Genomic DNA, 114,177 nt, shown 5'->3' with positions numbered 1-114,177 from the left:
TGCCCATTTTGGAGATGCCGGCGGCGTCGAGCTCCTCAAAGGAAAAGCCCATGCGCAGCAGGTGCTTGGTGGCGGTATCCCAGCCCTCCGGGGCATAGCCGCATTCGAAGGCGTAGATGATTTCCTTGGAGAAGCCGCGGTCCAGGAGGAATTCGCGGCCGGCGGCAGCCTGCGGGGTTTCCAGCTGCTGGCGGTAGAACTCGTGCGCGGCCTTGTTGGCGGCAATGAGGCGGCGGCGAGTGCCGGGCTTTTCATCACGTGCACCGGTGGAGCCGCCCTGGTAGTTGATGTGGTAGCCAATCTTCTGGGCGACGGCCTCAACGGCCTCCGGGAAGGAGACTTGTTCCATCTCCATGAGGAAGCTGAAGACATCCCCGCCCTTGCCGGTGGAAAAGCAGTGATAATAGCCGCGCTGCGGGCGCACGTGGAAAGACGGGGTCTTCTCATCCTTGAAAGGGCTCAAGCCCTTCAAAGAGTCATAGCCAGCGGGTTTGAGCTGAACGTACTCGCCCACGATTTCATCAATAGGCGCGCGTTCACGGATAGCTTGGATATCGCTGTCCGGAATTCTGCCTCGTGCCATGCGTACAGACTACCCCGCCTATGAGACACACAGGTACCCACGGCTGGGTGGGGCCAGGCCGCCTAGTCCCACATCCGCAAAGACCCTGCGGTGGGGATCGTAAAAAGGCCTGGTCTGGATTTCTGGTTCAGGCCTTATAGCTGCAATGATGGGGCCATGCCCCAATCCTCCCCCTCCAAAAAATCGCTGCCAGCTCTTATCGGTGGCGCGGTTCTAGTCCTCGTCGCGGGCTACTTCGGCATTGACCTTGGCAGCTCCGGCAATGGTGCAGACCAGAAGGCATCGCCGTCTTCCACTGTGGCTGATGCATCCTCGGCCGCTGGTGCGTCCGCTGCGGCTGGTGGGAATGAGGGGGACGTCGCCAAGCAGGGCGATACAGACCTGCCCTCCTGCGCCATGGATTCCCTGCCGCAGGAGGCCCACGAGACCGCCGAGGATATCCTGGGCGGCGGGCCCTATGACTATCCAGATAACGACAACGTGCGTTTCGGAAACTATGAGGGCGTGCTGCCGCAGCAGGCAAAGAATTACTACCGCGAATACACCGTGGAGACACCGGGGATTGGGCACCGCGGGGCCAAGCGCATTGTCACCGGCGGCGGCAGTGAGACTGACCCGGATGTCTGGTACTACACCGATGACCACTACGAAAGCTTCTGCAGCATCCCGGACGCGGAGGACTAAGACATGCAACGCATTCTCATTACTGAACCCATCCGCACGCGCGAGGACTTCTATGGTGCGCTCGGGCGCCTGCGCGGCTGCACATCCGGCGCGCCGCGCAACCTTGATGCACTAGCGGATTTCCTCCGCGAGCAGCACATCGTGGCGATCATCACTGCGGACTTCGACCTGGTGGAAGAAGACCTGGCCCCTATCAGCATGGTGCTGAAGGACCAGGGTGTCGCACTTGTGCGCTAGTGAGCTGCTAGTGAGGGTGCTAGTGAGGGGGTGACCTGACCGCGGTGGCGGCCAGGCGCGTGGTGGCCTGCTGGGGGCTTAGAGGCCGAGGGCGCGCTTGATGGTGTCGCGGACCTCCGGGGCGAGGTAGTTCAACAGACCGGCGATGACCGCGGTGGCGCCTGCGGCGCCGAAGAGGGCGCCGAGGATGGCGGGGAGGACGCTTCCGCGGCTCGAGCTGTTGCTCGAGTGGTCGCTCGAGTCGCTGGAGCCGTCGTGGTTAGAGCTGCTGCTGTCGCCATCGCTGGAGCCGTTGTCGGTGTTGTCGCCTTGGTTGCCGGCGGTGACTTCCACGACGCGGGAGGCCAAGGCCTGGTTGCCGGCGGAGTCCGTGACGGCGTAGGTGACGGAGTACACGCCCGGTTTGGCGGTGTCGATGTTGCCCACGACCTTCACCTTGTCGGTGAGGTCACCGTCCTTATCGTCCTTGGCGGTCACGCCCTCAAGCAGGTTGGCTTCAGCGCCCTTGGTGATGGTGAGCTTGTCGCTGGGGACGGTGAGCTCAGGGGCTTTGTTATCCTTCTCTTTTTCCTGCTCCTGCGCGGTGAAGACGCCGAACTGGCGCACGATGCCAGGCTTGGTGCCCTCCTTGGAGGAAGCATCCGCGGAGGTGGCGTACCAGCCATAGGCCTGGCCGGCCTTGACGTCCTTGTAGGTCACGCTGGCAGGCCAGCCGGACTTGGCGGTATCTTTGCCAATCTCCTTGCCGGTATCGGTCAGGGCGAGCATGGAGTTCGTCGCAAAGCTGGTCTTGCGGGTCTGGAACTGGATCGGAACGCGGAACTCATCCTCGTGGCCGTTGTAGCGCTGGCGGTCGTCGTACTCGGTGGCATTGTGGTCGTCGAGAAGCGGCGAATACGTATCCACGATCATCTCTGAATTCTTCAGATCGAATTGCAGGAGGCGCAGGTAGCTGGAGCCAAAGCGCAGGCCGGTGTCACCGTCATAGTCGCCGATCTCCGTCAGGCCCAGCTCATCGGAGCCGACCTCGTAGAACTGGTAATCCGCGAGAAGCTCCACCACGTGGTTGTTGGTGTGGCCAACGTCCTTGCGGGTGACAATGGATACGCCGTGCTCGTGGCCGGCCAGAACCAGGGCCACGTTGGGGTTCTTCTGGATGACGTTCTCATAGACCATCACGCCATCGTGGGAGAAGTCCGAGCCGCGGCCATCCGGGCTCGCGGAAGGCTTGAGGTAGGCGTGGGTGAGCAGGATGGCGTTGCGGTCGGAGTACTGCTTGAGCACCTTATCGGCCCAGGCTGCTTCCTCCTCAGTGACGTCATAGCCCAGGTGCAGGGCGATGAAATCCATGCCATTGGTGGAGAACAGGTCATAGTGGTTGTCGTTATCACCCTCAGCATAGGGGTGGTAGGAGGCATCCTGCTCAGCCCACTTACCCTTGCCCTGCTGGGCCTCGTAGCGTTCCGGACCAAAGTACTCGTTGTAGAGGTTGCCGGCACCGACATCCGCGCCGCTTTGGTTGTCGTGGTTGCCCGGCAGCACGCCGTTGACCACGCCGGCGTCCTCCAGAATCTTCTGGGCGTTGGAGGCTACCTCGAATTCCTTCTTGGCATTGGGGCGGTCATTGTCCTTGCCAATCCAGTTCTCAATGATGTCACCGGTGTGTGCGGAGTAGGCGATCTTGCGCTCGTCGGCGTTATCGGCAATCCATTGGGTGGCCGCGGTGTAGCTTTCTTCCCACTTCTTGCGCTCCTCGGCGGTGGCCTTTTCTACCGCGCCTTCGGAGAGGTACTGGGTATCGGTGTGGTGGGCGATGGAAAAGTCATAGTCGCTGGTGTCGGCGAACTGCTCGTTGACGGGCTCGTTGAGGTCATCGGCAAAGACGTCGTAGCCCACCAGCATGGTGTGGATGGTGTCACCGTCGACGAAATCTTGGTTGGCTTGCGCGCTGAGGCTTACTTGAGCGTCGGCCGCGCCGCGGGTTTCCGCGAGCTTCTCCCAGCTATTGGTTGTGGTGTTCCAGGCCATGAGGCGCACCGAGCGCTTGGGGTCCACGGTGCCGGACCAGGCGATGTCGTGGGTCTTCTTCTCAGCGTCCTTGAGCTTCAGGTCAAAGCGCTGGAAAGGCATGTGCTCCGTGGAGCTGGTCTCCTGAGCATCCTCGTTGTCCGGGTTGAGGGCCTTGTCGAAGTCCTCGCCGTCTTCATACTTAAAGTCCAGGCTCTCCGGGATATCCGTGAAGGTGCCTTGGAAGCCCTTCTCCGCTACAGCCACATCGGCTTCAGTGAAAGTGGTCTCCACTTCCCCACCGCTCGGGTTATCTGCGCGAGCGGAGATCGTGATGCCCTCGCCGCTCGGCGTGGAGTCGGTGCCGGCGGCCCCCGGGAGGTTGCCGGAGGTGAAATCGATGGCCTGCGAGATGGGGTTGCCAAAGACATCGCGGCCCTCGGCCTGGATGGAGTGGTTTCCTTCTTTGAGGCCGGCGCCGATTTCCTGCCCCGGCTCGATCTCCTCGCCGTCCAGGGTGTAGGTGAGCTCGCGGGAGATGAGGGCGTCGTCGTTGAATTGGACGTCGAAAGTCACCGGGCCCGTCAGGTGCTGGCCAGCGCTCGGGATGGAGCCGGTGATCTCAGCCTTCTTGTCGGTGCTCAGGTTGGAGTCCTCATAGAGGGCGGAAATCTCTTCTTCTCCCAGCGGATCGGAGAAGATGCGGGCTTCGCTCACGACGGCATCGGAGTAGAACTGGGCCACGTTATCCCGGCCGGAGTCCGCGCCGATCATCACGGCGGTGGAATTGGACTTGGGCTTGGTCACCTCACCGTTGATCTCGGTGTTCTCAGCCACCTTGGCGCCGTTGACAAAGAGCTCGCTCTTGGTGCCGTCATAGACGCCAACCGCGTGGTACCACTGGCCAGGCTCTACCTGCTGCTGAGCTTTCTTGTAGCCATCGCTGCCGTTGACGGTGAAGGTCAGCTGGTCGCCGTAGATGACCATGGCCCAGCCGCCGGCTTCCTTGTTGGCGCAGAGACTCTTTTCGTTGCCGTCGAACTCCCCGTCGTAGCGGAAGACGCATTCGACGGTGAAGCCGTCCTTGATCTGGTCAAACTTGTCCCCGATGTCGAAGCCGACGGCATCCTTGCGGCCGTCGAAGTGGGCCACGGGGCGTTCGAGCACGCTGTCTTGCTCCACGGTGGGCTCGCCGATCTTCAGCGGCTCGGCGTCGGAGGCGGAGTTGCTGATGACGCCGTTCTCAAAGGAGAGATCCAGGATGTCTGCCTGGGGCAGGTCCTGGGCAGAGGCGAGTGCGGGAGAGACGAGGCTGGAGCCAACGAGGCTGATAGAGGCAATGAGCGCGGCTTTATGCAGCGTTTTCTGAGACTTCTTTTGAGACACAAAAATTCCTTGACAGTTAACACACATGAAGAGACTTCCGCTGCGGGCAGGCATCAAGGGGCCTGGCGGCAGGCGGACCTGCCTGAGGTTAGGTGGCCGGTTTTAAGAAGAGTTGTCAGCTATGTAACGCTCAAGTGAATGGTGTTCAACTATCGGGTGACAGGCGTCTCCTGCTAGGCCGCGCCGTTGCGTGGGGCACTGCCCTGCTGGGCTGGTTACTGTCTGGGTGCTGGCTGGGTGCTGGCTAGCTGAGGAAGCCGAAGAGATCGGCGCTGCGCTGCGCTAGGCGCTCCAGGCGTGATTCGGTCATGGAGGCGATCTGGTCGATGATGGCGCGGTCCCGCTCCAGGTCGGTGTCGGCCTGCTTCCACCACAGGGCGAAGGTGGCGTCTAGCGAGCCCGGCGCGCCGGCCACCAGGTAGTCGTAGACGCGGTAGATGCGCTCGCGCTGGCGGTCCTGGCGGGCCAGGTGGGCGGGCTCATCCATGACGTAGAGCACGGCGATGGTCTTGAGCAGGGTTACCTCCGCCACCGCACCCGGTGGGACGGCGAGGTCGCCGTGCATGCGGCCAAGCGGGCCGGCGTTAGCTGCGAGCGTGGCGGAGACGGTAGCACCCACATAGCGGCCGACGAGCTCGGAGGTCATCTTCTTCAAGTTGGCATAAGAGCGCAGGGAGTAATCAAAGTTGCCGATGGCATTGATGACATCCAGCTGGCGCAGGCGGTCGGCGGCCTCAAGGAGCTCGTCGGCGGTACCGCCGAAGGCCTTGGCGCCCTTGTCCGCGAGGTTGGCCAGCTCCACCAGATCCCACAGCACGCCCAGCGAGATGCGGCGGGAGATGATGCCGTCTTCGACGTCATGGACGGAATAAGCGATATCATCCGACCAGTCCATGACTTGGGCTTCCATGGACTTGCGCTGATCGCTATGCCCCTGGCGCAACCACTCCAGCACGTCCGCGTCTTCGTCGTAGGCGCCGTACTTGCGGTTGGTCGTGCCATCCGGGTTGGTCTTGGTCCAGGGGTACTTGCACGCTGCATCAAGCGAGGCGCGGGTGAGGTTGAGGCCATAGCTGCGCGGGCCCGCCGGGGTATCCAGGACCACCTTGGGCTCCAGCTTGGTCAGGATGCGCAAGGTCTGGGCATTGCCCTCAAAGCCGCCGAGGGCCACCTCGTTAAGCGCGTTCTCGCCGTTGTGGCCGTAGGGCGGGTGGCCAATGTCATGCGTCAGACCCGCCATGTCGCACAAGTCCGGATCCAGGCCTAAGCCGGCGCCGATGCTGCGGGCAATCTGGCTGACCTCCAGAGAATGCGTGAGGCGGGTGCGCGGGGTATCGCCATCGCGCGGGCCCACCACTTGGGTCTTATCCGCCAGGCGGCGCAGGGCCGCGGAATGCAGGACGCGGGCGCGGTCCCGGGAGAAGGCGCCGCGGTGCTCCTCGCTTTTGAGCAAGGCCGAGCCTTTGGGAGTCTCGGAGGCAAGGCGGGCGACGTCTTCTGCACGATAGGAATAGCTCACAGTGTTCCAGCTTAGGCGGAGTCCTGGCCATCCTGGGGCTGCCTCGCGCCAATGACGCGGTGGCGCAGGGCCTGGTTGGGGCGGATGAGGCGCTCGATGCGGTAGAAGGCCGCGCGCACGCCTTCAGTGCGCTTCTCCCCTAGCAGGGTGCGCAGGCCCAGGTAGGCCAGGCCGCCGGTCTCGTGGGCCAGGTAGCGCCACCACGGGATGGAGAAACGCGGGGAAGGATAATAGGGCGTGCCCATAACGGTCGCGGTGACTCCTTCTTGGCGGGCGATGAGGAAGGTGCGCAGGCGGTGGAGCGGGTCGGTGATGATGACAGCCTCTGTTACGCCGAGCTTTTCGCGCGCAGCGACCAGTTCGCTGCGGGTGTCGAGGCCTTCTTCGAGGGCGGTGACGTTGAGGGGATCGTCATCAAGCAAGGCCCGTGCCACCCCGGCTTCGGTGAACCTATCGCCGGGCAGCTTCCCGCCGACGGTGATGATGGGCAGGTCGTGCGCGGCGGCGTACTCGGCGGCGAAACGCACGCGGCCGCTAAGGATGCGGGAGGGGCGCCCGTCGTATTGCGCAGCGCCCAGGACAATAACGTACTTCACTGCCTGTCCACTTTAGCGTTGGGTGGCAGGTATCGTGGTGCGCATGACTACTGCTGCTCGTTTTGGTCGCGCCGCCCTTGCTGCTCTTGTGTTGGGGTTGGCCACTGCTAGCCCCGCTATGGCTGCGGATTTCGTTCTTGCCGCGCCGGAGGCGGCCTCGCTCACGGATAAGGTGACGGATGAGGCGGGGGTGCTCTCGGATTCGGAAAAGGCCGAGTTGGAGGACAAGATTAGCGCACTGCAGCAGGAGCACCACGTGGTCATTTTCGTGGTCTTTGCCTCCTCGCTGCCGGAGGGCGCGGAGAGCTATGCGGACAGCATTGTGAAGTCTAAGGGCCCGAATTCTGCGGCCTATGTGGTGGGCGTGGATGATTCCACCGTGGGCGTGCAGACGGGTAAAGAGTGGCCGCGCGGGCGTCTGGACGCGATGTATGACGCGGCCTATGCCAAGCTTGCCGACGGTCACCAGTACGGCCCCTCTGCCCTCGCGCTTGTCGACGCTGCCGCGTCCGGTTCTTCGGGGTCCTCTTCTTCCGGCTCGGCTGGTTCCTCCGATTCTGATGGCTCTGGTGGCCTGTGGTTGGCGGGCGGCGCGGGTGCGCTGGCTCTTGCCGGTGGTGGCGCCGTGGTGGCGAGCCGGCGCAAGACCAAGAAGGACTCGGCGGCCACACTCGAATCCGCGCGCCAGATTGAGCCGGGTAATACCGCGCAGCTCGACCGCTTGGATATGGCGACTTTGGAGAAGCTGGCCCAAGAGGAATTGGTCTCCACGGATGAATCGATCCGCCGCGGCAAGGAGGAGCTGGATATTGCGGTGGCCGAGTTCGGTCCTGAGCGCACCCGCCCATTCACGCGCGCGATGAACCACTCCACGCTGACGTTGCAGAAGGCTTTCCAGTTGCAGCAGAAGCTGCAGGACAACCTGCCGGAATCGACGGCGGAGCGCCGCCAAATGTTGGTGGAGATTATCTCCTCCTGCGGGCAGGCCGATGATGCGCTGGATGAGCAGGCTGCCGACTTTGCCAAGATGCGTGATTTGCTCATTAACGCCGGCTCCAAGCTTGATGAGCTGACTCAGCGCACGGTGGACTTGCGCGGTCGTCTGCCGCAAGCGCGCACGACGCTATCCACTCTCAGCGGCTCTTATTCCGAGGAGGTGTTGTCCTCCATCGCGGATAACCCGGAGATGGCGGAGGTCTCGCTCACCGAGGCCGAGAAGCTGCTCGACCGCGGCCGTTCCTTGCAAGCTCAGCCCGCCGGCCAGCAGGGCCCCTTGGTGGGCTATATTCGCGATGCCGAACATGCGCTGGAGGTCTCCGACCGCCTGCTCAACGCTGTGGAGAATGCGGAGAATTCGATCACGGCGGCACGCGATAACCTGCCGGCGCTCATCGATGAGGTCGAGGAAGAAATCGCAGAGGCCCAGCATCTTGAGCAGCGTGGCAAGGCCCAGGGCTCGGATGCTGATTGGGCAGCTTTGGAGCAGGTGCTAGTCCGCGCGCGGGAGGCATTGAGCTCGGCACGCCAGCAAGGCAAGGTCGACCCGCTGGGTCAGTACACTGCGCTCACGGCGATTGATAGTGAGCTCGATGAGCAGCTGGACACCGTCCGCGAAACCAACGCCACTCGCGAGCGCCAGATTGCGCTCTACCGCCAGCAGATTGCCGCGGCCGAATCCGCCATTCAGGCGGCTGAAGACTTGCTTTCCTCGCGTGGTCGCGTGGTGGGCCCGGATGCGCGCGTGGCGCTTGCCGATGCCACCCGCCTCTTCGCCCAAGCCCAGAACTCTGCGTCCAAGGATCTGCGCGCGGCACTCAACTATTCCCGCGATGCGGCCGCTGCCGCGCAGACCTCGCTCAATCGCGCAAAGGCGGACTTGGAGGCTTATCGCCGCCAGGAGCAGCGCCGCCAGGCCACTGATGCTGCAGGCAACATTCTGACCGGCATGGTTATCGGCCAGATTCTCGGCGGTGGGAGCTCCCGCGGCGGCGGCTTCGGTGGAGGCTTCGGTGGCGGCTTCTCCGGTGGTGGCGGTTTCGGCGGCGGTGGCTTCTCGGGCGGCGGCGGTGGAGGCGGCTTCCGCGGCGGCGCCTTCTAGCCGCCCTCTCCGCTGCGCCTCTTCCTCGTCTTCTCCCCTTTTCCGCCGGCGGCTACCCCAGCCGCCCTCCTACTTCTCTCCTGCCCTGCGCCTAGCCCTCGAAACCCGCGGCCCACACGCGGTATCTCGCAATTCGGGCGGTCCCGCATGGCATCTCACGAAAGGCAGGCGCCGCATTTCGCACAAGGCGCCTTGCAAAAGGCATCTTCTAGAAGGCGTTTCCACAGCCAAAACGCCTTTTACACCCTCCACATGGCGTTTTAGCCCCAAAGACGCCTTTTGGCAGATGCCATTTGTCAGATACCTTCTGCCGGATTTCCTGTACACACATCGGGCGAGTGAACCCCGCCTCGGTAGTCGGTCGAGCAGATCCTCGGATACGGGGTGGCGCAAATGCATGTTAGGCGTAAACAGGTCATCAACATGGTTCTAGTCACAAGGCTGCTCTCAAAAGGTTGCAGTCAAACGGTTTACTTGGGGGCAAGTAAACCTTCTGCACCGAGCTAGATGGTTCGTTTGGGGGCAAACAAACCTTATGACTGCAACCGTCTGACTAGAACCCTCTATTGGCGCCGAGCGAGGGTACTAGAAGAGCTCCTCGTTGAGAACAAACCCCACTGCCCACATGGCCGCGGTTCTGGTTATATCACGGAAGGTGGGTTAGGTGCGTAGGGGGCGGGTGGGGCCGTCGAGAAGCAGGCAACAGTAGCTGGTGAAGACGGCGTCGGTGAGAGGGAGCTCGCCCACCGCGACTTCGAGGCCGCGGCCCCGCGGGGTGGTGCGGGCGACCTCGGTGGTGGCGCCCGACGTGGCGGAGCATGCGATAGCGAGGATGCGGCGCTGCCGGCGGAAGGGGTTGGTGCGCTCAAGCAGGTACTCGCGGCCCTGACAGAGCGCGCGGAGCTTGTTTACTGTAAAGCTGGCCTGCTCCGCAGAAAAGTCGGCCCCACGCACTGCGAAGCGGCGCGCGCCCGGGGTGTGCTCGAAGGCGATGGTGGTGCCCGTATCTGACAGCAGCAAGCCGGTCGGGGTCACGCGGGCGATGACCTCGCCAGCGCCATCCACCAGCGCCTCGTCGCGCCACACCCAGCGCTGCATCAGAGAAGCACCGTAATGATGGCGACGATGGTCATGAGCAGCAGCGTCGCGATGATCGGAATCGCAGTCTTCTGCGTCCGCGCCTCCAAAATGACACGCGTAAACCAGCTCAGGGCAGCAATCTCCGAGTGGCTGAGGTCATCGGAGTCATCGCTGTCCTCGCCCTCAAATTCGAGGATGGCCTTGCGCACACCGGAGTTCTTCGAGGAAAATTGCGCGATTTTAAGGCCGTCGTGGTCTTCAACAATCCAGTCGCCACCAGCCTCGTTGATGAAGGCAAAGGTGCGCCCATCTAGCGAGGCCTCCAAACGTTTGTCGCGCTTGGGGTTGCCGGCCAGGCGGTAGACGCGGTCATCCTCCAAGGTCACCGACGCGCCCAGGTCATCGAGGCCCAAGCGCCAGTGCTCGCCTTCCACATCCGCCGAGCGCTCCTGGAACATGCCCAACGACGCCGGCCCCTCCCCCACGAGGAGGACCGGGTTCTTGCGGTCGCTGCGGTCCCAGCTGGTGTAATGCATTAGCAGCCAACCAGGCGGGCGGCCAGGTAAGCCTCAAGCTCATCGAGCTTGACGCGCTCCTGCTCCATGGAGTCACGCTCACGCACGGTGACCGCATTGTCCTCGAGGGTGTCGAAGTCATAGGTCACACAGAAAGGCGTGCCGATCTCATCCTGGCGGCGGTAGCGGCGGCCGATGGCACCAGAAACATCGAACTCGACGTTCCAGTTGGCACGCAGCTTGTTGGCCAGCTCGCGGGCCGGGGTGGACAGCTCTTCCTTCTTGGACAGCGGCAGCACGGCCACCTTGACCGGAGCCAGTCGGCGGTCCAGACGCAGCACCACGCGCTTATCGGTGCCGCCCTTGGCGTTCGGGGCCTCCTCCTCGTCATAAGCATCGATGAGGAAGGCCATCATGGCGCGGCCCAGGCCGGCGGCCGGCTCAATGACGTACGGGGTCCAGCGCTCGCCTGCCTCCTGGTCAAAGTAGGACAGGTCCTCGCCCGAGCCCTTGGTGTGCACGGAGAGGTCGTAGTCCGTACGGTTGGCCACGCCCTCCAGCTCACCCCACTTGGAGCCCTTGAAGTTGTAGGCGTACTCCACGTCCACAGTGCGCTTGGAGTAGTGGGAAAGCTTCTCCTGCGGGTGCTCGTAGAGGCGCAGGTTCTCCTTCTTGATACCGAGGTCGATGTACCAGTTGAAGCGGTCATCGATCCAGTACTGGTGCCACTCTTCGTCCTCACCCGGCTTGACGAAGAACTCCATCTCCATCTGCTCAAACTCACGGGTGCGGAAGATGAAGTTACCCGGGGTGATCTCGTTACGGAAGGACTTACCGATATTCGCGATGCCGAACGGCGGCTTCATGCGCGCCGAGGTCATCACGTTCTTGAAGTTCACAAAGATGCCCTGCGCGGTCTCCGGGCGCAGGTAGTGCAGACCCTGCTCATCATCGACCGGGCCTAGGAAGGTCTTAAGCAGGCCAGAGAAAGCCTTCGGCTCGGTCCAGTCACCCGGCTGGCCAGTCTCCGGATCGTTGATATCCGCAAGGCCATTTGCCGGCTCGTGGCCGTGCTTTTCCTCATAAGCCTCAATCAGGTGGTCGGCGCGGTAGCGCTTACCGGTGTGCTTGGACTCCACCAGCGGGTCGGTGAAGACCTCAACGTGGCCGGAAGAAACCCACACCTGGCGCGGCTGGATCACAGAAGTATCGACACCCACGACGTCATCGCGGGACTGCACCATGTGGCGCCACCACTGGCGCTTGATGTTCTCCTTGAGCTCCACACCCAAGGGGCCGTAGTCCCACGCAGAGCGGGAACCGCCATAAATTTCACCTGCCTGGTAGACCAAGCCGCGGCGCTTACACAGGCTGACGACGGTATCGATGACGGATGCCATAGCTAATGGGACTCCTCTGGTAGGGGACAGTCTTTATACAGTGCGGCCTAGTCTAGCGTGCCCCTTAGCGCCGCGTGCCTTCACCCCGGAAGTGTGGTGCATTTTATACACATTTCCGTATTCTTCAGTTATAGTGCCCATAGCTCTCTTTTTAACTCTCCACCGATAGAAATGACTGAAGGTGAACGGCGTGACCAACACCCAGACTGACACTCCTCCCCTCGATCTGGCGGCGGCTGCCTCCGTCATTAGCGCTTTGGATTCACCGTTGCGCATCGACATCATCCAGCGCCTAGCCGAGCGCGATCACTACGTTCACGAACTAGTCTCCGCGACCGGCAAATCGCAGCCGCTTATTAGCCAGCACCTGCGGGTTTTGAAGCGCGCGAACATCGTCGACAGCGAGCGCACCGGCCGCGAGGTCCGCTACTCTTTGGTAGCCCCTAAGGTGCTGCCTTTGCTTCGCGACGCCTCACTGGCCACCTCTTAATGGAAGTGTATTGATAAACTAAGCCCCATGGCCATCCACGACAGTATCCCCAAGCTCGGCGCTCGCAATACACGCCAGCGCACCGCCGTCGTTGAGGTCCTGCGCAGTCTCGACAAGTTCGTCTCTGCCAAGGACATTCACCAGGCGCTTCTCGACGGCGACCAGAAAGTCGGCCTCACCACCGTCTACCGCACGCTCCAATCACTCTCGGAGATTGAAGCCGTCGACGCGCTCCACATGCCCTCCGGCGAAACCCTCTACCGCCACTGCGAAAGTGACGCGCACCACCATCACTTGGTGTGCACCAAGTGCGGCCGCACCGAGGAAATCGATGGTGGACCCATCGAGCAGTGGGCCTCCTCCGTTGCCAAGGAGCATGGTTTCGAGCTCACCGGCCACGATGCCGAAATCTTCGGCATCTGCGCCGAGTGCCGCGCCTGAGGCCTTAATCTCAAGCGCCTAACACTGCCGCGTCAGGCAGGCCACGAGGATGCGCGCTACTTGACGCCGCCGAAGCGGCGGTCACGCCGCGCGTACTCCTCCACCGCGGAAAACAAGTCTTCCGGAGTGAAATCCGGGAAGAGCTTGTCCTGGTAAATCATCTCTGCGTAAGCCGACTGCCACAGCAGGAAGTTCGAGGTGCGCTTCTCGCCTGAGGGGCGCAAGAACAAATCCACGTCCGGCATATCGGGGTCATACATCACCGAGCTCACCGTCTTTTCATTGATGGAGCGCGGGTCGAGCTCGCCGCGGGATACTTGCTCGGCGAGTTCGCGGATTCCGTCGACAAGCTCAGCACGCCCGCCGTAATTCACACACATCACCAGGGTCATCTTGGTGTTGTCCTTGGTGAGCTCCTCGGCAGCCTCAAGCTCCTTGATAACAGAGCGCCACAGGCGCGGGCGGCGGCCGGCCCACACCACGCGCACTCCCCTTTCGTTGAGCCAGTGTCGCTGGCGGCGCAGCACGTCGCGGTTAAAGCCCATGAGGAAGCGGACTTCCTCCGCGCTGCGGCGCCAATTCTCGGTGGAGAAGGCATAGGCGGAAAGGTAGGGAACGCCGAGGGAGAGGCAGGCATCGACGACGTCGAGAAGCACTGCTTCTCCCCGACGGTGCCCTTCGGTGCGCTTCATGCCGCGCTCCTCCGCCCAGCGGCCGTTGCCGTCCATGACCAACGCGATGTGACGCGGCAGGAACTCCTGCGGGATAGCGGGCGGATTCAGGACTCGGTTCGGGTCAGGCGTAATCACGGATTACAGTCTACTGTTCCATGATCCCCAGCGCGCCAACGCTTCGCTCAAGATGCCATTGCAGGTGCGCTCTGGTGAGGCGATGGGCTTCTTGGGCTTGGGCATTCGTCGGCTGGCTGGGGTGGCCATGGGCTATGAGCCACATGTGGTGCAGGGTTTCCGGGTCCACCTCCGCGGCCCCTGGCGGGCGACATTGGTGGCAGGCGGCGCCGCCCACGGCCGGGTGGAAGGCGTGGTGCGGGCCGGGCCTTTGGCACTGGGCGCAATCGAAAAGGCTGGGTGCCCAGCCGGCGTGGGACATGGCTTTTAACAGGAAGGCGTCGAGAAGCATGAGCGGATCGCCGTGCTGGAGTTTGTCCAGGACTTCGACACAAGCCTCGTAGAGGTAGGGATCGCCGGGGGCATCAGCGGCGGCGAGGCGCTCGGCGGATTCGAGGGCAGCACACGCGGCGGTATAGCGCTCGTAGTCCTCGATGATGTGCGCGCCGAAGTAGTCCACGGTATCGGCTTGGGAAATGGTGTAGAGGTTGCGCCCGGGGTAGAGCTGCACGTCGAGGTTGACAAAAAGCTGCAGGCGCGAGCCAAAGCGCGATTTGGCGCGGCGAACACCCTTGGCCACCCCGCGCACGAGGCCGTGGTGGCGGGTCAAGAGCACGATGATGCGGTCCGCCTCGCCGAAATCATAAGAGCGGATGACAAGGGCGCGGTCGCGGAAATTCTCCCGCATTCAGAGGATCTCCTGCTTCTAAAAGCCCAGGCGGCCCAGCGCCTTCGGGTCCGACTGCCAATTCTTGAGCACCTTAATACGCAGGTCAAGGTAGACGTTTTGGCCAAGCAGCTGGATGATTTCCTTGCGGGCGGTGCCCACGATGCGGCGGAAGCGGCGGCCATCCTTGCCCTCGATGATGCGCTTCTGGCCGGGGCGCTCCAGGTAGAGGATGGCATGGACGTTGAGTACGTCCGGGCGTTCCTGGCTGGGCAGAATCTCATCGACCTCGACGGCGACCGAGTGCGGAAGCTCGTATTTGAGGCCGGAAAGGGCGGCTTCGCGGATCAGCTCGGCGATGCGCTTGGATTGGTCCTCGTCGGTGACATGGTCGTCCGGGTAAAACTTGGGGCCTTCGGGCAGGTGGTCCACGATGACCTGGGTCAGCTCATCCAGCTGCACGCGCTCGGTGGCGGAGACTGGAATGACCACGGCATCGGGGTTCTCTTCGGCGAGCAGCTCGTGCAGGGCAAGCAGCTGGGCGCCAACCTGGTCCTTGGACGCTTTATCCAGCTTGGTGACGATGCCGATGATGGGAGTCTTCGGTGCGACCTTGCGGACGTTCTCCAAGATCCAGCGATCGCCTGGGCCAATCTTCTCATCCGCGGGGATGGTCAAGCCGATGACGTCGACGTCCGCGTAGGTGTCTTTGACGACTTCGTTGAGGCGCTCACCAAGCAGAGTGCGCGGGCGGTGCAGACCGGGCGTATCGACGAGAACGATCTGCGCGTCCTCACGGTGCACCAGGCCGCGGATGGGGTGGCGGGTGGTTTCCGGCTGGTCGGCGGTGATGGCGATCTTCTGCCCCACCAGGGCGTTGGTCAGGGTGGACTTGCCGGTGTTGGGGCGGCCGACGAAGGACACGAAGCCGGAGCGGAAGCCCTCGGGCGTGTCGGTGTATTGCGAGTAGTCAGCGGCGTTGGCTTCGCCCTCGGCCGGCAGGTCCGCGAAGGCGGCATCGAAATCAGTGCTCATATCGCCTCATATCATAACGCACGAGCTGCCGAGTCCCGTTCTTGTTGTATCGCTCTGCTCGGGCTCTCGCCGTGCGGCCCGCAAAACTTCCTGCCGATGCGCCGGCAGATGGTCCTTCCAGTTTGGTCCTTCTATTCTGGTCCCTTCTCTGCACAAAGGGACCATCTAACGGCTGTTTTCGCGTACCAAATGGTCCCTTTGCTGTTCGAAGGGACCAGACTAGGGGGACCTTCTGTGCTTCTGCGGAGTTTATCTGGTCTGCAGAGGGTTCGGGTCAGAAGGTGTCTGTCAGAAGGCGTCTGTCAAAGGGCGTCTTTGGTGGTAAAAACGCCATCTGGATGCCGCAAAAGGCGTTTTCAGGCGTGAAAACGCCTTTTGACAGATGCCCTCTGCGGGATGCCATTTGCGGGGCCGCGGCAAGCACACGAAGCTGCCGAGACGTGAAAGCTAGAGCTCCTCGACATGGAATTGCAGCTGCGGGTGAGCAAAGGCGTCCTGGGACTCGATGAGCAAAAGCTCCTGCGAATCCGCCTCGTAGGTGGTGTGCAGAAGATCGTAGACCGAAGATGCAGTGCGCTTGAGCGCTTCCTTCGCATCGTGGGTTTCCACGTAGTGGCCCGTGAAGAGCGAGGCCGTGACATCACCCGAACCGTTGCGCTTGAACGGCAGCTTGGGGGTGGACACCAGGAAGGCGCGCTCGCCATCAACAGCAAGCATCTCGATCTCGTCCTCACTGGTCTCCGGGCGCTGCACCGAGGTCACCAGCACGGTCTTCGGACCGATCTCCTGCGCGCGCTTGACCGCGGCGAGCGTTTGCTCCAAGGTGCCTACCTCAGAGTCTGTCAGGTACCCCAGCTCGAACTGGTTCGGGGTGATGATGTCCGCGACTGGAACGACCTTATCGCGCAGCAGCGGCGGGATTTCATCCGAGACAAAGCAGCCGGACTTAGCATTGCCCATCACCGGGTCACAGGCATACAGGGCATTCGGGTTGACCGCCTTGATGCGGTTCACCGCGTCCACGATGGCACCGGCAATATCCGGCCCGCCCTGGTAGCCGGACAAAATGGCATCAATGCGCGGGAAAGCACCGCGCTTTTCAATGCCGTCCACAATCGCCGTGACCTCTTCCGCCGGGATCATCGGCCCGCCCCAATCGCCATAACCGGTGTGGTTAGAGAAGTTCACCGTGTGGATAGGCCATACCTCATGGCCAGCACGCTGGAGGGGAAAGACGGCTGCGGAATTACCCACGTGGCCGAAGGTGACATGGGACTGAATGGAGAGGATGTTCATAATCCTCTATTGTGCTACGTCCCACCACACACCTCAACGATTGGCCTCATTTAGCAAACACGCTGTCTTAGCGCGGCCGTGTCAGGCGCGGCACCAAGCCCGCGCCGGGCCACTTTAGATGCCGCCGCCGGGTACTTCCTTGTCCAGCTCGGCGCGCTCGGCGGCATCTGGGAAGGCCTTCGGGCCCGAAGGCTTGGGCTGGTAGCTCACGCCGCGTGCTGCCAGGTCCTCGTACCAGTCCGCCAGCAGCTCATTCTGCAGGCCGAACATTTCCTTCTCCTCTGCCGCGGTGGTGTGGTCATAACCCAACAGGTGCAGGCAACCATGCACGGTCAGCAGAGCCAACTCGTGCCCCAGGGAGTGGCCGGCCGCGGTGGCTTGGCGCTGGGCAAATTCCGGGCAGAGCACGATATCACCCAGCATGGCCGGTCCGGCCTCAGCGGCATCGGGGCGGCCTGCGGTAGCGCCCGGAGTGAGCTCATCCATGGGGAAGCTCATCACGTCCGTCGGGCCTTCCAGGTCCATCCAGCGCACGTGCAAGTCCGCGATGGTATCCAGATCCACCGCGGTAATCGTGCACTCGGCATCCGGGTTAACGTCGAGGCGGCCGAGGGCGTAGGAGCAGACGTCGATCAGCATCTCCTCGTTCACGCCGTCATAACCGGACTCATTAATAAACTCGATGCTCATTTCTTCTCCTCCTGCTCAGCAAAGTTATCGTAGGCTTCCACGATGCGCCCGACCAGCTGATGGCGCACCACATCGGCAGAGCCCAGCTCCGCGAAGTGAATATCCGGAACGCCCTTGAGAATCCGCCGCACCAGACGCAGGCCGGAGACCTGGCCACCAGGCAGATCCACCTGGGAAATATCGCCGGTCACCACAATGGTGGAGCCAAAGCCCAAACGCGTCAGGAACATCTTCATCTGCGCCGGCGTAGTGTTTTGGGCCTCGTCGAGGATGACGAAGGCATCGTTGAGCGTGCGGCCGCGCATATAAGCCAGGGGCGCGACCTCAATGATGCCGGCTTCCATGAGTTTCGGAATCATCTCCGGATCAATCATGTCCCGCAAAGCGTCGTAGAGCGGGCGCAGGTAGGGGTCAATCTTGTCGTTGAGCGTGCCAGGCAGAAAGCCCAGCTTCTCTCCCGCTTCCACGGCCGGGCGGGTCAAGATAATGCGGCTGACCTGCTTGGCGCGCAGGGCCTGCACGGCCTTGGCCACCGCCAGGTAGGTCTTTCCTGTACCGGCCGGACCAATGCCGAAGACAATCGTGTTCTCATCAATCGCCTGCACATAGCGCGATTGACCCACCGTCTTCGGGCGCACAGCCTTGCCGCGGCGCGAGACGATATCCGCCGCGAGCGTCTCAGACACGGATGCCGGGGCATCCACCGTGACCAGGTCCAGGGTGTGTTTCACGGTATCCGTGCTCACCGGATGGCCGCGGCGCGCGATGGCCTCGAGCTCTTCCAAGACCTTGCGGGCGCGGGCAACCTCATAGTCGGGCCCAGCGGCCGTGACTGTGGTCCCGCGAGCGAAGAGATCCACGCCCACAAGGTTGCCCAAAACGCGCAGGTTATCGTCCGCCGGCCCCAGCACGGTGGCGAGGTAGGCGGAATCGAGATCAAACTTGGTGGTGATAATAGGCACGCTAAGAAGGCTACCAGCGCCCGGTCAAGGTGCCGATGCTGGCCAAGGCCACCATGCTTGCCGACGCCGTCCGCAGCACCTCCGGCCCCAACTTGATCGCCGTCGCACCGGCCTCCTGCAAGCGGGCTAGTTCCTCCGCGCCGATGCCGCCCTCCGGCCCCACCAGCAGGTAGATGGTTCCGGCGGAGTCGAGATCCTCCAGGTCCTTAAGCCGCACTTGAGCTTCCTCGTGGAGGACCAAGGCGCGTGCACCCGAAATCTCCTGGCACAGCTGGCGGGTAGTCAGCGGGCCGCGCACCGCGGGTACGCGCACTCGGCGCGATTGCTTCGCCGCCGCCACGGCTGCAGATTCCCACTTCGCTAGCGCCTTCGGGGCCTTCTTGGCATCCCACTTGGACACGCAGCGATCCGCCTGCCAGGCGATGATCTCATCCGCCCCGGCCTGGGTAGCCAGGTCGACGGCGAGTTCGGCGCGCTCCGACTTGGGGATAGCCTGGACCACGACCACCCTCGGGGAGGGTTCGGGGGTGATCACGAGGTCGTCGACAAGCGCGGCCAGCGTATCCTTGCCCTGCGTATCGGTGATGGTGGCGGTGGCGCGGCGCCCGGACCCATCAATCAGGACCAGGTGCTCCCCTGGTCCCATGCGCTTGACGGTGACCGCGTGGCGGCCCTCCGCGCCATCGAGGCCCACGGGCTGGCCGACCTCGGCGAGGGACAGGTCCGGGTGGAGGAAGACGGGCAGAGACATTAGCGGCGGAACTTGCCTCGGAGGCGGGTAAAGAGGGATTCGCCCTGGTTGTCACCGGCGCGGTGCACCTCGGTGCCTCCGTGGCCGGCGGCGCGGACCTTTTCGAGGGCCTCGCGGGTCTTCTTATCCAGGTCCGTCGGGATCACCACATCCACGTGAGCGTGGAGGTTGCCGAATCCGTCGGTGCGCAGGCGCGGCATGCCCTTGCCCTGGAGGGTGATGGACTCGCCCGGCTGGGTGCCCGGCGCGATATCAATGGTGAGCTCTTCGCCGTCGAGCTGCTCGACGGTGCAGGAAGAGCCCAAAGCTGCATCCACCATGGGCACGCGAACGGTCAGGTGCAGGTCGTCGGCGTTGCGCTCGAAAACCGGGTGAGGTTCGGTGTGTACCTCAACGTACAGGTCGCCAGCGGGGCCGCCGCCGTGGCCGACCTCGCCTTGGGAAGCCATGCGGATGCGCATGCCATCACCAATGCCGGCGGGGATGTTCACAGTAATATCGCGGCGCTTGCGCACGCGGCCATCGCCGCCGCAGTGGCCGCAGGGATCGGTGACTACTTCGCCGAAGCCATAGCACTTCGGGCAATCGCGGGTAGTCATCATGTTGCCCAACATGCTGCGCTGGACCTCCTGAACCTGGCCCATGCCGCCACAGTGATCACAGGTCACCGGCTTGGACTTGGACTCAGAACCAGAGCCCTCACAACGGTCACAGACCACGGCGGTATCGACCTTGACCTGCTGCTTCACGCCGCTATAAGCCTCTTCGAGAGTAATGGTGGTGCGCAGGAGCGCATCATCGCCCGGCTGCACGCGGGAACGCGGGCCGCGGGAGGCCGCTCCCCCGCCGAAGAACTCGGCGAAGATATCCCCGAGGCCGCCGCCACCGAAGCCCCCAAAGCCGCCGCCCTGGGCCGCGCGCTCCTCCATGGGGTCACCACCCATGTCCACAACCTGGCGCTTCTGCGGATCGAGCAGAACCTCCTGTGCAAGGGAAGCCTCGCGGAACTTCTCCGCGGCCTCCTCATCGCCCGGGTTCACATCCGGGTGGTACTTGCGTGCCAGCTTGCGGTAGGCCTTCTTAATCTCGGCGTCGGAGGCCGACTTTTCTACACCAAGAATGCCGTAGTAGTCACGAGCCACGTACTGTCATCCTTCTATATCTCGTTGATACTAAATCTAATCCGACGGGCCAGCTTACTCGCCCGCCAAAATTTCACTCACATAGCGTGCAACGGCGGAAACCTTGGAGATTGTTCCCGAGTAATCCATATACGTCGGACCCACCACACCTAACCCGCCAAGTGCTGCGGCCTCCGAGCCTGTGCCGAATCCATAGCGCGTGGCCACGACGGAGGTTTGGCGCAGCTCATCGGCTTCGTTTTCCTCGCCGATAGAGACCGATACGTTGCCTAAGTCCGGCACGCGGGCCAGCAATTTCAGCACCACGACCTGCTCTTCAAGAGCCTCGATGATAGAGGGCAAACCCTCGGGCAGGGCCACCCGGGTGAGGTTGGAGGTGCCCGCCATGATCAGGCGATCGGAGGGCTGCTCCACGAGGGTCTCAATCAAAGTCGTCGCGGCCTTGAGAAGATGGGGGCGGATATCGGCCGGGGAGTCGTCGACAAGCGCGGCCAGCTCCACCGAGGCTTCCGTGAGCGTCTTGCCCTCCAGGGCGGTGTTGAGGATATCGCGCAGGCGGTGGGTCTGCTCGGGGTCGATGACATCATCGAGCTCCACATTGCGCTGATCGACGCGCCCGTTATCCGTAATGAGCACCAAGAGCAGACGCACCGGTGATAATGCCACGACCTCGCAGTGCTTCACGCGGGAGACCTTGAGGTTCGGCAGCTGTACGACGGCCGCTTGCTTGGTTACCTGGGCCAGCAGCTGAACAGAGCGGCGCAGCACGTCCTCCAAATCCACGCCGCCCTCGAGGAAGGTGAGCATGGCGCGGCGCTCGGCTTTGGACAGCGGCTTGACGTCGTGGAGCGTGTCGACGAACTGGCGGTAGCCCTTCTGCGTGGGCACGCGCCCGGAGCTGGCGTGTTCTTGAGCGATGAGGCCCTCGGCTTCGAGCACGGCCATGTCATTGCGAATCGTCGCCGAGGACACACCCAACCGGTAGCGCTCGAGCAGGGCCTTGGAGCCGACGGGTGATTGCGAGGCGATGTAGTCCGCGACGATGACGCGCAGGACCTCTTGGCGGCGGGCATCGGTGGAGCTAGACATGTTTTTAAGGCTATCCGTTCTGGCGGGCAAGTGTGGAAGCTGGTGCCAATCTTCCTAGGCGCGCTGGCAGTCCGCCACAACTTCCGGGTGGTTCCATAATGTGCTTCTAGAAGGGTTCATCATGCGCTTCCAGGTGGCTTGAAAGCTGATGGTCCCTTTAGTCTGGTCTCTTTTGAGAGCAAAGAGACCATCTGCGGGCGCATTTCCTATGATAGATGGTCCCTTTTCGCCGTAAAGGGACCAAACTAGAGGGGCCAATTAGCAAAGACTAACCGTATCGAGAGCGACTAACAGGTTTCACGACGTGGAGAGAGAAACTAACACCGACTAACACCGCTATCAAACTTCCCGGCGACACGAGAAGAACTAACAAATTCCCGGCGGGCTAACTCAAAAGTCACTATGTCTCCTCGGCAGCTAGCGGGCCATGTACTCGACGAAATGGCCTAGTGGGCGGTGTCTTCAGCGACGAGGAGATCGGTGATGATGCCATCCGCGAGCAAGCGACCAGCCTTGGTCACGCGAAGGCGGTCACCAGCACGCTCGAGCAGGCCTCGCTCGATGAACCGCGCGGCCACGGGCTCAGCCGCCGGCGCGAGCCAGGACGCAGGGATGCCCTCACGCAGGCGCAGCCCCAGCATAATGCGCTCGGTATGGCGGTCCGCCTCCGTGAGCTGCTCGCGCTCCTTGATGGGCAGCTCCCCCTCGCCTACCGCCTTGATGTAGGTCCGCGGGTTTTTCACGTTGTAGAAGCGCTCGTTGCCTAAGTGCGAATGCGCGCCCGGGCCCGCGCCCCACCAGTTGCCGTCCACCCAGTAGATGCGGTTGTGCTGGCACTCCCCGCCCGGCTTGGCCCAGTTGGACACCTCATACCACTCGAAACCTTCGGCCTCGAGCGTGGAAGAGATCATCTCATAGCGCCGGGCCAGCACATCCTCATCCGGTGCGGGCAGGAGGCCCTTGGACACCTTGCGAGCCATGCGCGTGCCATCTTCCACGATGAGCGAATATGCGCTGATGTGGTCCACCCCGGTCTCTAAGGCGCGCTCCAAGGTCAGGGCAACGTCAGCATCTTCTTCTGTCGGCGTGCCATAGATCATGTCGAGGTTGACGTGTTCAAAGCCCGCAGCGATGGCTTCGCGCGCGGCATCGAAGGCGCGGCCCGGCGTGTGGGCTCGCTCCAATACGGCGAGCACCCCCGGCGAGGCGGATTGCATGCCCAGGGAGAGGCGGGTGAAGCCGGCGTCGAGAAGCCCGGCGAAGTACTCCGGCGACGTGGATTCCGGGTTGGATTCTGTGGTGACCTCCGCGCCCGGGGCGAGGCCAAAGGTATCGCGGACCTTCGATAGGACCCGGCCCAGGCCCTCAGCACCCAGCAGACTCGGCGTACCGCCACCGATAAAAACGGTCTCGGCTTCGCGGCCCACCTGCGCTGCCGCCATCTCCAGCTCTTTCTCCAGAGCATCCACATAATCACTGGTCAGGTCCCCTCCCAGCTCGCCGGGGGTGTAGGTGTTGAAGTCGCAGTATCCGCAGCGCGAAGCACAGAAAGGAACGTGAATGTAGAGACCAAAGGGATCCATGGGGAACAAAATATCCGACAGCGTCGTTAAAGCGGTAGTCTATAGTGCAGATTTGCCACCCCGATTAGTGAAGAAAGGCCTCTTTTAAGTGGAACCTCCGAGTCGATGTCCCCGCCGCCTACGTAAGGCGGTGGGGTAAGCCGTGTTATCTGCCATCCTGATGATTGTGGCGGGTTTCGCCGTCATCGCTCTCATTATCGTGGCCAACGCCTACTTCGTGGCGCAGGAATTCGCCTTCATGTCGGTGGACCGCACGCAGCTGCGCCAGCGCGCCGCGACGGGGGATAAGCCAGCGGAGCGCGCACTCAAGATCACCCAAAAGACCTCCTTCATGCTCTCCGGCGCGCAGCTGGGTATCACGATCACGGGCCTGCTCATTGGTTATGTGGCCGAGCCCCTCGTAGGCCAAGGTTTGGGCCAGCTGCTCGGCGGAGTGGGCGTGCCCACGGGCGTGTCTGTCGCCATCGGCACGGTGACAGCGCTGGCGGTGTCGACGGTTCTCACGATGCTCTTCGCCGAGCTCTTCCCGAAGAACTACACCATCGCCGCCCCCATGAAGTCAGCGCTGTGGTTGTCCGCATCCACGATGTGGTACCTCAAGATTTTCGGCTGGCTCATCCACTTCTTTGAGTATTCCTCCAATGCCCTGCTCAAGGTCTTCGGTATCGAGCCGGTGGAGGATGTCGATTCTTCTGCCACCACCGATGACCTGGAGTCCATCGTGGATGCCTCCCACGAGGCCGGCGACTTGGATGAGGACACCTACCTGGTCCTCGACCGTCTCCTCGACTTCCCCGAGCACGATGTGGAACACGCCATGATTCCGCGCTCGCGCGTGGATGTCATCGAGCCGGAGACCACCATCGGCGAGGTGCGCGAGATGATGTCGGAGAACCACACGCGCTACCCCATCATCGATGATGAGCACAATCCCATCGGCGTGGTGCACCTCTATGACGTGCTGGGTACCGAACTGCCCCCGGCCACCCCGGCCCGCGAAATCATGAAGGAACCCGTGGTGGTTCCGGAGCTCATGCCGCTTCCCGACGTCGTCACGGAGCTTCGCGATGCCGACGAGAAACTCGCCTGCGTCATCGACGAATACGGCGGCTTCGTCGGGATTGTGACCATGGAGGACTTGGCCGAGGAGATCCTCGGCGATGTCACCGACGAGCACGACCTCGAAGAGACCGAGGAAATCACCGAGCAGGACGACACCCACTGGATCGTCGACGGAGACACGCCCATCGACGAGGTCGAGCGCGCCATCGGACACGACCTGCCGGAGGGCGATTTCGAAACCGTCGCCGGCCTGCTCATCGCCCACTCCGGCACGTTGCCGGACGAGGGCGAAGAACTCTCCATCGAGCTCGAGGCCGAACCTGAAGATTGGGTCGACGGTGACGAAGCCCCCATCCGCACGCTCAACGTGCGCGTCGAAGAAATCGACCGCCACGTACCCTCTGTCCTGGCACTCGAGCTGGTGGAGGAATTTCCGGAAGGAGAGGATGACTAATGACTGATACCTGGTGGTTTAACCTCCTCATCACTCTGCTCATCATTGCCGCTTCCGCATTCTTCGTGGTCATCGAGTTCTCCCTTATGGGGGCGCGCCGCAACCGCTTGGAGGAGACTGCGGAATCCTCGGCGGCCTCACGTGCGGGCCTGCGCTCGCTTAATGAGCTGACCGTCATGCTGGCCGGCGCCCAGCTGGGCATTACCGCCGCAACCTTCGTCCTGGGTGCGGTGACCAAGCCGTGGGTCCATCACCTGCTGATGGGCCCACTGGAGGCCCTTGGCCTGCCGCTGGGAGTTGCTGACGTCATCTCCTTCCTGCTGGCCCTTTTCGTCGTGACCTTCCTACACCTGGTCATCGGTGAGATGGCGCCGAAGTCCTGGGCCATTGCCCACCCAGAGACTGCCCTTCAGCTCATCGCGGTGCCCGCCCGCGGCTTCATCTGGCTCTTCCGTCCGCTGCTCCTCTGGATCAACAAGATGGCCAACAAGCTGGTGACAATAGCCGGCGAGGAACCCGTCGACCGCGCCGGTGCGGCCGGCTATGACGCGGAAACCCTGCGCCACCTGGTCGAACACTCGCGTCTGACGGGCACGCTTGACGACGACTCCGCCAACCAGATCACCGGCGTCATCGAACTGGAAGCCGCCACCGCCGCCCAGTTGGCCCGCGAGCACGGCTCGGAAATCCTGCCGCTATCCTCCGATGCCACCGTGGCTGAGCTTCATGACCTCGTGGTGCGCAAGTCCATCATGCGCGTGCTGGTCTACCCGCGTACTTCGCGCATCCCGCGCATCGTCCACGTGCGCGATACCCTGCTCGCGGACCCGGAAACCCCGGTGCTGGACTTCTCCCGTCCCGCGCTGGCGGTGGGCTCCTCCTCCACCGTGCAAAAGACGCTGGACCAGATGCGCGCCCGCAACGAACAGCTCGTCATGGTGGGCAAGCCCACCAAAGACAAGACCGTGTGGATCCTCACCTGGGATGACATCATGGGCCAGCTGTGGCCGCAGATTACGGAGCAGCTGGACCAAGCCGCGCCGGCCGCCAAGAACCCGGGGGCCTAGCGCGTACGCGCTAGGCGTGGCACACAAAGCGACAATAAGCGCCACGCAAAGCTAGGCGTGGCGCACACAGCAACGAAAAGCGCCGCCGAGAGAGGGAATCTCGGCGGCGCTCTTCTTAGGTAATCCTTGTGTGTTGGCAACAAGGAAGTCTGTGGTGCGGCGACTATGCGGTCGTCGCGGCCTTCTTCTGGCGCTTGGCGCGCACACGGGCAACGACGGCGTCGATACGCGCGCGCTCTTCTAAGAAGGGCGGCGGGTTATGCCCGCGCATGGTGCGCACGTAGGCGGGGTGCGCCTCAACGACGGTGTGGCGCCAGGCCTGCACGGCGATGAGTGAGGATTCACCCGCGCGCTTGTACAGGTTCGGCAGGGAGACAACATCGAGGTTGCGAGCCACCGCGTCGGTTTGCGCCAGCACGTACTCGACCAGCTCGCGCAGATAGGCGGCTACTGCGGCGGTGCGGCCACGCAGGGTTTCTGCCAGCTCCGAGACCACAACGGGCGGGCCGGAGATGGGCAAGCCCTCAGCCAACGCGCGGGCGGTAAGCTGCTTCGGCTCCTCCACATCATTGTCACCGGAGGAGGCAGCGGAAATGGTGCCGGACTTCAGGCCGGAGACCAGCGCGTGACGCAAGCCGATGAGCTCGCCGACACAACGCCCGGAATCCACGCGGGCGTCTTCGACGATATCCCCCAGCTCGGCTAGGCAGTCGAGGGCGAGTTCATCATCCCAGTCCTCGATGGCCTCGATGAGGTGCTCGATGTAGTCAACGACTTCATCGCCGATGTTATAGATTTCTTGGGTCAGCTCACGGTGGCGCAGCTCGGCTGCGATCTTGTGCATAGGCTGCCCTTTCCATGAGAACCTCTAGTTGAGGTTTAGAGTTTTTCTGACCCCGCTGACTCTATTAGAGATCCTCCCATTCGGCTGCGCGACACTCCGAAGGAATTCACAGACTCCGTCCAGCCTTATTTCTTGCCGGCGTAGAGGCGCTCGATATCCGCTGCGTAACGCTGCGCCACGACATAGCGCTTGACCTTCATCGTGGGGGTGAGCTCGTTACTTTCCTCGGTGAGGTCCTGCTCTAGGATGACGAACTTCTTAATACCCTCCGCGTGGGAAACGGTGGCGTTGACCTGGTTAATGGCGTCCTGGATATCCGCGCGCAGCGCCGGATCAGCCGCTACTTCGCGCATTCCCTTGGTCGCGGAGATGTTGTGATCAGCCTTCCAGCGCTTGAGCGCATCCTCATCCAGGGTGAGCAACACGCCGACGAATGGCTTGCCGTCACCGACCACCATGGCTTGGGAAATCAGCGGGTGGGAGCGCAAGATGTCCTCCATCGGGCCAGGCGAGACGTTCTTGCCGCCGGCGGTGACGATGAGATCCTTCTTGCGGCCGGTGATGACGAGCTTGCCATCCTCATCAATCTCACCCAGGTCGCCGGTGTTGTACCAACCGTCCTGCAGGGCGTTCTCGGTGGCTTCCTCGTTCTGCCAGTAACCCTTGAAGACGATATCGCCCTTGATCATGATCTCGCCGTCGTCGTTAATGCGCATCGTCGTTCCGCCCAGCGGCGGGCCAACGGTGCCGATGGACTGATCGACAAAGTCGACGGCCGCTGCCGCGGCGGTCTCCGTCAAGCCATAACCCTCATAGATGGTCACGCCGATGCCGCGGTACCAGTGCAGCAAATCCTGCGAGATGGCCGAACCACCGGAGATGCAATATTTAACGTCGCCGCCCATGGCCTGACGGATGGCGGAGTAGACCAATTTGTCGTAGGCCTTGTGCTTGGCCTTAAGGACACGGTTAGGCCCCTCCGGAGTATCCAGCGCCTTCGAGTACTCGATAGCGACCTTCTCCGCGCGATCGAAGATAGCACCCTTGACCGCAGAGGAGCCGTGGGCCTTGGCGGAGGCACCGTTGCGCACCTTCTCAAAGACGCGCGGCACGCCCAGGATCAGGTTCGGGCGGGAGCGCGCGAATTCGATGGTGATGGTGCTGAAGTCGGACCAGTGGTTCTGGGAGGCACCGCCGATGGTGACCGCCAGCGACACCGCGCGGCTAAAGACGTGTGCCAAGGGCAGGAAGGTCAGAACGTGGGAACCCGGCACGGCGATGGCGCCAATGGGGTTAGTCAGCAGGCCGCGAGCTTCCGCAAGCCAGTTGCGGTGGGTCAGCATGCAGCCCTTGGGGCGCCCGGTAGTGCCGGAGGTGTAGACCAACGAGGCGACGTCGTCTGTGTTCGTGGCTTCGATGCGCTGGTCGACGGTATCGTCACTGACATCGCGCCCCTCGAACTTCAGCGTATCGATGGCGGAAGAGTTGATCTCCAGGATGCGGCGCAGCTGGGAAGGCGAGCCGTGCAGCTGCGGGGTGCCATCCTCCTGCAGCTTCAGGTGCTTGACCAGCTCGGAGTGCTCGCGGGTTTCCGTGATGGCGAGGATGGCACCGGAATCCTCGATAATCCACTGGACCTGAGACATCGATGAAGAGGGATACACCGGAACGGAGATAGCACCGGCCGCCCAGATGGCGTAGTCCAGCAGGGACCACTCGTAACGGGTGGTCGAAATAAGAGCCACGCGGTCGCCCTGCTCCACACCAAAAGCGATGAGCCCCTTGGCCACCGCGTAGACCTCTTCCACGAACTCTTTGGCAGTCACGTTGACCCACTCATAGTTCGCGGGGCGGGTAAAAAGCACGCCATGTGGGCGGGCGTGCGCCGTAGCCATCATGGCGGTAAGGCAGGTTTCGCCGTCCTTGATCTCGAACTCCGCTTTCGTATGCGCTTCATTCAAAGTCACAGTTGTGTCCTTTCCCACAAAAATTAAATTCCAGCCCACTCTACCAACCAGATTTCTCCCGCGCGCAGGGAGGGCGTGGCACAATTGGAGGATGTGACTACCCGTGATCTGCTTCAAGAACTTGCCCAACGCCACGGCGTGGCCTGCGAGTACACAGCCCAGAACGGACAGCCCGTGTACGTCAGCGAGGAGACAATCACCTATACGCTGCGCGCACTCGGCGTCTCTATCTCCGACCGTCCGGACGATGAAGAGCTAACCCAGGCCTTGTTCGAGGACTACCTCGAACGCGCCTCCCGCCCGCTGCCGCCCTGCGTGGTGGCCCGCGAAGGCGCCGAAAAAGGCTTTGCCGTCCACGTCCACGACGGCGACCCCGTCACCGTCACCATCGAGCTGGAGAACGGCGAGACTCGGCCGACCTACCAGGATCCGAACGACGCCCCGGCTGCCGACGTCGCCGGAACGATGTGGGGCGAAGCCAGCTTCCACGTCCCCGGTGACTTGCCCTTGGGTTTCCACAAGCTGCGCTTGTCCTCGCCCGGCATCGGCGAGCACGAGTGCCCGCTCATCGTGGTGCCCAATCACCTCAGCACGGCGGATCGCTACCTTGACCGCCCCGCGGCGGGCGCGATGGCGCAGCTGTATTCGGTGCGCTCCGAGAAGTCCTGGGGCATGGGCGATTTCGGTGACCTCGCCGAATTAGCGGAGACCTTGGCACCGGATTATGACTTCCTCCTTATTAACCCGCTGCACGCGGGCGAGCCGATCCCGCCAGTTGAGGATTCGCCCTATCTGCCCACCACGCGGCGTTTCATCAACCCGATCTATATCCGTATCGAAGATGTCCCAGAGCTGAAGCTGCTTAGCCCGGAGCTGCAGGATGATGTGGCCGAGCTCGCCGCCGAGTTCCGCGAGCGCAACCGGTCGGCAGAAGAGATTGACCGTGATTCCATCTTCGAGGCCAAGCTGCAGGTCCTGCAAGAGCTCTTCAGCAAGGGGATGACCCCGGAACGGCGCACTGCTTTCAGCGAGTACCAGCGCCGCGAGGGCCGCGGCCTGCGCAACTTCGCGCTGTGGTGTGCAGAGACTGAGCTCTCGCGCCACAGTGGACGCCGCCACGCGCTGAGCCTCGACGTCAGCGAATTGGCCGAGTTCTATTCCTGGCTGCAGTTCCTCTGCGATGAGCAGCTGGATGCCGCCCAACGCCGCGCGCTCGAGGCCGGCATGAGCATCGGCCTCATCACCGATATGGCCGTAGGCATCCACCCCGCCGGCGCCGACGCCGTCAACCTGGCGGAATACCTCGCCCCGCAATGCTCGGTGGGCGCCCCGCCGGATGACTATAACCAGCAGGGCCAGGACTGGTCCCAGCCGCCGTGGCACCCGGTCCGCCTGGCGGAATCCGGCTACCAGCCGTGGCGTGACTTGCTGCGCACAATGCTGGGCAACGCTGGTGGCTTGCGCGTTGACCACGTGCTCGGCCTGTTCCGCTTGTACTGGATCCCACGCCAGTCCACCCCGCTCAACGGCACCTACGTGACCTATGACTGGGAGGCCATGCTCGGCATCCTCGCGCTCGAGGCTGAGCGCGCCGGTGCGGTCCTCGTGGGCGAGGACCTGGGTACCCTGGAACCGTGGGTCCAAAACGCCTTGCGCGATATGGGCGTGCTGGGCACCACAATCATCTGGTTTGAGCACGCCAACGAAGGCCCTACCCCGCGCCCGCAGGATCAGTACCGCCACATGGCGATGTCCTCGGTGGGCACGCACGATCTGCCACCAACGCTCGCCTTCCTGCGCGGCGACCACATCGAGCTGCGTGCCCGCCTGGGTCTGCTCACCCGCCCCGTGGCGGAAGAAGTAGCCGAGGACCGCGCCTGGCAAGAAAAGGTCAAGGATAATCTGCAGGCCTACGGCATGTTGGAGAACCGCGAGAGCGAAGAGGACGTGCTCGTCGCCCTGCATCGTTATGTTGCGGGAACTCCCTCGGCGCTGACGGTCACCAACGTGGTGGACATGGTCGGTGACGTGCGCGCACAGAACCAGCCGGGCACAACGAAAGATCAGTACCCGAACTGGTGCATCCCGCTGTGCGATACCGCCGGCAAGCCGGTGCTCTTGGAGGATCTACCGAAGCAGGAGCTCTACCAGCGCCTCGCCCAGGCAGCTGCGCGGCCGGGCACCCAACGCTAAAGCGTCGTCCCGTTAAAGGACAACGCCGACGATGGCCACCACAACGATGAGCGTGATCATCAGCCAAAGGGTTACGCTCACTCGGGATTTGGGTAGTGCGCGCTTGCGGTGAGAAGGCTGTGAGCGCTCGGGGTCCCACAGGCCTTCGCGGTGATCATCGGGAGTCATGTTTCTTCATCCTAGTCGCGGGCACTAACCACGCATTCACCCGGTCGATTGCCCACATCAGCACCCAGCCCATGACGGTCGCGGCCGGCACTGCGGTGACGGCGAGCACCGCCATCTGCGCCCACACTGGCGCCTGCACGAGCCATTCCATGCCCTCAGGGTAGCCTGTTCACCATGAGCAGTGCACCTTTCGACGTCACCTGCCCCGCGGGCACCATCACCGGCTACCTCGATGAGGACGTGGCCCATTTCCACTCCATCGAGTACTCCCATATCCCGGGGGATTTCGAGAACCCCGAACCTGCCCCACCCCGTGACCAGGATGCACGCACCTCACACCCGGAGAAGGTTGCGCTGACCATCACCGCCCCCGCACCCGGCAGCCGCGCCACGTCACTGGCGCCCACGGTGGTCTATATCCACGGCGGCCGCTACGAGCACGGCTCCCACGAGGATTCCCGGGCAGAGGGCACGCCCACCGCACAGGCGGGTATCGTCCACGTGCAGCTGGGATACCGCGTGGGCCTGCCGGGGCTTGCCCGCTTCCGTGATGATGAACCCGACCGCTACCGCGCCATCGAGGACCTGCAGTTGGGCTTGGAATGGATCCAGCGCAATATCGAATCCTTCGGCGGGGATCCCACCAACGTCACTATCCTGGGTCAGTCCGCCGGCGCCAACGCCGTGCTGTGGCTGTGTCGGCGTGACCACTACCGTGGGGCGTTTCGCCGAGCAATAGCGCTCTCTCCGGGCTTCCCCCGGGAAACCTTCGAGGAGCGCCAAGCCACGCTGCGCCAGGCGATGAAGAAGCCCATCACGCGCTCCTCGCTTGCGGCGATGAGCCAAGAGGAGCTTGCCGCCGGCTACGCCAAGTTCCGCAAGAAGTACAGCCTCGATATGGCGCTGGGCCCCACGCCACTGGAGTGTGGGCAGCTTGCCGACGTCCCCCTCATCCTCGGCAGTACCCGCGACGAGTTCTACAACATCCCGGCCACACGGAAGATTGACCGCTCCCCTTTCCGCGGCCTCATCCTGCGCTATGCGGCGCCGCGCTTTGGCTTCCCCCGCAATGGTTTCCAACCCTGGTATCAGGTGGCGCAGCACATGGACGAAAAGCGCCCAATGGGCCGGATGGTGGGTGATGCCATCATCCGCCGCTGGGCTGCAGAGGTAGCGGAGAAGGCGCCGGGTAAGACCTGGATGGTGGAGTTCATCCGTTCCTCGGGCCCGGCCCTGCACTGCGAGGAGCTACGCCCGCTCTTCGGGGAAACACCGCTCGCGCAGTGGTTGCGGGATTTCATCCGCACCGGCGAGCCCGGCTTCGAGGCCTACCGCCCCGAGCACGCTATCTGGGAATACAACCTGGATAACGGCGAGAACCGCGTGGCCTACGCCAGCTTGGATTATATTTCGGCGGCCTTCGCCCAGGATGGCAGCCTGCTCTGATCCGGGTGCGTTAAGCCAACAGGGCCGCGCGCAGCGGCTCGTGGGTCAACTCCTCCACCATCCACGGGCTAAAGGCGAAAGGCGTGGCATCGACCGCGGCGAGCACATCGCGCACCGGGGCCCACGCAAAGGAGTCAACCTCCTCCGGGTTGGGGGCCGGATCGTCTTCGGTCTCGAAGAGGTAGACCGGGCAAATTTCATTCTCCACCACGCCGGAGGAATCCACGGCGCGGTAAGCAAAGTCCGGGAGCACCAAGCGCGTCGTTCCAGTCAGACCAAGCTCGAAGCGGCCGCGGCGCACGACAGCCTCAGCAGTAGGCTCATCCGGGCCCGGGTGCCCGCAGAAGGAATTGGTCCACACGCCAGGCCAGGTCAGCTTGGACAGGGCGCGGCGGGTCAGCAGCAGCTGGCCATCGCGCACCACCCACGCAGAAAAGGCGAAATGGAGCGGAGTATCCGCGGTATGTACGGCGGCCTTGTCAGCGGTGCCGGCGGGTGTGCCTTCCGGCGAGGCTAGAACGACGAGTTCCGTCATAGATTGAGGTCTCCTACATAGCGCACGTTGCCAATGCTAAAGCGTGCGTTCCAGAGGTTGCCTGGGGCAACGTTATAGACATATTGAAGGTTGGTGGACGCACCGGCGCCCAGCGGGTGATCCAGGCCCGGCGCGGCCACATCCGGGTGGACAGCGGGATCAACATCAATCGAATCCACGGTGGCCCAGCCGCCGTTGCCGTCAGCACGCTCGAGGGTGGGTTCCGGGAGGGCGTCGACAGGCATCGGCACCTCGCTGAGGTTGTGAATCTTCACCGTCAGCACCGTTCCGCCACCGCCGGAGTACAGGCCCTGCAGCTCAAATTCCACGTTGAGGCCCTCGTCCTTAACGGGGGCTGCCAAGTTGGAGGTGACCTCGTGAGCGTCCACGTCCTTGGCCTCAAAGGTCGGCGGCTCCGAACTGGAGACCACGATGTTGTCCTGCGGGCCCACGTCCGGCGGCTGGAGGATGCTGCAGCCGGATAGAGCAGCCAGGCACAGCGGGGCGCACGCTAGGGGGAGGTATTTCTTCACCGCGGATCCTTTTCCATCACGACTTCGGTTTCTCTCCTACCTTAGTCGACGGGTTGGATATTCTTATTAAGGGCGTAACATCGGCCGGCGATGAACTCTATTCTCCGCATCGTCCGCAGCGCATCCGCCCTGTGGCCTTTCTATCTTGGTGTCCTTATCACCGCGTCAGTCACCGCGATTCTGTCGCTGCTGACACCTTTCATCCTCCGCGAAGCCACCGATACCGTCGTCGCAGGCGGCCCGCTGCGCACCATCCTGTGGTGGGTCGTAGCACTCTTTGTGGCAGACGCGCTGGGCAACGTGGTGAAGAATATCGGAGGCTATGTCGGCGATGTGATGGTCGCACGCCTGCGCCAAATCCTCTCGACGCGCTACTTTGCCAAGCTGCTCTCCGTGCCGCAGGGCTACTTCGACGACCAGGTCACCGGCACCATCATCGCGCGCTTGGACCGCTCGATTGCGAATATCACGCAGTTCCTGCAGTCCTTCTCCAATAACTTCTTCGTCATGCTCATCCAGGCCGCGGCGGTGCTGGTCATCACCGCGGTGTACTACTGGCCGCTGGCCATCCTGCTGGCCGCGCTCTTCCCCATCTATATGTGGCTCACGGCGCTAACCTCGGAGCGCTGGCAGAAGTTTGAGGCCATCAAGAACGAAAACATCGACGTGGCCAACGGACGGTTCGCGGAGGTCATCGGACAGGTGAAGGTGACTAAATCCTTCGTCGCTGAAGCCCGTGAACTTGCCTCTTTCGGATCGCACTACCGCACGGTGGTGGATACCACGAAGCCGCAGTCGCGCTGGTGGCATTCCATGGACACCGCGCGCGGCGCGGCCATGGCGCTGATCTTTTTAGGCATCTATGGCCTGATCTTTTGGCGCACGCTGGAAGGCGACTTCTCTATCGGTGACATGGTCATGCTCCTGCAGCTGGTGAGCATGGCCAAGCAGCCGGTGTTCATGATGAGCTGGATCGTGGATATGAGCCAGCGCGCTATCGCCGGTTCCAAGGACTATTTCAAGGTCATGGAAGAAGTCCCCGAGCCCACGGTCAACCCGCAGCTGGTCGACGCCGCTGAAACCTCCGACGTGCCGGAGCTCGACCTCACCCCGGCTAAGCCGCTGCACCCCACCGAAGGCCCGGTCTTTGCCTTTGAGGACGTGTCCTTCTCCTATGAATCGGATAAGCCGGTCGTCGCCGACATCACCTTCGCCGCCCAAGAGGGCCACAAGGTAGCCCTCGTCGGCGAGTCCGGCGGCGGCAAGTCCACCCTGGTCAACCTGCTATTGGGCCTCTACCAGCCCACGGAGGGAAAGCTGACGGTACTGGGCCACGACGCCGCGGAGCTTACCGCGGAGCGCCTGCGCGCTTCAGTTGGCGTGGTCTTCCAGGAGTCCTACCTCTTCTCCGGCACCATCAAGGAAAATATCGCCTATGGCAAGCCGGGTGCGACGTTGGAGGAGATCGTGGACGTCGCCAAGCGCGCCAATGCACACGGCTTCATCGAAGAATTCCCCGATGGCTACGACACCGTCATCGGCGAGCGCGGCCTCAAGCTCTCCGGCGGGCAGAAACAGCGCGTGGCCGTGGCGCGCGCCATGCTGAAGGACGCCCCCATCCTCGTCCTCGACGAGGCCACCTCGGCGCTCGATACTAAGGCCGAGCGCGCCGTGCAGGCGGGCCTGGATGAGCTCATGAAGGACCGCACCACGCTCATCATCGCGCACCGCCTGTCCACCATCGCGGACGTGGACACTATCATCACCCTGGACCGCGGCCGCATCTCCGAGATCGGCGCGCCAGCTCAGTTGGCACAGTCCGGCGGTATCTACGCCGAGCTGCTGCGCCTAACCCAATCCGCCTCCGCCGCCGACCGCCAGCGACTGAAAAAATACGGATTCGTCCAATCCACCGACGAGTAAGGTGGGGCGCATGCATTTCCCTAGCCTGAAAGAACTCTCTGCCCGCGGCACCCGCAAGTGGACCGTCTATGACGAGGACATAATCCCGCTGTGGATCGCCGAATCAGACTTCCTCACCGCACCGGCGGTCAAGGAGGCCATCCAAGAGGCTGTCGACGCCGAGTCCTTCGGCTACACTCCGGCGCCCAAGGCCTCTGAGCTCAACGCGGCGCTGGCGGATTTCTATGAAACGCGCTATGGCTGGCGCCCAGAGCACGTCTTCTGGATCGGGGATGTGGTGCGCGGCCTACTGCTCGGCGTGCAGTACTTCACCGAGGGCGCCGTTGCCGTACCGGTTCCCTCCTACCCGCCGCTGCTGGAGCTGCCGGAGACCGCCGGGCGCGAGAAGATTGAGACCTCGCTGGAGCTGAAGGATATCGAGCGCGCCTTTAAGGCCGGCGCCGGCTCCATCCTGCTCTCCCACCCCTATAACCCGCTGGGCATCGTCTTTGATGAGGACTGGCTGCGGGGACTCGTGGAGCTGGCAGATAGATACGATGCCCGCATCCTCTCCGACGAGATCCACGCCCCGCTCGTCTACGAAGGCCGCCACATCCCGCTCGGCGCTTTGTCCGACCGCGTTATTACCGTCACCGCCACGTCCAAGGCGTGGAACACCGCGGGCTTAAAGTGCGCGCAGGTGATCTTCTCCAGCACCGCGGATGTCGAACGCTGGAACTCGCTGACCGGCGTGGCCAAGGACGGCACCGGCACGCTCGGCGTCTTGGCGGCGGAGGCCGCCTACCGCCACGGTGGGGAGTTCCTCGACGAGGAAATTGAGTATCTGAAGAAGACCCGCGACTGGCTGGTGGAGGAGTTACCCAAGCGCGTTCCAGGCCTCAAGACTTCCCACCCGCAGGCCACCTACCTGCTGTGGTTGGACTTTAGCGAAACCGCCATTGGGGATGACCCGAAGCCCGCGGCCTGGGTGCGCGAGCACGCCAAGGTGGCCCTGAATGAGGGTGTCACCTTCGGCACGGGCGGCGAGCATCATGCCCGTCTTAATTTCGCAACCTCACGCGAGCTGCTGGAAGAGGCACTCGACCGGCTGGAGAAAGCATTTAGCTAAAATTTACATCTCATGTCATGGGCATTATCCTTAGAAAAATGTCCATAAATGACGTTCAGGCCCCCGCCCAGTCTGCTTCGAAGACGAGCTCGCCCATCGGCATCGTGATCGTTGCCTCCCTCATGCTCTTCTCCATGTTCTTCGGAGCGGGCAATCTCATCTTCCCACCGGAGGTCGGTGTCTCCTCCGGCACCAACTTCTGGCCGGCCACCTTGGGCTTCCTCGCCGCTGGCGTAGCCCTGCCGGTCTTGGCGGTGATCGCGGTGGCCATTTCCGGCCAATCTGTGAGGGATATCGGAAACCACGGCGGCAAGATCTTCGGCGTGGCCTTCTCCGTCATCGCCTACCTGGCCATCGGCGCGTTTTACGCCCTGCCGCGTACCGGCGCGGTATCCATGGAAACCGCGATCACCCCGCTGCTCGGCTGGGAGGGAACCTTTGCCAACGGCGCCTTCAACGTCGTCTTCTTCCTCATCGCTTTAGCTCTGGCCTGGCGCCCCAACGACATCATTGACACCTTGGGCAAGTTCCTCACCCCGGCGCTGGTCATCCTGCTCGCCGCCCTCATCACCTTGGCCACATTGGCGAATCCCCGCGTTCCCGGCACCCCGACTGAGGAGTACGCCTCCGCGCCCTTCGTCACGGGCCTCTTCGAGGGCTACAACACCATGGATGCCATCGCGGGCCTGGCTTTCTCCATCGTCATCGTGACCTCACTGCGCTCCAAAGGTTTCTCCACCGACCGCGCGCTGCTGCGCGGCACCATCACCTCCGCGGTCATCGCCGGCGCCCTGCTCGCCGCTATCTACCTGGGCCTGGCGTGGATTGGCCAAACCATGCCGAATGGTGCCTCCTATGACTCCGGCGCCGCCTTGCTTGCCGACGCCTCCAATCTCACCATGGGCAACGTCGGCCAGGCCGTCTTCTCCGCCATCGTCATCTTGGCGTGCATGACCACCGCCGTGGGCCTGATTTCCGCCACCTCGGAGTTCTTCGCCCTACTCGTACCGAAGACCACCTACCACTTCTGGGCCTGCTTGTTTACCGCGCTGTCCATCGCCTTCGCCTTCCAAGGCCTAGACACAGTGCTTGCCATCGCGGTTCCCTTCATCGTGTTCTTGTACCCGCCGGCTATCTCGCTGATCGCGCTGACGCTTCTGCAGCCGGTAGTCAAGAAGTGGGTCACCTTCTACTGGGGCTTCCGCTTGGCACTGTGGGTTTCCGTCCTGTGGTCCGCCGCTACTTCCTTCGGCGCCCCGCTCGACTTCTCCCCTGGCCAAGACGTTGGCCTGGGCTGGGTTATTCCCACGCTCCTCGCATTTGCCATCGGCGTTATCATCGACGTTGTATCTACATCCTCGTCGAAGAAAAGTGAGTAGTTCATGACGCCCCGCGCCGCCCTTTCCGTCCTCGATTTCTGCACCATTTATGAGGGGGAGACCCCTTCTCAGTCCATGGCTAGGTCGGTCGAGCTAGCACAACGCGCGGAAGCCTTGGGCTTTGAGCGCATGTGGTACACCGAACACCACAACATGCCTTCCATTTCCTCGTCTTCCCCGGCGGTGCTCATCGCCCACATCGGCGCGAAGACCGAGCGCATCCGATTGGGCTCCGGCGGCGTCATGCTGCCGAATCACGCGCCTTATGTTATCGCTGAACAATTCGGCACCCTCGCGGAGCTCTACCCCGGCCGCATCGACTTAGGCCTGGGCCGCGCACCCGGCACCGATATGAAGACTTTGGGCCGCGCCCTGCGCCGCGATAGAAATGCCGCCGAGCGCTTCCCCGAGGACGTCAAGGAGCTGCAGGGCTACCTTTCCGGAAAATCCCTCGTCCCCGGTGTGCAGGCCATCCCCGGCCACGGCACCAACGTGCCGATCTACATCCTGGGCTCCTCGCTCTTCGGCGCCTCGCTGGCCGCCAAGTTCGGTCTGCCTTATGCCTTCGCCTCGCACTTCGCCCCGCAGCACCTGGAAGCCGCCACGGCTTATTACCGCGAGAATTACCAGCCTTCCGAAGCCCACCCCGAGCCTTATGTCATTGCCGGCGTCAACGTCACCGCGGGGGATGACGCCGAGGAGGAATTCGAAAAAGTCTGCTTCCGCCGGGTAAAGGCCTTCGTCAGCCGCGGCAGGCAGCTCAGCGACGACGACGTCGCCCGCATCATCGACTCCCCTCAGGGCCAGCAGATCATCAGCATGTTGCAGTACTCCGCCATCGGAAATGTAGAGCACGTGCGCGAGTACCTCACCGACTTCCAGCAACTGGCCCAGGCGGACGAGCTCATGATCTCCCTGCAATCCACAAGCCACAAGGCAGCGTTGGGTAATATGGCAAACCTGGCACAAGCGTGGCAGATGTAGGCGTACGCCCAGGCGCGCGTACGCACATCTTTACCCGTCACAGCGTTGTTCTACATAGAGGAGAATTTCGGTGTCCCTTCGGCGCACACAGCAACACAGCATGATCGCTGATTACCTGCGCAACCTTATTCGCAGCAAGAAGCTTTCTCCTGGTGATTTCCTGCCCAGCGAGGCCGAGCTCTGCCAACAGTTCTCCTCTTCCCGCGGCCCGGTGCGCCAGGCCGTCGCGGCACTGCGCTCGGAGGGCCTCATCTCCTCTGGGCGCGGCCGCCGCTCCGTCGTCCTCGGCCGTTTTACCTCAGAGTCCTTCGACTCAATCTTCTCCGTGACGCACTGGCTGCGCGAGCGCGGCTTCGAGCCCGGCGCGTCCACCTTGTGGCTAGGGCGCTGCCCTGCCTCCGAGCAGGAAGCCGAGTTCTTGCGGGTAGAGACAGGTTCCCCCGTAATCTTTGTGCACCGCGTACGCAGCGCCAACGGCATGCCCATCGCCATCGAGCGCATGTTCTTCCCACTGGACGTGGGCAGCCACATCCTCAACTTCGATGCCGACAATGAGTCCGTCCACGATCACCTACGCAAGCAAGGCGTGGACTTCGACAACGTCAACCGCGAGCTCTCCCTTGCCTACGCCAGCGAGGAAGATGCGCGCTCCCTCAATGTCGAGCCCGGCACCCCGCTGTGGCGCCTGCACTTGGACATCTCGGATCACTCCGGTCATCCCGTCGAGTGCACCGAAATCCTGTACCTCGGGGACCGCCTGACGCTTGGCATGACGAGCGTGCGTGGCACTACCTCCCCGCTTGAGGTAAAGCTGTCGGAAGGATGATGAGGGCCTGGCTTGGTGCGCTGGTGGCGGTAGTGGGGACGTCGTTAAGCGCGTGCTCTGCCGGCTCCACGGCACTTGTTGATTCCGATTCCTCCGCGCTGACGCTGGCCACCACGACCCCCGCTACGTCCCTGGATTTCACCACCGTCGGCGGCGCCGCCATTCCGGCTGCGCTCATGAGCAACGTCTACGAAACCCTGGTGCGCATCTCCCCGGAGGGAGAGATTGTGCCCGGCCTCGCCGAATCCTGGGAGGTGGAGTCCACGCGCTACACCTTCCACCTGCGTGAGGCCGCCTTCTCCAACGGCGAGGCGTTCACCGCGCACACCGCCGCGTGGTCCATCAACGCGGTGAAGACGGAGTGGACGAACGGCATTAGCACCCAGATGGACGTGGTGGAATCCGCGACGGCGATGGATGATCGCACGCTCGTGGTCACGCTGAAGCGCCCCTCCGCCGGGTGGCTATGGTCCATGGGCACCGCCATTGGCGCGATGCGCACCCCTACCGACGCGGTGGGCACCGGCCCCTTCGCCGTCGCCGGCTTCTCCCCCAATGAATACATCGCGCTGCGCGCCCGCCCTGACTACTGGGGCACCCCGGCGAAGGAAGACATCACCATCCGCTACTTCCCGGATTCCCTCACCGCGGTTAACGCCCTGCGCTCCGGCGGGGTGGACGCGGTGTGGGGCGTGCAGAACCCGGAGCTTCTCGACACCCTCGATGACTCCATCGAAACCGCCGTGGGCACCACCAACGGCGAGGTGTTGCTGTCTATGAACAACCAAGCAGCACCTTTCGACGACCCCCGCGTGCGCCGCGCCGTGGCCTATGGCATCGACCGCCGGGCCGCCAACGAGATCCTCTGGGAAGGCCGCGCGCAGGATACCGGTGGTGCCCCAGTGCCGCCTACCGACCCCTGGTTTAGCGGGAAGGACTACTACCCTTATGAGCCTGCGCGCGCCCGCGCGCTGATGGAGGAGGCCGGCGCGGTCGGCACGCCGCTCACGCTCACGGTGCCGAGCCTGCCCTATGCCCAAACGCTCTCCGAGTTTCTCTACTCCCAGCTGGAGGAGATGGGCTTTGATGTCACGCTGGAAACCGCCGAGTTCCCCGCCGTGTGGCTGAGCCAAGTCATGGGAGCGAAGGACTATCAGATGTCGCTCGTCGCGCACGTCGAGCCGCGCGATATCCCCACCATCTTTGGCAACCCGGACTACTACCTCGGCTACGATTCGCCGCAGGCCCGCACGTTGTTGGAGCAGGATGACATGACGGGTGCCGTCGACCAGATTATGGAGGATATGCCCGCTCTGACGCTGATGAATATGCCCAATATCGTGCTCTACCGCGAGGGCCTTAGCGGCCTGCAGCCGAACCAGATCACCGATGCCATCGAACTGCGAGGTGTGCAATGAGAATACTGCGCTTCCTCGGCACCATGTGGGCCGCCTCCATCATTATCTTCCTACTCATGCGAGCCGTGCCCGGCAACCCGGCGCGCGTGGCTTTGGGCGTCAACGCCACCGATGAGTCCGTGGCGGAGCTGACCCACGCCATGGGTCTGGACCGCCCGCTTCTCGTGCAATACGTGGAGTGGATGAAGGGACTGTTGACCGGCAGCTTCGGCATCTCCCTGTCCTCGCAGCAGGACATCACCCCGCTGGTGATTGACCGCGCGCAGGTCACGCTGTTGCTCATCGGGCTGGCCATCGCCCTAGCACTAGCCGGGGCGATCCCCATGGGCATCCTGCTCGCCCGCTTTAAACTCCCCGTGCTCAATGCTGCCACGCAGCTAGGTATCGCGGTGCCGAGCTTCCTTGTCGGTATCCTGCTCGTTGCGGTCTTCTCCGTGCACCTGGGCTGGCTGCCGGCCAACGGCTGGCAGCTGCCGCGCGAGGGTTTCAGCCACCTCGTCCTGCCAGTCATCTCGTTAGCACTGGTGCAAGGCGCGATGCTCACGCGCTACGTGCGCGCTACGCTGCGCGAGGAAATGGACAAGGACTATATCCGCACAGCGCGTTCCCTGGGTGAATCCCACACCGGGGCGCTGATCCGCCACGGCCTGCGCAATGCCGCCCTGCCGGTGCTCACCGTCACCGGCGTGCAGCTGAGCACCCTGGTGGTGGGCGCGGTGGTCATCGAGAACGTCTTCGTCATTCCGGGTCTTGGCTCGATGCTTCTCGACGCCGTCTCCACCCGCGACCTCACCACCGTCCAGACCCTCATCATGGTTTTCGTGACTTTCACGCTGAGCGTCAACCTGCTCACGGACCTGGCCTACCGGGTCATCGACCCGCGGCTGAAGGAGGCACGATGAAACCCGGCTATTTTCTGGTGGGCCTGACCATCCTGCTCGCTCTGGTCTCCCTGGTGTGGACGCCCTATGACCCGAACCTCATCTCCCCCGACCGCTTAGCCGGCCCCAGCTTCGAGCATCTCATGGGCACCGACCGCTTCGGGCGCGATACCTTCTCCCGCATCCTCGCCGGCGCCCAGATCACCGTGCTGGTGGGCGTGGTAGCGGTGGCCATCGCCGCGCTCATTGGCGTCCCGCTGGGCATTATCGCCGGGATGCGCGGTGGTGGCTTCATCATGGCGGCCACCGACCTGCTGCTGGCCTTCCCGGCGCTGCTGCTGGCCATCGTCGCCGGCGCGGTGTGGGGCTCGTCCACGCTCACGGCTACCATCGCCATCGGCATCGCCGGCATCCCCTCCTTCATCCGCGTCACCCGTTCCGGCACGCTGCAGATTATGACGCAAGACTATATCGCGGCCGCCCGCATCTCGCGCGTGCCGCCGGCGCTCATCGCGTGGCGCCACGTGCTGCCCAATCTCGGCGGCATCGTGGCCATCCAGGCCTCCGTCTACTTTGCGCTGGCCGTCCTCGCTGAAGCCGGCCTGTCCTACCTCGGCTTGGGTACCGCCCCGCCGACCGCCTCGTGGGGCCGCATGCTTCACGACGCCCAACCTCTCCTCGCCACCCATCCCCTCCAGGCGCTGTGGCCCGGGCTGGCCATCGCCGGCACCGTCCTCGGATTCAACCTGCTAGGAAGCCATGCTGACCGTCACTGATCTGCGCGTAGGCCCCGTCGGCCCCCTCTCCTTTTCCATCGCACCCGGCGAGCGCGTCGGCCTCATCGGCGATTCCGGCAGCGGCAAGTCCCTCACCGCCCTAGCCATCATGGGGCTTTTACCCGACCACCTGCAGGCCACCGGATCTATCCGCTTCAATGGCCAGGAGCTGCTAGGCATGCGCGACCGTGACCTGCGCAGGCAGCCTCTAGCCATGGTCTTCCAAGAACCCATGACCGCACTCGACCCGCTGATGAAGGTGCCCGGCTTCAACCGCTTCCCGCACCAGCTCTCCGGCGGACAGCGCCAGCGCGCGCTCATCGACATGGCCATGGCCCGCCATCCCAAGCTCCTCATCTGCGATGAACCCACCACCGCCCTCGATCCCTTCACCCAAGAGGAAATCCTCTCCACCATCGTGGATGCCGCGGACAGCGAAGACACAGCGCTGCTGTTTATTAGCCATGACCAGGACGTCGTCAAGCGCGTGTGCGATCGCGTCGTGCGCATCGGTGAAACCACCACTCCCGACCTCACCCCGCCGCCCATGCCCACCCTGGGCGAGCCCGTCATCGAGCTGCAGAACGTGACCAAGACCTACCGCGGGGTGACCGCGCTGGACGACGTCTCCCTCGCCGTCCGCGAGGGCGAGCGCCTCGGCATCGTCGGTGGTTCCGGTTCCGGCAAATCCACGCTGCTCAAGCTGCTTACGGGCCTCACACGGCCGACGCGGGGAACTGTGAACGTCGCCAAGCGCGTGCACATGGTCTTCCAAGACCCTAAGGGCTCGCTCAACCCGCGCATGCCTATCTGGAAGATCGTGGCCGAGGGCGGCGGGACGCGCGAAGAAGCAGAGGCAGTGCTGCGGGAGGTCGGCATCAAGGGCTTCGAGCGCTATCCCCGGGACTTCTCCGGCGGGCAGCGCCAACGCATCTCGCTGGCGCGCGCCGTGGTGGGCAAGCCGGAGATTCTGCTGGCGGACGAGGCCGTCTCGGCGTTGGACGCGACCTCGCGGGCCCAGGTCCTCGAGCTTCTACAGCGCGTGACGAAGGACATGACGCTGGTGTTCGTCTCCCACGACATCGATGTCGTGCGTCACTTATGCCCCACGGTGGCGGTCCTGCAGGACGGCCGGCTCGTGGATCGCGGCGAAACGGGTAAGGTGTTCTCCCGATATGGAACACCCACTGCCGCAACGTCCTAATGCACTTCAGCTCTTTACCGCCTTTAACACCTCCGCGCGCCGCTGGCCCGGTGCCCTGCGCGCGGCGTTGGCGATCATTATCCCCGGCGGGATCGCTGTAGCGACGGGCCACCCGGATGCGGTGCTGCTCATTTCCGCCGGCGCCTTCTCCGTCATCTACGGCGAGGGGCACCCCTACCGCACGCGACGCCGCGTGATCCTCACCGCCGGCGGGTTGCTCACGCTGGCGGCCACGGCCGGTTCCCTCGTCGGCGTGCATGGGCTGGCGCTGTCCGCGGTGTTTACGGTGGCTCTAGCAACCATCGGCGCGTTCGTGCAGAACGCGCTGCGGCTGCCGCCACCGGGTTCCTTCTTCATCGTGATGGTGGCCGGTGGCTCCACAATGCTGCGCGGGGTTTCACCGTGGGAGGTGGCCGCGTGGAGCCTGGCCGGCGTGGCGGCCAGCTACGTGCTGGGTATGCTGCCGCGCTTTCGGGACCCGCACGGGCCAGAGACCCGCGCGGTGGCCGCGTTGGAAAAGGCCGCCGATGCCTTCGTGAACTCCGATAGCGATTTCCTGGCTCGCCACCACCAGGCGCAGTCCGCGATTTCCACGGCGTGGCAAGCGCTTGCCGACGCCGGCGTCATCCGCGGCGGCCGCATCCGCCACCCCGCCCAGGCGGAGCTGGTGCACCGCGCGCTGGCCGCGCAGCAGCGCATCGTGGCACACCACAAACAGGTGGGCGGAAACTCGGATGAGCTGTCTGATTCCCCCACCTACGTGGACCCGGACCGCACCAGCATCCCTCACACCAAGCCGACGATGCGCTACCGCTTCTACCGCGCCGCGGTGGGCAATTCCCACGCGGTGGTGACGGCTGAGAAGATCGCGCTTGGTGGCCTGGCGACCGCGTTCATTGGCATGGCGTTGGGGCTTAACCGCCCAGACTGGGGCGCGGTGTCGGTGCTCCTGCTCTTGCAGTGGGGGCCGGACCGGGTGCCGGGAACGATTCGCGGTGTGCAACGTATGCTGGGCTCGGTTCTGGGCGTGTGTGTCTTCGCGCTCATTGCGTCGTTCAGCCCGCACGGTTGGGGGCTGGTGCTCGCGCTAGCTTTCTGCCAGTTCTGCGCAGAGATTCTGGTGGTGAAGAACTACGCCTTGTGCGTGATCTTCTCCACGCCGCTTGCTTTGCTCATGGGCAATTCCTCGGAGCATATGGCCCACACCATCGGCTCGCGCATGGCGGAAATTGGGCTTTCCGTGGTCGTGGCGATGCTCTTCCTGTGGCTGTGGAAGCCGCGCGCCCAGCTGACCAACCACTACCGCCTGCAAACGCGCTGCTTCGAGGCGATGGCCGCCCTGCTGGGTGCATTGTTGATTAAGAGCCCAGAGGAAGCGCTAGCGCAGCGGCGCGACCTGCACTACGAGCTGCTCTCGGAGCGCCGCAGCATCCAGTCGCTGGCAACCAATCACTCCGATATCAGCGAGTTCTGGGAGCGCCACACCGCCTTGCAACCGGCCGGCTACTATCTCTTGGATTTTTGCGTGGTCAACCCGCTCTCGCAGCCCAGCCGAGCGGAGTTGGATTCACTCATTGAAAGGATCACCGCAGCGGAAATGCGGTCCTGACTTCCTAGCGCGGGCACCCCCGGTTGCCCGCGAATTATTTCACCGATAGCAACAGGTTCGGGTCGAGTACGTAGTTCCTCCACGCGCTCGAAGAGCGCGAAGGCTTCCTCCAGTTCACGGACATTCTCATCAAAATTAGGCAGCGACATGGCATTCCAATCGACGCAGAAATAAGTGTCTTCATCCTAGCTCACACCACTGTCATTTTGCGCAGCTGCGATAATGGTGAGGGTGAACACTCGAAAATCTACAGGTCCACCCGTTGGCATCTATCCTCACGACATGCACCCAGGCTTGGTTCCGGGCATCGGCGTGGAAGATCAGCGCAACGCTTTCAGCCTCGATAAAATCACCTTTTTCAGCACGGCCACCTTCGTCGTCGCTTTCATCATCTGGGGTATTAGCTCACCAGAGTCTGTCTCGGCGGCATCCTCAGCTGCCTTTTCCTGGGCCATCACCAACGCCGGATGGTTGCTTAACATCACCATGATGCTGGCCGTGGCGACCATGCTCTACATCGGCTGCTCCCGGCTAGGGCGCATCAAGCTCGGCACCGATGATGAAGAACCCGAGTTCGGCTGGTTCAGCTGGGTTGCCATGATGCTTGGTGCTGGCATCGGCGTCGGTATCTTTTTCTATGGCCCGTCGGAGCCGCTGTCACACTACATCACCCCGCCGCCCCACACAGTCGATGGCAACAGCGTCGAGGCCCTCCACCAATCCATGGCCCAGGCGCACTACCACTGGGGAATCTCTCCCTGGGCGGCGTACGCCCTTGTCGGCGGCGCCATCGCTTATTCTTCCTACCGCCGCGGGCGCGTTCCGCTGGTGTCTTCGATTTTTCAAGCCGCTGTTTGGGTCCCGCGATACCGACGGCCCACTGGGCAAGCTTATCGACGTCCTCGCTCTCGTCGCCACACTCTTCGGCACCGCCGCCACGCTGGGGCTTTCCGCCATCCAGATCGGCCAAGGCGTCTCCATCATCCGCGGCGCCGGCCCGTTGACCAACTCCGTGCTCATCGTAATCATCGCTGTTCTCGGCTGCGGTTTCATCATCTCGGCGGTCTCGGGTGTCTCCCGCGGCGTGCGCTACCTCTCCAACTTCAACATCACGCTGACACTAGGTCTGGTTATCTTTGTCTTCTTCACCGGCCCGACCTTGCTCCTGCTTAACCTCGTGCCCTCCGGCATCGTCACCTACATCGACCAGCTCTTGCCGATGATGGCCAAAGGCCTGTCCTGGGGCGATGAGACCATCGAGTTCCAGTCTTACTGGACCGCCTTCTACTGGGCATGGTGGATTGCCTGGACGCCGTTCGTCGGCATGTTCGTGGCCCGTATCTCCCGCGGCCGCACGCTGCGCGAATTCACGGCCGTGACCGTCTTCGCCCCCTCCCTCATCCTCATTTTGGCCTTCACCATCTTCGGCGGCACGGCCATTACCTTCCAGCGCGAAGAACTACCCAACTTTGATGGCTCGGCCTCCGGCGAGCAGGTTCTTTTCGCCATGTTCGACAACCTGCCGCTGAGCAGCATCACGCCCTTCATCCTGATCACCGTTCTGGCGGTCTTCTTCATCACCTCTGCGGATTCCGCTTCGGTCATCATGGGAACCATGTCTTCCAAGGGAAACCCTGCCCCGAACAAGATCATCGTTATCTTCTGGGGCCTGTGCATGATGGGCATTGCCGTAGTCATGCTGCTGACCGGTGGTGAGGACGTGCTCACCGGCCTGCAGAACCTGACAATCCTGTCTGCCCTGCCCTTCTGTATCGTCCTGCTGGTCATGATGGTGGCCTTCATCAAGGACCTGCGCTCCGACCCGGTATTCATCCGCCGCGCCTACGCGCGCGCCGCAGTAGAAAACGCCGTTGTGCGCGGCATCGAGGAGCACGGCGATGACTTCGAGCTATCCATCGAGCACGCCGACGAAGGCCGCGGTGCCGGCTCCGACTTCGACTCCTCAGCGCACCGCTACACGGACTGGTACCAGCGCACCGATGAAAAGGGCGAGAATGTAGACTACGACTTCAATACCGATACCTGGGCCGACGGCTACGAGCCAGACACCGAGCAGAAGGAAAAATAAATGGGGTTGCCTGAAAACGTCGTCCTCGACGGCTACACGCTTATCGAACAGCACGAAGTGGACCACGAGTTCCTCATCAATGGCTCGCCGCTCGCCGTGGATACGCCTCTGCTTTTCGCACTCACGATTGTTGGTGTTCTCCTCGTGGCGGCCAGCTTCTTCCTGCGCAGGCCGGTCCGCATCATCGCGGGGCTCTTGGGCGCGATCCTGACGCTGACCAAGCTGTGGTGGATGCCCATCGCACTGGCCCAACAGTTCAACGACGGCCAGGTCTTCGGCTATACGCTCAAGTACTACCCCCAATACTGGCCGGCGGCCTCCGCCATCGTGGTCGTCATCGCTATCATCGGCATCATTTCCGCCTTCCTCCGCCGACGCTAACGCGATTCCAACACCGCGATCGCAATGTGCACGCGGTTGGTGCCGCCCAGCTTGTCCAGGATGTGCTTGATGTGTGTCTTCACCGTGGTCACGGAGACGTAGAGCTGTCCGGCAATCTCTTGGTTATCCAAACCTTGGGCCACGAGTTGTGCCACTTCGTTCTCGCGCCGGCTTAGGCCCTCTAGCGGGCAGGGCTCAACCACCTCCACCTCTGCCGACGCTGGCTCGGGACGCTTGAGCGCCAGAAGGTTCTTCAGAGCCTGCGGGCTCAGCAGCTGCTGCCCCGTGGCAGCGGCCCGAACCGCAGAGACCAGGCCCTCCGGCTCGATGGTCTTGAGCAAAAAGCCCATTGCCCCAGCATGCAGCGCATCCACGATGAACTCGTCGGTATCAAAAGCGGTGAGCATGACCACCGGGGTATCCGGCGCGCTCGCGCGCAGCTGCCCTGCCGCCTCGATGCCGTCCATGACGGGCATGCGGATATCCATGAGGACAACATCGGGCCGCAGATCCGTCACGCGCGCCACGCCGTCGCGGCCATTGCTGGCCTCGGCAACGACCTCAATGTCTGCGGCGCCTTCCAGGATGAACCGGATGCCGCGCCGCAGCGCCTGCTCGTCATCGACTAACACCACTGAAATCATTACGCGTGTGCCTCCTCCGGTAGCTCGAGGACCCAGGTGAAGGTGGAGGCGTCGTCAAGCACTGTGAAGGTGCCTCCCGCCAGCCGGGCGCGTTCCTCCAGCCCCAACAGGCCGTTGCCGCCGCCGGACTCTGGCTGCTCCGCTACTTTCTTGTTCTGCATGGTCACCCGCACCTTATCCTCCTCGTTCTCCACGGTGAGCTTCACCTTCTTCCCCGGCGCGTACTTGCGCGCGTTGGTCAGCCCCTCCTGCACGGCGCGGCCCAGCGTGTGGGCGGCTAGTGTGCTCAGCTTATCGACGTCCCCCTTCTTATAGCGCACCTTCGTCCCCGCCGCGCGAGCGCGCCCGATGTGCTCCTCGATGCTCGCGCGCGGATCCACCCGGTCATCCACGCGCAGCGCCTTGATCACCCCGCGCAGGTCCTCCACGGCGGCCTTCGCCTCGGACTGGATGGTCTCTGCCGCCTCGGCGACGCGCTCCGGGTCGGCGTCCTTGCGGTAGCTCAGGCCACCCGCGTAGACGGAGATGAGGCTAAGCCTGTGTGAGAGGGAATCGTGGATATCGCGGGCAATGCGGTTGCGTTCCTCCAGGCGAGCGCGCTCCTCGCGCGAGCGCAGCTGGTCCTCGTTGAGCTCCGCCAGGCTGACCAGCGTGACCTCGCGCTGGCGGCGCTGCGCGCGCACCGAGCCCGTAATCCAGGCAACGATAAGAAAAATGCATCCATAGAACACGTAACCAAAGGTCGCGAAGATGTTCATCCGAATGTAAGGCACAGAGATAACGGTCACACACGAGGCCACGAACACCGCCGTCCCCGCCAGGGACCACCGCAGTCGGCCGCGCGAGATGATTGAAATCAACACCACCAGCACTGACAGCGACAGTGGGCGAAACCCGCCCAGTACCAGGACGAGCAGAGCCGCACTCAGCACCACCGGGTGGCCGGGGTACTCCTCGTGGATGTTGCGCTCCCGCCGCGAGTGGTGCAGGGCGAAGGGCAGCAGAATCCAGGTGGCGAAGCTAAATAGACCCATCAAGCCCATAACAAGGGCTTCCTGATCCGTCCCCTCGAAGTTTTCGATATGGGGGATCCATGCCGCCATATCCGCCACCACGCAGAGCAGAATGAGCAGCACCGTGATCCACAGTGGTCTCGTCTTTCTCGTCATTGCTCCCACGATAGTTCTCCCTGCGTTCCGGAAAATCCTCCCTGCGGAGGATACCGGTACCCCGGGCGCGGTTCATAGCCTAAACCGCATGAGAAGAACACAGACTTTATATGAACTGCTCACCGCCGCCGGGCTCGTGAGCGCTGCTTATGGTTTCTCCCAAGGTGCTTTCGTCACTACAAGTGCGCTCGCCGCAGTGTTGTACGCGACCGTGGCAATTGGTCTCACGCTGCTGATTCTGCGCAAGTACCCGGGCATTGCGCATGGCGTGGTGTGGGGCATCGCGGTCACCAGGGTCGCAGCTTCGCTCAACAAATGCATGAACGACCTCCTCATCCGCTTCTTCCCGGAGTGGCTGGTCGAGGCCGGTATCGCCCCGCTCCCCGAAGAACTACTCAAATTCCTCGGCGTCCTCTTCATCTGCTCGTGCATCATCCGGCCCCGTCATTGGGCGGACTACGTCTTCGTCGGGGTGGCGGTAGGCATGGGCTTTAGTGTGAGCGAGAACGCCGTCTACTACGTCAACTTGACGCTGGAGAACCTGGATTCCGATATCAAGGGCACCTTGATGGCGGTCCTTGTCCGCTTCATCGCGAACCCTCTCATGCATTCTTTCTTTACCGGAATTGCCGCCTATGGCCTCGCCCGCAAGCAGCCGGTGCGATGGTTGCTCCTTGCCATGGCGGTGCACTTCGCTGCCAACTTTGGCCCGTCTGTCACTATCGCCCTTGAGAACGCCCTGTGGCCCGTCTTTGCCGCCCTCATCATTCTCATTTCTCTGTGGGGCGCCACGATTGTCAGCATTGTCAAGATCCGGAAAATCCTCCCTGCGGAGGATACCGGAGCAAAATCGCAGCTCGTAGGGTCGAAATCATGAAAAACACACTGATTTATTCCTGCCTCGGCGTTCTCGCCGCAGTACCGCTTGCCGACGCCCTCCTCCCCGACCCCACTCCCGACACCACGCCCGTGCGCGGTATCCCAGGGCTAGAATGCCCGGAGGATCCGTACGCCTCCTCGCAGACCTGGAACTGCGGGGGTGCGACCATCATCGCCGAAGAAAGAAGCTCCTCGCACCCGGTAGAGACGTACCTGCCGCGCCAGCACCGCTCCTTCAACGGAACCAGTGCGCTAACCGACGCTCCCATCACCACCCAGGCACCGGATCTCTACCGCGTGTCCGACGAGAATGGAATCACGCTGGCCCACCCCGACGAGAACACCATTTCCTTCCTCCACATCTACGGACCGAAGGAACGTGACTTCGCCGACCGGGTACAGGAGGACGCATGAAGTACCTGTACTTTCTGCTGACCCTCGGCGCGCTGGTCGTGTCTACCTTCCACTACGCGGGCGAGCCCTTCCTGCCCGCAAGTGCTCTTGCCGCCGTGGTCTTCGCCGCCGTCATCGTCTCGCTCACGCTGGTTTTCCTGCGCCGCCGGCCGGGAATTGCGCACGGCGTGGTGTGGGGCTTCGCGGTCTCCGGGCTGGCGGTGGAACTCAATACGAACATGACCCACCTCCTTGCCCGCGCGGGCCTGGATTGGCTAGGCGCCGCCGGGTACGCGCCGCTTACGGAGGAAGCGCTCAAGTTCCTCGGCGTGCTGTTGATCTGCACCTGCGTCATCCGGCCCCGAAGCTGGCTCGACTATGTCTTCGTGGGCGTGGCCGTGGGCATCGGTTTCACTGTGGGTGAGGACGCAACCGCCTTCGCGCGCATGACGGCGGATAACCTCGATTCGGATACCGCCGGCGCGATCTCGGCGGTGGTCATCCGCCTGGTGTCCAACCCGCTCTCCCACTCGCTATTCACCGGGCTTAGCGCCTACGGTCTGTCCCAGAAGCAGCCGGTGCGCTGGCTCAGTGCCGCCATCGCGGTGCACGTGACGAACAACCTCTTCCCGTCGCTAAGCACCGCGTTCGACGACGCCATCTGGCCCCTCCTCGCCGGCATGGTCGTCGTGCTAGCCGTGTGGATAGCCACCATCTGGGGCGTTATTGCGCTGCGGAAGAAGGCGGCTGTGCATCCAGCCCTGTCCCCTGCACCGGTGCGCGCATAGCCTTCGTCGCCGGCGAGGGGTGCGCGTCCTCGGCGGCCAAGCGCTCGAAGGCCACCGCTGCCAGGGCCGCCGCCTGATCCCCTAGAACGGAATCATCGAAGCGCACCAAAGGCGAGTGGTTCCACTCGCGCATATGCTCCGGGGTGTGCGGATCCCCGGTGCCGAACCACATGAACGTACCCGGCACCTGCGCCAACACGGCACCAAAATCCTCCGAAGCCATCATCGGGGTGTCCATGGTGAGCACGTTTTCCGCCCCAAACATCCCGGCCCACAGCGATGCCGCGAATTGATCCTCGCGCGGTGACGTCTTCGTCGCCGAATACAGGACCTCAAAGTCCACCTTCGCGGTACAACGGTGCGAGGCCGCGACGGAGCTCGAGACCTCGATGATCATCTGGCGGACGGCGTCGATGTGTTCGTCGCGAAGCACGCGCACCGTCGCTCCCAGCTCCGCCTTGTCCGGGATGACGTTGACCGCCCCGTCGCCCGCGCGCAGGTTGGTCACCGTGATGACAATCGGCGAGTTCGCATCGAAACGCCGGGTCAGCGCCACCTGCAGCGCCACCTGAATCTCCGCCAAGGCCGCAACCGGGTCAATCGCATCATGCGGGCGCGAGCCATGCCCGCCCTTGCCGTAGACGGTGATACCCAGGTTCGAGGAGGAGGCCATCATCGGCCCGGCAATGTGATGGAAGGTCCCCCGATCCTGCGGGCCGACATGCAGGCCATAGGCGGCAATGGGGCGGCGACCAGCAGCGTCGAGCACGCCCTCATCAATCATCGGCTGCGCTCCACCCGGGCCCTCCTCGCCCGGCTGGAACATGAAGATGACATCGCCCAACAGCTCCTCGCGGTGGCGGCACAGCATCTTCACCGCGCCAATCAGCCCGGCCGTGTGCAGGTCATGGCCACAGGCGTGCATGTTGCTATTCGTCGAAGCGAAGGGGCTGCCTGTTTGCTCGCGCACCGGAAGGGCGTCCATGTCCGCGCGAAGCAAAACCGACACGGGGCGCTCACCGCGCTTGCCGCCGCGCAGCACAGCCACGACGGAGCTCAGGTCACGCCCGAGCTGAATTTCCAACGGCAAGCCTTTAAGAGCTTCGAGCACCTTCTCCTGCGTGCGCGGCAGGTGCAGCCCCACCTCCGGGTTCTGGTGCATATCGCGGCGGAAGGCCTGCAACTCCGGAAGCAGCTCCCGGCCTTCCTCCACGAACACGTGGCTGGCCAACCGCTCCCCGAGCTTGGCCGAAACCATCGGAAGCGGTGGCAATTGCTGACGGTGGCGCGGGGCCATCTTCATGGTGTCATCCTTTCCCAGCATGTGCGCCGAGCATACCGAAAACTGTATTAAGGTAGCAGTCTATGAAGCTTCTCTCTGCGCTTTTGAGCAGCGCACTTCTCATGTCTTCTGCCCCTGCTTACCAGGAATCCAGCCGCGATGAGCAATCCTCTCGATGGGGCGTGGACGCAACGTTCAGCATCCTCAACGCCATGGGTTCCTCCTCGCACCTTCTCACTGATCTGTTCACATCGGAACAGGAAGGGTATCCGTACCCGGTGGATGCGTCGATAAGCACGGCGTCGGTGATTTCCCGCACCCCGACCGATGAGCCTGGTCGGGAAAAGTGGCTCGTGGCCTCACCCTCCATGGGGCGTGAGATTCCCGTCGACGTCGTCCTCGGCAGCGGCGGCCCGGTGGTGTACTTCCTGGAAGGAGTCGACTCCCCGGAAACCTCCAACTGGATCACCAAGGGGCATGTGCAGCGCGTCTTCGGCGACTCCGACGCCAGCATCGTCATCCCCTCCCAAGGCGCTGGTTCCATGTGGACGGACTGGAACGAGGATGACCCCAAGTTGGGCCGCCACAAGTGGAACACCTTCGTCACGCAGGAGCTCGCTCCGGTGGTGGAGGCAGAACTACATCACAACGACAAACGCGGACTCATCGGATTGTCAATGGGCGCATCTGGCGCAGTCATGATGGCCAACAACCACCCGGGATTCTTCGATGCGGTGGCGGGGATTTCCGGTTGCTATTCCACGACGAGCACGGTGGGCCAGGGAACTGTCGACCTGACTGTGGGGAGCCTGGACGGCAACCCGCGGAACATGTGGGGTCCGCACGGCTCGCCGGACTGGGTGCGCAATGACGTGATGGCTCACCCGGAGGGGCTGCGCGGTACTACGCTCTATCTTTCCGCGGCCACTGGCGCGTGGACGGATGAGGAGATGGCGGCCTACCCCGACAAATCCCTCGATGATCGCATCGGCGGCACCCTGCTGGAGGCCGGCTCAAAGCGGTGCACGGAGGAGTTTTCCGCCGCGCTTGACGACGCCTCCCTCCCCCACACCACCGACTACCTCGACGCCGGGGTGCACGACTGGGTGATGTTTGGCAAGCAATTGCAGCCGGCGTGGGATGCGATTAAACCGGCGCTGTACTAGCGACGACCCCACCGCCCAAGCCTGTCGGCCCGAAAGGCTCTCCCCTTTCTGAGGCCTATCTCCCGTCCCCCCCAGTCACCGTTCAGCCAGCCCTAGCCAACCCTCTCTCCGCCCTTGGTCGGTGTTTCATCCTGTCTGTGAGCAGGTTATTTGCTCTTCCGGTTGCGGGGTGGCTAGACCTGCTTTAGTCTCTGTGCCCATGGGGGATATCGAAACCTACCTCCGCCTACGCAACTCGGGGATTGCGCTGGTGGAGCATATACCTGGCACACCCGATGAGCTCCGCGCGCTCGGCGCGGATGCCGCTGATGCTGCCGAGCTTGCAGGCCTACACCAGGTGTACTTCGGCCCCACCCGCTACACCGGCAAACAACGCAAAGCCCGCCAAGCAGCACTCAAACAACGCCACAGCCTCGGCACCCTCACACTCATCGAGTCCTACGCATCCAAGGTGAAAAAGACCCTGGATGCCTGGAACCTCAGAATCAAACTCGCCGCCACACCCGCACACTGCATCCCCACCGTTGCCGCCGCACGGCTAAAAGAACTCAAGCGTAAACGAACCGCCAAACCAGGCGTGCGCATCACCTACAGAGCCGAAGGCCCCAACACACTCTCCATTACCGACGATGCCACCACGATTGCTAACATGCGCGCAGTCCTAGAATCCACCAACACCACCGACCTACTTAAAGCCGCCAACGACATCTTCTTCAAAAAAGGCACTGGATCCACACCCGCGGTGCACACCCAAGTCATCATCACATTGAATGAACTCGACCAGATCATCAACGGCGACGGGGATGACATTGAGCTCAACCTGACCAACGGCGCACGCATGACCGGGGCCGAGTTTCTCACCCACAAGTTTGCCGAAATAGGCTACGCCACCATCGTCCACCCTCTTGACGGGCCCATCAACACCTGGCGCCTATCGCGTGGGGCAAACCTCAACCAACGCCTCACCCTGCACGCGGAATTCCACACCTGCTCAAGACCAGGCTGTAATAAACCAGCTGATTACTGCCAAGTGCACCACCTTATCCCTTGGCAGGCTGGCGGATACACCAACATCAAGAACTTAACTTTCTTGTGTGCCTACCACAACGGTATTAACGACGATGACCCACAAAGACCTACCGGGCGCGGCTACATGTACCGGCTCAACACCGGGGTTAGCTTCATCCCACCCTGGGGAACACCGATTACCGCAATGCCGGAATACCAAGAAGCACTAGCCAGACTCAACACCGAACAAGCAGGACAGCCACCAGAGGAACCACCCGACAGCAGCTAACCCCCCAGCCACCACACACAGCAACAGCAGAAAGGAAACGGCTTACCACCAGCGGCAACACCGCCATCCGCCAACCGAGGGAAGGTTCGCGGGCACACCGACGATCCCAAGTCCGGCTTCACGCGCTGCCGCAAGCGGCAGGCGCAACGGGGATCCTTAAGCCCTTAAAGAGTGAAACCCGCCAACCAAAGCTGGACTGACGGGGACCTCGGCGATCCCAGGGACAGCGCACCCAACGGCTGGAAGATGGTTGAGGGGATCTCGACGAACGCCGGTTGCATCCCACCCACTGGCCCCATGCTGTGGGTGCACCCACAGCCCGTTAAGGGACAAGACGCACTGTCCCGCTTGTTATCGTGTTTGTACCTGCAGGAAAGACTCTTACCCAGGAAAGGGCTATTCGTGACCAACCCAGTAAGTTCGTGGAAGATTGCTACTGCTGTTGCAGTCGTGGGCGGTTTCCTCCTGCTCATCCTGTACGTGGGTTTGAGCCGCTATTACAACGCCCAAGAGCTCGACATGCTTGTGGAAGGCGCCAACGCCAACGGCCAGAACTACTCGGTGACAATCCACAACCAGCTCACCGGCAGCTACTCATTCAATGCAGAGTAACCCAGCCGGAGCACCAAACTCGGTAATACGCAGAGCTGAGTGCCTGTTGGGCTCTGCCTTCCACAGAGCTAGATAATGCGAGCTCGTGCGGACCAATCCAGCGCGTGGGCGTGGGGGCCTGCGCCGTCAGTGCAACCAGTGCCGGCCGTGACCACGCTGATGGTTTTGCAGGCCCGATGCCATGCTATAGGCGACGGATTCCTTATTCAGCGTCCGTGGACAGCGCTGCGACGAAGGCTTCCTGCGGCACCGAGACGGAGCCCAAGGACTTCATGCGCTTCTTACCGGCCTTCTGCTTCTCCAGCAGCTTGCGCTTACGCGAGATATCGCCGCCGTAGCACTTGGCCAACACGTCCTTGCGCATTGCGCGGATGTTTTCACGCGCGATAATCTTCGAGCCGATGGCCGCCTGGACGGGCACCTCGAACTGTTGGCGTGGGATGAGCTCCTTGAGCTTCTTGGTCATCTTATTGCCGTACCACTGCGCGGACTCGCGGTGCACGATGGCGGAGAAGGCATCCACGGGATCACCGTTGAGGAGAATATCCACCTTGACCAAGTCCGCCAGCTGCTCGCCGGCTTCCTCGTAGTTCAGCGAGGCATAGCCCTTGGTGCGGGACTTCAGCATGTCGAAGAAGTCGAAGATAATCTCACCCAAAGGCATGGTGTAGCGCAGCTCCACGCGGTCCTCAGACAGGTAGTCCATGCCGCCCATCTGGCCGCGCTTGGACTGGCACAGCTCCATCGTCGGGCCCACAAACTCCTCAGGCACGATGATGGTCATCTTCACAATCGGTTCATACACCTCATTCAGTTTGCCGCTGGGCCAGTCCGACGGGTTGTGCACGACGGATTCCTCGCCGTCCTCGGCCACCACGCGGTAGGTCACCGACGGTGCCGTGGAAATCAGGTCCAAGCCAAACTCGCGCTCCAAGCGGTCGCGCGTGATTTCCATGTGCAGCAGGCCCAAGAAACCACAGCGGAAGCCGAAACCCAGGGCCACGGAGGTCTCGGGCTCGAAGGTGAGGGAGGCGTCGTTAAGCTGCAGTTTCTCCAGCGCATCACGCAGGTCCGGGAAGTCCGCCTGGGAGATCGGGAACAGGCCGGAGTAGACCATGGGGTTCGGGTCGGCATAGCCCTTGAGCGGCTCGCTCGCGCCATTCGACGCCCACGTAATCGTGTCACCCACCTTGGTCTCACGCACGTTCTTCACGCCGGTAATGAGGTAGCCCACCTCACCGGGTCCTAGGCCCTTACACTTCTGCATGGTGGGGCTGACGATGCCCACCTCCAACAGCTCATGGTTGGTACCCGTGGCCATCATGGTGACCTTCTGGCGCGGGGTAAGTTTGCCATCCATCATGCGGATATAGGTCACCACGCCACGGTAGGTGTCGTAAACGGAGTCGAAGACCATCGCGCGGGCCGGGGCATCCTCGCCGAACTCGGAGGTCGGCGCCGGGATGAGCTCCGCCACCTTATCGAGCAGCTCCGGCACGCCCTCGCCGGTCTTACCGGAAACGCGCAGCACCTCCTCCGGCTCGCAGCCAATGATGTGGGCAATCTCCAGGGCGTATTTCTCCGGGTCAGCCGCGGGCAGGTCAATCTTGTTGAGGACCGGGATGATCTCCAGGTCATTTTCCATGGCCAGGTAGAGGTTGGCCAGGGTTTGGGCTTCGATGCCTTGGGCGGCGTCGACAAGCAGGATGGCGCCCTCACAGGCTTCGAGCGCGCGCGAGACCTCGTAGGTAAAGTCCACGTGGCCGGGAGTGTCGATCATCTGCATGACGATCTCCTCCCCCTTGCACGCGCCAGATTGAGGAATCCAGGGCAGGCGCACGTTCTGCGCCTTAATGGTGATGCCGCGCTCACGCTCGATATCCATGTTGTCGAGGTATTGGTCGCGCATGTCGCGCTCCTCCACCACCTGCGACAACTGCAGGATGCGATCAGCCAGCGTCGACTTGCCGTGGTCGATGTGGGCGATAATGCAAAAGTTTCGGATCTTGGAGGGATCCGTAAACGTAGTAGCCGCGAAGTTTGTAGACATGTGTTTAGAATAGACGACATGTCTAGGTTGGCACGCATTCTCGGCATCGGAGGCCCTGAGCCGGTCGATGTCGGTCTCGAGCGTATCACCGAAGGCCTAGGACTAAACCAGAATGATTCCGTGACGGAACCCCGCAAAGCCGCCGACATTCGCGTCGAGTGTGCCGACGCCCACCCGCGCAGCGTCTTCTTTACCCCCGACATGGACGGGCAGGCAGACTCCGGTGAAGTCGTGTGGGTATGGGCGCCCTCGGATGGCAAGCAGTCCCCGCCGCGCGAGCGCGCCGTGCTGATTGTCTCGCGCACGCGCACCACCGTGCTGGGCCTGCTCATCTCTTCCAACCCGGGTCACGCCAACAAGGAGGAATGGCTCGATATCGGCACCGGCGAATGGGACGAATCTGGCCGGCAGTGCTGGGTTCGTATCGACCGCGTGCTGGAAATCTCCGAGGAACAATGCCGCCGGCAAGGCACACTCTTCCCGGAACGCCGCTTCGAACGCATTGCCAACCGGCTGCGCTCGCGTTATCACTGGGCCTGATTTGGGGAATCGGCCCGCGCCCTGCTAAATTTTTTGGGATGCCGGGGCACGCTGGCGGTCAGGACCTTGGGTCCGCCTTCCTCGGTTGCACATTCCTACGACTCTAAGAGGTATAACGATGGCAAACATCAAGTCCAAGCAGAAGCGCATCCTGACCAACGAGAAGTCTCGTCAGCGCAACAAGTCCGTACGCTCCGCCGTGCGTACCGAGATCCGCAAGTTCCGTGAGGCCGTCGCCGCTGGCGACAAGGCTGCAGCCGAGAAGCAGCTGCGCGTTGCCTCCCGCGCACTGGACAAGTCCGTGTCTAAGGGCGTCTTCCACCGCAACACCGCGGCTAACAAGAAGTCCGGCATGGCCACCGCCTTCAACAAGATGGCCTAAATGAAACCGCTCCTGAAGTGGGTCGGGGGAAAGCGTCAACTGCTGCCCGTTATCCACTCCGTGCTGCCCGAGAGCTTCGACACTTATGTCGAGCCTTTCTTGGGCGGTGGAGCGGTTCTTTTTTCTTTGGCGCCCGAACGCGCCCGGGTCAATGACCTCAACACCGAGCTCATCACCGTCTACGAGGTGGTCCGCGATAACGTGGACGAGCTCATTGCCCTGTTAAAGGGCTATCCGAATGATTCGGATTTCTTCTACGAGATGCGCGCCCGCGACCGCGAGCCGGGTTTTGCGCATTTGAGCCCCGTGGAGCGGGCTGCCCGCACGATTTATTTGAATAAGACCTGCTACAACGGGCTTTACCGGGTGAATAACGCCGGCCAGTTCAATGCCCCGTTTGGCCGCTATGCCAACCCGAAGATTTGCGATGAGCCCAATCTGCGCGCAGTCTCGGAGTACTTGTCCACCCACGACGTGACGTTTTATAACGGCGACTACGCTGCGGTGGAGGCCAACGAGGGGGATTTCGTCTACTTCGATCCGCCCTATGATCCGGTCAACCCCACGAGTAATTTCACCGGCTACCAGTCGGGTGGTTTTGGGCGCGCGGACCAGATTCGGCTGAAGGAAACCTGCGATGCCTTGGATGCCCGCGGGGTGAAGTTCCTGCTGTCGAATTCGGCGACGGACTTCATCAAGGAGTTGTACGCGGACTACCGCATCGACATTGTGGGGGCTACGCGCGCGGTGAATTCCGTGGCCTCGAAGCGCGGCAAGGTCGATGAGGTGCTCGTGCGCAATTATGCTTAACGACGCCGCCTGGGACCGTGTCTACCCCTACATCGCCGCCGACATCGCGGACCAGGGCTTCGCGATATTGCCCGCCGCGAAGCTTAAGGAGCTATCGGGCCGCGAGCCACGGTTGATGGCCAAGCATGACTTTTCGGCAGCGCGACCGGCGGTGTTTCGAGAGCACGGGTTATCCATGCTACCGATTCGCCGCGATGCCTATCTCATTGGCCGCTTTGACCTGTACCAGCCTTTCCCAGAGCAAGCCGGGCCGCTGAAGTCGATGCCGGTTCCGCAGCACATCCAGTCCATTGACTTCGAGAACCTGACCTCGGAGGCCGCCGCGCTGACTGCGGCGAGCTTAAGCGGCATGCTCGATGATTTCCTGGGCGGTGAGCTGGTGCCGACGGTCAGCGGGCGCATGTCGACGCTCACCCTGCCCATGCGCATCGACGGACGCGACATCGAGGTGGACCGCGCCCAGATGGAGATCGATGCCGGCTTCGAGTCCGCCGAGCACCTCGTGCTCGTGGAGGCGAAGAACCACCTCTCCCCCGATTTCAATATCCGCCAGCTCTACTTCCCCTTCCGCCGCTTCTCGCTGGCTGTGGAGAAGGAGGTGGTGCCGGTGTACTTGGTGTATTCCAACGGCATCTTCCACTTCTACCGCTACGCGTTTAGGCAGCCGGAGGATTTCCGCAGCATCGAGCTGGTCAGCGCGGCGCGCTATGTTTTGGGCGAGTCTGGCGTGACGAACACGACGGTGCGTGCGGTCTTAGCCCGCACCCACGTTGAAGGAACGCGCGTTCCCTTCCCCCAGGCTGACTCCTTCGCTCGCGTCATCAGTTTGCTGGAGAACCCTGCGGACAAGGCTGATATGCCCGAGGAATTCGGCTTCACCCCGCGCCAGGCTGATTATTACACCAACGCCGCCCGCTACTTAGGGTTGACCAAGCTCAGCGGTACGCGCGATGAACGCAACCTGACCCTCATCGAGGCTCTGGCCTCCCGGCCTGTGCTCCGGGACATGGTGCAGCACGTCGTGACTACCCGCCGAGCGGTGAATAAAGAAGAAGCAATGGACTTCATGCGCGCAGCCAATCTGGGACTCAACGATACGACCCTGCGCCGCCGCTCCGGCACGGTCGCGGCGTGGTCGCAGTGGCTAGCGGAGCTCCTCGAACAGGCCTAGACCGCAGCGCGGCGGCGCCAGCGCAAAGCCGTTAGTCAAGGCCGAGCCAGCACGTAGACGTTCGGCGGGGCGGCGTTGCTCGAAATGGGACGGGTTAGGTGGCTTGGATACCGGCCCACACCAGGGCGCAGCCAGCCACCACGAAGAAAACGCCGGAGGCGATGTCGATCCACGGACCTGCGGCAAGGAGGCGGCGGCGAATCGCGCGGGTAGAAATAACCGTCGAGAGGAAGACAAAGAGCAGGTAGCTCGACAACGACAAGCTCAGGACCAGCGCCACCGATACCCACACCGGCGGGTGCGGCGGCAGCAGCGGGGCGACCATAGCGGCGAGGAAGAGCACGATCTTCGGGTTGGACAGGTTGGTGGCCAAACCCGTGCGGAAGACCTTGCCCACCGAGCCCAAGCGGGCGGCCGCCTCCTCCTCATCGACCGGCGGTCGCTTGCGCAGCTCCCGCCCGGAGCGAATGGAGAGCACGCCCATGAACACGAGGAAGCAGCCGCCAACCACCTGAATCAGGGAAAGGACGCCGGGGAAGGCGGTGAGCAGGGCAGCCGCGCCGAACACGGTCAGCGTGCACCAGAACAGCACTCCTACCTGGATACCCGTCGCCGCCGCAATGGCGTGGCGGCGCGAGCGCGTGGCATAGCGCGTGACCAGGACGATGTCGGGACCAGGCGCTGCCGCGCCGACGAGATTCATCAGGAGGATGGCCGCAAACGCGGACCAGCTCATGACAGGCGCTCGAGAAGGTCCTCACGCCCGAACATGCGGGCCGAGTCGAGGGCATTGGGCTGGCCGGCGGTGGGATCGGCGCCGGCGGCGAGAAGGGCGTCGATCACCGCGTCCTCTTTCTTGAAAATCGCTCCGGCCAGTGGCGACTGGCCGCGATCGTTGAGGAGATTGACGTCGGCCCCCGCCGCAGCGAGCTGGCGTACCAGCTCCGCATGGCCGTGGTAGGCGGCGAGCATGATGAAGGACTGCCCGTCCTGGTTCACCATGTCGACGTTGACGCCCTGCTTGATGTACTCGAGCAGCGTGGCATCGCCGTTACGGGCAAAGTCAAAAAGCTTGGTGGCAAAGTTCTGGATGTCATCCATGAGGGGTTAGTCTAGCGCGCCAGCTCCGCCACCCGTTTAACGGCCGCCTCGATGGCGAAGGACTCGTCCCCGCCCTGGCCCTTGACCGCGGCATCCAGCTCCGCCATGAGGATCACGGCCTTGGTGATGTTTTCTCCCGACCACCGCCGCGCCACCGGCTGCGTCAGCTTAACCGCATAGGGCGCCATCCCGGCCTGAGAAGCCAGCGAGTATTGATCCCCACGCGCGGTGTAGAGGCGCGCGATATTACCCACCTTGCTGGCCAGCGCCGAGGCGATGGCCACGGGGCTCGCACCCAACTGCAGCGCCCGGCGGCATGTGGAGACCGCCGCCTCCACGCGTCCGGCCACGGCGGCATCCGCGATATCCCAGTTGGCTACCTCGGCCACGCCCACGTAGTACGCGTGCACCGCCTCGCGGGTTACCTTGCCGCCGGTATCAAAGACCAATTGGGAGATGGCAGAGGCGAGCTCGCGGAGATCGGAACCGACACCGTCGAGAAGCGCCTGCACCACATCCGGGGTGGGCCGCACCCCATGCGAGGCGAACTCCCGGGTAGCCCACTGTGCAAGCTCGTTCGGGTAGAGGGAGAAGACCTCATGCACCTCGGCCGTCTTGCGCAGCGCCGCGATGAGCTCCGGGGGCTTTTTCTTTTTCTTCAGCGTCTTCGCCGTCACCGAGTACATCAGGATGAGCGTGATACCGGGCATGGGGTTAGCGCAGGCGTCGAGGAGGATTTTCGTGACCTCCTTGCCAGCCCTCTCCACGTCACTGATGACGATGACGCGATCTTCCCCGAACAACGACGGGCTGGTCGCTTCCAGGATTTCGCCTTCGCTGACCTCGGAGGCCTTGAGCTTGGTTACCTCGCCGTGTTGGATACTCAGGCGGGCGCGCTCGGCTAGGAATTCATCATCGCCGAGAATGAGGTGCACGGGGGCTGAAGACATGCCTGTCATCTTAGCAACGCCGCAATGACCCACCCACAGAGAAGGAGCATCGCAACGGGCCCCGCCGCCACGGTGGTCACCGGCATGGAGGAGGCGACGAGGTGGATCCAATCCGCCAGCGGTTCGATGAGGACAACAAGCGGCCTGCCCAGCCCCACCTGCGCGAGCGCGGCGGCGATGAGACCCACGACGGTGATGAACGGCACGACTGGCGCCACCAGCACGTTGGCAATCACAGAAACCACCGAGACCCGCCCGGTCATCAACGCGATGAGCGGCATGGTCACGATATCCGCGGCAATGGCCACGGCGAAGGCCCGCGCAACGATGCCAGTCCCCAGCACCTGCAGCAACAGGGGGCTGAGCACCACGATGCCGGCGGTGGCCGCCACGGAGAGCGCGAAGCCGAAGCTGACGGCTAGGTCGCTATCCGCCGCGAGGAGGAAGAGCACCCCGAGGGACAACGCGTGCAGCGGTTCCATCCTCGAGGAGTTCAACACCGCCACCAGGCCCGCCAGCCCGGCGACGGTAGCACGCTGGACAGAGGGCTCCCAGCCGACCAGTGCTACGAATAATGCCAACGCGCTTGCCGACGCCCCCACCCGCACCCGCTGCCCCGACACCACCAGCGCAGCGGCGGTGCACACGATGGCAACGTTGGAGCCGGACACGGCGCTCAAATGCGATAGCCCGGTATCGATGTAGAGCTGCTGATCCTCGGGGCTTTGCAGGCTGGTATCGCCCAGCACCATGCCGGGGATCAGCCCGTTATCGCACACCGCACGAAAATTCTCTGCCACCGCTGCTGTCCAGCTGTGGGAGTGCGCGGTGAGCTCGCCGCTAAAGACTGCCTTGCCCACCCCGACCTGATCCGAGGGGCCGGGGTGGCCGTGCACCGTCACCACCGAGCCGCCGAAGGCCTCCGGTTTCTCCTTCAGGAAGACCGGCAGCTGCGCCGGATAGCCCGGCACGCGCAAACGCACCATCCACCCGGATGCGGTCTGCAGAGGGTCCGCGGCAAGCTTTCCCGTCACCTCCGAACCGAAATGAAAGCCTGCCGCACGCACCGAGCGAACATAAGCCAGGGTGGCGAAGATGATTCCACTCGCCGCACAGAGAATGCCCTGGCCGCGCCACTGACCGCGCGCGAAAGCGAAAAGCACGAGCCCGCACAACAGCCACGGGTGACCGAAGAGTACTGAGAGCGTGGCCAGCCACGCAACCACCGCGGCGGGCACCAGCCGCAGCTCCTTCACGGACGGACCTTATCCTTCAGCTGCGCAAACTTCGCCGGACCAATGCCGGAGACGTCCATGAGCTGCTCCACGGTGGTGAAGCTGCCGACCTCCTCGCGATGCGCGATGATCGCTGCGGCCGTGGCCGGACCTATGCCGGGTAGCTCCGTCAGCTCCTCCTCGCTGGCGGAGTTGAGGGAAACCAAGCCCTCCCCCGCGGCGTCTGGGGCGTCGGGTGGAGCGCCGACGGTGATCTGCTCGCCGTCGTTAAGCTTCTGCGCCAGGTTGAGGTTATCGGTGGGCACGCGCGGGCGTACTACCTCGAGGGCGTCGTTGATGCGCGCACCCGGTGCCAAGGTCACCAGCCCCGGCTGCTCTACCTCCCCCACGACAGAGACCACGATATCGGCCGCTACCTCGCTGCTCGGCGCGGTCACCTCATAGGGGTTCTCCGCGCTACGGCTCGTTCCCAGCCAAGCAAGGAGCGCAACGCCAGCTAAACCCGCTATGACAAGCGCCAGCCAGGGTGGCACGCGCACGCGCGGAAAATCGACGTTGAGCAGTTCTTCCTCCCCTGTGGGGCGAGTGAGGTCGCGGAGGCGATCAGCAATGGCATTCATGCTCGTGACGCTACGCAGCGCGCTCACCCCCGTCGAGGGCTTAAGCCGCAGCCTGTGGATAACTTGTTGAAGGCATCAACAACGTCTTTAGCTCGGCTCTACCGCCAGCTAAAGACGCCCTCAGCTAAAAACCACAGAAACGCCGATAGCTCCGGGGCCGACGTGGACGGAGAGGACGTCGGTAAGCGGCACCAGCATGAAGGAAGAATCCGGCAGCGCCAAGCGCAGCAAGTCCTCCAGCCGGCGGGCCGAAACCTTATCCTCGTTATACTGCACCGCGATGAACGCCGGATTGCCCTCCGCACGGGAGGCCACCAGGTCCACCAACTTGGTGAAAGCCTTGGTTTGGGTGCGGGTCTTGCCCACCATCTCCAGCTTGCCGCCTTGGATGGCCATGATGGGTTTGGTGGCGAGCAGCGCGGTGGACAGCATCGCCGTGGCCGCAGACATGCGCCCGGAACGGCGAAGCTCCTCCGTTGAGTTGAGATAGACCCAGGTGTGCCCGCGCTCAAGGGTATTGATGGCGGCGGCATAGCACTCGTCGAGTGAGGCGCCTTCCTGGGCAAGCTTGGCCGCCGCCATGGCAGCCGCGCCCATGACCATGCCCGCGCTGCCGGAATCGATAACGCGCACGGTGCCTGGGAAGACGCCAGAAGCAGTCACCGCCGCGGACCACGTCGAGGACAGCTCCTTCGACAGGTGGATTGCCAGCACGCCATCATCGCCGGAGCGCTCCATCTGACGGCCGTATAAAGCAGCCAATTCGAGGGCAGTCAGACCAGAGGTAGACAGCTCCGCGCCGTCCTTGCCGTGGCTTTCCATGACGTGAAGATCGACGACGCACATGTCGAGCTCCTCGACGATATCCGCCGGCAAACCCGCGGCGGAATCGGTGACGACGCGAATCACTAGACGTCCGCCCCTGCACCACCAACGACAGCACCGCCCATGTTCCAGCCGTCGAAGTACCACTGGGCGCGGCTGACGTTCTCCGGGGTAAATTTCAGCGGTGACAGCGGCCGGGCAGCATCGAACTCGGGCCGCGCGGTCAGCTGCGACCAGTGAGTATTCTTCAATCCGGAGAGGATTCCATACTGGTGGTGCTCAAGGCCTAAAAGGTGGCAGGTCAGCGCGGAGATAGCACCGCCGTGCGCGACGACAAGCACCGCTCCCTCATCCCACTGCGGATGCTTCTGCATGAGCTCATCGATGACCGGACGGGCGCGGTTAGCCACGTCGACGCGGCTCTCGCCCTGCGGCGGCGCCCAGGTGGGGTCGTGGCGCCACAGCGCACGCGCCCCGGGAAACTGCTCGTCCACTTCAGCCGATGTCATCCCCTGCCACTCACCCAGGTGGGTTTCGCGCAAGCGCTTATCCACGGACACCTCAAGCCCCAAACGCCGAGCAATGATCTCCGCGGTGTCGCGCGCACGGATGAGATCCGAAGAGACGATCGCGGTGATGTCTTTACCCTCAAGTAGGTCAGCAGCCGCGCGCGCCTGAGAGTAGCCTACTTCTGATAGCTCGGTGTCCAAGTGCCCCTGCATCCGGCCGGTGGCGTTATAGGTGGTCTGGCCGTGGCGGATGAGGAGGAGTCGGCGGGTCATAATTCGTCGTCTTCCGGCTCTGGCTGGGCCAGGGGAATCTCATCGATCGATTCAACATCGCGCGGGTTGACTTCATCAGACCACTCGCCGGGGCGTTCCGGGGTGTCCAGACCGGGGATGTCGAGAAGCGGGCAGTCGTGGTACAGGCGGTCTAGGCCGTAGAACTCGCGCTGATCGTTGCGCTGGACGTGGACCACGATGGGGCCGTAATCGAGCAGGACCCAACGGTTTTCGCGATTGCCTTCGCGGCGCTTGGGTTCAAAGCCCTTCTTGGTCAGCTCGTCTTCAACTTCCTCCACGATGGCCGCCACCTGGCGCTCGGTATCGGCGGAGGCCAAGACGAAGACCTCGGTAATCGCCAGCACGTCGGAAACGTCAATAGCGGCGATGTTGGTGGCCAGCTTTTCATCCGCAGCCAAGGCGGCGGTTTCCGCCATCTGGCGTGCTTCATCAGTAATCGACATGACAAATCCCTACACAAGTACGTTTTCTTAAGAACTCTAGTCTTACACGACAAGGCCCATTTTCCTAGTCGAATTCCCCCTCAAGGACGCGCGGAGGCTACAGGGGCTTTTCCGGGTGCGGGCTATAAAGGTGGTTCTTGGCAATATATTGCACCACCCCATCCGGTACCAGGTACCACACCGGCTGGCCCTGCTGGGCACGAGCGCGGCAATCGGTGGAGGAAATGGCCATGGCAGGGATCTCAATCAGCTCGATGTCGTCTTGGGAATCCTCCGGCAGCATATCTTTGCGCAGTTCATAGCCGGGGCGGGTAACGCCAACGAAGTGGGCCATCTCCAGCATCTCTTCCCAGTTCCGCCAACTCATGATGGACGCTACCGAGTCCGCGCCAGTGATGAAATACAGCTCGGCATCCGGGAAGATTCCGCGCAAATCCCGCAACGTATCGATGGTGTAGGTGGGGCCTTCACGGTCAATGTCCACACGCGAGACGGTGAAACGCGGGTTCGACGCCGTGGCCACCATGGTCATCAGGTAGCGGTGCTCAGCGGCGGTGACCTGTTTATCGGCCTTTTGCCAGGGCTGGCCGGTGGGGACGAAAACCACCGTGTCGAGGCGGAAGCGGTGAGCTACCTCGCTGGCGGCGACAAGGTGACCATTATGGATGGGGTCGAAGGTTCCACCCATGATGCCGATGCGTTGTGGACTAGTCATGGCTGGTGAGTATACCGGCCACTGCATCAATGACCTGCACATCCTGTCCGGAAGGCTCCCCCAAGAAATAGGAGGCGTGGCGCTCGGCCTTGGTGGCTAGAGCGCGGTTGGCGGATTCAAGCGAGAAGTCGCACACGAAATCACCGTCTAGGCAATAATCGACGTAGCGATTCCCTGGTAGGCCGGCGCGGTTCTTAGCCCACGGGACCTGGTGAAGCGGGTTGCCGAAGGTGAGCATGCCATGCAGACGCCCGGTCTCGGCCAAATGACCCTCCACGCTCGTTGCGACGAGCGCTCCCTGCGAGTAGCCGGCGGCTATCCACCGCGGGTGGCAGCCGGTGGTGGCCTCATAGTTGTCCACCACTCTCGGGGCATTGCGGGCACCGGTGCGCAGACTATCAATGGCCCCTAGCGTCACCGAATACGCCATCTCTCCAAGAGAGTGCTGCTGAAGGATCCCGAGCGCCCGCTGTACCAGCTGAAGTGGGCTTAAATCCTCGCCCTCCTGCGCCAAAGGCGGCAGGTTCATGGCCGCAGGGTATGCCTCTGAGTCCAGTGCTAGCACATACACACCATCCATAGCACCAGGGTGGCGCTGCTCTACCTGGTGGAACAGAGCGGCGAAATTACGCCCCTCAAAACCGGTGGATTCTGGAGCCTTCGCGGAGTAGCGCTGCGGTCCGATGTATTCGCCCTGCTCCTCGTTCTGGTCCGAACCGCGTGCGACGAGCACCACGGTGTCGGGGCACGTGCCGCCACCGCTCGCCGAGGCCACGGGCGCGCTGAGAAGGGACGCTGCCGCACCAAGCGCGGCAGCTACACAGGAAACACGAAAAGAAAGAGACTTCATTCTTTCCTGTTTAGCGGAAACGGACGCCATCTACCATGCGGCCGATGGAATCGTAGACCTGGCTATCCCACTGGTGATGGGTAAAGAAGTACTGGCCATGGGTGCCACCTGTAGGCTTCGCGGCGTAGAGGGTCTGGGCGGAGAGGTCGCATACGGCATCGAGCGGCAGACAGTAGTCCACGCGGCTGACGTTGGCGCGCATCTGCGGGAAGTAGCCCATCGGGCCGCCCGCGCCCTGGGTTGCACCGACAACGGCCGGGTCCCCGGCGCGGGTCAGCGGGTTGCCAAAGGTCACGACGCCTGCGAGCTGACCGCGGTGAGCCAGCTCCAGCTCGTGGTTGGACAGGACCATAGCACCTTGGGAGTAGCCGGAGAGGATGTATTGCGGGTGGCAACCCGTGGCGGCTTCATAGCTGTTGATCGCGCTGGTCACGCCACGATTGCCGGTCTGCACGGAGTACATAAACTGGTTGATAGCGGAGACTGCGGTGTTGATGACCGGGTTGGCGTACTGCGTAGCTAGGCGCACGAGGTCAGCCGCGGTATTCGGAACGGACTCGTTCGGAACAGAGTATTCCGGGTAGGTCGCCGGATAGTACTGCGGCTCCAGCCCCAGCACGTAGACGTCCTTCATCAGCGAATTTCCGCCATGAGTGGCCTGGTAGCGCGCCTCGGCGCCCTGCAGCATGGCGCGGATGGATTCGCCCTCCCATCCATTGGAGGCGCGGCCGCCCTGGTTCGAATACTGCGTGGGGTAGACCTGACCGTTTTGGCCGGAGCCGCGCGCGGCGACAACGACCACTGCGGGACACTGTTCGTCAGCGTGCGCGGCGGGAGCGGAAATGGTTTGGGGGACAATGACGGCGGACACGGCCATGACGGCGGCGGCCACAGAGGATGCAATGCGGGATAACATGAGAATGAAGACACCAATCACTACTTAAGTTATTACCGCGGTTCAGATTACCCAGCACTCCCCGACTCCGCAGCACTAACCTCGCACAAGGCAGGCAATCTACTCGAAAAGTTTTCGAGTAGATTGTTTTGCGCAGGTCAGAATCGAAAAATTCTTTTCGAGTAGCTTTCGAGTAGCTTTTGAGTTCTACCCAGCTCACCCAAAAGGCCCTTCAACAAACCACACCGCCCTCGGATCACGCGGACCATTACCCCTCCATTTCACCAGCCCCTTGCCACGCATGGCCTGTAACGCACGACGCACAGATGGAATTGACACACCAAGGGCTTCAGCCACTTCCCCAGTAGACATTGGACGTGCGCTCGTTTCCAACGCTGCCAACGCTCCTTCAGCATGGCGTGGCAAATCCTTCACGACTTGCTCGTTCAATCGTTGAACCGCTTTCAAGGTCAGAACAACACTGCCGCTGGTCTGCGTATATGAGGGATCAGCAAAACCGACACGGCGCATACCGGCAAACATACGGCGGATGCCCTCACCCAGTTCTTGGCCTATCCGCAACTCAGCAGTGACGCGTGCGATGAGTGGGTTGCGCGCGAAACCTGACTTAGGCCAATTTAGTGCGGAAGTTCGCGGCCGGTGATTGCTTGGATGGTGGCGGTGATATCGGGTGGAAGCGGTACGGCGGCGTGGATGGTTTCGCCGCCAACGACGAGTTGGAAGCTGCGGTATTTTTTGAGTGTTCTCACCAGGCGTTTGATGGATTGACCACTGCGGGTCTCCATTAGGTGGGCCACGGCTAGTGCTGCGATGACAATGTTGAGATGTGCGGTGATGGAGTCTTGTTTCCTGGCGTAGATTGGGCGTGCTTTCAGGTCTGATTTCGACATCCGAAATGATTTCTCAATGTTAAATAGCCTGCGGTAATGCCCGATAACCTCCTGGGCGGCAAGCGCGGTCAGGTCGGTTTCATAACCTTTAATTCCGGCAAGGGCTCGGTGTTTGGCAGCAAGAGCATAGTTGACCTTCTTGTTCGGGGCGGAAAGATCGATATAACGGTTGCGCTTGATAGCGATATCGCCGTCAACAGCGCGTTTGGCTTTCGCTACTTGCTCTTTGATTCCGCGCAGGCTGCGTCTGGCCCGATCGTGGGAGTACTGGTAATGCGTCACCGTATTCGGGGTTGTGTGTTTGCGCCCATCGCTTGCCGAGGCTTGTGTCCAGATCTGGCCGTGGGTGTAGTCTTCACCGGGGTTTTCCCGCCGCCAGGTTTCGATCACCTCAGGCACGGTGGGGGTTTTCACCGACAAGATGTAGTGCAGACCTGCATCGATGAGTGCTTGTTTGTTCGCCGCGGAGAACATGCCTGCATCAGCAACGACGGTAACTTCATCGAGTTGAAAGGCCTCTTGGAACCGTGTGATCATCGGCAGCATCGTGTGGGTTTCTGCCGAGTTGCCAGCAAACGCCCCCGCATGCAGTGGAAACCCAGTGGCATCAGTAAGCAGCCCGACAAGGATTTGCGGCTCTAGGCGGCGCTCTTTGGAAAACCCGGGTTTGCGAAGCTCATCAGCGGTATCGGTTTCAAAGTACAAGGTGGTCACGTCGTACAAAATAAAAGTACCTGGCCCGATACCTGCATGATGGGCCAACGCTTGGGTTAGTATCTCCCCGAATGATTCGGTTGCGAAGGTGGGAAGACGCCTCTGGATGGTGCGGTAGCTTGCGCTGGTGATGCCAACCTCTCCAAGAGTCTCGATGGAATCCAGCTTTGAGCCGGGATTAATGATCCGGGCACGCACCAGATCCCGAAACACCGGATCATCACCGCTTGCTACAGCAAGACCTAGCTCGTTGAAACACGCATCAATACAGTCCAGCAAGTATCCGGCCCGCTGACCGACTACCGGCAGCGGGTGGCAAACGCTGCCTGTTGCCGGTGGGATGTGTTCTACCTCGCCGAAGTCCAATGCGAGTTGGTCACCATCAACGATGCGTTGAGCTTCAGCTCTTAAAAGCGCAAGCTCAGACTCTGAATGCGCTGAGCCGATATGCTTCATCCTTTTCGCACCTTTGCGTTCAGAGAACACTACCTGCACCGCCATCGCCCCAGAAGCGGTCTTAACGGTGCGAATATAAGGACTCACAAAAATCAGACTACTGAATACCCCCGGCACTACCCACTTAGTGCGGAAAAATTCCTCCCCACCGACGAAAACCAACAGGTAACAGTGTCAAGAGTGACGTTACTCACCCACCCATGACCTAAGTCAGGTTCGAGTAGCTTTTGAGTTCTACCCAGCTCACCCAAAAGGCCCTTCAACAAACCACACCGCCCTCGGATCACGCGGACCATTACCCCTCCATTTCACCAGCCCCTTGCCACGCATGGCCTGTAACGCACGACGCACAGATGGAATTGACACACCAAGGGCTTCAGCCACTTCCCCAGTAGACATTGGACGTGCGCTCGTTTCCAACGCTGCCAACGCTCCTTCAGCATGGCGTGGCAAATCCTTCACGACTTGCTCGTTCAATCGTTGAACCGCTTTCAAGGTCAGAACAACACTGCCGCTGGTCTGCGTATATGAGGGATCAGCAAAACCGACACGGCGCATACCGGCAAACATACGGCGGATGCCCTCACCCAGTTCTTGGCCTATCCGCAACTCAGCAGTGACGCGTGCGATGAGTGGGTTGCGCGCGAAACGAGCTATCGATTCAGGCTTAGCAGGATCAACAAGCCCCGGAAAGCGTCCAGGGCTCGAGACCTCAATCCGACTGGGGTACACCTCAAAGCGAATGTGGTCACCCGCCATACTGTATGAACGGTGCACGACGGCGTTAACCAGTCCTTCTAGCCACACATCATGCGGAATGAGATTTTCATCTTCGAATAGTCCCGCCCCCGTCAGCCTACGAACTGTCGGCAACATCCCACCAATTACTTGTTGTGCTGCACGAATCTGCTCCGGCACAGGACCGTCAAAACGATGGTCTTCCACCAACTGCTGCAGTTGCCCCGGCAGACGCTCATCTTCTGCGAAGCGAAGTACTCGGATGTGAGCATTCGGGAAAAACTCTTGCGGATTCTTTCCAAACAGCAAGAGCGCGGCGGCCCGCGGCCGCCCCTGGCGGTCAATCAGATTTCGCGCCCGGAGTGAATCCACACCGGAGGCCGAACCAATAATGTCAGCATAATCTTCGACTAAGGTCATATCGAGATCTTCCGGACTTGCATGCGCCGGCACCGTAGCATCGTACTGCTGCTCACCCTTGGTATATCGAAGCTCAAGGATATCGTCGGCTTTCAGATGCCTAGACTCATCCCCTACCCGCAGGTAGCACTCCCCTGACTTTAAATAGTGAACGCGCTCGCTGGGCAGCACATGAAAGAGGAACACTTCAGCGTCTTCGTTTACCTCGAGCGTTTCGATGCGAACTCTGACGGTCGGATCCGTGTGATCCAACGGGGTTTGCCGCAAATCGTTACCCTGCCCTGCTGTGGGGAGGCCATCAAACTCACGATCCGTAATCCCCACGGCAATAACACCGCCCTCAGCATTAGCCATTCCGACGATTGTCTTGGCCAAATCCTTGGGCTTGATTCGGAACGATTTACGATCGAACCACTGATCTTCGGGCACACTCAAAAGCAACTGTGGCTCTTTGTGAAAGTTTCGCTGTACACTCACAGGTCAACATTCTACTCGAAAAGTTTTCGAGTAGGTTGTTTTGCGCAGGTCAGACTCGAAAAATTCCTTTCGAGTAGCTTTCGAGTAGCTTTTCGAGCTGGCTCTAGGGGCGGGTCTGGCCGGTGCCCTGCAGCACCCACTTGGTGGAGGTCAGCTCCGGCAAAGCCATTGGGCCGCGCGCATGCAGCTTCTGGGTAGAGATGCCGATTTCCGCGCCCATGCCATAGACCTCACCATCAGTAAACGCGGTGGAGGCGTTGAGCATGACCGCTGCGGCATCTACCTCGTTGGCAAAGGTCAGCAGGACGTCGGCGTCCTGGGCGGCGATGGCCTCGGTATGGCCCGTCGTGTATTCGGCGATGTGCGCGATGGCGCCATCGACACCGTCGACCACCTTGGCGCAGATATCCATGGACAGGAATTCCTCGCGCCATTCTTCGTCGGTGGCCTCCACGGCGTCCTTGACTCCGAAGGCTTCGAGCTCCTTGACATCACCGTGGATGGTGACCCCGGCTTCCTGGAGGGAGGTGATGATGCGGAGCTTGGAGGCGTCGTCCAGCGCGGCGTCGATTAGCACGCCCTCCGTGGCATTGCACACCGAGGTGCGGCGGGTCTTGCCGTTGATCACCATGTCGATGGCCTTGTCCAGGTCCGCGGAAGCATCGACGTAGAAGTGGCAATTGCCAGTACCGGTCTCGATGGCGGGGACGGTGGCGTTTTCCACGACAGCATTGATGAGGCGCGCGCCGCCACGGGGGATGACGAGGTCCACCAGGCCACGGGCGGTGATGAGATCCTGCACGGAATCGTGGGTCTCACAGGGCAGAAGCTGCACACCGTCGCGCGGCAGATCGAACTCCGCGAGGGTGTCCTGGAGGAGCTCCACGAGCTTGGCGTTGGAGTTCTTCGCGGACTTGGAACCGCGCAGCAGCGGCACGTTGCCGGACTTCAGAGCCAAGCCAAAGGCATCAACGGTGACGTTCGGGCGGGCCTCATAGACCATGCCCATCACGCCCAGTGGCACGCGAACCTGCTTCATTTGAATGCCGTTATCCATGGTGCGGCCCTGCAGAATCTCCCCTACCGGGTCCTGGAGGGAGGCCACCTGGCGCAGGCCGCCGGCAATGCCCTCGATGCGGGCGGCGTCCAGCGACAGGCGGTCAATGAGGGACTCAGACATGCCATTAGCGCGCCCGGCCTCGATATCAAGCTGGTTAGCAGCGAGGATGTCCTCGGTGTGCGCAATCAGATTCTCAGCGGCGCGGTGGAGGATTTCATTCTTGCGCGGGGTGGGCAGCTGCGCGAACTGTGGCGCCACCGCCTTGGCGGCGCGGGCTTTGGACAGAACTTCTTCACGTTCGGTGTTGCTCATGCCATACCAGCGTACGGAAGGTCTGCCCGCTTGTCAGGGATTTTGTGCAGCTATAGGCTCGGAGCGGCCTTTAGTTAGGCCTCGAGCTCGCGGCGGCGCTCAGCTGCGGCACGCAGGCGCTCGGCGCGCTTTTTCTCTTCCCCTTCGGAAAGCTCGTCGAAGAGCTCTTCATCCGAGTCACTAAAATTCAGCACTCCGCGCACACCTATCGACGCAAAGGCACCGATGACGGGGGCGAGCCAGAAGTAGCCCGATTCGAAAAGGAAAAGCCCCAAGAAAAAGGTGATCATGGCCACTGACCAGATAAGCGCATCGGCTATCTGTACTTTGCGGCCGCGGGCGAGCATGTCCTCCAGCTCCGCCTCGTGGCGGCGTGCGGGTGTTGTGGCGCTGGGGGTGGAAAGCTCTGGCAGGTCCGCAAAGAGCTTTTCGACGTCCCCGCGCGTGCGCGCTACGGCGGCCTCGCCGGTGCGCTGCTCAAATTCATCGGGGCCTAACGTACCGTTGACGAAGTGCTGGCTCAACTGCTCCAAGGCCGCGGAACGCTCGGCATCGCCGACTCGGATTTCGGGATTCTCCATTAATAGCCAGCCTTCGGATCAACCAGAGTAGGTAGCTCCTCCCCCGCCGAGAAAGCCTCGGCCACCTTGATAGTATGCGCGCCGATCTTCTCGCGCACGGAGCGCTGCGTATTGGCAATGTGCGGGGTGATGACCACGCGCTTATCCTGCCACAGCGGGTGATCCTCCGGCAGCGGCTCAGGGTCGGTGACGTCGAGTGCCGCACCCGCGATCTCGCCTGTCTCCAGCGCCGCAACGAGGTCCTCGGTGTTGATAAGCGGGCCGCGGCCCACGTTGACCACCACCGCGTGCTCCGGCATCTGCTGGAACGCTTCCGCATCCACCATGTGGCGGGTCTCCGGGGTCAGCGGCGCGATGAGAACGAAGTAATCCGCCTTCGGCCAGACCTTGTCCACCTGGGAAATCGGGTAGGTTTCCTCCGCACCCTCGACCGGGTTGCCGGAGCGGTTGACCGCGATGATGCGTGGCCCAAAGCCGGAGAGCATGCTAATCAGGCGCTTGCCGATACCACCGGCACCAATAATGGCCACCGTCTTCTCGTCATAGAGGTAGGAGGTATGGGCTTCCATTTCTGCATAGGAATCAAACGTGCCATTGACGCGGCGGTGCGCATGCAGCTGCGCCAAAAGCAGCGCGATGGTGGATTCCGCCACCGTGTTGTCATAGACGCCAGCGGCATTCGACCACGGCACGGTGGTCGTCTTCATAGCATCCAAGACGTGATCCACGCCCGCCGAGGGAATCTGCACGAAACCGATGTTCTCCGGCAGCGGGTCCGGGAAATCAGTGCCGTTGCCGGTGTAGATGAGGAAGGAGGCCTCATCAAGCGGAGCGCGCTCAAAGCCCGCGGCATGGAGCACCTCGATGGTCTCCTCCCAGGGGTGTGGTTCGATGGCGTACTTCATGAACATCCTCCTTGTTAGTATCCGGCGTCCGGGTCGACGCGCGTGGGCATGTCCTCGCCGCGCTCCCACGCAGCAGCGTTGGCATTGAAGATAGCACCCAAGTGGTATTGGGCCACGTGATCCGAGGCCGCCATGTGCGGCGTCAGCGTGGCATTGGGGAGATCATAGAGCGGGTGGCCATCCGGGAGCGGCTCCGGATCCATGACCTCGAGGCCCGCTCCGGCAATCTCGCCCGTGCGCAGTGCGTCCACGAGATCATCGGTTACCACCGTGCTGCCGCGGCCGACGTTGATAAACACCGCAGTTTGCTTCATGGCGCGGAACACAGCGGCATCAAAGTAAGCTTCCGTTTCTGCCGTCGCCGGCAGGATGCTCACCACGAAATCCGCCTCGCTCCATACCTCAGCAACGCGCTCAATAGGCAGTGTTACGTCAGCGCCGTCCACCGGGCGGCCCGAGCGATTCACCGCAGTGATATGCGCACCGAAGGGCGCAAGATAGGCCATCAGCTGCGTGCCGATTCCTCCCGCACCCACGATGAGCACGCGCGTTGGCCCCTGCTGCTCATAGAGCCAGGCCTGGGATTCATCCAGCTCGCGCGCCACCGACCACGACTTCGCTAGGGCGAAAGCCTTGTGGTGATGTGCCTGGGAGAGCATGAGCCCCAGCGCGGATTCCGCCACGGGCTTAGCAAAAGCGCCGGCGGAGTTGCACCACGGGAGGCCGTCGCGCCGGATGAGTCCGGCATCGATATGACGGTTGACCCCAGTGAAGCAATACTGGACCCACTGGATGTTCTCCGGAATCTCCGGGGTCTGTGCTGGATCCGAAGCGGTGTTTACAAAGACCTCCGCCTGCTCCAAACTCTCAACGCGCTCGTGCCCGGCAGCGTCGATATCCGCCACGGTTGCTGCCCACACATCGGGGCCCATGAAATAACGCATTAAATTCGGGAGGCGAAATTAGACAGGTAATCGGCGTGGACAACGGGGCGGCGCATATCCTCCGGCAGCTCCTCGGTGTGTTTACCGAGCAGGTTACGCAGCGTGGCGGAGTCATAGCCCACTTCGCCGCGGCCGATGACCTGGCCCTTGGGGCCCATAATGTCCACGATCTCTCCGGCGCTGAACTCACCCTTGATGTCCGTGATGCCCACGGCTAACAGGGAGTTTCCGCCGCGAACCACGGCCTCCATGGCGCCCTCGTCGAGGCGCAGGGAGCCGCCGGTATCCGCGCAGTAGAGCGCCCAGAACTTCCACGCGGACAGCCGGCGCTCCTCGCGGGTGTGGAAGACGGTGCCAACGGAGGCGTCGTCAAGCGCCTGGCCGATGTTATCCGCCGAGGTCAGCAGCACCGGGATGCCGCCGCGCGTGGCCAGGCGAGCAGCAGAGACCTTCGTAGCCATGCCGCCGGTTCCCACCTTGCCGCCGTCGCCCGCAACGACCGCCTTGAGGTCCTTACCGGTGCGCACCTCCTCCACGAACTTGGCATCGGGCTCCGCGGGGTTCTTGTCGTAGAGGCCGTCCACGTCGGAGAAGAGGAAAAGGGCATCCGCGCCGACCAAATTGGCCACGAGCGCGGAGAGGCGGTCATTATCGCCGAAGTGCATCTCGGAGGTGGCCACGGTGTCATTTTCGTTGACGATGGGCACGGTGCGCATCTGGCGAAGGCGGTCAATGGTGCGCTGGGCATTGCGGGCGCGATCGCGCTTGCCGACGTCCGACGCGGTCAGCAGCACCTGTCCGATGGTGCGGTTATAGCGAGCAAAAGACACACCCCATTCATAGGCAAGGTGCACCTGGCCCACCGCGGCAGCTGCCTGCTTAGTGGCCAGATCAGTGGGGCGGGTGGTCAGGCCCAACGGGCCCATGCCCGCGGCCACCGCACCGGAGGAGACAATGATGATGTCCGAGACATTCATGCGGGCACACACGGCATCGACGATCTTGTCGATCTTCTCGGTGGAGGTCACAAAGTCATCGCGGGTTAGCGACGAGGATCCGATCTTGATGACGATGCGCTTGGCTTTGGTGATCTCCTCACGCAAGGGCGAGGAGAAACCACTAGATTTTTCCGAGAGCGTGGTCGTCTCCGGATAGTCCATATCCGGGGTTGGCCCCTCGAAGGGTTCGAGGGGAAGCGGGTAATCGAGCTGGTTGTCGTTTTCGGATGACATACCGGCCCAGTATACCGGGCTAGCCTTGCCAGCGATCGCGGTTCGCGGACTCGCGCGTGACCTCCCCATCCGTGCCATAATCAAACTCGTCGACGAGACCGCGGCGCGCCTGGGAAGCGCGTTTACGCTCAGCGGCGGAGACACGCTCGGTGCTCATGAGGCGGCCATCCTGTCCACGGCCAGCATCAGTTGCGCGGCCACCGGCCATGGGCTCATACTCGAAAGTGATGTCCCCGATGGTTACCGGGCAGCCTTCCTGCGCGCCTTGGCGGTGCAATTCCTCCTCGACACCGGCCTTGGCCAGGCGGTCCGCCAGGTAGCCCACGGCCTCGTCGTTTTCGAAATCGGTCTGGCGAATCCAGCGGTCGATCTTATCTCCCTCGACGATGAATCCACCCTCCACCTCGGGGTCCGGGGTGACGGTGAAGTCGGCGAACCTGCCCTTCTTTTTCTTGCCCACGGACTTCGGCTGAATGATGGTGTGGTTCTTGTCCGCAGCGACCTTGGGCTGGGCCTTGCGGTGCTCGTTGACCATCTCCATGAGCTTGTACTTGAGTGGGTCAAGTCCCTTCCGGGCGACTGCGGAAATGATGAAGACCGGCCAGCCGTACTTCTCCTCAAGGTCCCCCTTGACGAATTCCGCCAGCTCTTCGGCCTCAGGAACGTCAGCCTTGTTGAGGATGATGACGCGCGGGCGCTCGCGCAGATCACCCAGGCCTGTGTCCTGCTCCAACAACTCTTGGTACTTGGCCAGCTCGGTCTCGAGGGCCTCGATATCCGAGAGCGGATCGCGGCCCGGCTCGATGGAGGCGGTATCCACCACGTGTGCGAGCACCGCGGTGCGCTCGATGTGGCGCAAAAAGTCGAGACCCAAGCCCTTGCCCTCGGCGGCACCGGGGATCAGGCCCGGAACATCCGCCATAGTGAAAGACTCATGGCCCATGTCCACCACGCCCAGGTTGGGCTGGAGGGTGGTGAAAGGATAATCACCAATCTTCGGCTTGGCGGCCGAGAGAACCGAAATGAGCGAGGACTTGCCTGCGGAAGGGAATCCCACGAGGCCGACGTCCGCCATGGACTTCAGCTCCAAGATGAGATCGCGCGCCTCGCCGGGCTCGCCCTGCAGCGCAAAGCCCGGGGCTTTACGGGCAGCCGAAGCGAGTGCTGCGTTGCCGAGTCCGCCGAAGCCACCCTCCGCAGCCACGAAGCGGGTACCTGGGACCGTGAGATCCGCGAGCATCTCCCCGTCCTCGGTATAGACCACGGTGCCCGCCGGTACCTCCAGAATGAGGTCCTTACCGCGCGCGCCGTTGCGCATATCGCCAGCACCGTTGCCGCCGCGTTCAGACTTGATGTGCGGGCGGTAGTGGAAGTCCATGAGGGTGTGGATTTGGGTTGAGACCTCCAGCAGGATGTCTCCGCCGTGGCCGCCGTTGCCACCATCTGGGCCGCCGAGAGGCTTGAACTTTTCGCGGTGGACGGAGGCGCAGCCGTGTCCGCCGTCGCCTGCCTGCAGGTGCAAGACCACTCGGTCAATGAATCGTGCCATTCTCGCTACTCTCCGTACTGGTCTGGGCCAGTCTCCAAATCAAGTTTTTAATTAGGGCCTAAAGGTAGTCAGCTTACTCGCTGGCTACGTTTCTTCTTACGACGTCGCTCATTCCACCACACAATCACCAGCACCGCGGCGATAAGGATGAGCGCTAAAATCATCCACCACGATAGCTTAGGTTGCCATCCAGGTTCCTCCTCTGCCACAGTGTCCACTCTTTCTGCGTGAACCAGCAATCGGTCGGTATTGATGCCATAGGGCGTGCAGGTAATGAGGGTGAGTTTGTCTTTATCAGCTTCGTAGGTGACAGCATCATAGTCTTCGGGTTTGACTACTTCACGTCCGGTGACTTTATAGGTGAGGGTTTCACCCATCACATCGATGGTCACGGTCTCACCATCCTGCAGGCGCGGAAGGTTATCAAACATTGAGGCATTGACCATCCCGGTATGCGCCGAAATCACCGCGTTGGTCCCCAGCCCACCGACAGGCAAAGAAGAACCAAACATGTGCCCGGCCCCGCCATATAAAACTGCGGGAGCGGTCGTATGGAAAACAGGTAGGTCCACGCCGATGGAGGCGATACGCAAACGCGCCATAACCCCACCCGTCTCCGGAGCATTGAGTGTATCCCTGTAGCGCTCGAAGCCAGGTGAAGCGGGCTCGGGAGGATAAGCGTGATGCCCTTGCTGCGCCAACCATTCGTTGTACTCATGCGCTGCACGAATATAGTGCTCGCGCTGCGTTGGCGGGTCTATGCCGCGCACAGACCTGCCATAAGATTCGGCTTGCTGGTGCAGTTGGTAGTCGTTGTACTGCGTAGCGACGATGGGATACAGCAGGATGAGGATTCCGGCGATGATGAGCCAGAAGGAACGGCGCTTATTCTTCCGTTTCGTCATCGTCCTCCCGATTGCGCATGTAGAACCACAAACCCAACGCCAATACCGCGAGGCCGAGTACAAGCACGAAGACTAGAGTTTGCATACCCGTATCCGGCAGCATCTTTGCCAGCAGCCCGCTCAAGCGTAGTGCCCCATACGTGTCGGAAGCAGAGACCTGAGCTGCGGGTACTGTATCGGTCTGCTTAGCGTATGCATCTGCCGTAACCGAGACGGTGCCCTTATAACTAAAGGCAGTGTCCGTGTCCTGGTCAATCACCACGTCGAAGGAGCAGTCCCGCTTGGCTCCCGGCGCTAGCCGACCGCCGTCACCCAAATTACATACGCCGACCGGTATGAGGCCGTTATTGTTGATGCCATACTCTTCACCAGCGCTATTGCGAACTGTAAACCCAGCTAGCTCGGGTTCCTTGACCAAGAAGTTGCCGATGTGCAGGGCACCTTCGTTCTCAACTTCATAGGTAAAGCGCATGGTCTGAGCCGAATCCGGAAGAATTGCGGTATCGGCCACTGCCCCGCTGATCGCGCTAATCGGAGCACCATCTATCTTTTTCTTCACCTTGAGCCCTGGGAAAGAGTTCTTGGCATTAAGTGCCCATTTCGCGCCATCTGTAGACAAATCCGTCGGTGTGCTCACTGGCAATACGTCGAACGTCCACGTACCACCAGTGAGGCGGCCTTCGTCATCAGTTAGCGTGACGGCCGTCGGGTTTCCCAAACGCTCGCCTGAGCTTTCAACGGAGACAACAGCACCTGCTTGTCCGTCAGCCGTTTGCTCACGAATCGTGCAGTTACGATCGACCTCAATTCCCTTCAGTGTGTGGGATTCACCCGATTTGAGCTCGAAAGATGTATCACCACAACTAGACGCAAATTCGAAGGTCTTTCCTTCGCCCGCTGCGCCAGTGGACGTTTTGCTAAAGGTGACGTCAACGCGATCACGCAGGTGCATCGCTTCCGCGCCCAGCGTCATTACCGGTTCGCCAGATCGTGACTGTAGTTTCGGATCGATGTTGAAGTCATAGCTGTATTTCTTCATCGCATCGGTCACTTCGTCAGCCGTGAGCGAAGCTAGCTTCTGGGTTGGGTTTTTAGCATCGGGCTGACCACCAACCCACTTACCAAACTCCACGTATGGAGTGCGCTGAGACCTCGTTGCCTCGAGCTGCACTCGTGGTTGAAGAGCCGAGGACTTGCTCAGATCCAGGGTGCAGTCATATCCCACCGGGAGCTCAACAATACTGCCGCCAGACGGTTCGGCTCTATCAGCCACTGTATAGGTCGCGTTAGTATTCACCGCTGCTCTGGTGAAGGACTCTTGAGTGCCCGAAGGATCTTTACACGTCAGGTCATAGTCGTATTGGGCGTTATCCGCCCCTCCCAAGTAGCCGTCCTGCATCGGCACGATGCGTACCGGTACAGTGCGACGCTTATACGTATTAACAAAGTCGACGGATTCAACCGAAGACTCAGCAGAGCCCACGCGCTTAGAAATTTCGCGCGAATCAGCGCTCCATGTCAGCTCCGGAGGGGTTGCCGAAGGCTCATCTTCAGTTGCGGTACACCACGCACCCGACGGAACTTCCACCTCGTTTGATTTAAACGTCCTGCCTGGATCAGCAAACTTTGTGTTGTCTCCCGCGGCGAGCGTTGTGGGCAGACCAATATTAGAAGTGGAATATCCCACGCCTTGGCACTGGTAGTTGAAATTAAAGTTCACTCCGGGCTTAGCATTTCGCAAAACCTTCATGTCATCGTCCGAAGCAACGATTTTCTTGCTCATCCCAAGCTTGGCTTTGACGAAGGTGTAGTAGTTAGTCAGCGTTAGCACATTGTTGGACGTCCCATCGGCATCATCTGCCTTGATAGAAATCTGCTGCGAGGTAGTGGTCCCCTCCTTCAGATCGGTGTCGATAGAAGGCTCGGTGTCGTTGCGTTGCAGACGCCACTCAACCTTTTCTGGAATGAGGTGCGTCTCAAGCGCTGGCTTGCCTTCGCCCTGAGATTTCTTCAAATCAAGCTGACCAAATTTATCGCCTGTGATGGAGCAGTCCGCGCCGACTGGAACATTGACAAATTCGGTATGCCCTGGGCCTGTGATCTGCTTGGTCTCAACCGGTGGGAGCTCTCCGGACTCTGCGTCTGACCCCTCAGGATCTGAACAAACCATAGAGAAATTGTGCGTGTAGTAGACACTATCCCCAGTGACATCAGGCTGTGCCTTTTCGATGTCGATGGGAGTATTCGCAATCTTAGTCAGGTCCACCTTGGCCATCTGACGCTTATAGGTATTAATCAGTTGCACCGGCGTGTCACCGTTGATGGCAAATTCAAGTGACTTTTCAGCACGTTGACCGTTGGCTTCTACCTCTTGCGTAAAGGTAATTCCTTCTGCGGCCGTGGTATCACCTTCGGTCACGCGACAGGTGGAGCCGTCCGGGATGTCGTCGAACACGAGCTGTTGGGTTTGCGGGTTGTCAGAATGCGGAGAACTTACCTTTCCTGTGTGGGAAACCACCACGCCCCCATCCGGCGGGGTGCAGACGACACTGACATCGAATTCACGCTGATACTTTACGTTCTTGCGCGCCTGAGAGATGTAATCACCGGTTTCCGAATCAAACGCGACGTCTTTGGTGATTTTCATCTTCTTCTCGGCGTAGTCATACGTGTGCGAAATGTTAACCACGCTTTGTTCGCCTACCGTGAATACGCCAGAATCAACCCCTTCGCCAGTAGCGAAGGACTTATCCACCTCATCTGTTTTCAACGTGGAGTTTCGTGTGATCTCGAATCCGTCTCCACGCGTCCCATCATCAACATCGAGCTCCTTAATCTGGCACGTACTGGACTCTGGAATAGAGGAGCTGGGTACTTGGATAGAAGATTCGCCGGGTTTCAGGGTGAAGCGCCCCTGTTCACCCAAATTTAGCGGGGTACCGTCGGAGGCTTGGCACTCTAAGGAGTACTCCACCGGACGTGCAAAGTCTGCGACGCCTGCGGTTCGTTGCTTAATGGTTACGCCATCGCCGGCAGCCTTGAAGGTATTAATTACGTCGACCTTTTCTTCAGGCTGTCCAACCTCGAGGCTAAGAGAACCAACGTTGGACGACCAGTCGAGGCCGCCAACTGTGTCAGGATCCTTTTCAGAAAAACGGCATGTGTTGCCATAGGGCACACGCATCGAGCCATCAGGACCTTCGTTTACAAGCGACGCCAGCTTTTCATCAGCCACATCCGCGATCAGGCGCTTGGTTTCCGATCCGCCGAGGCGAAGGTCACCGCGAAGATCGACGTTGGCATACTGGCCCTCGGCTGTCTCGACGTTCCGGACACCACAGTCAAATGAAACTTCATAATCGGCTGGCAAAAGGTTGGAAATGCCGAGCTCAGACCTCACCAGCTTGCGGAGGTCAACGGTAGCCAGCCGGCTGACATAGTGATTGGATACTGCCACAGCATTCTGGTTCGAATCAGTCGTATCTTCAACCTTGAGCACCGGCTTGGATTTGGCTTCCTCATTAGTCAAGGTAGTGACCTGGTCAGAGGTATCAGACGCCGTAACCTGAGTCCTATCCACAACCTGATTGGGAAATTCTGGTTGCTGTGACTCCCAAATTCGGCACTCTGACCCAACGCGCGCTCCCTTGATGTACTGGGCGTTTTCACTTCCGCTGGCGAGCTTCAGAGTGCCTTCTACCTTGCCGGCAGGATCGTTTGGAGTCTCACAAACGTAGGAGACATCATAGATTCCATCAGAAGGAACCTTTGCGGCCGCGGGTCCAATGAGGTTCTTTTGAACCCTGACGTCACGGCGCTGGAAGGAATACTGGGCATCAATTGACACAGTGGCAATGCTGTTGTTTTGGCCTGAGTCAGGAAACTTCAGCGAGTAGGCTTCGGCGTCATTTTTCTCCACCACGGCGCCGTTCAGTTTGAGCTCACGGCCATCAAAGACAATCGTCTCAGTTTCGGTTCCCGACAAGCCTGACAGCGGCTTGAGGAGGCAATCACGGTCTAGGGGTACACCCGTAAACTGGGCAGTTCCGTCGAGCTGGTTAGCACCCGATGACGTAGTTTCCATAGTGACTATCTGGTCATAGTTCGCACTATCACAGGTCAACTCAAAGCGGTAGTCACGTGGGCTTCCAAGTTGATCAACCGCTTCACCATGAATGTGTTTGGACACGTTAACGGTGCCTGTACGCGCATCAAAGGCATTTCCAGCAACTGCGTTGCTCACGCCCATCGCGTTGTTGCTTCCCTCGGCCAACTTGACCGTCGCAGTAGGAGTAGCTCCAGTCCCCGAAGTCACGTTGGTTCCTGTCCAAGTCAACTTCAACTGTGTGCCGGGGCTTGCCTGTGCATTCTTCTCCGTCAACGTGCACGTTGCGCCCGCAGGCAAACCAGTAACGGTATATCCAGCGCCGTCGGCAAGCTCGCGTGAATCCGCAAGTTTCACGTCTGGATATGCTGCTTTGAACCCTTGAGGTTCCGTGCAGGAATAGCCAATGTCGTATGTACGCAGCTGGATATCTTTGTAATTTTTCGCAGTGCCGCTCACTGACTTACGCAAGTTTAGTGATGAAGGTTTGAACTTAGGCGTCCACGTAACCTTGCAGTTCATGGGAACTGAGGTCTTGTTCTCCATCACGAGAGTGGAAGTGCCAGTAGCCGTATCCTTTTCCAAGGACACACCCTTACCCGCGGGGACGCGGCCTTCTTTCACCGTGATGTTCTTCGTTGCATCCGTAGGGTCAGTACATTGCCATGATGGCTCATAGCGGTTAAAAGCAAGGTTCTTTTGCGCGCCTTGAGCAGCGGAACGGAAGAGCATCACGTCCTTAGCATTAGTGCCGTTTGCATCATAGGCATCCATTTGGCGCAACGCTTGGGTATAGGTTCCTTCACCCTGCCATGGAACAGGTGTCTCGGTACCGTTGAGACGGGTAGCCATGGAAAAGTCAAAGGATGTCGCTTGTCCCGTTGCAGCCTTCTCCATCGTGGTATCGACAGGCGCAACGTTTCCTGTCATTCGGCCCATGTTCAGCGCGAGAGCAAAGGCCTGAGTTCCGGTACGCGTGAACAGACCTACGTCAAGAGACGTAACACCGTTGCCACCAAGAATGTATGTACCTGCGGGATACTGATAAGCCGTGTTCTCCTTACAGTAGACATCCTTGAAGGTGTTATCGCCCTTGCTGTAGTAGCTTTCTTCACCTGGCCCCAGAATGCTTCGTGAGTCTCTAGCAGGATCACACGCTGGAAGATATCCCGGTGGTGTAATCCGGCGGTACAAATTCAAGTCTTGATTCAACTCGGGCGCGTCAAAAGACATGTTCTCGCCGAAGAGCCCAGACTCCGTTGCCTCGGCGTCGATCGCGGTCATGCGGTAGCCAGTGACGTTCTTACCGGTAGCCTTGTCTTTGATTTTGATGTCACGGAACTGCACCTTAGCCATTTGGCCAGCATCGACAACACTGACATCATTGTAAAAAGTTATCGCAGGGGTGCTGCTGTCACCAGTGAATTGACCGAAGTACTGAACTCCGTCGATTTCGTTACCAAACACGCGGTTGTTAATCGGACCAGCTGCCAGACCGAAACGCTTCATCTCCGTCGACCACCTAGTCGATCCACCACCCACTCGTTCGGAGTACGAGAGGAGATTAACTGTAAAGCTCATCTCATAACGGCCCATGTCCTTCGTTACGCGAGTAGGCTTCGGAGAAAGCACCTGCATCAAGCCTGCCATGTCAATCCAACACAGCTGTTGAGCGTACGGTGCCACATCGCCGGTGCCCCTCCGGAAGGAACACTGGTTGAACATGTTCTCGTTCGTGCCCCAGTCCCTCGAGGTTTGTGCTTGCGCCTCCGCAGTGGTGTGTTCTTCCCAAGGGCTATTAGGGATGGCAAGGCCCGCAACCACGATCACGGCCGCCACGATAACGGCGCCGAGGCGCTTTATCGCTGTGGTCAGTGTGGTCTTCTGCACAAAGGCTCCTAAAAATTGTGGGTGATTCGTTAAAGAGCGGGACACTATCACGGCTGGCCACCTTGTTCTGGTGCCGGGACTTCATCTACGTCTTCATCCCTTTCGCGACGCCGCGAGAGGAATACCGCAGACAACGCAATGAGAGTCAGACCCGCCAAAATGATTCCGATAACGCTGGCACCAGTGCTGGCTAGAGAGTCAAGCGCCCGACTCAGCGGCCCGGATTTTTCTGACGTGGGCGGCTGCGCTTCGTCCGGTGTGGAGGTTCGCGAGCTTGGCGGCTCTGTGCTCTCTACTTCTCCTCCAGGCTTTTCTGAGGAACCCGCAGAACTGCCCGCGGGACCGAGCCCTAGGGCTGCGACGAGGGCGGCAATGGGCCACCACAGGCCTGAATTGCTCGATCCACCTGGTTGCCCGCTGCTATCAAGAACTACTTCAGCCGTGTTCGATTTTTCCGGTGCGAGGCCGATAAAGCAATCTAAAGCAACCGGCGCATCGCTGAGAGGCTGTTCATCAGCGACAAGACTATAGCGTGCGTTCTCTGCTTGGATCTCCCCTGCTTTCGGCACACAATAGCCATCCGGGGAGAAAAGCGCAGTGTTATGAACCGTCGAAGCGAAGTCCGCTTTTTCCTTGACGGACGTAACGATGTCGAAATGAACCTTGGTTTCTGGATTTCCATCCCGTGCGCCTGCAAGTTTGGCCAAACCAGACTTCTTGAGGGAAAACTCAACCCGGTTTCCCGATTGCCCCACCACATAGTCTTCGTCCTCTGCGAGCCGCACACCACCATCGGCATTAGACACACGTACATTTTTAATGCCTTTGAAACTGAGAAGAGAAGCCAATTCATCCATCACGACGTACTGGTGAAGCTCGCCATTGGCATCGCACGGCGGAACCGACGTAGTGATATGAAAAATTAGCTCATCGCCGGGCTTCGCCTCGTTACTGCTTGCCTTCTTCTCGATAACCGTGGGCTGGTTCTTTGCCCGCACGAGGGAGGTTTTCTCACCGATGTACACCAAGATAGGCGTAGCCACGTCGCGGTGCTCATTGCCCGTGCGGAGGCTGACCTCTGAGACTTGGTAGACACCTGGCTGAAGGTCATAGAAGCTGGCCTTGCCTTCTTCGTTAGTGTCAGCAAAGTAGGTTTGGCCGGTACGGTATCCGGGGTCGTCGCTAAGCAGGCGCGGATTTTCCTGCGCTAGTTTGCCTAAATCCGTGGCGGCATCGGCCTTCAAGTCAATTAACTGGAATGCCTTAAATCGGGCCTGCGTATCCACCGGCTCCCCTGCCATACCAGCGCCTAGAGTTTTGGCAATAACCAAACTCGCTGCTTGCTGGGCGGGCGCAGGCACTGCGTTAAACAAGGTCACGCAGACGATCATGAAGACAGCAAGCACGGACGCGAAGCGTCCATAGATATGAGCATGTGACTTCATGAGCATAAAAACTTTCGCTAACTGTGAATCTGTTGGTCTTGATGGTGCCGTTTACGGCGACGTAGCAGCAACCACAGCAAATAAACGATGATTAAAAGGACGATCGCAATGGCAATGGTCATCCATGACTGCCACGGCGGAGTGAAACCTTGGTCAAAGTCGGCAGGTACTTCCGTGCGCTCGCCATGGACGAGCAAACGGTGGGAGTTGATGCCGTACGGTGTGCACGTCACCAAAGTAAGGAGGTCTTTTCCTTCTTCGACTCTCAGGTGCTCAATTTCTTCAGGAAGAACCGTCTCCACGGCAGTGACCTTGTACGCCAGAACCTCCCCCATGACTTCCACGGTGAAGACGTCACCGGGAGAAACATGGGTCAGGTTGTCGAACATGGTCAGTGTTGCAAGCCCTGTGTGTCCCGTGAGAACCGAGTGGGTCCCCACACCGCCGACGGGAAGTGCAGTGCCATAAAGGTGCCCAACGCCGTGGGCCAGCACGCTTGTTGACGTCCCGTGGTAGACCGGCAGGTCAATGCCCACGCTAGGGACGCGCACGCGCGCCAACGGCCCTGTTGTTCCAAGAATATCCAGGTAGTTCTGGTAGTCCTTGGAATGCACATCGACGCCGTTGACCCAAGGGTCGGGAGCACCGACTTCCGGCAGCTGTGCGTTGTACTCCGTGGCCCGTGCAAACTCAGCCGCGCGTTCATCCTCCGACAAGCGCGAGACCGAGCGCGAGTAGTTCTCCGCAATGCGGTGTTGCTCGATGTTCTTGTAATAGGTCAATATGACCGGTGACAGGAACACCAAGAGGGCCAGAATGAGGTAGATGATGGAGCGCGGGTTACGACGTCGCTTCCTGCGTTCGCTCATCAAATTCCTCCAATCTGGACCTCACTTAGGCAGTGCGGGAATCCTTGTAGGAGGTGTAGATACCGCGAGCCAGCAGCGCAAGTCCGACGAGGAAGACAAGGATGATTCCCCATGCACCCGTGGCCGGCAGCTGGCCCAGCACGGAGTTGCGTTGGTTGTCGACGGAGACAGCCAGGGTCTTAGCATTGACGTCAACGGTGACGTGCTGCGGTACTTCGTTACGCACGAAGTTCTTCGGTGCCTTGGTTTCCAGAACGCAGTAGTCCTTGGCGGTAACTCCGGTCTCAGCTGCGAAGGACTGGATCGGGATGGCGTAACCCTTTGCTTCAGATTCGAGACTTGGTGCGGTGCCCTTGGATCCAGAGGTGACAATCTTCGTTGCCGGAGTGCCGTCAGCGGCGGTGGCCATGTTCAGCGGGGAACCGAGCAGCTGCCACTTCCCGTTCTCCTGCTTGCACTGGTAGAGCTCAAACTCAGCGCCATCGAGGGAATCGCCGTCTTTAGCGTTGCCGGACGTCTTGGTGATGGTCAGGTTACCGAACGTCGTCTTGGTGGGGTTGTCCTCTGTGTCCGGGGTAGCCGGGTCATCACCGTTGGTATCCACTTCAGCGCCATTGGGCAGCAGGATCTTTGCGGTGTTAGTAATCTCGCCGCCTTCCGGTGCCTTGGTGATGGTGGCAGGGAACTCAACGAGGACCTTCAGCCCCGGAGCGCCTTTACGTGCTTCCTGAAGCTTGGTCAGCCCGTCCTTCGTGAACTCCACCTGAAGGGCATTGGAAGCGGAATCGAGAGTGACGTTGTAGTCGCTAGCTGCGAGGGTTGCCCCATTCTTAGCGCCATCCAACGAGACCTTGACATCACCGGTCTTGACCTCGAGTGCAGCGTTAAGCGGGTCCTGGATGATGAAGCGGCTCAGCGTATCCGCCGGGACTGGGGCGTTAACCGTATAGGTCAACTGCTTACCGATCGTGGCATCAGCATCTTTCACCTGCTTCGAAGGCGTAACCTTTTGGTTCTTTGGAGAAACCGTCTGCTCATAGATCCATTTGCCGTCGACATCATGCGGCAGCGTCACGAGAAACGGTGGTGCGGTGGTGTATCCGTCGCGGTTGATCTCGGTAACCTTGTAGGCGCCGACCTTCAGACCATCGGACGCCGTATCGAAAGTGACGATACCGCTGGCGTTGGTCTTCTTTGTTAGCGCTGCAAACCCTCGATCGATATCAGCGTTTTCTGCAGTAAAACCGGAAAGCTGCTTCCAGCCTTCCTGGGTGGTCAGGTCAACGTTGACACGCTCGACCTTAAATTCAGCGTCAGGCAACGGGGTAGACGTATCTCCAGGATCACCGAGGTACTTCTTGATGGTGAGATTAACCTTTTCGTCTGCGTTGATCACATCGGCGTTCGTAATCTTGGCAGGATTTGGGGCGGTCTCCACGCCAGCCTCAGTTGCGGTCGGCGTAGTTTGAGCTAGGGCTGGGCCAGCGAAACCAACGCTAGCGATGGACAAAGTGCCTGCTGCAAAAACAGCAGCAAGGCGGGTAGAAACTTTGTTCATAAGTCTTCCTATCTCCCTATTCAAGGGAAAGCAGAGCAAATTTTTATGCCCCTATAATGTAGTTCGACGAGAATACTACTGGCCGTCTCGCCCCTTTGGCAAGCGCAGGAGTTGTGCCCTCTGCCAGAAAATGTAGAGCTCACGCGAACCTAACGTGACGCCCCGCAAACTTGATAAATAAGCACTCTTCTCTCTGCCCGACACCGTATTCACATAAAAAGTGCCCTTCCTCTCTAGAGGGGAAGGGCACTAGCGTGCGTGAAGCATACTCCTTAGGCAGTAGCCTCAGCAGCAGCCTCTTCAGCCGGAACAATGTTGACCAGACGACGGCCACGCTTGACGCCGAACTCAACAGAGCCTGCAGCGAGAGCGAACAGGGTATCGTCGCCGCCGCGACCAACGTTCTCACCCGGGTGGAACTTGGTGCCGCGCTGACGCACGATGATCTCGCCGGCCTTAACCTGCTGACCACCGAAGCGCTTGACGCCGAGGCGCTTGGACTCGGAATCGCGACCGTTGCTGGAGCTGGAAGCACCCTTCTTGTGTGCCATGTGGTTTCCCCTCCTTCAGGGATGAATTAGAGCCGGTTAAGGCTTACTTGATACCGGTAATCTTCAGCGTGGTCACCGGCTGGCGGTGGCCAAGGCGACGCTTGTAACCAGTCTTGTTCTTGTACTTGAGGATGTCGATCTTCGGGCCCTTGCCCTGCTCGACAATTTCAGCGGAGACAGAGACCTTCTCCAGGTCTGCAGCCTTCGACTTGACGGTTGCGCCATCGACGAGCAGAACCGGGGTGAGAGCAACGGAGGAACCCGGCTCACCCTCGATCTTCTCGACCTTGACGAGGTCACCTTCAGCAACCTTGTACTGCTTTCCGCCGGTCTTGACGATCGCGTACATAGAGGGCTACCCCTTATCTAAACTCGGCTCGTTAGCGGCTGGGTGGTGCCGCTAACGAATGGACATTGGACAATTGCGTTCAGATCATAAGCCGCGAGAGACGCGCGAAAACCGCGTTCGTCCCATCCAGCGCATTCATGGTCTAAACAGCGACTGTCAAAGACTACCCCGTGAGGGGGCGAAAAGGCAAAACGCCTTTTCTAGCGCGACCTGCGCCGCGTTACTCGACGCCTCCCGCGCCCGCCCCTGCTTCTTGTCGACGCCGTAGTCCGTACGGAGGCCTCGCGCTCCTTAGCGTCGCTTCCCTGTCCGCGTTCATTCGATGCCGGGGTGGGCTGGCTCTGCGACATCTTGCGCACCACCCGACGACGACCGCGACCACGGGTGGAGCGCACGCTCGTTGTCTCGCCCGACTCCGCGTTCTTGCGCTCAGCCTTATCCTGCTTCTTGGAGGTAGCCAACTGGGCTTCCTTGGCCGGCGTCTCCTCCTGCACGAAGTCTTCGCGCTTCGGGCGAATATCCGAGCGGGAGTTTCCGCGCGTGCGGCGCTTGCGGCGCGGCGAGTTCCCGAAGGCGGCGACGGCCTCCTCGTAGGTCTGCTCCGAGCGCTGCCCGGAGGATTTCTCCGCTTCAGCGTTGTTAGCGTTCTTATCCTGCCCCTGCTGCTGTGCGTGAGGGGCTTCGCGGGATTCCTCGCGCTGCGGCTCCCGGAAAGTACGCGTTGCCCGGCGCGGCTTGCGCGAGCGCTTCTGCTTTGACTTCGGCTTCGAACGCTTCGCTTCCAGGTTTTCCGCTACGGCGTAGCCAATGGAGGCACTATCCGGCGTATCCGCTTCTTCCTCGTCGACAACGACCACGTTGGCCACGAGTTCTTCCAGAGAGGATTCCTCGTCGCGCGTTTCCTCTACGATTTCAGGCCCGGCGGGCTCGTGGTTCGCTGCAGCATCCTCGTCGTCGCGGTGCATGCGCACAGCGGCGGGGTGCTTCTTCGGATCGCGCTGCGGTGCGCGGCGCTCCTTGCGGCCACGGCGCTGCGGCTTCGAGTTATCCTCTTCCGTCTCCTCATCAACCGGGTAGTCGTGGATGATGATGCCCCGGCCATGGCAGGCCTCGCACTCGGTGGAGAAGGTCTCGATAAGGCCGGTGCCGACGCGCTTGCGCGTCATCTGCACCAGGCCCAGGGAGGTGACCTCAGAAACCTGGTGGCGCGTCCGGTCCCGGCCCAGCGCTTCCTTGAGGCGGCGCAGCACAAGGTCCTGGTTTTCCGGCAGCACCATATCAATGAAGTCCACAACGATCATTCCGCCGATATCGCGCAGGCGCATCTGGCGCACGATCTCCTCGGCCGCTTCGAGGTTATTGCGCGTCACCGTCTCCTCGAGGTTGCCACCAGAGCCGGTGAACTTACCGGTGTTGACATCGATGACCGTCATGGCCTCCGTGCGATCGATCACGAGCGTGCCGCCCGAGGGCAGCCAGACCTTGCGGCCCAAAGCCTTCTGCAGCTGCTCATCGATGCGGTAGGCGCTGAAGGCATCCTCGCCATCGTGCTCGCGTGCGTCATAGCGTACGACGCGATCGGCCAGGTCGTGTGCCATCGAGTCCACATAGGCGCTGACCGTGTTGTAGGAACGCTTACCGTCCACCACCAAGGTGCTGAAGTCCTCGTTGAAAAGGTCACGCACCACCTTGATGAGCAGATCCGGCTCTTCATACAAGGTGACCGGCTTAGCGCCCTTCGTTGCCTTTTCGTGCGCGGCGCGGGCGCTGATGTCCTCCCACAGCGAGTGCAGGCGGTTGACATCGGAGGCAATATCCTCCTCCGACACGTTTTCCGCTGCGGTACGGATGATGGCACCGCCATCTCCTGGGATGACGCGCTCCAGGATTCCCTTGAGGCGCTTGCGCTCCGGTGCCGGCAGCTTGCGGGAGATTCCCGCGCTGCGCCCTCCCGGCACGTACACCAGGAAGCGACCGGCCAGGGAAATCTGGGTGGTCAAACGCGCGCCCTTATGACCAATGGGGTCCTTGGCCACCTGGACGAGAACCTGATCACCGGACTTCAAGGCGTTTTCTACCTTGCGGCTGCGCCCGCCAATGCCCAATGCGCGCCAGTCGATGTCCCCCGCGTACAGCACGCCGTTTCGACCTTGTCCGATATCCACGAAGGCCGCCTCCATCGACGGCAGAACGTTTTGCACGCGGCCTAAGTAGATATTGCCTATCTGGGACGGGTGCGTTTCGGTCGTGACGAAGTGCTCGACCAAAAGGTCATCCTCCAGTACACCAACCTGTGTGATGATGCCTGCGCCGTCAGTGCGCTGCTTATCGCGCACCACCATGGTGCGCTCGACGGATTCGCGGCGCGCCAGGAACTCCGCCTGCGACACAATGTGCTGGCGCTCGCGGCCCTTCTCCCGCAGCTCCGCGCGGCGACGGCGCTGTGCTTCGATGCGGGTTGAGCCCTTGATGGCCTTGGGCTCGTCGATGTGCTCGATCTCTTCGCGCTCCGGCGCACGGCCTTCTGCCCCGCGGCCACGGGAGGTTCCACGGCTGCCGCGACGGCGACCGCGCGGCTGGCTTACCGGCGCTGCATCCTCCTCGGATTCCTCCTCGCGCTCTTCTGGCTTCTGACGCTTGGACAGTGGCGTAATCTTCGGCGCCATGAAGACTGGCGCAAAGTCGTACACGTCTGGGTCTTCCTCCGCCATCGGGGTGATCAGCGGGGTGAGGTCATCGTCCTCCTCGTCGCTATCACCGGCCTCGGCGAGCGCCTCGTGCAGCATTTCGGCATCGACTTTGTCGACGATCTGCGAAATTTCGTTATCAACGTTCTTACGCACGCGCTCGCGCAGCTTTTCTTCCTCCTCGCTCAGCTGCTCCGGCTGCGCGGCCTGCTCAGCATCCTGTGCCGGCGCGGCTTCCTGGGACTCCCCCGCGCTGTCCGGTTGCGCAGCAGACTGTTCCGGTGTGGGGTCCTCTGTCTGCTCCTTCGACTCAGCCTTCTTGCCTGCTTTGCTCACGCGTTTGACCGCGCGCTTAGCGCGCTTCTTCTTGACGGTCTTCGTGGGCTTGTCCTCTGCCAAACCCTCCGGCTGGTCGGCGTCCTCGGCCGCGACCTGGTTGTCCACGGCTGCGGCTGGCTCGGGGGTTTCGGTGGCGGGCACGAGGGCGTCGATAAGCTGGCCCACCTCTTCCGGGGTCAGCGAGGACTGCGCAGACTTCTTAATTCCCATCTGTGCGAACTGAGCCACCAGTTCCTTGGAGGCCACGCCCACCTGCTTAGCCAGGGCATAGAGGCGGGTCTTGGGGGCGAGCGCCTCGCGGTCAATCCCCGCTACAGCCGTGGCCAACGTCGATTCACTACGTGCTTCTTCTGTTTTCTTCTTGGATGCCATCAGTGGCTAATCTCCTGAGGTTGTGCTCACCCCGGGCGCAGGTTGCCGCCACACGGTAGTGAGTCTTTGAAAAATTCTTAAAATCTTTATTTAGTTGTCAGCGCCTTCCATTCTGGCACAGAGCCCAACCGAGGCTCACATGTTAGTATCGCCGCTATGTCCGACAGCGCGCCCACGAACACACCGGCAGAACGGAAATTACCTAAACAGGCGCCACGTACCGTGGCCCAAGCGCGCGCCCGCAACGAGATTGCGCTGCAAGATATCATCACCGTTGCTGTACCCGCGGGCATCGCCTCCGGCCTTCGCGTCGTCGATTTTCCTTCCCCTTATGCAGTCCCTGTCTATGCGGTGCTCATCATGGTGATGCTTTACGGCGCCATCCGCATCATTCGCAGCAAGCCAAAGTTCGTCCAAGCCGCGCAAGAAGAGTACCGGGCGGGCGATTACCCTCTTCTCGCCTACTTTCTACCGGTGCTTGCTATCTTCTCCCCTCTCATCACTGAGGGAATTAAGTCCACCGGGGTTCTCAGCGATATCTCGCCCAACCCCATCCTTATCGCCGCTGGACTCACTGCCTTCTCCATCCCCGCGTTCATCTTCGGCGGGCGCGCGTTCGGTACCTCCTCCTATCGAGTGGGCAAGCGACGCATCAAGGCCATCACCGAACAAGGAAGCCTCGAAGGCGTCACTCAAGCGAGCATCACCGCAGTAGAAACTCACCCGGAAGTCCTCAGCGGGCTGGTCGCCGCCGGTGCAGTCACTGGCAATACCACCACCATCCCTGCACTGGGGCAGCTGCTCGGCTACGAGGAGGGACTCGAAGAAGAACTCCGTGAGCTCGAGAAGGCCGGCGTGGTGAAGCTACCTGGCCTCATCCAGTGGAATGGTGAGCGGACTTTTAACATCACGCTGACCGAAGCCGGGGTGCGCAGCATGGACGCCGCACGCACGCGCTAGCGCGGAAGAGTGGCATCCCCTGGGAAGAGTTTCGGGCCAATCCACAGCATGAAATAGACCAGACCAACGAGGACTGGAATCTCAACAAGGGGACCAATCGTTCCGGCAAGGGCCTGAGCAGACATCGCTCCGAAGGTGCCGATGGATACTGCAATGGCAAGCTCAAAGTTATTTCCTGCTGCAGTAAACGCCACACTGGCAGACTGCGCGTAATTCATGCCAACGGCCTTTGCTACGCCCAGCGACAGCACAAACATGCCCACGAAGTAGATAACCAGCGGCACGGCCACGCGCACTACCGTTGCTGGCTGCTCCACAATGTGCTCGCCCTGCAGGGAAAAGAGCAAAACAATCGTGTACAGCAGACCAATCATGGCCAGGGGCGATACGGCTGGGAGGAAGCGGTTCTCAAACCATTCCCGTCCTTTTGCCTTTTCGCCCCACACGCGAGACAGCGCACCCAACAGGAACGGTATGCCCAAGAAGACAAGTACGGACTTAACAATGGCCCAGAAGGAAAAGTCAGCGCTCGTCGTGTCCAGGCCCAGCCATCCGGGGAGGACGCGAAGGTAAAACCAGCCCAGAACACCAAACATAGCGACCTGGAAGATGGAGTTCAGGGCGACAAGCACAGCCGTTGCCTCGCGGTCAGCGCACGAGAGGTCCGACCACACAAGCACCATGGCAATACAGCGCGCAAGGCCCACAATGATGAGGCCGGTGCGCAGCTCCGGCTGGTCCGCCAAGAACAGCCACGCCAGGCTAAACATAAACGCCGGCCCCACCAGCCAGTTGAGGACGAGCGATACCGCCATGAGGCGGCCATCCGTGGCAATTTCCTTGGTCTTCTCGTAGCGAACCTTGGCCAAGGGTGGGTACATCATGACGAGGAGACCAATGGCGATCGGGATGGAAATCCCGTCCACTTCAACGGTGCCCAAGGCTTGGCCAATCCCGGGAATAAAGTGGCCAATGAGCAGTCCGGCAGCCATCGCCAAAATGATCCACACGGGTAAAAATCGGTCAAGAAAAGACAACGTCGGGCGCTGCGGCACGGCCATGTCTCTCCCTCCTTCAACGTTGAATAGAGCACGATACGAACATGCAATGTACAGCACGTATTGATAAGCGTCAATATAACGTAGGGCGCAAGGATAACCCCTATACTGATCGCATGGCTTCCTCTTCCACGCCCGAGACCAGCGCGCCCGGCACTGAGTGTTGCTCCTTAAGCACGGGCCCGCTTAGCGACGCCGAGGCGACGCATTTTTCGCAGCAATTCAAAGTGCTGGCAGACCCAGCCCGCCTGCGTCTTTTGTCCATCCTGTGCGATGAAGGCTGTGGGCCCATGAGCGTCACGGAACTCACCGAGCTCACTGCACTGAGTCAGCCCACGGTCTCCCACCACCTAGCGCGCCTGCGGGAGGCCGGCTTGCTATCCAGACAGCAACGCGGCCGCACCGTCACCCACCAGGTGCACAAAGACGCCTTTATGGCATTGCGCACATTACTCTCGTTCGACTAAGCCGCGCCCGGGCTACCTGCGCTCGAGCACACAGGACGGGTTCGGGTTAAGGGTCAGAAACGACAAAAGCCCGAGCGCTATGCTCGGGCCTTATTGCGCGCTAGGCGCGGTGAACTTCTTTAGAGGTTCGGGAACCAGATGGAGATCTCGCGCTCTGCGGACTCCGGGGAGTCGGAACCATGAACAACGTTCTCGCCAACGGTCAGGGCGAAGTCACCGCGGATGGTGCCCGGGGTGGCCTTCTCTACTGGGTGGGTGCCACCGGCCAACTGGCGCCATGCAGCGATAGCGGACTCGCCCTCGACGATGCCAGCAACCAGCGGTGCGGAGGTGATGAAGTCAACGAGCTCGCCGAAGAAAGGCTTGTCCTCGTGCTCGGCGTAGTGCTTCTTGGCGGTCTCCTCGTCGGCGACGCGCAGATCCATGGCGACGAGCTTCAGGCCCTTGCGCTCGATGCGGGAGATGATCTCGCCCACGTGGCCGTTCTTGACGCCGTCCGGCTTGATGAGAATGAGTGTACGTTCAATCATAGGGCACATAGTACAGAACAGGTGCTCCCGCGTCCTGACAGTGGGGCTAATTTTAAGCGCTACGTGAGGTGTTGCACGATTTCTTCCGCGCGCTCATGGCTCGTGCCACGAAACCACAGCTGCACTTGACGCACCGCCGTGCCGTATTGACCGCTCTCTAGCAAGCTTTCTAGCTCCTCGCGGTGCCACTCTTCCAGATCCGCAAACTCCACCGGCCGTTCATCGCGCTGCTGCTTGAGCATGCCGACGACGAGGAAGACGAAGGCCGGGATCAACAGTGCGAGCGGGAACGCGAAGCCTCCGAAATACAGCTTGGCCACGAGCGCGGCGATGCACAGCAGTGCGGAAAGACCGTAGAGCAGAAAGAGCATGACCGTTAGTCTAGCGCGTTGAGTGTCGACTGCATCCAGACTCGAGAGCTCATGAGCAGGCGCTTTGCCGCCGCAGTATGGGGAGCCCACAGCTCGAAGGCATGCACGCCGCCTTCTACGACCTCACACTGTGTAGGCACACCAGCAGTTTTCAGGCGCTCGGCGTAATCCATAATCTCGCCGTAGAAAAGCTCGCTGCTGCCCGCATACAGCCACGCCGGCGGTAGGCCAGACAGATCCGCGCGGCGGCCGGGCACGGCATAGGGCGCGTCGGGGTTACCGTCGACATAGAAGCGCCAAGCCTGTGCGTTGGAATCCGCGTCCCAGATAGGGTTGCGGTCGGTGGAGGCTGTGCGGTCATCAAGCATCGGGCAGAACAACCACTGTCCCGCTGGCTGAACCCCGCCTTCATCGTGGAGGCGCTGGCAGAGTGCTGCGGCCAGCCCTCCCCCGGCGCTCTGTCCGCCAATAACCACGCGCTCGGGACTGAACCCCAGCTCTTCCGCATGCGTGAGGAGCCAGTGGTGGGCCGAGTGGACGTCGTCAAGCGCGGCCGGATAAGGGTTCTCCGGGGCGAAGCGGTAGCGCGGCGCGATGATGGTCACGCCAACTTCCGCAGCCGTCTCCTTAAGGTGCTTGACGTCTTGACGCGGATGCCCCATGAGAAGCCCGCCCCCGTGGATCCACAGCACCGCGCCGCGCGGGTGCTCGGGCTCATAGATAGTGGCGTGGATGTCACCATTGTTCACGCGACGAGTGCGCACGCCCTGGATATAGGGCGCGGGCCAGAGCGCTGGCACGATGCGCCCGGCACGGCGGATGAGCGGATTAGTCGGATCGAATAGCGACATGAACGCCGCTCCCGCGCGCAGCTCCGGCCGGATGTACACCGCAGCAGCCTACTTCTCAGTCAGGTGCTGCGTGGTGAGGTAGCCGCGCTCCATGCGGGCGACGATCACCGAACGCATATAGGCCGCGAGTGCCCAGAGCAGGGCGAAGATGATGAAAATGGTCGCCACAGACCAGTGGACCATAAAGCCGAGAACGATACCGATGACGTGGAGAACAATCTGTACGCTGACGATCCACGGCTTATTCATGAAGGGGAAGGACGCCAGGAGCAGCACCATAAAACCGATCACCACGCCATAGTTGAACGGGGTCCACAGGGTGCCGTCATAAAGCTTGTACAGCATCGGCAGTGCGAGGACCAGGGTGATCAGCTCCATGGTGAGGGAGCTCGCCACGACCATGCCGCCGAATTGTTTGAGGGGATCCTTGGCCGGTGCCTTGCCCAAGCCCAACGGGCCGATCTCATCCTCAGGGACGGGTTTGCGGGGGCTCATGCGGGTTCCTTTCCAAAAAGTGCGCGGGCGTCACCGGCAGTGACGACCGAGCCAGTAATCACGATGCCGGATCCGGACTGCACGTCGGCATCCTCCGCCAATTCAACGGCCTGAGTATAGGCGCTGGGCAGGTCAAGCTCGACGTACACGCGCTCTTCGCCGAAGATATCGCGGGCCAGCTCCGCCAGCTCATAGGCATCGCGGGCACGCGGGGAGGTGTTCTGCGTGATCACGACTTCCGTGAGGACCGACTCGAGGGCAGTGAGGATGCCGGTGGCATCCTTATCCGTGAATATGGACACCACGCCGATGAGGCGCGCAAAGTCGAAGTCGCGGTCGAGGGCTGCGGCCAGGGCCTTGGCACCGTGCGGATTGTGGCAGGCATCAAGGAAAGTCGTGGGGCTGGTGCGCACGCGCTCCAAACGGCCGGGGGAAATGGCCTTGGCAAAGCCGGTGCGCACTGAAGCAATGTCGAGCGGGTGGCCTGCCGACGCCCCGAAAAAAGCCTCCACCGCGGCCAAAGCCACGGCCGCGTTCTTGGCTTGGTGCTCGCCGTGCAGAGGCAGGAAGATGTCTTCGTACATCCCGCCTAGGCCCTGGATGGTCAGCTGCTGGCCGCCCACTGCGATGCGCGATTCGAGCGCAGCGAATTCGGAGCCGGCCCGGGCCACGCCGGCCCCCACGTCCACAGTGCGCTGCAGCAGCACGCGCATGGCTTCCGGGTCTTGCTCCGCCAGGATGGCGATATTCTCCCCCGGCGTGAGCACGTCATCGGCATCGTGCTCGCGGGCCTTGATGATGCCGGCCTTCTCACCAGCAATCTCCGTAATGGTATCCCCGAGGTAGTCCGTGTGGTCGAGGCCAACCGGCATGACCACGGCTACCTCCGCGTTGACCACGTTGGTGGCATCCCACGTGCCGCCGAGGCCGACTTCGACAACGGCAACGTCAATGGGGGCATCGGCGAAGGCTGCGTAGGAGATGGCAACCAGCACCTCGAAGGTGGACATGGGAATGTCGGAGCGGGAATCCACCATCTCCACATAAGGCTTGATTTCACGCCAGATGCGCACGAAATCACGCGGGTGAATCGGGTGACCATCGATGCCGATGCGCTCAGTCACCAACTGTAGGTGCGGGCTGGTCACCAGACCAACGCGGCGGTGGAAGGAGCGTAGCAGCGAATCAATCATGCGGGCGGTCGAGGACTTACCGTTGGTGCCTGCGACCTGGATGACGTGGAAGGAACGCTCCGGGTTGCCCAGGAGATCCATGAGCATCTCGATGCGCTCGAGGCTCGGCGCGATGATGGTCTCTGGGGCCCGGGCGTTGAGCTCCGCGGTGACCTCGGCCAGCTCCGCGAGCTCCTCCGGCGAAGCTTGCTCGGGGGCGGCCTCCACGTAATCCTCCTCGCCGCCGAGGTTGAGGGTCAGGCCGGAGTCGGTGATCTCCACCGGCCCACCATCGGTACCCTCCGCGAGGGCATCAACGACCTCAAATTCCTCGCGGTTTGTCTCCTCCGCCACTACTTGAGTCCCTCCAGACGTGCGGTGATACGCTCGACCTCCTCCTGGGCCACGTGCTGACGCACGCGGATCTTCTCCACGACTGCCTCCGGTGCCTTGGACAAGAAGGCCTCATTACCCAGCTTCTTGCCGGTCTGGTCCAGCTCCTTCTGGGCCTTGGCCAAGTCCTTCTCCAAGCGCTTGCGCTCAGCGGCGACGTCGACGGCACCAGACGTATCCAAGGTGACCTCGACGGTGGCCTGGGACAGGCGCACCTCGATGGAAGCGGAGGCGGTGAAGTCCTCGCCTGGCTCCGTGGTGTTGGCCAGGTTGCGGATGAGTCCCTCCTGCTCCTGCAGGTCGGCCGCGGCGAAGTCGAGGCGGCCCGGGACCTTCTGGGAAGGCTTGACGCCCTGATCGGAGCGGAAGCGGCGCAGCTCCGTGATGAGCTTGTCGGCGTCCTGAATGCGGCGGGCAGCCACCTCATCCTTCTCCGCGCCACCGTTGGTGTGCTCCTGGGCAGGCCACTGCGCGGTGACGATGGTCTCCCCACCAGTCAGAGCCTTCCACAGGACTTCGGTGACGAAAGGCATGGTCGGGTGCAGCAGGCGCAGGACCAGGTCGAGCACGCGGCCTAGAACAATCTGAGTCGTGCGTCCGGTGGCCTGCTCGTCGGCGCTCGCCGCATCGAAGTCGCGCGGGATCTGCGTCTTGGCAATCTCCAAGTACCAGTCACACAGCTCATCCCATACGAAGTGGTAGAGCAGCTCGTTGGCCTTGGCAAACTGGTAGTCATCCAGGTAGGCGTCGACCTTGGCGCGGACCTCCTCGGAGCGGTCGAGGATCCAACGGTCAGCATCGGTCAGCGCGTCACGTGCCGGCAGCTCCGCCACGCCCGCGCCGTTCATGAGCGCGAACTTGGTGGCGTTAAACAGCTTGGTGGCAAAGTTGCGGCCGGCAGCGGCGGCGTCGACTGCCAGCGGCAGGTCCACGCCCGGGTTGGCACCGCGGGCCAGGGTGAAACGCAGTGCGTCCGCACCATAGTCGCGCACCCAATCCATCGGGTCAATGCCATTGCCCAGGGACTTCGACATCTTGCGGCCCTGCTCATCGCGCACCAGGCCGTGGAGGTAAATATCCGTGAACGGCACCTGCGGGCGGCCATCCTTGCCCTCACCGAGCAACTCCGGGGTGTGGGCGCCGGCGAAGGTGCCGAACATCATCATGCGGGCGACCCAGAAGAAGAGGATGTCATAGGCGGTGACCAGCACATTCGTGGGGAAAAACTTCTCCAAGTCGGCGGTTTTTTCCGGCCAGCCCATCGTGGAGAAAGGCCACAGCGCGGACGAGAACCAGGTGTCCAGAACGTCCGGGTCCTGGACGTAGCCTTCCGGCGCTTCCTCGTCGGGACCAAGGCAGATGATGTCGCGCTGGCCGTCCTCGCCCTCTGGCCCGTACCAAATGGGGATGCGGTGACCCCACCACAGCTGGCGGGAAATGCACCAATCGTGCATATCATCGACCCACTCGAAGTAGCGCGGCTCCAGGGACTTCGGGTGGATGGTGGTATCGCCTTCGCGGACGGCGTCGCCGGACATCTTCGCCATCTTCTCCACGGCCACGAACCACTGCAGGCTCAGGCGCGGCTCAATCGGCTCGCCGGAGCGCTCCGAGTGTCCCACGGAGTGGACGTAGGGGCGGATCTCCTTGACAATGCGGCCCTGTTCGCGCAGCGCCTCACGGATCTCCACGCGGGCCTCTTCGCGGGTCAGGCCGTCAAATTTCGTGCCGGTGTTCGCGATGTGTCCGGTGGTGTCCATGATGGTGGGCATGTCCAGGTCATGGCGCAGGCCCATGGCGTAGTCATTCGGGTCGTGCGCCGGGGTGATCTTCACCGCACCGGTGCCGAACTCCATGTCCACGTAGTCATCGGCGATGATCTTCAGGCTCAGGTCATCGCGGAAGGGGTGTGGCAGTTCCTTGCCCACCAGGTCGGCGTAGCGCTCGTCGTCCGGGTGGACGGCGATGGCGACGTCACCCAGCATCGTCTCCACACGGGTAGTGGCCACGATGAGGTGCGGTTCATCGTCATTCAGCGAACCATAGCGGATGGACACCAACTCACCCTCGACGTCCTTGTAGACCACCTCGATGTCGGAGACGGCGGTCTCCAGGACCGGGGACCAGTTAACCAGGCGGTTGGCCTGGTAGATCATGCCCTCGTCGTAGAGAGTCTTGAAGATGGTCTGGACGGCGCGGGAGAGGCCATCATCCAGCGTGAAGCGCTCACGGGACCAGTCCACCGAGTCACCAATGGCACGCATCTGGTTCTGGATGGTGCCGCCGAACTCTTCCTTCCACTCCCAGACCTTGTTGATGAATTCTTCGCGCTCATAGTCCCAGCGCTTCTTGCCTTCCTGCTCACGCAGGCGGGCCTCCACCTTGGTCTGGGTGGCAATACCTGCGTGGTCAGCACCCGGCAGCCACAGGGTGGCATATCCCTGCATGCGCTTGCGGCGAATGATGGAGTCGATCAGAGTGTGGTCCAGGGCGTGGCCCATGTGTAACTGGCCGGTGACGTTCGGCGGCGGCAGCACGATGGAATAAGGCTCCGCTTCCGAGGACGCATCCGGGGTGAAGTAACCAGCGTTCACCCATCCTTCGTAGAGGTCTTTCTCTACTGCCTGCGGCTCCCAGGACTTGGGAAGCTGGTCCGCGCGGTTGGTGCCAACGAGTTGCTCTTTATTCTGATCAGTCACCTGGCCAACTCTACCCTGTACGTCAACTGGCACTAGCGCCCTGTCTAGAGTAAGGGCATGTCTCACAATCCTGGCCACCGCGCCCGCCTCCGCACCCGGTTCTTTGCTCAAGCCAAAGAGAACTCTCAGGCCTTTGCGTGCCTGACGAGCTATGACTGCATGACCGCCGAAATCTTCGATGAAGCCGGGGTAGATCTCCTGCTCGTCGGCGATTCCCTGGCCAATGTGGTCCTGGGCCGCGAAACCACGCTCTCGCTTACCCTCGATGAAATGATTCCGCTGGCCCGCGCCGTGGTTTCAGCTACCTCCCGTGCCTTCGTGGTGGTGGACTTGCCCTTCGGTTCCTATGAGGCCGGCCCCACCCAGGCACTGGAGTCTGCCGTGCGCATCATGAAGGAAACCGGCGCGCAGGCCGTGAAGCTCGAGGGCGGTGCGGAGCGCGCACCGATTGTTGCCGCGCTTGTCGCCGCCGGCATCCCCGTCTGCGCCCACATTGGCTTCACGCCCCAGCAGGTCCATGCCTTAGGCGGCTACGTGGTCCAAGGCCGCGGTGCCGGTGCGGAGAAGCTGCACGAGGACGCCCGCGTGCTTGCCGACGCCGGCGCCTTCGCCGTGGTACTGGAGATGGTCCCGGCTGCGTTGGCTGAGGAGGTGACCAAGGAACTGCCCATCCCCACCATCGGTATCGGCGCCGGCGCGCAGACTGACGGCCAAATTCTGGTGTGGACCGATGCCTTCGGCCTGGGTAGCCCCAAGGCGCCGCGCTTCGTGCGCCGCTACGCGGATCTGCGCGGCGCGCTGCTGGAGGGTGCGAAGAATTACGTGGCCGATGTGGGCGAGCGCTCCTTCCCCAACGCCGAGGAATCCTTCGAGGACTAGGGTTTTAAGTCATGCAGATCCTGAAAACTAAATCTGAACTCCGCGCTTTCCGCGCGGCCGCATCCGGCACCGTGGGCTTGGTGCCAACGATGGGCGCGCTACACGAAGGCCACGCTTCACTCGTACGCCGCGCCCGCGAGGAGAACGACACCGTGGTGTGCTCGGTCTTTGTCAATCCCCTCCAATTCAGCGACCTCGGCGATTGTGAGGACTACCGCGCCTATCCGCGCGACCTCGACTCGGATGCAGCACTGCTCGATTCTCTAGGCGTGGATGCGGTTTTCGCTCCCACCGTGGAGGAGATGTACCCGGGTGGCACCCCGCGGGTATGGGTTCGCACGGGTGAGATGGGCTCGGTCTTGGAAGGTGCTTCGCGCCCCGGCCACTTTGACGGAGTAGCTACCGTGGTGAGCAAGCTGTTTCACCTTGTCGCACCCGACCACGCCTACTTTGGGCAGAAGGATGCCCAGCAGGTGGCCATTATTCGGCGCTTGGTGGCGGACCTCGACCTGCCTCTGGAAATCGTCAGCGCGCCCATCGTCCGCGCGGCGGACGGCGTGGCCGAGTCCAGCCGCAACGCTCGCCTGAGCCTTGTCGAACGAGAGCAAGCCATGGCGCTGTCCCAGGCTCTCTTTGCACTGCGGGATGGTGCATCCCTCGACGAGGCGAGCGCCCAGCTCGCCGCCTCCCCCGGTGTGACGGTGGATTACCTCAATGTGGTGGACCCGGCCACGCTCGAGCCCGTTGATGCACAACACCGGCCCGCCTTGGCGCTGGTTGCAGCGCAGGTGGGGCCGGTGCGGCTCATCGATAACTTGGTGCTGGAAGCTTAGCCCTTGAGCAGGTGGGCTACGGCCTCGCGCTCCTCACGCAGCTCCTGCACGGAGGCCTCGATGCGCTCCTTCTGGAAATCATTGAGCTCCAATCCTTGGACGATTTCCCACTTACCGTCGCGGGCGACGGTGGGGAAACCTGCCACGAGGCCCTCGTCCACGCCATAAGAGCCATCCGAGACTACGGCTGCGGTGCGCCAATCCTCGGTGCCGTGGATCCAATCGTGCATGTGATCCACCGCGGCAGAGGCTGCGGAGGCAGCCGAGGAGCGGCCGCGCACGGCAATGATCTCGGCACCGCGCTTGGCCACCTTCGGAATCATCTCCTCCTTGTACCAATCCTCATCCACCTCAGCGTTGGAGAAGGTCAGGTCTGGGAACTGGGAGGCAGAGTGATTGCCCCACACGGCAACTTTGGTGAGCTCCGCGGTAGGCATGCCCGTCTTGAGGGAAACCTGGCTCAAGGTGCGGTTGTGGTCTAGGCGCATGAGAGCGGTGAACTGGCTCGGGTCGAGGTCCGGCGCGCTGTTCGCCGCAATATAAGCATTGGTGTTGGCCGGGTTGCCCACGACGAGGACGCGGACATCGCGCGCAGCAACGTCGTTCAGCGCCTTGCCCTGCACGGTGAAAATGGCGCCGTTGGCTTCCAGCAGGTCGGCGCGCTCCATGCCCTTGCTGCGCGGGCGGGAACCGACGAGGAAAGCAGCCTTGGTGTCCTTGAAGGCCACCTGCGGATCATCGGTGACGGTAATACCGCGCAGGAGAGGGAAAGCGGAGTCATTGAGCTCCATGGCCACGCCTTCAGCGGCCCCCACGGCGTCTGGGATTTCCAGCAAAGCGAGTTCCACCGGGGTGTCTTTGCCATAGACATCGCCCGCAGCGATGCGCCACAGCAGGGAGTAGGCGATGTTGCCGGCTGCGCCGGTGACGGTGATCTTGACGGGTTTCGATGCAGTCATGTGCGAGTCCTTTCGGCTGAGTGTTCACCTTTCCACCCTAGTCCCGTTTTTTCGCCCCCGTGGGGTGTGATTTTACCCCCGAAAGATGCGAGTTCTTTGTACTTGAACTCCACGGCCTTCTTTTTTCGGCATAGTGGACAACTGTACGCATATCCATCGACTAGACGGGACTTTCCATGAGCATTGAGACTTCATCGGTCGACTCCGGCTCTGTTGAGCACGTGATCGATGTTGCGATATCGGAGTTTTCTGAGCATGGTTATGCCGAAACCAAGCTCGAGACCGTATCGAAGCTGTCTGGGATGTCCAAGCGCATGATCCACTACTACTTCGGGGATAAGAAGGGGCTCTACCAGCAAGCCTTGGCAGCGGCAGCGCGGCGCCTCAACCCGCCAGAGGGCAGCCTCGAGATCAATTCTGCTGTCCCAGTCGAGGGCGTGCGCACCTTGGTGGATTGGCTGTTCCGCCAACATGTGAATAACCCCGAAGCCATCCGGATGCTAACGATGGAATCCTCCCACAGTGTGCTGGAGTCCTCGCAGGCGCTTGTCGACGTCTCCGAGATCTCCCTCCACCTCGACAGGCTGCTCATGCTGGGCCAGGATTCCGGAGCGTTCCGCCCTGGCATTTCTGCCAACGATATTTTCACGCTGATTTCTGCACTCACGATGTATCGCGTGACCAATCACGCGATGATGAGCAACCTGCTCGACATCAACATGTACACCCACAACAACACCGAAGGCCTACACCGTATGGCCATCGATGCCGTGCTGGCCTTCCTTACGGCGAACATCCCGGACATCGGCTTCGAGTCCTACCTCACCCAGAACGAAACCGAGCTCGATGCTGAGTCCGCACCCTTGGATGTCTACTCCACTGAGGACGAGGGCGACGCGTCAGCGAGCCTCTACGAGTAGGCAGAGGTCCCGCGCAGGTGTAGGAGCCTTCTAGGCGGATTCCTTCGCCTCATCCGAGTACACGAACTCCGGCTCGCCGCCATCGGTCACACACTCCTGCGTGATGTGAACGCTGGCGATGTCCTCGCGGTCCGGTAGGTCATACATGATGGGAACAAGCAGCTCCTCCATGATTGCGCGAAGGCCACGGGCACCGGTCTTGCGCTCGAGCGCGAGCTCAGCGATCGCTTCCAGCGCTGCGTCTTCGAAGTGCAGCTCCGCACCATCCATGCTGAACAGACGCTGGTATTGCTTGACCAGAGAGTTCTTCGGCTCCACAAGCACCTTGACCAGCGATTCGCGGTCCAGGTTATCCACCGTCGCAACCACCGGCAGGCGGCCAATGAACTCCGGGATAAGGCCGAACTTCACTAGGTCCTCCGGACGCACCTGGGAGAAGAAGTCGACTGATTCCTTCTCATCCTTAGTTTCCAGCTTGGCGCCAAAGCCCACGCCCTTCTTGCCCACGCGCTCCGAAATCACCTTGTCCAAGCCCGCAAAAGCACCGGCCACGATGAAGAGGATGTTCGTCGTATCCAGCTGGATGAATTCCTGGTTCGGGTGCTTGCGCCCGCCCTGCGGCGGAATGGCCGCCACGGTGCCTTCGAGGATCTTCAGCAGCGCCTGCTGCACACCTTCACCGGACACATCGCGGGTAATCGAGGGGTTCTCCGACTTGCGGGAGATCTTGTCCACCTCATCGACGTAGATGATGCCGTGCTGCGCGCGCTCCACATCAAAATCCGCTGCCTGCAGCAGCTTGAGCAGGATGTTCTCCACGTCCTCGCCCACATAACCAGCCTCGGTCAGGCTGGTGGCATCCGCGATAGCAAAAGGAACATCCAGCAAACGCGCCAAGGTCTGCGCCAGGTAGGTCTTGCCTGAGCCCGTCGGGCCCAGCATCAGGATGTTGGACTTGGCAATCTCAACGTCTTCTTCCTGCGCCTTCTTGCGGCGCCCCTCCAAGCCCGCGGCTTCCTCGGCCTTAATGCGCTTGTAGTGGTTGTATACCGCCACCGACAACACGCGCTTGGCCTGGTCTTGGCCAATGACGTACTTATCCAGAAAAGCCGAAATCTCCGAAGGACGCGGAAGGCGCATTTCCTTCTCTTCGTCCGCCTCGGCCTGAGCCGCGCCGAGCTCCTCCTCGATGATTTCGTTGCAGAGCTCGATGCACTCGTCACAGATGTAGACGCCGCCGCCGGCGATAAGCTTCTTCACCTGCTTCTGGCTCTTTCCACAGAAGGAACACTTGAGCAGGTCAGCGCTTTCTTGCATACGTGCCATGAAGGCCTTTCAACTCTTTTCTCTGAGGGTAGGTGGGGCGATTTTACCGCAGTTTGTTCCACTCTAGTAAACCACTCAGACTCGAGCGCTATTCCTCAGCCAGCGGCGCGCCCTTGAATTTAAAACAGCAGTTAGTGGACATAGACAGAGCGGTTCACTAACTTACATCGAAACCGCTCTATCAGCAGAAAGATTTTCATGGACATCCGCGAACTCATCGACCGCTCCCCCATGGGCACACGCCAATGGCTCATCATCGCCATAGCCCTCTTCCTCAATGCCCTCGACGGCTACGACATGGTGGCCATGGCCTTCGGCGCCGGCACCGTCAGCGAAGAGTTCGCGCTGTCCGATTCTTCCCTTGGCTGGCTCCTATCCTCCGCCCTCATCGGTATCGGCCTTGGCTCGCTCTTCCTCGCCCCGTTGGCTGACCGCCTTGGGCGCACCACCCTCATCACGGTCTCGCTCGTCATTGACCTCGTCGGCCTCGTGCTCACCGCCCTCGCGCCTACTTTTAGCCTGCTGTTGCTGTGCCGCCTCATCACCGGCATTGGCGTCGGCGGCGTCCTTGTCTGCGTCACCGTCCTCGTCAGCGAGTACTCCAACCTGCGCTTCCGCGGCCTGGCCGTCGCCATCTACGCCTCCGGCTATGGCCTCGGTGCCTCCTTCTGCGGCGTTGTCGCCTCCTCCTTCGATAGCTGGCAGCCTATCTTTTGGGTGGGCGCAGCTCTCACCGCTATCGCCCTTATCCTCACGGTTGCCTTCGTCCCCGAGTCCGCCGACTTCCTCGCCGCCCGCGGCCGCATGGACTCAGTGCGCACGATCGCCACCAAACTCAGCCTCCAGGGAGACGTCAGCGTCCGCCCGCGCACCAGCCACAAGGCCTCCTACAAGGACCTCGTCTCACCGCAGTTCCTGCGCACCTCCATCAAGCTCTGGCTGGCCTTCAGCTTCATCATGTTTGCCTACAACTTCACCTCGCAGTGGACCCCGAAGCTTCTCACCGCCGAGGGCCTTACCGCCCAGCAGGGCATCATCGGCGGCATCATGCTCTCCTTCGGCGGTGCTATCGGCGCCATCCTCTACGGCCTGTTCACCACGCGCATCGACGCTCGCCCCCTGCTCATCGTCTTCTGTCTCATTTCCTCCGTCGTCCTCGTTGGCTTCATTAATTCCACCGCCGTGCCTTCCCTCATGTTTGCCCTCGGCGTTGGCGTAGGCCTTACCCTCAACGCCTGCATCTCCGGCCTCTACACCGTCACCCCGGAGGCTTACCCTTCGGCGCTGCGCACCACGGGTACGGGCGCTGCCATCGGCATCGCTCGCGTCGGCGCGACACTCGCCCCCATCTTGGCGGGCTATCTGCTCGAAAGCGGCTGGACCCCAACGGGGCTCTACACCCTCGCCGGCTCTACCGCTGTGTTGGCCGCAGTCTCCCTCATCGGTGTGCGCGCCTACACGGCAACCACCAAGCAGACAGCACCTCAGACCGTGGCGGCCTAGGCTGGAGGGGGGCAGACAGCCCCAACCGCTTAGGAGCAGAACATGTTTGATCTTCAGGACCACGTCGCCATCGTCACCGGCGGCGCCGCCGGAATCGGCCGCGGCATCGTCAGCGCTCTGCGCGAAGCCGGCGCGACTGTCGTCATCGCTGACCTCAACCTCGAGGCCGCGCAGAAGACCGCCGAAGAGCTCGGGGCGGACGCCCTGCTTGTCGACGTCACCTCGCGCGACTCCGTCCGCAACCTTTACAGGGACGTCGTCAAGCGCTATGGCCGCATCGACATCGTCTGTTCCAACGCCGGTGTCTTCCCCAACTGCCCGCTCGAGGACATGACCGACGAGCAATGGGACACCATGTTCGCCATCAATACGCACGGCACGTTCACCGTGGTGCGGGAAGCGCTGCCCTATATGAAGGAGGCGGGCTACGGGCGCATCGTCATCACCACCTCCATTACCGGCTCACACACCGGCTACCCAGGCTGGGCACACTACGGCGCTTCGAAGGCCGCACAACAAGGCTTCATGCGCTCCGCGGCACTGGAAGTTGCCCGTGATGGCATCACCATCAACGGTGTTCTACCGGGCAATATCCTCACCGAGGGTTTGGAGGGCCAGGGCCAGGAGTACCTCGACCAAATGGCGCGCTCCATCCCCATGCACCGCTTAGGTTCCCCACGCGATATCGGCAACGCCGCGGCCTTCCTCGCCTCCCGCGAGGCGGGCTACATCACGGGACAGACCCTTATCATTGACGGCGGCCAGATTCTCCCCGAGTCCCCCGAGGCCATCCTGCCGCCAAACGAGAACTAGTTCCTCCATTAACCTCACGCACGCGAAGGCCCCGCTCCCGGAACCATCCGGAAAGCGGGGCCTAAAGCCTAGGTACTACGCGTTGAGCTTGCGGTAATCAAAGACGGTATCGATGAGACCGTATTCGACGGCTTCCTGCGCAGTGAGGATCTTGTCGCGGTCGGTATCGATACGCACCTGCTCTGCGGTGCGGCCGGTGTGCTCGGCCAAGGTCTCCTCCATGAGGCGGCGCATGCGCTCGATCTCGTTGGCCTCGATCTCGAGGTCAGAGACCTGGCCCTGCGTGCCCTGCGTGCGCGGCTGGTGAATCAGCACGCGAGAGTTCGGCAGAGCGGCACGCTTGCCCGGAGCGCCGGCGGCCAACAGAACGGCCGCTGCGGACGCAGCCTGACCCAGGCACACAGTCTGCACGTCCGGGCGGACGTAGCGCATGGTGTCGTAGATGGCCATCAGCGCGGTAAAGGAGCCGCCCGGGGAGTTAATGTACATCGTGATGTCGCGGTCTGGGTCCTGGGATTCCAGAACCAACAGCTGCGCCATGATGTCGTTGGCGGAGGTGTCATCGACCTGGGTTCCCAGGAAGATGATGCGCTCTTCGAACAGCTTGGAATACGGGTTGGTGGTCTTTGATCCCTGTGCGTTCTGCTCAATGAACTCCGGCAGAACGTAGCGGGAAGAAGGCATCTGAAGGTTAGACATAGTGATAAAGCTCCTTGTTCCCTAGTTGGTGATAGGACCGTTGACGGACTCGATGACGTGGTCGACGATGCCGTATTCCTTGGCCTGCTGGGCGGTGAACCAGCGGTCGCGGTCCGAATCCTTGGTGATTTGCTCGAAGGTCTGGCCGGTGTGCTCAGCAATGAGCTCAGCCATCTCGCGCTTGGTCTGCGCGAACTGCTCGGCCTGGATGGCGATATCTGCGGCGGTACCACCCACACCAGCGGAAGGCTGGTGCATCATGATGCGGGCGTGCGGCAGCGCGTAGCGCTTGCCCTTGGTGCCACCAGAGAGGAGGAACTGGCCCATCGAGGCGGCCAGGCCCATGCCATAGGTAGCCACGTCGCACGGCGAGTACTTCATCGTGTCGTAGATGGCCATACCCGCGGTAACCGAGCCACCCGGCGAATTGATATAAAGCGAAATATCGCGCGTGGGGTCCTCTGCGGACAGCAGGAGGATCTGGGCGCACAGTTTGTTGGCAATCTCATCATCCACCTGGGTTCCCAGGAAGATAATGCGCTCGCGCAGCAGGCGCTCATACACGCTATCGCTCAGATTCATCCCCGTAGACGACGAGTTCATTGAAATCTTCTCAGACATTAGTGGTTCTCCTTCAAGTGAAGAATGCTTTAACTGGCCCCACCTTACCGGCATTCCTCTCAAACTTGGCCTCTGTTCGCTATGAGCGTTGGGGCACAGCGCCTAAGGCACATACGGAAGCTGGGTTAACATTTACTCATGTCTGTTTCTGAACTGTCCACCAGTACCCAGAACTATTTGAAAGCTATCTGGGGGCTAAAGGAATGGTCATCCGAGCCCGTTACCGCCACACTTATAGCGAAACAGCTGGGACTCAAGCTCTCCTCGGTCTCCGATGCAGTGCGCAAAATGTCGAAGCAAGGGCTCGTGTCACACACGCCCTATGGCTCTGTGGAGTTAACCGAACTTGGCAGGCAGTACGCATTGGTCATGGTGCGCCGCCACCGATTGCTTGAGTCTTTTTTGGTTCAAGCATTGGATTATACGTGGGACGAGGTCCATGATGAAGCCGAAAATCTTGAACACGCGGTGTCTGACATGCTCATAGAGCGCGTGGATAAGTTCCTCAATTACCCCACTAGGGATCCACACGGCGACCCTATCCCTACGGTTGATGGACAGATCACTATCCCCAGTGCGCACCGTCTCACCGACAGCGGCGCACAACCGCAGGTGACCGTGGAACGCATTTCTGATTCCGACCCACAACTGCTGGCCTTCCTCAAAGAGCAAGGCATCGTCACTGGGGCTGTTCTTAGCACGCGCGAAGGAACGCCCTTTTCAGAATCGCTCGAAGTACAGGTAGCCGGCAGTACTCAGTGGGTAGTGCTTGGACGCCCAGCTACCGACGCAGTGTTTGTAGCACACCACAGCCTGTAGTCTTTCCCTTTCTCATTAATCCTGCCCCTACCTGCCCTTTTAAAAACTACGGTGCGGCGTAGTTTGCAACTACGGTAGTGCGTAGTTAATCTTTTCGATCATCACCTATCCCACTTATGGCTAAGGCCAGGATGAGCAGGATTGTCATGTCAGACTCACCAGATTTGGTGTACTTTTCTAGCGTTTCTGAAAACACAAAAAGATTCGTCGAACGCTTAGATAGACCCGCAGTGCGCATTCCACTGCGGCCCAAGAAAACCGGAATGATCCAGGTTTCACACCCGTACGTACTCATCGTTCCAACCTACGGCGGTGGCTCGCTCAAACGCGCAGTCCCCAAACAGGTCATCGACTTCCTCAATGACCCAATCAACCGTTCCTTTATCCGGGGCGTTATTACCTCAGGCAATACCAACTTCGGAAGCGCTTACTGCGTCGCCGGCCGCATCATTTCCGCTAAGTGCCACGTTCCAGAGCTGTATCACTTCGAGCTACTCGGCACGCAGAAGGACGTTACCGCTGTAAAACAGGGCCTTCACAAGTTTTGGGAGCAGCAAAGCAACTAACAATTACACCCCATTGATTTCCCACAAAATGAAGACCACATCCGCAACACACAGATTGGAAACCACAATGCCGCCACTTAAGGCCACCCCCACACAGCCCATTGGCCCTACGCCCCGCACCGCTTCAGCAGACGATGCCGGCGGTGTCGGTAAGCGCAAGAGCTACCATGCACTCAACGCGCAGCTGAACTTGTTCGACGCTTTTGGAAAAATCCAGTTTGACAAGGACATTCAGGCAGCACAAGACTATGTCACGCACCATGTCGCTCCCCGCATGCATCAGTTCGATTCCACCAAGCAACGCTTGG

Annotated in this window: 106 protein-coding genes and 1 pseudogene (2 of these 107 cut by a window edge); 41 read left to right on the top strand and 66 right to left on the bottom strand. The window is 61.5% G+C overall.

From position 1 onward, the window contains the following. A protein-coding gene (gene dnaG / locus ABZS45_RS01475; protein ID WP_412100351.1) for a DNA primase crosses the window boundary here: on the bottom strand, nt 1-583 show its beginning. It extends 1,346 nt beyond the left edge of the window; only the first 583 of its 1,929 coding nucleotides appear in the window; it begins with the start codon at nt 581-583; the stop codon falls past the left edge of the window. Nucleotides 584-739: 156 nt separating this feature from the next. Between dnaG and ABZS45_RS01470 the strand changes: the two genes are divergently transcribed. Together ABZS45_RS01470 and ABZS45_RS01465 are read left to right on the top strand one after the other, a co-directional pair. Continuing rightward, nucleotides 740-1,267, top strand: coding sequence for a ribonuclease domain-containing protein (locus tag ABZS45_RS01470; protein WP_412100349.1), 528 nt, complete (start codon nt 740-742; stop codon nt 1,265-1,267). Between the two features lie 3 nt (nt 1,268-1,270). Beyond that, nucleotides 1,271-1,504, top strand: coding sequence for a hypothetical protein (locus ABZS45_RS01465; protein ID WP_412100348.1), 234 nt, complete (start codon nt 1,271-1,273; stop codon nt 1,502-1,504). Nucleotides 1,505-1,582: 78 nt separating this feature from the next. Here ABZS45_RS01465 and ABZS45_RS01460 read toward each other — a convergent pair whose 3' ends face one another. The 3 genes from ABZS45_RS01460 to ABZS45_RS01450 form a co-directional block, all read right to left on the bottom strand. Further along, nucleotides 1,583-4,897 carry an immunoglobulin-like domain-containing protein gene (locus tag ABZS45_RS01460; protein WP_412100347.1) on the bottom strand — a complete coding sequence of 1,105 codons (3,315 nt, stop codon included), beginning with the start codon at nt 4,895-4,897 and terminating at the stop codon, nt 1,583-1,585. Nucleotides 4,898-5,141: 244 nt separating this feature from the next. Then, complete coding sequence (locus ABZS45_RS01455) at nt 5,142-6,416, bottom strand: deoxyguanosinetriphosphate triphosphohydrolase (RefSeq protein WP_412100345.1); 1,275 nt, start codon at nt 6,414-6,416, stop codon at nt 5,142-5,144. Nucleotides 6,417-6,427: 11 nt separating this feature from the next. After that, a complete protein-coding gene (locus tag ABZS45_RS01450) occupies nt 6,428-7,012 on the bottom strand; it encodes a YdcF family protein (RefSeq protein WP_412100344.1) in 585 nt (194 codons plus the stop codon). 43 nt (nt 7,013-7,055) lie between these two features. Here ABZS45_RS01450 and ABZS45_RS01445 point away from each other — a divergent pair, with 43 nt between their 5' ends. Then, the gene (locus ABZS45_RS01445) at nt 7,056-9,110 is read left to right on the top strand and encodes a TPM domain-containing protein (RefSeq protein WP_412100343.1); all 2,055 of its coding nucleotides are present in this window, start codon (nt 7,056-7,058) and stop codon (nt 9,108-9,110) included. A 660-nt stretch (nt 9,111-9,770) separates the two neighbouring features. Here ABZS45_RS01445 and ABZS45_RS01440 read toward each other — a convergent pair. From ABZS45_RS01440 to ABZS45_RS01430, 3 genes are read right to left on the bottom strand one after another with little or no spacing between them, the layout of a single operon-like run. Continuing rightward, on the bottom strand, nt 9,771-10,208 hold the full coding sequence (locus ABZS45_RS01440) for a hypothetical protein (protein WP_412100341.1): 438 nt from the start codon (nt 10,206-10,208) through the stop codon (nt 9,771-9,773). Continuing rightward, nucleotides 10,208-10,726, bottom strand: a complete 519-nt coding sequence (locus tag ABZS45_RS01435) for a hypothetical protein (protein WP_412100340.1) — start codon at nt 10,724-10,726, stop codon at nt 10,208-10,210. The genes ABZS45_RS01440 and ABZS45_RS01435 overlap by 1 nt, the downstream gene beginning before the upstream one ends. Then, nucleotides 10,726-12,105, bottom strand: a complete 1,380-nt coding sequence (locus ABZS45_RS01430) for a glycine--tRNA ligase (protein ID WP_010190757.1) — start codon at nt 12,103-12,105, stop codon at nt 10,726-10,728. The genes ABZS45_RS01435 and ABZS45_RS01430 overlap by 1 nt, the downstream gene beginning before the upstream one ends. A 190-nt stretch (nt 12,106-12,295) precedes the next feature. Here ABZS45_RS01430 and ABZS45_RS01425 point away from each other — a divergent pair, with 190 nt between their 5' ends. Then, nucleotides 12,296-12,595 carry an ArsR/SmtB family transcription factor gene (locus ABZS45_RS01425; protein WP_070446677.1) on the top strand — a complete coding sequence of 100 codons (300 nt, stop codon included), beginning with the start codon at nt 12,296-12,298 and terminating at the stop codon, nt 12,593-12,595. A gap of 27 nt (nt 12,596-12,622) precedes the next feature. Beyond that, complete coding sequence (locus ABZS45_RS01420; RefSeq protein WP_412100339.1) at nt 12,623-13,036, top strand: Fur family transcriptional regulator; 414 nt, start codon at nt 12,623-12,625, stop codon at nt 13,034-13,036. 56 nt (nt 13,037-13,092) lie between these two features. Here ABZS45_RS01420 and ABZS45_RS01415 read toward each other — a convergent pair whose 3' ends face one another. The 10 genes from ABZS45_RS01415 to hemW form a co-directional block, all read right to left on the bottom strand. Then, the gene (locus ABZS45_RS01415) at nt 13,093-13,845 is read right to left on the bottom strand and encodes an isoprenyl transferase (protein WP_143334697.1); all 753 of its coding nucleotides are present in this window, start codon (nt 13,843-13,845) and stop codon (nt 13,093-13,095) included. A gap of 10 nt (nt 13,846-13,855) precedes the next feature. Next, a complete protein-coding gene (gene recO / locus ABZS45_RS01410) occupies nt 13,856-14,572 on the bottom strand; it encodes a DNA repair protein RecO (RefSeq protein WP_412100337.1) in 717 nt (238 codons plus the stop codon). Between the two features lie 18 nt (nt 14,573-14,590). Beyond that, complete coding sequence (era, locus tag ABZS45_RS01405) at nt 14,591-15,586, bottom strand: GTPase Era (RefSeq protein WP_175973530.1); 996 nt, start codon at nt 15,584-15,586, stop codon at nt 14,591-14,593. A 447-nt stretch (nt 15,587-16,033) separates the two neighbouring features. Continuing rightward, nucleotides 16,034-16,882, bottom strand: coding sequence for a pyridoxal kinase PdxY (pdxY, locus tag ABZS45_RS01400; protein ID WP_412100336.1), 849 nt, complete (start codon nt 16,880-16,882; stop codon nt 16,034-16,036). 114 nt (nt 16,883-16,996) lie between these two features. Further along, complete coding sequence (gene ybeY / locus ABZS45_RS01395; RefSeq protein WP_412100335.1) at nt 16,997-17,572, bottom strand: rRNA maturation RNase YbeY; 576 nt, start codon at nt 17,570-17,572, stop codon at nt 16,997-16,999. After that, complete coding sequence (locus ABZS45_RS01390; protein ID WP_412100334.1) at nt 17,569-18,534, bottom strand: PhoH family protein; 966 nt, start codon at nt 18,532-18,534, stop codon at nt 17,569-17,571. The genes ybeY and ABZS45_RS01390 overlap by 4 nt, the downstream gene beginning before the upstream one ends. A 10-nt stretch (nt 18,535-18,544) precedes the next feature. Further along, a complete protein-coding gene (locus ABZS45_RS01385) occupies nt 18,545-19,285 on the bottom strand; it encodes a 16S rRNA (uracil(1498)-N(3))-methyltransferase (protein ID WP_412100333.1) in 741 nt (246 codons plus the stop codon). Then, nucleotides 19,285-20,427 carry a molecular chaperone DnaJ gene (dnaJ, locus tag ABZS45_RS01380; protein ID WP_412100332.1) on the bottom strand — a complete coding sequence of 381 codons (1,143 nt, stop codon included), beginning with the start codon at nt 20,425-20,427 and terminating at the stop codon, nt 19,285-19,287. Before dnaJ ends, ABZS45_RS01385 begins: the two co-directional genes overlap by 1 nt. Nucleotides 20,428-20,481: 54 nt before the next feature. Next, the gene (gene hrcA, locus ABZS45_RS01375; RefSeq protein ID WP_412100330.1) at nt 20,482-21,516 is read right to left on the bottom strand and encodes a heat-inducible transcriptional repressor HrcA; all 1,035 of its coding nucleotides are present in this window, start codon (nt 21,514-21,516) and stop codon (nt 20,482-20,484) included. A gap of 446 nt (nt 21,517-21,962) precedes the next feature. After that, the gene (hemW, locus tag ABZS45_RS01370) at nt 21,963-23,099 is read right to left on the bottom strand and encodes a radical SAM family heme chaperone HemW (protein ID WP_412100328.1); all 1,137 of its coding nucleotides are present in this window, start codon (nt 23,097-23,099) and stop codon (nt 21,963-21,965) included. 142 nt (nt 23,100-23,241) lie between these two features. Here hemW and ABZS45_RS01365 point away from each other — a divergent pair, with 142 nt between their 5' ends. Together ABZS45_RS01365 and ABZS45_RS01360 are read left to right on the top strand one after the other, a co-directional pair. Continuing rightward, nucleotides 23,242-24,615: a hemolysin family protein gene (locus tag ABZS45_RS01365; RefSeq protein WP_412100327.1), complete on the top strand. Its 1,374-nt coding sequence runs from the start codon at nt 23,242-23,244 to the stop codon at nt 24,613-24,615. Further along, entirely contained in the window at nt 24,615-25,682 is a 1,068-nt protein-coding gene (locus ABZS45_RS01360; protein ID WP_412100326.1) for a CNNM domain-containing protein, read from the top strand. The genes ABZS45_RS01365 and ABZS45_RS01360 overlap by 1 nt, the downstream gene beginning before the upstream one ends. Nucleotides 25,683-25,845: 163 nt before the next feature. Here ABZS45_RS01360 and ABZS45_RS01355 read toward each other — a convergent pair whose 3' ends face one another. Together ABZS45_RS01355 and ABZS45_RS01350 are read right to left on the bottom strand one after the other, a co-directional pair. Further along, nucleotides 25,846-26,526: a hypothetical protein gene (locus ABZS45_RS01355; RefSeq protein ID WP_070446689.1), complete on the bottom strand. Its 681-nt coding sequence runs from the start codon at nt 26,524-26,526 to the stop codon at nt 25,846-25,848. A 125-nt stretch (nt 26,527-26,651) separates the two neighbouring features. Beyond that, complete coding sequence (locus ABZS45_RS01350) at nt 26,652-28,493, bottom strand: AMP-dependent synthetase/ligase (RefSeq protein ID WP_412100325.1); 1,842 nt, start codon at nt 28,491-28,493, stop codon at nt 26,652-26,654. Between the two features lie 93 nt (nt 28,494-28,586). Between ABZS45_RS01350 and malQ the strand changes: the two genes are divergently transcribed. Then, nucleotides 28,587-30,686 (top strand): 4-alpha-glucanotransferase, encoded by a 2,100-nt coding sequence (gene malQ / locus ABZS45_RS01345; protein WP_412100324.1) that lies wholly within the window; start codon nt 28,587-28,589, stop codon nt 30,684-30,686. Nucleotides 30,687-30,698: 12 nt separating this feature from the next. Here the strand turns inward: malQ and ABZS45_RS01340 are convergent, their stop codons facing one another. Further along, nucleotides 30,699-30,854 carry a hypothetical protein gene (locus tag ABZS45_RS01340; protein WP_168163674.1) on the bottom strand — a complete coding sequence of 52 codons (156 nt, stop codon included), beginning with the start codon at nt 30,852-30,854 and terminating at the stop codon, nt 30,699-30,701. An 11-nt stretch (nt 30,855-30,865) separates the two neighbouring features. Beyond that, on the bottom strand, nt 30,866-31,000 hold the full coding sequence (locus tag ABZS45_RS01335; RefSeq protein ID WP_412100322.1) for a hypothetical protein: 135 nt from the start codon (nt 30,998-31,000) through the stop codon (nt 30,866-30,868). A 28-nt stretch (nt 31,001-31,028) separates the two neighbouring features. Here ABZS45_RS01335 and ABZS45_RS01330 point away from each other — a divergent pair, with 28 nt between their 5' ends. Then, nucleotides 31,029-32,300: a carboxylesterase family protein gene (locus ABZS45_RS01330; RefSeq protein ID WP_412100320.1), complete on the top strand. Its 1,272-nt coding sequence runs from the start codon at nt 31,029-31,031 to the stop codon at nt 32,298-32,300. Between the two features lie 10 nt (nt 32,301-32,310). Here ABZS45_RS01330 and idi read toward each other — a convergent pair whose 3' ends face one another. Both idi and ABZS45_RS01320 read right to left on the bottom strand, forming a co-directional pair. Further along, nucleotides 32,311-32,835 (bottom strand): isopentenyl-diphosphate Delta-isomerase, encoded by a 525-nt coding sequence (gene idi, locus ABZS45_RS01325; RefSeq protein ID WP_412100319.1) that lies wholly within the window; start codon nt 32,833-32,835, stop codon nt 32,311-32,313. Next, entirely contained in the window at nt 32,832-33,368 is a 537-nt protein-coding gene (locus tag ABZS45_RS01320) for a hypothetical protein (RefSeq protein ID WP_412100318.1), read from the bottom strand. Before ABZS45_RS01320 ends, idi begins: the two co-directional genes overlap by 4 nt. A gap of 90 nt (nt 33,369-33,458) precedes the next feature. On the opposite strand from ABZS45_RS01320, the gene ABZS45_RS01315 reads away from it, so the two are divergent. The 12 genes and pseudogenes from ABZS45_RS01315 (at nt 33,459) to ABZS45_RS01260 (ending at nt 47,946) form a co-directional block, all read left to right on the top strand. Then, a complete protein-coding gene (locus ABZS45_RS01315) occupies nt 33,459-35,291 on the top strand; it encodes an ABC transporter ATP-binding protein (protein ID WP_412100317.1) in 1,833 nt (610 codons plus the stop codon). A 10-nt stretch (nt 35,292-35,301) separates the two neighbouring features. After that, nucleotides 35,302-36,399, top strand: a complete 1,098-nt coding sequence (locus tag ABZS45_RS01310; RefSeq protein ID WP_412100315.1) for a MalY/PatB family protein — start codon at nt 35,302-35,304, stop codon at nt 36,397-36,399. Nucleotides 36,400-36,437: 38 nt separating this feature from the next. Next, nucleotides 36,438-37,778 (top strand): branched-chain amino acid transport system II carrier protein, encoded by a 1,341-nt coding sequence (gene brnQ / locus ABZS45_RS01305; protein ID WP_412100314.1) that lies wholly within the window; start codon nt 36,438-36,440, stop codon nt 37,776-37,778. Between the two features lie 3 nt (nt 37,779-37,781). Further along, a complete protein-coding gene (locus ABZS45_RS01300; RefSeq protein WP_412100313.1) occupies nt 37,782-38,762 on the top strand; it encodes an LLM class flavin-dependent oxidoreductase in 981 nt (326 codons plus the stop codon). Nucleotides 38,763-38,862: 100 nt separating this feature from the next. Then, entirely contained in the window at nt 38,863-39,588 is a 726-nt protein-coding gene (locus ABZS45_RS01295) for a GntR family transcriptional regulator (protein ID WP_412100310.1), read from the top strand. After that, nucleotides 39,588-41,006: an ABC transporter substrate-binding protein gene (locus ABZS45_RS01290; RefSeq protein ID WP_412101119.1), complete on the top strand. Its 1,419-nt coding sequence runs from the start codon at nt 39,588-39,590 to the stop codon at nt 41,004-41,006. The genes ABZS45_RS01295 and ABZS45_RS01290 overlap by 1 nt, the downstream gene beginning before the upstream one ends. After that, nucleotides 41,003-41,908: an ABC transporter permease gene (locus ABZS45_RS01285; protein ID WP_412100309.1), complete on the top strand. Its 906-nt coding sequence runs from the start codon at nt 41,003-41,005 to the stop codon at nt 41,906-41,908. The genes ABZS45_RS01290 and ABZS45_RS01285 overlap by 4 nt, the downstream gene beginning before the upstream one ends. Then, nucleotides 41,905-42,663, top strand: a complete 759-nt coding sequence (locus ABZS45_RS01280; RefSeq protein WP_412100308.1) for an ABC transporter permease — start codon at nt 41,905-41,907, stop codon at nt 42,661-42,663. The genes ABZS45_RS01285 and ABZS45_RS01280 overlap by 4 nt, the downstream gene beginning before the upstream one ends. Continuing rightward, nucleotides 42,647-43,867, top strand: coding sequence for an ABC transporter ATP-binding protein (locus ABZS45_RS01275; RefSeq protein ID WP_412100307.1), 1,221 nt, complete (start codon nt 42,647-42,649; stop codon nt 43,865-43,867). Before ABZS45_RS01280 ends, ABZS45_RS01275 begins: the two co-directional genes overlap by 17 nt. Further along, a complete protein-coding gene (locus ABZS45_RS01270; protein WP_412100306.1) occupies nt 43,839-45,476 on the top strand; it encodes an FUSC family protein in 1,638 nt (545 codons plus the stop codon). Before ABZS45_RS01275 ends, ABZS45_RS01270 begins: the two co-directional genes overlap by 29 nt. A 222-nt stretch (nt 45,477-45,698) precedes the next feature. Beyond that, nucleotides 45,699-47,565: pseudogene (locus ABZS45_RS01265) on the top strand (BCCT family transporter). After that, on the top strand, nt 47,566-47,946 hold the full coding sequence (locus ABZS45_RS01260) for a hypothetical protein (RefSeq protein WP_412100305.1): 381 nt from the start codon (nt 47,566-47,568) through the stop codon (nt 47,944-47,946). Here the strand turns inward: ABZS45_RS01260 and ABZS45_RS01255 are convergent. Further along, nucleotides 47,943-48,590 carry a response regulator gene (locus ABZS45_RS01255; protein ID WP_412100304.1) on the bottom strand — a complete coding sequence of 216 codons (648 nt, stop codon included), beginning with the start codon at nt 48,588-48,590 and terminating at the stop codon, nt 47,943-47,945. The genes ABZS45_RS01260 and ABZS45_RS01255 overlap by 4 nt on opposite strands. Beyond that, a complete protein-coding gene (locus ABZS45_RS01250; protein WP_412100302.1) occupies nt 48,590-49,759 on the bottom strand; it encodes a sensor histidine kinase in 1,170 nt (389 codons plus the stop codon). Before ABZS45_RS01250 ends, ABZS45_RS01255 begins: the two co-directional genes overlap by 1 nt. Before the next feature lie 88 nt (nt 49,760-49,847). Between ABZS45_RS01250 and ABZS45_RS01245 the strand changes: the two genes are divergently transcribed. The 3 genes from ABZS45_RS01245 to ABZS45_RS01235 are packed head-to-tail and all read left to right on the top strand — an operon-like array spanning nt 49,848 to nt 51,819. Continuing rightward, nucleotides 49,848-50,636, top strand: coding sequence for a PrsW family glutamic-type intramembrane protease (locus ABZS45_RS01245; protein WP_412100301.1), 789 nt, complete (start codon nt 49,848-49,850; stop codon nt 50,634-50,636). Next, on the top strand, nt 50,633-51,052 hold the full coding sequence (locus tag ABZS45_RS01240) for a hypothetical protein (protein WP_412100300.1): 420 nt from the start codon (nt 50,633-50,635) through the stop codon (nt 51,050-51,052). Before ABZS45_RS01245 ends, ABZS45_RS01240 begins: the two co-directional genes overlap by 4 nt. After that, the gene (locus tag ABZS45_RS01235; RefSeq protein WP_412100299.1) at nt 51,049-51,819 is read left to right on the top strand and encodes a PrsW family glutamic-type intramembrane protease; all 771 of its coding nucleotides are present in this window, start codon (nt 51,049-51,051) and stop codon (nt 51,817-51,819) included. Before ABZS45_RS01240 ends, ABZS45_RS01235 begins: the two co-directional genes overlap by 4 nt. On the opposite strand, the gene ABZS45_RS01230 is transcribed toward ABZS45_RS01235, so the two are convergent. Continuing rightward, the gene (locus tag ABZS45_RS01230) at nt 51,755-53,122 is read right to left on the bottom strand and encodes a M20 metallopeptidase family protein (RefSeq protein WP_412101118.1); all 1,368 of its coding nucleotides are present in this window, start codon (nt 53,120-53,122) and stop codon (nt 51,755-51,757) included. The two genes, ABZS45_RS01235 and ABZS45_RS01230, sit on opposite strands and share 65 nt — an antisense overlap. A gap of 62 nt (nt 53,123-53,184) precedes the next feature. Here ABZS45_RS01230 and ABZS45_RS01225 point away from each other — a divergent pair, with 62 nt between their 5' ends. The 3 genes from ABZS45_RS01225 (at nt 53,185) to ABZS45_RS01215 (ending at nt 56,176) form a co-directional block, all read left to right on the top strand. Beyond that, nucleotides 53,185-54,267 carry an alpha/beta hydrolase gene (locus tag ABZS45_RS01225; RefSeq protein ID WP_412100298.1) on the top strand — a complete coding sequence of 361 codons (1,083 nt, stop codon included), beginning with the start codon at nt 53,185-53,187 and terminating at the stop codon, nt 54,265-54,267. A 199-nt stretch (nt 54,268-54,466) separates the two neighbouring features. After that, entirely contained in the window at nt 54,467-55,564 is a 1,098-nt protein-coding gene (locus ABZS45_RS01220; protein ID WP_412100297.1) for an HNH endonuclease signature motif containing protein, read from the top strand. Between the two features lie 402 nt (nt 55,565-55,966). Then, a complete protein-coding gene (locus tag ABZS45_RS01215) occupies nt 55,967-56,176 on the top strand; it encodes a hypothetical protein (protein WP_412100296.1) in 210 nt (69 codons plus the stop codon). Between the two features lie 202 nt (nt 56,177-56,378). On the opposite strand, the gene lepA is transcribed toward ABZS45_RS01215, so the two are convergent. Next, the gene (gene lepA / locus ABZS45_RS01210; RefSeq protein ID WP_412100295.1) at nt 56,379-58,226 is read right to left on the bottom strand and encodes a translation elongation factor 4; all 1,848 of its coding nucleotides are present in this window, start codon (nt 58,224-58,226) and stop codon (nt 56,379-56,381) included. 18 nt (nt 58,227-58,244) lie between these two features. Between lepA and ABZS45_RS01205 the strand changes: the two genes are divergently transcribed. The 4 genes from ABZS45_RS01205 to ABZS45_RS01190 all read left to right on the top strand — a co-directional run bounded on the left by ABZS45_RS01205 (nt 58,245) and on the right by ABZS45_RS01190 (nt 61,129). Then, nucleotides 58,245-58,766: a type II toxin-antitoxin system PemK/MazF family toxin gene (locus ABZS45_RS01205; protein WP_412100294.1), complete on the top strand. Its 522-nt coding sequence runs from the start codon at nt 58,245-58,247 to the stop codon at nt 58,764-58,766. 118 nt (nt 58,767-58,884) lie between these two features. Then, nucleotides 58,885-59,148 carry a 30S ribosomal protein S20 gene (rpsT, locus tag ABZS45_RS01200; RefSeq protein WP_010190855.1) on the top strand — a complete coding sequence of 88 codons (264 nt, stop codon included), beginning with the start codon at nt 58,885-58,887 and terminating at the stop codon, nt 59,146-59,148. Continuing rightward, nucleotides 59,149-59,958 carry a DNA adenine methylase gene (locus tag ABZS45_RS01195; protein WP_216380702.1) on the top strand — a complete coding sequence of 270 codons (810 nt, stop codon included), beginning with the start codon at nt 59,149-59,151 and terminating at the stop codon, nt 59,956-59,958. Next, the gene (locus tag ABZS45_RS01190; protein WP_412100293.1) at nt 59,951-61,129 is read left to right on the top strand and encodes a type II restriction enzyme; all 1,179 of its coding nucleotides are present in this window, start codon (nt 59,951-59,953) and stop codon (nt 61,127-61,129) included. Before ABZS45_RS01195 ends, ABZS45_RS01190 begins: the two co-directional genes overlap by 8 nt. Before the next feature lie 94 nt (nt 61,130-61,223). Here the strand turns inward: ABZS45_RS01190 and ABZS45_RS01185 are convergent, their stop codons facing one another. The 28 genes from ABZS45_RS01185 to ABZS45_RS01050 form a co-directional block, all read right to left on the bottom strand. Continuing rightward, complete coding sequence (locus tag ABZS45_RS01185; RefSeq protein WP_412100292.1) at nt 61,224-61,865, bottom strand: LysE family translocator; 642 nt, start codon at nt 61,863-61,865, stop codon at nt 61,224-61,226. After that, nucleotides 61,862-62,230, bottom strand: a complete 369-nt coding sequence (locus ABZS45_RS01180; protein ID WP_070519519.1) for an ankyrin repeat domain-containing protein — start codon at nt 62,228-62,230, stop codon at nt 61,862-61,864. Before ABZS45_RS01180 ends, ABZS45_RS01185 begins: the two co-directional genes overlap by 4 nt. Before the next feature lie 11 nt (nt 62,231-62,241). Beyond that, nucleotides 62,242-63,189 (bottom strand): DNA polymerase III subunit delta, encoded by a 948-nt coding sequence (gene holA, locus ABZS45_RS01175; RefSeq protein ID WP_412100291.1) that lies wholly within the window; start codon nt 63,187-63,189, stop codon nt 62,242-62,244. Next, nucleotides 63,186-64,436 carry a ComEC/Rec2 family competence protein gene (locus ABZS45_RS01170; protein WP_412100290.1) on the bottom strand — a complete coding sequence of 417 codons (1,251 nt, stop codon included), beginning with the start codon at nt 64,434-64,436 and terminating at the stop codon, nt 63,186-63,188. The genes holA and ABZS45_RS01170 overlap by 4 nt, the downstream gene beginning before the upstream one ends. Beyond that, nucleotides 64,433-65,035: a helix-hairpin-helix domain-containing protein gene (locus tag ABZS45_RS01165; RefSeq protein WP_412100289.1), complete on the bottom strand. Its 603-nt coding sequence runs from the start codon at nt 65,033-65,035 to the stop codon at nt 64,433-64,435. The genes ABZS45_RS01170 and ABZS45_RS01165 overlap by 4 nt, the downstream gene beginning before the upstream one ends. Before the next feature lie 120 nt (nt 65,036-65,155). Next, nucleotides 65,156-65,944 carry a DegV family protein gene (locus tag ABZS45_RS01160; RefSeq protein ID WP_412100288.1) on the bottom strand — a complete coding sequence of 263 codons (789 nt, stop codon included), beginning with the start codon at nt 65,942-65,944 and terminating at the stop codon, nt 65,156-65,158. Beyond that, nucleotides 65,944-66,642: a histidine phosphatase family protein gene (locus ABZS45_RS01155; protein WP_070685958.1), complete on the bottom strand. Its 699-nt coding sequence runs from the start codon at nt 66,640-66,642 to the stop codon at nt 65,944-65,946. The genes ABZS45_RS01160 and ABZS45_RS01155 overlap by 1 nt, the downstream gene beginning before the upstream one ends. Then, nucleotides 66,639-67,106 (bottom strand): ribosome silencing factor, encoded by a 468-nt coding sequence (rsfS, locus tag ABZS45_RS01150; RefSeq protein ID WP_412100287.1) that lies wholly within the window; start codon nt 67,104-67,106, stop codon nt 66,639-66,641. The genes ABZS45_RS01155 and rsfS overlap by 4 nt, the downstream gene beginning before the upstream one ends. A gap of 97 nt (nt 67,107-67,203) precedes the next feature. Continuing rightward, on the bottom strand, nt 67,204-67,821 hold the full coding sequence (gene nadD, locus ABZS45_RS01145; protein WP_412100286.1) for a nicotinate-nucleotide adenylyltransferase: 618 nt from the start codon (nt 67,819-67,821) through the stop codon (nt 67,204-67,206). Next, nucleotides 67,814-68,671 (bottom strand): cutinase family protein, encoded by an 858-nt coding sequence (locus ABZS45_RS01140; protein ID WP_412100285.1) that lies wholly within the window; start codon nt 68,669-68,671, stop codon nt 67,814-67,816. The genes nadD and ABZS45_RS01140 overlap by 8 nt, the downstream gene beginning before the upstream one ends. A 10-nt stretch (nt 68,672-68,681) precedes the next feature. Further along, a complete protein-coding gene (locus ABZS45_RS01135; protein ID WP_412100283.1) occupies nt 68,682-69,587 on the bottom strand; it encodes a cutinase family protein in 906 nt (301 codons plus the stop codon). A gap of 195 nt (nt 69,588-69,782) precedes the next feature. Then, the gene (locus tag ABZS45_RS01130) at nt 69,783-70,319 is read right to left on the bottom strand and encodes an ATP-binding protein (RefSeq protein WP_412101117.1); all 537 of its coding nucleotides are present in this window, start codon (nt 70,317-70,319) and stop codon (nt 69,783-69,785) included. Then, nucleotides 70,205-71,686: an IS1634 family transposase gene (locus tag ABZS45_RS01125; RefSeq protein WP_412101116.1), complete on the bottom strand. Its 1,482-nt coding sequence runs from the start codon at nt 71,684-71,686 to the stop codon at nt 70,205-70,207. Before ABZS45_RS01125 ends, ABZS45_RS01130 begins: the two co-directional genes overlap by 115 nt. A gap of 204 nt (nt 71,687-71,890) precedes the next feature. After that, nucleotides 71,891-73,282 (bottom strand): RNA-binding domain-containing protein, encoded by a 1,392-nt coding sequence (locus ABZS45_RS01120; protein WP_412100282.1) that lies wholly within the window; start codon nt 73,280-73,282, stop codon nt 71,891-71,893. Between the two features lie 103 nt (nt 73,283-73,385). Next, nucleotides 73,386-74,654, bottom strand: a complete 1,269-nt coding sequence (locus tag ABZS45_RS01115; RefSeq protein WP_412100280.1) for a glutamate-5-semialdehyde dehydrogenase — start codon at nt 74,652-74,654, stop codon at nt 73,386-73,388. A gap of 74 nt (nt 74,655-74,728) precedes the next feature. Then, a complete protein-coding gene (locus tag ABZS45_RS01110; RefSeq protein ID WP_412100279.1) occupies nt 74,729-75,235 on the bottom strand; it encodes a DUF1707 domain-containing protein in 507 nt (168 codons plus the stop codon). After that, entirely contained in the window at nt 75,235-76,140 is a 906-nt protein-coding gene (locus tag ABZS45_RS01105) for a D-isomer specific 2-hydroxyacid dehydrogenase family protein (RefSeq protein ID WP_412100278.1), read from the bottom strand. Before ABZS45_RS01105 ends, ABZS45_RS01110 begins: the two co-directional genes overlap by 1 nt. Before the next feature lie 14 nt (nt 76,141-76,154). After that, on the bottom strand, nt 76,155-77,084 hold the full coding sequence (locus ABZS45_RS01100; RefSeq protein WP_412100277.1) for a D-isomer specific 2-hydroxyacid dehydrogenase family protein: 930 nt from the start codon (nt 77,082-77,084) through the stop codon (nt 76,155-76,157). Further along, on the bottom strand, nt 77,084-78,244 hold the full coding sequence (proB, locus tag ABZS45_RS01095; protein ID WP_412101115.1) for a glutamate 5-kinase: 1,161 nt from the start codon (nt 78,242-78,244) through the stop codon (nt 77,084-77,086). Before proB ends, ABZS45_RS01100 begins: the two co-directional genes overlap by 1 nt. Nucleotides 78,245-78,335: 91 nt before the next feature. Continuing rightward, nucleotides 78,336-79,865: a GTPase ObgE gene (gene obgE, locus ABZS45_RS01090; protein WP_412100276.1), complete on the bottom strand. Its 1,530-nt coding sequence runs from the start codon at nt 79,863-79,865 to the stop codon at nt 78,336-78,338. Between the two features lie 68 nt (nt 79,866-79,933). Then, a complete protein-coding gene (locus tag ABZS45_RS01085; protein ID WP_412100275.1) occupies nt 79,934-80,770 on the bottom strand; it encodes a class C sortase in 837 nt (278 codons plus the stop codon). Further along, complete coding sequence (locus ABZS45_RS01080; protein WP_412100274.1) at nt 80,751-86,810, bottom strand: DUF5979 domain-containing protein; 6,060 nt, start codon at nt 86,808-86,810, stop codon at nt 80,751-80,753. The genes ABZS45_RS01085 and ABZS45_RS01080 overlap by 20 nt, the downstream gene beginning before the upstream one ends. Nucleotides 86,811-86,812: 2 nt before the next feature. Then, entirely contained in the window at nt 86,813-88,210 is a 1,398-nt protein-coding gene (locus ABZS45_RS01075; RefSeq protein WP_412100272.1) for an isopeptide-forming domain-containing fimbrial protein, read from the bottom strand. Between the two features lie 17 nt (nt 88,211-88,227). Continuing rightward, the gene (locus ABZS45_RS01070; protein ID WP_412100271.1) at nt 88,228-89,079 is read right to left on the bottom strand and encodes a class C sortase; all 852 of its coding nucleotides are present in this window, start codon (nt 89,077-89,079) and stop codon (nt 88,228-88,230) included. Nucleotides 89,080-89,104: 25 nt separating this feature from the next. After that, nucleotides 89,105-90,637, bottom strand: coding sequence for a SpaH/EbpB family LPXTG-anchored major pilin (locus tag ABZS45_RS01065; RefSeq protein WP_412100270.1), 1,533 nt, complete (start codon nt 90,635-90,637; stop codon nt 89,105-89,107). Between the two features lie 272 nt (nt 90,638-90,909). Continuing rightward, nucleotides 90,910-91,188, bottom strand: coding sequence for a 50S ribosomal protein L27 (gene rpmA, locus ABZS45_RS01060; protein WP_010190882.1), 279 nt, complete (start codon nt 91,186-91,188; stop codon nt 90,910-90,912). 43 nt (nt 91,189-91,231) lie between these two features. Then, the gene (gene rplU / locus ABZS45_RS01055; RefSeq protein WP_010190885.1) at nt 91,232-91,537 is read right to left on the bottom strand and encodes a 50S ribosomal protein L21; all 306 of its coding nucleotides are present in this window, start codon (nt 91,535-91,537) and stop codon (nt 91,232-91,234) included. A gap of 200 nt (nt 91,538-91,737) precedes the next feature. After that, nucleotides 91,738-94,935 carry a translation initiation factor IF-2 N-terminal domain-containing protein gene (locus tag ABZS45_RS01050; protein WP_412100269.1) on the bottom strand — a complete coding sequence of 1,066 codons (3,198 nt, stop codon included), beginning with the start codon at nt 94,933-94,935 and terminating at the stop codon, nt 91,738-91,740. Between the two features lie 156 nt (nt 94,936-95,091). Here ABZS45_RS01050 and ABZS45_RS01045 point away from each other — a divergent pair, with 156 nt between their 5' ends. Continuing rightward, complete coding sequence (locus tag ABZS45_RS01045; protein WP_412100267.1) at nt 95,092-95,895, top strand: hypothetical protein; 804 nt, start codon at nt 95,092-95,094, stop codon at nt 95,893-95,895. Here ABZS45_RS01045 and arsB read toward each other — a convergent pair. Further along, the gene (gene arsB / locus ABZS45_RS01040) at nt 95,892-96,956 is read right to left on the bottom strand and encodes an ACR3 family arsenite efflux transporter (protein WP_412100265.1); all 1,065 of its coding nucleotides are present in this window, start codon (nt 96,954-96,956) and stop codon (nt 95,892-95,894) included. The two genes, ABZS45_RS01045 and arsB, sit on opposite strands and share 4 nt — an antisense overlap. Before the next feature lie 113 nt (nt 96,957-97,069). Between arsB and ABZS45_RS01035 the strand changes: the two genes are divergently transcribed. Then, complete coding sequence (locus tag ABZS45_RS01035; RefSeq protein WP_010190891.1) at nt 97,070-97,420, top strand: ArsR/SmtB family transcription factor; 351 nt, start codon at nt 97,070-97,072, stop codon at nt 97,418-97,420. A gap of 119 nt (nt 97,421-97,539) precedes the next feature. On the opposite strand, the gene ndk is transcribed toward ABZS45_RS01035, so the two are convergent. Genes ndk through ABZS45_RS01005 form a run of 6 tightly spaced genes read right to left on the bottom strand, consistent with a single transcriptional unit; the run spans nt 97,540 to nt 103,931 of the window. Beyond that, nucleotides 97,540-97,950, bottom strand: coding sequence for a nucleoside-diphosphate kinase (gene ndk / locus ABZS45_RS01030; RefSeq protein ID WP_412100264.1), 411 nt, complete (start codon nt 97,948-97,950; stop codon nt 97,540-97,542). A gap of 59 nt (nt 97,951-98,009) precedes the next feature. After that, the gene (locus ABZS45_RS01025; RefSeq protein ID WP_144676966.1) at nt 98,010-98,321 is read right to left on the bottom strand and encodes a hypothetical protein; all 312 of its coding nucleotides are present in this window, start codon (nt 98,319-98,321) and stop codon (nt 98,010-98,012) included. A gap of 5 nt (nt 98,322-98,326) precedes the next feature. Further along, nucleotides 98,327-99,211 carry an alpha/beta hydrolase gene (locus ABZS45_RS01020; protein WP_412100263.1) on the bottom strand — a complete coding sequence of 295 codons (885 nt, stop codon included), beginning with the start codon at nt 99,209-99,211 and terminating at the stop codon, nt 98,327-98,329. Between the two features lie 9 nt (nt 99,212-99,220). Next, entirely contained in the window at nt 99,221-99,667 is a 447-nt protein-coding gene (locus tag ABZS45_RS01015) for a DUF4233 domain-containing protein (protein WP_412100262.1), read from the bottom strand. Next, nucleotides 99,664-101,193: a bifunctional tetrahydrofolate synthase/dihydrofolate synthase gene (gene folC / locus ABZS45_RS01010; protein WP_412100261.1), complete on the bottom strand. Its 1,530-nt coding sequence runs from the start codon at nt 101,191-101,193 to the stop codon at nt 99,664-99,666. Before folC ends, ABZS45_RS01015 begins: the two co-directional genes overlap by 4 nt. After that, on the bottom strand, nt 101,193-103,931 hold the full coding sequence (locus ABZS45_RS01005) for a valine--tRNA ligase (protein ID WP_412100260.1): 2,739 nt from the start codon (nt 103,929-103,931) through the stop codon (nt 101,193-101,195). The genes folC and ABZS45_RS01005 overlap by 1 nt, the downstream gene beginning before the upstream one ends. A 57-nt stretch (nt 103,932-103,988) precedes the next feature. Between ABZS45_RS01005 and panB the strand changes: the two genes are divergently transcribed. Both panB and panC read left to right on the top strand, forming a co-directional pair. Further along, the gene (gene panB, locus ABZS45_RS01000) at nt 103,989-104,810 is read left to right on the top strand and encodes a 3-methyl-2-oxobutanoate hydroxymethyltransferase (RefSeq protein WP_412100259.1); all 822 of its coding nucleotides are present in this window, start codon (nt 103,989-103,991) and stop codon (nt 104,808-104,810) included. Between the two features lie 11 nt (nt 104,811-104,821). Then, the gene (panC, locus tag ABZS45_RS00995) at nt 104,822-105,643 is read left to right on the top strand and encodes a pantoate--beta-alanine ligase (protein ID WP_412100258.1); all 822 of its coding nucleotides are present in this window, start codon (nt 104,822-104,824) and stop codon (nt 105,641-105,643) included. Here the strand turns inward: panC and ABZS45_RS00990 are convergent. Beyond that, nucleotides 105,640-106,602 (bottom strand): malate dehydrogenase, encoded by a 963-nt coding sequence (locus ABZS45_RS00990; protein WP_412100257.1) that lies wholly within the window; start codon nt 106,600-106,602, stop codon nt 105,640-105,642. The genes panC and ABZS45_RS00990 overlap by 4 nt on opposite strands. A gap of 176 nt (nt 106,603-106,778) precedes the next feature. Between ABZS45_RS00990 and ABZS45_RS00985 the strand changes: the two genes are divergently transcribed. Further along, nucleotides 106,779-107,522, top strand: coding sequence for a TetR/AcrR family transcriptional regulator (locus tag ABZS45_RS00985; protein WP_412100256.1), 744 nt, complete (start codon nt 106,779-106,781; stop codon nt 107,520-107,522). Between the two features lie 30 nt (nt 107,523-107,552). Here ABZS45_RS00985 and clpX read toward each other — a convergent pair whose 3' ends face one another. Then, nucleotides 107,553-108,848 carry an ATP-dependent Clp protease ATP-binding subunit ClpX gene (clpX, locus tag ABZS45_RS00980; RefSeq protein ID WP_412100255.1) on the bottom strand — a complete coding sequence of 432 codons (1,296 nt, stop codon included), beginning with the start codon at nt 108,846-108,848 and terminating at the stop codon, nt 107,553-107,555. Between the two features lie 198 nt (nt 108,849-109,046). Between clpX and ABZS45_RS00975 the strand changes: the two genes are divergently transcribed. Together ABZS45_RS00975 and fabG are read left to right on the top strand one after the other, a co-directional pair. After that, complete coding sequence (locus ABZS45_RS00975; protein WP_412100254.1) at nt 109,047-110,351, top strand: MFS transporter; 1,305 nt, start codon at nt 109,047-109,049, stop codon at nt 110,349-110,351. A gap of 42 nt (nt 110,352-110,393) precedes the next feature. Then, entirely contained in the window at nt 110,394-111,164 is a 771-nt protein-coding gene (fabG, locus tag ABZS45_RS00970) for a 3-oxoacyl-ACP reductase FabG (RefSeq protein WP_412100253.1), read from the top strand. Between the two features lie 75 nt (nt 111,165-111,239). On the opposite strand, the gene ABZS45_RS00965 is transcribed toward fabG, so the two are convergent. Both ABZS45_RS00965 and ABZS45_RS00960 read right to left on the bottom strand, forming a co-directional pair. Next, the gene (locus ABZS45_RS00965; protein ID WP_070447792.1) at nt 111,240-111,863 is read right to left on the bottom strand and encodes an ATP-dependent Clp protease proteolytic subunit; all 624 of its coding nucleotides are present in this window, start codon (nt 111,861-111,863) and stop codon (nt 111,240-111,242) included. Nucleotides 111,864-111,884: 21 nt separating this feature from the next. Next, nucleotides 111,885-112,484, bottom strand: coding sequence for an ATP-dependent Clp protease proteolytic subunit (locus tag ABZS45_RS00960; RefSeq protein WP_010190917.1), 600 nt, complete (start codon nt 112,482-112,484; stop codon nt 111,885-111,887). A 138-nt stretch (nt 112,485-112,622) separates the two neighbouring features. On the opposite strand from ABZS45_RS00960, the gene ABZS45_RS00955 reads away from it, so the two are divergent. From ABZS45_RS00955 to nrdE, 3 genes are all read left to right on the top strand, one after another. Then, nucleotides 112,623-113,303 (top strand): metal-dependent transcriptional regulator, encoded by a 681-nt coding sequence (locus tag ABZS45_RS00955; protein ID WP_154736843.1) that lies wholly within the window; start codon nt 112,623-112,625, stop codon nt 113,301-113,303. A 116-nt stretch (nt 113,304-113,419) separates the two neighbouring features. After that, the gene (gene nrdI, locus ABZS45_RS00950) at nt 113,420-113,869 is read left to right on the top strand and encodes a class Ib ribonucleoside-diphosphate reductase assembly flavoprotein NrdI (RefSeq protein ID WP_193629730.1); all 450 of its coding nucleotides are present in this window, start codon (nt 113,420-113,422) and stop codon (nt 113,867-113,869) included. Nucleotides 113,870-113,936: 67 nt separating this feature from the next. Continuing rightward, nucleotides 113,937-114,177, top strand: partial view of a class 1b ribonucleoside-diphosphate reductase subunit alpha gene (gene nrdE, locus ABZS45_RS00945; protein ID WP_412100250.1) — the 5' end (the start) only. The gene runs 1,955 nt beyond the window's last position; the window shows 241 of its 2,196 coding nt (coding positions 1-241); the start codon lies at nt 113,937-113,939; its stop codon lies beyond the right edge, outside the window.

The sequence above is a fragment of the Corynebacterium aurimucosum genome (genome assembly GCF_046895345.1).
Lineage (GTDB): Bacteria > Actinomycetota > Actinomycetes > Mycobacteriales > Mycobacteriaceae > Corynebacterium > Corynebacterium aurimucosum_G.
The sequence above is the reverse complement of the archived record's forward strand: the minus strand, read 5'-3'. Positions and strand labels throughout refer to the sequence as shown.

What these genes read in the sequence shown, in the direction of transcription:
- ABZS45_RS01470 (WP_412100349.1), top strand. Translation starts at nt 740, where the DNA reads ATGCCCCAATCCTCCCCCTCCAAAAAATCGCTGCCAGCTCTTATCGGT.
- ABZS45_RS01465 (WP_412100348.1), top strand. Translation starts at nt 1,271, where the DNA reads ATGCAACGCATTCTCATTACTGAACCCATCCGCACGCGCGAGGACTTC.
- ABZS45_RS01445 (WP_412100343.1), top strand. Translation starts at nt 7,056, where the DNA reads ATGACTACTGCTGCTCGTTTTGGTCGCGCCGCCCTTGCTGCTCTTGTG.
- ABZS45_RS01440 (WP_412100341.1), bottom strand. Translation starts at nt 10,208, where the DNA reads ATGCAGCGCTGGGTGTGGCGCGACGAGGCGCTGGTGGATGGCGCTGGC.
- ABZS45_RS01435 (WP_412100340.1), bottom strand. Translation starts at nt 10,726, where the DNA reads ATGCATTACACCAGCTGGGACCGCAGCGACCGCAAGAACCCGGTCCTC.
- ABZS45_RS01430 (WP_010190757.1), bottom strand. Translation starts at nt 12,105, where the DNA reads ATGGCATCCGTCATCGATACCGTCGTCAGCCTGTGTAAGCGCCGCGGC.
- ABZS45_RS01420 (WP_412100339.1), top strand. Translation starts at nt 12,623, where the DNA reads ATGGCCATCCACGACAGTATCCCCAAGCTCGGCGCTCGCAATACACGC.
- recO (WP_412100337.1), bottom strand. Translation starts at nt 14,572, where the DNA reads ATGCGGGAGAATTTCCGCGACCGCGCCCTTGTCATCCGCTCTTATGAT.
- era (WP_175973530.1), bottom strand. Translation starts at nt 15,586, where the DNA reads ATGAGCACTGATTTCGATGCCGCCTTCGCGGACCTGCCGGCCGAGGGC.
- pdxY (WP_412100336.1), bottom strand. Translation starts at nt 16,882, where the DNA reads ATGAACATCCTCTCCATTCAGTCCCATGTCACCTTCGGCCACGTGGGT.
- ybeY (WP_412100335.1), bottom strand. Translation starts at nt 17,572, where the DNA reads ATGAGCATCGAGTTTATTAATGAGTCCGGTTATGACGGCGTGAACGAG.
- ABZS45_RS01385 (WP_412100333.1), bottom strand. Translation starts at nt 19,285, where the DNA reads ATGTCTCTGCCCGTCTTCCTCCACCCGGACCTGTCCCTCGCCGAGGTC.
- hrcA (WP_412100330.1), bottom strand. Translation starts at nt 21,516, where the DNA reads ATGTCTAGCTCCACCGATGCCCGCCGCCAAGAGGTCCTGCGCGTCATC.
- hemW (WP_412100328.1), bottom strand. Translation starts at nt 23,099, where the DNA reads ATGGATCCCTTTGGTCTCTACATTCACGTTCCTTTCTGTGCTTCGCGC.
- ABZS45_RS01360 (WP_412100326.1), top strand. Translation starts at nt 24,615, where the DNA reads ATGACTGATACCTGGTGGTTTAACCTCCTCATCACTCTGCTCATCATT.
- ABZS45_RS01355 (WP_070446689.1), bottom strand. Translation starts at nt 26,526, where the DNA reads ATGCACAAGATCGCAGCCGAGCTGCGCCACCGTGAGCTGACCCAAGAA.
- ABZS45_RS01340 (WP_168163674.1), bottom strand. Translation starts at nt 30,854, where the DNA reads ATGACTCCCGATGATCACCGCGAAGGCCTGTGGGACCCCGAGCGCTCA.
- ABZS45_RS01335 (WP_412100322.1), bottom strand. Translation starts at nt 31,000, where the DNA reads ATGGCTCGTGCAGGCGCCAGTGTGGGCGCAGATGGCGGTGCTCGCCGT.
- ABZS45_RS01330 (WP_412100320.1), top strand. Translation starts at nt 31,029, where the DNA reads ATGAGCAGTGCACCTTTCGACGTCACCTGCCCCGCGGGCACCATCACC.
- idi (WP_412100319.1), bottom strand. Translation starts at nt 32,835, where the DNA reads ATGACGGAACTCGTCGTTCTAGCCTCGCCGGAAGGCACACCCGCCGGC.
- ABZS45_RS01315 (WP_412100317.1), top strand. Translation starts at nt 33,459, where the DNA reads ATGAACTCTATTCTCCGCATCGTCCGCAGCGCATCCGCCCTGTGGCCT.
- ABZS45_RS01310 (WP_412100315.1), top strand. Translation starts at nt 35,302, where the DNA reads ATGCATTTCCCTAGCCTGAAAGAACTCTCTGCCCGCGGCACCCGCAAG.
- brnQ (WP_412100314.1), top strand. Translation starts at nt 36,438, where the DNA reads ATGTCCATAAATGACGTTCAGGCCCCCGCCCAGTCTGCTTCGAAGACG.
- ABZS45_RS01300 (WP_412100313.1), top strand. Translation starts at nt 37,782, where the DNA reads ATGACGCCCCGCGCCGCCCTTTCCGTCCTCGATTTCTGCACCATTTAT.
- ABZS45_RS01295 (WP_412100310.1), top strand. Translation starts at nt 38,863, where the DNA reads ATGATCGCTGATTACCTGCGCAACCTTATTCGCAGCAAGAAGCTTTCT.
- ABZS45_RS01290 (WP_412101119.1), top strand. Translation starts at nt 39,588, where the DNA reads ATGAGGGCCTGGCTTGGTGCGCTGGTGGCGGTAGTGGGGACGTCGTTA.
- ABZS45_RS01285 (WP_412100309.1), top strand. Translation starts at nt 41,003, where the DNA reads ATGAGAATACTGCGCTTCCTCGGCACCATGTGGGCCGCCTCCATCATT.
- ABZS45_RS01280 (WP_412100308.1), top strand. Translation starts at nt 41,905, where the DNA reads ATGAAACCCGGCTATTTTCTGGTGGGCCTGACCATCCTGCTCGCTCTG.
- ABZS45_RS01275 (WP_412100307.1), top strand. Translation starts at nt 42,647, where the DNA reads ATGCTGACCGTCACTGATCTGCGCGTAGGCCCCGTCGGCCCCCTCTCC.
- ABZS45_RS01270 (WP_412100306.1), top strand. Translation starts at nt 43,839, where the DNA reads ATGGAACACCCACTGCCGCAACGTCCTAATGCACTTCAGCTCTTTACC.
- ABZS45_RS01260 (WP_412100305.1), top strand. Translation starts at nt 47,566, where the DNA reads ATGGGGTTGCCTGAAAACGTCGTCCTCGACGGCTACACGCTTATCGAA.
- ABZS45_RS01255 (WP_412100304.1), bottom strand. Translation starts at nt 48,590, where the DNA reads ATGATTTCAGTGGTGTTAGTCGATGACGAGCAGGCGCTGCGGCGCGGC.
- ABZS45_RS01250 (WP_412100302.1), bottom strand. Translation starts at nt 49,759, where the DNA reads ATGACGAGAAAGACGAGACCACTGTGGATCACGGTGCTGCTCATTCTG.
- ABZS45_RS01245 (WP_412100301.1), top strand. Translation starts at nt 49,848, where the DNA reads ATGAGAAGAACACAGACTTTATATGAACTGCTCACCGCCGCCGGGCTC.
- ABZS45_RS01240 (WP_412100300.1), top strand. Translation starts at nt 50,633, where the DNA reads ATGAAAAACACACTGATTTATTCCTGCCTCGGCGTTCTCGCCGCAGTA.
- ABZS45_RS01235 (WP_412100299.1), top strand. Translation starts at nt 51,049, where the DNA reads ATGAAGTACCTGTACTTTCTGCTGACCCTCGGCGCGCTGGTCGTGTCT.
- ABZS45_RS01230 (WP_412101118.1), bottom strand. Translation starts at nt 53,122, where the DNA reads ATGAAGATGGCCCCGCGCCACCGTCAGCAATTGCCACCGCTTCCGATG.
- ABZS45_RS01225 (WP_412100298.1), top strand. Translation starts at nt 53,185, where the DNA reads ATGAAGCTTCTCTCTGCGCTTTTGAGCAGCGCACTTCTCATGTCTTCT.
- ABZS45_RS01220 (WP_412100297.1), top strand. Translation starts at nt 54,467, where the DNA reads ATGGGGGATATCGAAACCTACCTCCGCCTACGCAACTCGGGGATTGCG.
- lepA (WP_412100295.1), bottom strand. Translation starts at nt 58,226, where the DNA reads ATGTCTACAAACTTCGCGGCTACTACGTTTACGGATCCCTCCAAGATC.
- ABZS45_RS01205 (WP_412100294.1), top strand. Translation starts at nt 58,245, where the DNA reads ATGTCTAGGTTGGCACGCATTCTCGGCATCGGAGGCCCTGAGCCGGTC.
- rpsT (WP_010190855.1), top strand. Translation starts at nt 58,885, where the DNA reads ATGGCAAACATCAAGTCCAAGCAGAAGCGCATCCTGACCAACGAGAAG.
- ABZS45_RS01195 (WP_216380702.1), top strand. Translation starts at nt 59,149, where the DNA reads ATGAAACCGCTCCTGAAGTGGGTCGGGGGAAAGCGTCAACTGCTGCCC.
- ABZS45_RS01190 (WP_412100293.1), top strand. Translation starts at nt 59,951, where the DNA reads ATGCTTAACGACGCCGCCTGGGACCGTGTCTACCCCTACATCGCCGCC.
- ABZS45_RS01185 (WP_412100292.1), bottom strand. Translation starts at nt 61,865, where the DNA reads ATGAGCTGGTCCGCGTTTGCGGCCATCCTCCTGATGAATCTCGTCGGC.
- ABZS45_RS01180 (WP_070519519.1), bottom strand. Translation starts at nt 62,230, where the DNA reads ATGGATGACATCCAGAACTTTGCCACCAAGCTTTTTGACTTTGCCCGT.
- holA (WP_412100291.1), bottom strand. Translation starts at nt 63,189, where the DNA reads ATGACAGGCATGTCTTCAGCCCCCGTGCACCTCATTCTCGGCGATGAT.
- ABZS45_RS01165 (WP_412100289.1), bottom strand. Translation starts at nt 65,035, where the DNA reads ATGAATGCCATTGCTGATCGCCTCCGCGACCTCACTCGCCCCACAGGG.
- ABZS45_RS01155 (WP_070685958.1), bottom strand. Translation starts at nt 66,642, where the DNA reads ATGACCCGCCGACTCCTCCTCATCCGCCACGGCCAGACCACCTATAAC.
- rsfS (WP_412100287.1), bottom strand. Translation starts at nt 67,106, where the DNA reads ATGTCGATTACTGATGAAGCACGCCAGATGGCGGAAACCGCCGCCTTG.
- nadD (WP_412100286.1), bottom strand. Translation starts at nt 67,821, where the DNA reads ATGACTAGTCCACAACGCATCGGCATCATGGGTGGAACCTTCGACCCC.
- ABZS45_RS01140 (WP_412100285.1), bottom strand. Translation starts at nt 68,671, where the DNA reads ATGAAGTCTCTTTCTTTTCGTGTTTCCTGTGTAGCTGCCGCGCTTGGT.
- ABZS45_RS01135 (WP_412100283.1), bottom strand. Translation starts at nt 69,587, where the DNA reads ATGTTATCCCGCATTGCATCCTCTGTGGCCGCCGCCGTCATGGCCGTG.
- ABZS45_RS01115 (WP_412100280.1), bottom strand. Translation starts at nt 74,654, where the DNA reads ATGAGCAACACCGAACGTGAAGAAGTTCTGTCCAAAGCCCGCGCCGCC.
- ABZS45_RS01110 (WP_412100279.1), bottom strand. Translation starts at nt 75,235, where the DNA reads ATGGAGAATCCCGAAATCCGAGTCGGCGATGCCGAGCGTTCCGCGGCC.
- ABZS45_RS01105 (WP_412100278.1), bottom strand. Translation starts at nt 76,140, where the DNA reads ATGAAGTACGCCATCGAACCACACCCCTGGGAGGAGACCATCGAGGTG.
- ABZS45_RS01100 (WP_412100277.1), bottom strand. Translation starts at nt 77,084, where the DNA reads ATGCGTTATTTCATGGGCCCCGATGTGTGGGCAGCAACCGTGGCGGAT.
- proB (WP_412101115.1), bottom strand. Translation starts at nt 78,244, where the DNA reads ATGGACTATCCGGAGACGACCACGCTCTCGGAAAAATCTAGTGGTTTC.
- obgE (WP_412100276.1), bottom strand. Translation starts at nt 79,865, where the DNA reads ATGGCACGATTCATTGACCGAGTGGTCTTGCACCTGCAGGCAGGCGAC.
- ABZS45_RS01085 (WP_412100275.1), bottom strand. Translation starts at nt 80,770, where the DNA reads ATGACGAAACGGAAGAATAAGCGCCGTTCCTTCTGGCTCATCATCGCC.
- ABZS45_RS01075 (WP_412100272.1), bottom strand. Translation starts at nt 88,210, where the DNA reads ATGAAGTCACATGCTCATATCTATGGACGCTTCGCGTCCGTGCTTGCT.
- ABZS45_RS01070 (WP_412100271.1), bottom strand. Translation starts at nt 89,079, where the DNA reads ATGAGCGAACGCAGGAAGCGACGTCGTAACCCGCGCTCCATCATCTAC.
- ABZS45_RS01065 (WP_412100270.1), bottom strand. Translation starts at nt 90,637, where the DNA reads ATGAACAAAGTTTCTACCCGCCTTGCTGCTGTTTTTGCAGCAGGCACT.
- rpmA (WP_010190882.1), bottom strand. Translation starts at nt 91,188, where the DNA reads ATGGCACACAAGAAGGGTGCTTCCAGCTCCAGCAACGGTCGCGATTCC.
- rplU (WP_010190885.1), bottom strand. Translation starts at nt 91,537, where the DNA reads ATGTACGCGATCGTCAAGACCGGCGGAAAGCAGTACAAGGTTGCTGAA.
- ABZS45_RS01050 (WP_412100269.1), bottom strand. Translation starts at nt 94,935, where the DNA reads ATGGCATCCAAGAAGAAAACAGAAGAAGCACGTAGTGAATCGACGTTG.
- ABZS45_RS01045 (WP_412100267.1), top strand. Translation starts at nt 95,092, where the DNA reads ATGTCCGACAGCGCGCCCACGAACACACCGGCAGAACGGAAATTACCT.
- arsB (WP_412100265.1), bottom strand. Translation starts at nt 96,956, where the DNA reads ATGGCCGTGCCGCAGCGCCCGACGTTGTCTTTTCTTGACCGATTTTTA.
- ABZS45_RS01035 (WP_010190891.1), top strand. Translation starts at nt 97,070, where the DNA reads ATGGCTTCCTCTTCCACGCCCGAGACCAGCGCGCCCGGCACTGAGTGT.
- ndk (WP_412100264.1), bottom strand. Translation starts at nt 97,950, where the DNA reads ATGATTGAACGTACACTCATTCTCATCAAGCCGGACGGCGTCAAGAAC.
- ABZS45_RS01025 (WP_144676966.1), bottom strand. Translation starts at nt 98,321, where the DNA reads ATGCTCTTTCTGCTCTACGGTCTTTCCGCACTGCTGTGCATCGCCGCG.
- ABZS45_RS01015 (WP_412100262.1), bottom strand. Translation starts at nt 99,667, where the DNA reads ATGAGCCCCCGCAAACCCGTCCCTGAGGATGAGATCGGCCCGTTGGGC.
- panB (WP_412100259.1), top strand. Translation starts at nt 103,989, where the DNA reads ATGTCTCACAATCCTGGCCACCGCGCCCGCCTCCGCACCCGGTTCTTT.
- panC (WP_412100258.1), top strand. Translation starts at nt 104,822, where the DNA reads ATGCAGATCCTGAAAACTAAATCTGAACTCCGCGCTTTCCGCGCGGCC.
- ABZS45_RS00990 (WP_412100257.1), bottom strand. Translation starts at nt 106,602, where the DNA reads ATGACTGCATCGAAACCCGTCAAGATCACCGTCACCGGCGCAGCCGGC.
- ABZS45_RS00985 (WP_412100256.1), top strand. Translation starts at nt 106,779, where the DNA reads ATGAGCATTGAGACTTCATCGGTCGACTCCGGCTCTGTTGAGCACGTG.
- clpX (WP_412100255.1), bottom strand. Translation starts at nt 108,848, where the DNA reads ATGGCACGTATGCAAGAAAGCGCTGACCTGCTCAAGTGTTCCTTCTGT.
- ABZS45_RS00975 (WP_412100254.1), top strand. Translation starts at nt 109,047, where the DNA reads ATGGACATCCGCGAACTCATCGACCGCTCCCCCATGGGCACACGCCAA.
- fabG (WP_412100253.1), top strand. Translation starts at nt 110,394, where the DNA reads ATGTTTGATCTTCAGGACCACGTCGCCATCGTCACCGGCGGCGCCGCC.
- ABZS45_RS00965 (WP_070447792.1), bottom strand. Translation starts at nt 111,863, where the DNA reads ATGTCTAACCTTCAGATGCCTTCTTCCCGCTACGTTCTGCCGGAGTTC.
- ABZS45_RS00960 (WP_010190917.1), bottom strand. Translation starts at nt 112,484, where the DNA reads ATGTCTGAGAAGATTTCAATGAACTCGTCGTCTACGGGGATGAATCTG.
- ABZS45_RS00955 (WP_154736843.1), top strand. Translation starts at nt 112,623, where the DNA reads ATGTCTGTTTCTGAACTGTCCACCAGTACCCAGAACTATTTGAAAGCT.
- nrdI (WP_193629730.1), top strand. Translation starts at nt 113,420, where the DNA reads ATGGCTAAGGCCAGGATGAGCAGGATTGTCATGTCAGACTCACCAGAT.